The sequence below is a fragment of the Pusillimonas sp. SM2304 genome (genome assembly GCF_031628915.1).
Taxonomy (GTDB): Bacteria; Pseudomonadota; Gammaproteobacteria; order Burkholderiales; family Burkholderiaceae_B; genus Pusillimonas_C.
The window spans coordinates 1,325,374-1,439,388 of the sequence record NZ_JAVLUJ010000001.1 but is presented as its reverse complement, the minus strand read 5'-3'; the positions used below and the strand labels follow the sequence as shown (position 1 = coordinate 1,439,388).

General features: G+C 58.3%; 112 protein-coding genes (2 of these 112 cut by a window edge). 51 read left to right on the top strand and 61 right to left on the bottom strand.

Annotated features, from left to right (window positions below; translation table 11 throughout):
• A protein-coding gene (locus RE432_RS06600; protein WP_310932486.1) for a tripartite tricarboxylate transporter substrate binding protein crosses the window boundary here: on the bottom strand, positions 1–923 show its 5' portion. Its footprint begins 46 nt before the window's first position; 923 of the gene's 969 nt are visible here — the first part of the coding sequence; its start codon is at positions 921–923; its stop codon lies off the left edge, out of view.
• Positions 924–1,149: 226 nt separating this feature from the next.
• Here RE432_RS06600 and RE432_RS06595 point away from each other — a divergent pair, with 226 nt between their 5' ends.
• From RE432_RS06595 to RE432_RS06570, 6 genes are read left to right on the top strand one after another with little or no spacing between them, the layout of a single operon-like run.
• The gene (locus RE432_RS06595) at positions 1,150–1,920 is read left to right on the top strand and encodes an IclR family transcriptional regulator (protein ID WP_310932485.1); all 771 of its coding nucleotides are present in this window, start codon (positions 1,150–1,152) and stop codon (positions 1,918–1,920) included.
• 11 nt (positions 1,921–1,931) lie between these two features.
• A complete protein-coding gene (locus tag RE432_RS06590) occupies positions 1,932–3,095 on the top strand; it encodes a CoA transferase (protein ID WP_310932484.1) in 1,164 nt (387 codons plus the stop codon).
• Between the two features lie 4 nt (positions 3,096–3,099).
• Positions 3,100–3,819 (top strand): enoyl-CoA hydratase/isomerase family protein, encoded by a 720-nt coding sequence (locus RE432_RS06585; protein WP_310932483.1) that lies wholly within the window; start codon positions 3,100–3,102, stop codon positions 3,817–3,819.
• Positions 3,820–3,841: 22 nt separating this feature from the next.
• Positions 3,842–4,690, top strand: a complete 849-nt coding sequence (locus RE432_RS06580) for a CoA transferase (RefSeq protein WP_310932481.1) — start codon at positions 3,842–3,844, stop codon at positions 4,688–4,690.
• Positions 4,687–5,421 (top strand): CoA-transferase, encoded by a 735-nt coding sequence (locus RE432_RS06575; RefSeq protein ID WP_310932480.1) that lies wholly within the window; start codon positions 4,687–4,689, stop codon positions 5,419–5,421. The genes RE432_RS06580 and RE432_RS06575 overlap by 4 nt, the downstream gene beginning before the upstream one ends.
• 9 nt (positions 5,422–5,430) lie before the next feature.
• Complete coding sequence (locus tag RE432_RS06570) at positions 5,431–6,921, top strand: class I adenylate-forming enzyme family protein (RefSeq protein ID WP_310932479.1); 1,491 nt, start codon at positions 5,431–5,433, stop codon at positions 6,919–6,921.
• A 17-nt stretch (positions 6,922–6,938) separates the two neighbouring features.
• Here the strand turns inward: RE432_RS06570 and RE432_RS06565 are convergent, their stop codons facing one another.
• Together RE432_RS06565 and RE432_RS06560 are read right to left on the bottom strand one after the other, a co-directional pair.
• Positions 6,939–7,229: an addiction module antidote protein gene (locus RE432_RS06565; protein ID WP_310932477.1), complete on the bottom strand. Its 291-nt coding sequence runs from the start codon at positions 7,227–7,229 to the stop codon at positions 6,939–6,941.
• Positions 7,230–7,231: 2 nt separating this feature from the next.
• Entirely contained in the window at positions 7,232–7,552 is a 321-nt protein-coding gene (locus tag RE432_RS06560; protein WP_310932476.1) for a type II toxin-antitoxin system RelE/ParE family toxin, read from the bottom strand.
• Between the two features lie 143 nt (positions 7,553–7,695).
• On the opposite strand from RE432_RS06560, the gene RE432_RS06555 reads away from it, so the two are divergent.
• The 4 genes from RE432_RS06555 to RE432_RS06540 all read left to right on the top strand — a co-directional run bounded on the left by RE432_RS06555 (position 7,696) and on the right by RE432_RS06540 (position 11,578).
• Positions 7,696–8,574: a LysR family transcriptional regulator gene (locus tag RE432_RS06555; protein ID WP_310932475.1), complete on the top strand. Its 879-nt coding sequence runs from the start codon at positions 7,696–7,698 to the stop codon at positions 8,572–8,574.
• Positions 8,575–8,736: 162 nt separating this feature from the next.
• On the top strand, positions 8,737–9,525 hold the full coding sequence (locus RE432_RS06550) for an aldolase (protein WP_310932474.1): 789 nt from the start codon (positions 8,737–8,739) through the stop codon (positions 9,523–9,525).
• 95 nt (positions 9,526–9,620) lie between these two features.
• Complete coding sequence (locus RE432_RS06545) at positions 9,621–10,967, top strand: MFS transporter (protein WP_310932473.1); 1,347 nt, start codon at positions 9,621–9,623, stop codon at positions 10,965–10,967.
• The gene (locus RE432_RS06540; RefSeq protein WP_310932471.1) at positions 10,964–11,578 is read left to right on the top strand and encodes a 2-hydroxychromene-2-carboxylate isomerase; all 615 of its coding nucleotides are present in this window, start codon (positions 10,964–10,966) and stop codon (positions 11,576–11,578) included. The genes RE432_RS06545 and RE432_RS06540 overlap by 4 nt, the downstream gene beginning before the upstream one ends.
• 99 nt (positions 11,579–11,677) lie before the next feature.
• On the opposite strand, the gene RE432_RS06535 is transcribed toward RE432_RS06540, so the two are convergent.
• Genes RE432_RS06535 through RE432_RS06525 form a run of 3 tightly spaced genes read right to left on the bottom strand, consistent with a single transcriptional unit; the run spans position 11,678 to position 15,430 of the window.
• Positions 11,678–12,649: a tripartite tricarboxylate transporter substrate binding protein gene (locus tag RE432_RS06535; RefSeq protein ID WP_310932470.1), complete on the bottom strand. Its 972-nt coding sequence runs from the start codon at positions 12,647–12,649 to the stop codon at positions 11,678–11,680.
• A gap of 14 nt (positions 12,650–12,663) precedes the next feature.
• Positions 12,664–14,178, bottom strand: a complete 1,515-nt coding sequence (locus RE432_RS06530) for an AMP-binding protein (protein ID WP_310932469.1) — start codon at positions 14,176–14,178, stop codon at positions 12,664–12,666.
• Between the two features lies 1 nt (position 14,179).
• On the bottom strand, positions 14,180–15,430 hold the full coding sequence (locus RE432_RS06525) for a thiolase family protein (protein ID WP_310932468.1): 1,251 nt from the start codon (positions 15,428–15,430) through the stop codon (positions 14,180–14,182).
• 144 nt (positions 15,431–15,574) lie between these two features.
• Here RE432_RS06525 and RE432_RS06520 point away from each other — a divergent pair, with 144 nt between their 5' ends.
• Positions 15,575–16,339: an IclR family transcriptional regulator C-terminal domain-containing protein gene (locus RE432_RS06520; RefSeq protein WP_310932467.1), complete on the top strand. Its 765-nt coding sequence runs from the start codon at positions 15,575–15,577 to the stop codon at positions 16,337–16,339.
• Between the two features lie 19 nt (positions 16,340–16,358).
• Here the strand turns inward: RE432_RS06520 and RE432_RS06515 are convergent, their stop codons facing one another.
• The 7 genes from RE432_RS06515 to RE432_RS06485 form a co-directional block, all read right to left on the bottom strand.
• Positions 16,359–16,790, bottom strand: coding sequence for a thioesterase family protein (locus RE432_RS06515; protein WP_310932465.1), 432 nt, complete (start codon positions 16,788–16,790; stop codon positions 16,359–16,361).
• A gap of 5 nt (positions 16,791–16,795) precedes the next feature.
• Positions 16,796–17,101 (bottom strand): HigA family addiction module antitoxin, encoded by a 306-nt coding sequence (locus tag RE432_RS06510; protein ID WP_310932464.1) that lies wholly within the window; start codon positions 17,099–17,101, stop codon positions 16,796–16,798.
• A 12-nt stretch (positions 17,102–17,113) separates the two neighbouring features.
• Entirely contained in the window at positions 17,114–17,392 is a 279-nt protein-coding gene (locus RE432_RS06505; RefSeq protein ID WP_310932463.1) for a type II toxin-antitoxin system RelE/ParE family toxin, read from the bottom strand.
• Between the two features lie 225 nt (positions 17,393–17,617).
• A complete protein-coding gene (locus RE432_RS06500; protein WP_310932462.1) occupies positions 17,618–18,679 on the bottom strand; it encodes a zinc-binding dehydrogenase in 1,062 nt (353 codons plus the stop codon).
• Between the two features lie 5 nt (positions 18,680–18,684).
• Positions 18,685–19,674 (bottom strand): tripartite tricarboxylate transporter substrate binding protein, encoded by a 990-nt coding sequence (locus tag RE432_RS06495; protein WP_310932461.1) that lies wholly within the window; start codon positions 19,672–19,674, stop codon positions 18,685–18,687.
• 27 nt (positions 19,675–19,701) lie between these two features.
• Entirely contained in the window at positions 19,702–21,441 is a 1,740-nt protein-coding gene (locus tag RE432_RS06490; protein WP_310932460.1) for a thiamine pyrophosphate-binding protein, read from the bottom strand.
• A 25-nt stretch (positions 21,442–21,466) separates the two neighbouring features.
• A complete protein-coding gene (locus RE432_RS06485) occupies positions 21,467–22,303 on the bottom strand; it encodes a hypothetical protein (RefSeq protein WP_310932459.1) in 837 nt (278 codons plus the stop codon).
• A gap of 99 nt (positions 22,304–22,402) precedes the next feature.
• Here RE432_RS06485 and RE432_RS06480 point away from each other — a divergent pair, with 99 nt between their 5' ends.
• From RE432_RS06480 to RE432_RS06450, 7 genes are all read left to right on the top strand, one after another.
• A complete protein-coding gene (locus tag RE432_RS06480; RefSeq protein ID WP_310932458.1) occupies positions 22,403–23,227 on the top strand; it encodes an IclR family transcriptional regulator in 825 nt (274 codons plus the stop codon).
• A 280-nt stretch (positions 23,228–23,507) separates the two neighbouring features.
• Entirely contained in the window at positions 23,508–24,356 is an 849-nt protein-coding gene (locus RE432_RS06475) for an IclR family transcriptional regulator (RefSeq protein WP_310932457.1), read from the top strand.
• A gap of 52 nt (positions 24,357–24,408) precedes the next feature.
• Positions 24,409–25,953 carry an AMP-binding protein gene (locus RE432_RS06470; protein ID WP_310932455.1) on the top strand — a complete coding sequence of 515 codons (1,545 nt, stop codon included), beginning with the start codon at positions 24,409–24,411 and terminating at the stop codon, positions 25,951–25,953.
• Positions 25,950–27,182: a thiolase family protein gene (locus RE432_RS06465; RefSeq protein ID WP_310932454.1), complete on the top strand. Its 1,233-nt coding sequence runs from the start codon at positions 25,950–25,952 to the stop codon at positions 27,180–27,182. Before RE432_RS06470 ends, RE432_RS06465 begins: the two co-directional genes overlap by 4 nt.
• A gap of 69 nt (positions 27,183–27,251) precedes the next feature.
• Positions 27,252–28,238, top strand: a complete 987-nt coding sequence (locus RE432_RS06460; RefSeq protein WP_310932453.1) for a tripartite tricarboxylate transporter substrate binding protein — start codon at positions 27,252–27,254, stop codon at positions 28,236–28,238.
• Positions 28,235–29,215, top strand: coding sequence for an NAD(P)-dependent oxidoreductase (locus RE432_RS06455; protein ID WP_310932452.1), 981 nt, complete (start codon positions 28,235–28,237; stop codon positions 29,213–29,215). The genes RE432_RS06460 and RE432_RS06455 overlap by 4 nt, the downstream gene beginning before the upstream one ends.
• Positions 29,191–29,889, top strand: coding sequence for an aldolase/citrate lyase family protein (locus RE432_RS06450; RefSeq protein WP_310932451.1), 699 nt, complete (start codon positions 29,191–29,193; stop codon positions 29,887–29,889). Before RE432_RS06455 ends, RE432_RS06450 begins: the two co-directional genes overlap by 25 nt.
• Before the next feature lie 9 nt (positions 29,890–29,898).
• Here RE432_RS06450 and RE432_RS06445 read toward each other — a convergent pair whose 3' ends face one another.
• A complete protein-coding gene (locus RE432_RS06445; RefSeq protein ID WP_310932450.1) occupies positions 29,899–30,171 on the bottom strand; it encodes a hypothetical protein in 273 nt (90 codons plus the stop codon).
• 411 nt (positions 30,172–30,582) lie between these two features.
• Here RE432_RS06445 and RE432_RS06440 point away from each other — a divergent pair, with 411 nt between their 5' ends.
• The 19 genes from RE432_RS06440 to RE432_RS06350 all read left to right on the top strand — a co-directional run bounded on the left by RE432_RS06440 (position 30,583) and on the right by RE432_RS06350 (position 54,300).
• Entirely contained in the window at positions 30,583–31,143 is a 561-nt protein-coding gene (locus RE432_RS06440) for a transcriptional activator RfaH (RefSeq protein ID WP_310932449.1), read from the top strand.
• A 166-nt stretch (positions 31,144–31,309) separates the two neighbouring features.
• Entirely contained in the window at positions 31,310–32,482 is a 1,173-nt protein-coding gene (locus tag RE432_RS06435) for a polysaccharide biosynthesis/export family protein (protein WP_310932448.1), read from the top strand.
• 13 nt (positions 32,483–32,495) lie between these two features.
• On the top strand, positions 32,496–32,939 hold the full coding sequence (locus RE432_RS06430; protein WP_310932447.1) for a low molecular weight protein-tyrosine-phosphatase: 444 nt from the start codon (positions 32,496–32,498) through the stop codon (positions 32,937–32,939).
• 15 nt (positions 32,940–32,954) lie between these two features.
• The gene (locus RE432_RS06425; protein WP_310932446.1) at positions 32,955–35,186 is read left to right on the top strand and encodes a polysaccharide biosynthesis tyrosine autokinase; all 2,232 of its coding nucleotides are present in this window, start codon (positions 32,955–32,957) and stop codon (positions 35,184–35,186) included.
• 3 nt (positions 35,187–35,189) lie between these two features.
• The gene (locus tag RE432_RS06420; RefSeq protein WP_310932444.1) at positions 35,190–36,662 is read left to right on the top strand and encodes a lipopolysaccharide biosynthesis protein; all 1,473 of its coding nucleotides are present in this window, start codon (positions 35,190–35,192) and stop codon (positions 36,660–36,662) included.
• A 34-nt stretch (positions 36,663–36,696) separates the two neighbouring features.
• Positions 36,697–37,905, top strand: a complete 1,209-nt coding sequence (locus tag RE432_RS06415; RefSeq protein WP_310932443.1) for a polysaccharide pyruvyl transferase family protein — start codon at positions 36,697–36,699, stop codon at positions 37,903–37,905.
• On the top strand, positions 37,889–39,073 hold the full coding sequence (locus tag RE432_RS06410; RefSeq protein ID WP_310932442.1) for a glycosyltransferase: 1,185 nt from the start codon (positions 37,889–37,891) through the stop codon (positions 39,071–39,073). Before RE432_RS06415 ends, RE432_RS06410 begins: the two co-directional genes overlap by 17 nt.
• A 19-nt stretch (positions 39,074–39,092) precedes the next feature.
• On the top strand, positions 39,093–41,054 hold the full coding sequence (gene asnB, locus RE432_RS06405) for an asparagine synthase (glutamine-hydrolyzing) (RefSeq protein WP_310932441.1): 1,962 nt from the start codon (positions 39,093–39,095) through the stop codon (positions 41,052–41,054).
• Positions 41,051–42,199 carry a glycosyltransferase gene (locus tag RE432_RS06400; RefSeq protein WP_310932440.1) on the top strand — a complete coding sequence of 383 codons (1,149 nt, stop codon included), beginning with the start codon at positions 41,051–41,053 and terminating at the stop codon, positions 42,197–42,199. Before asnB ends, RE432_RS06400 begins: the two co-directional genes overlap by 4 nt.
• 14 nt (positions 42,200–42,213) lie before the next feature.
• Positions 42,214–43,590, top strand: a complete 1,377-nt coding sequence (locus RE432_RS06395) for a phenylacetate--CoA ligase family protein (RefSeq protein ID WP_310932439.1) — start codon at positions 42,214–42,216, stop codon at positions 43,588–43,590.
• 10 nt (positions 43,591–43,600) lie between these two features.
• The gene (locus RE432_RS06390) at positions 43,601–44,815 is read left to right on the top strand and encodes a hypothetical protein (protein WP_310932438.1); all 1,215 of its coding nucleotides are present in this window, start codon (positions 43,601–43,603) and stop codon (positions 44,813–44,815) included.
• Positions 44,812–45,945 (top strand): glycosyltransferase family 4 protein, encoded by a 1,134-nt coding sequence (locus RE432_RS06385; protein ID WP_310932437.1) that lies wholly within the window; start codon positions 44,812–44,814, stop codon positions 45,943–45,945. Before RE432_RS06390 ends, RE432_RS06385 begins: the two co-directional genes overlap by 4 nt.
• Complete coding sequence (locus RE432_RS06380; RefSeq protein WP_310932436.1) at positions 45,942–46,538, top strand: sugar transferase; 597 nt, start codon at positions 45,942–45,944, stop codon at positions 46,536–46,538. The genes RE432_RS06385 and RE432_RS06380 overlap by 4 nt, the downstream gene beginning before the upstream one ends.
• Complete coding sequence (locus RE432_RS06375; RefSeq protein WP_310932435.1) at positions 46,535–47,161, top strand: acetyltransferase; 627 nt, start codon at positions 46,535–46,537, stop codon at positions 47,159–47,161. Before RE432_RS06380 ends, RE432_RS06375 begins: the two co-directional genes overlap by 4 nt.
• 32 nt (positions 47,162–47,193) lie before the next feature.
• Positions 47,194–48,390, top strand: coding sequence for a DegT/DnrJ/EryC1/StrS aminotransferase family protein (locus RE432_RS06370; protein ID WP_310932433.1), 1,197 nt, complete (start codon positions 47,194–47,196; stop codon positions 48,388–48,390).
• Positions 48,380–50,440: a nucleoside-diphosphate sugar epimerase/dehydratase gene (locus RE432_RS06365; protein ID WP_310932432.1), complete on the top strand. Its 2,061-nt coding sequence runs from the start codon at positions 48,380–48,382 to the stop codon at positions 50,438–50,440. Before RE432_RS06370 ends, RE432_RS06365 begins: the two co-directional genes overlap by 11 nt.
• A 156-nt stretch (positions 50,441–50,596) precedes the next feature.
• Positions 50,597–51,676, top strand: coding sequence for a Wzz/FepE/Etk N-terminal domain-containing protein (locus RE432_RS06360; protein WP_310932431.1), 1,080 nt, complete (start codon positions 50,597–50,599; stop codon positions 51,674–51,676).
• Between the two features lie 107 nt (positions 51,677–51,783).
• Entirely contained in the window at positions 51,784–52,905 is a 1,122-nt protein-coding gene (locus RE432_RS06355; protein WP_310932429.1) for a Wzz/FepE/Etk N-terminal domain-containing protein, read from the top strand.
• Between the two features lie 228 nt (positions 52,906–53,133).
• Positions 53,134–54,300: an exopolysaccharide biosynthesis polyprenyl glycosylphosphotransferase gene (locus RE432_RS06350; protein ID WP_310932428.1), complete on the top strand. Its 1,167-nt coding sequence runs from the start codon at positions 53,134–53,136 to the stop codon at positions 54,298–54,300.
• On the opposite strand, the gene RE432_RS06345 is transcribed toward RE432_RS06350, so the two are convergent.
• The 19 genes from RE432_RS06345 to pseB form a co-directional block, all read right to left on the bottom strand.
• Positions 54,277–55,539: a glycosyltransferase family 4 protein gene (locus tag RE432_RS06345; RefSeq protein ID WP_310932427.1), complete on the bottom strand. Its 1,263-nt coding sequence runs from the start codon at positions 55,537–55,539 to the stop codon at positions 54,277–54,279. The two genes, RE432_RS06350 and RE432_RS06345, sit on opposite strands and share 24 nt — an antisense overlap.
• A 71-nt stretch (positions 55,540–55,610) precedes the next feature.
• Positions 55,611–56,675, bottom strand: coding sequence for a non-hydrolyzing UDP-N-acetylglucosamine 2-epimerase (gene wecB / locus RE432_RS06340; RefSeq protein WP_310932426.1), 1,065 nt, complete (start codon positions 56,673–56,675; stop codon positions 55,611–55,613).
• Positions 56,676–56,688: 13 nt separating this feature from the next.
• Positions 56,689–57,798 (bottom strand): glycosyltransferase family 4 protein, encoded by a 1,110-nt coding sequence (locus RE432_RS06335; RefSeq protein WP_310932425.1) that lies wholly within the window; start codon positions 57,796–57,798, stop codon positions 56,689–56,691.
• Between the two features lie 36 nt (positions 57,799–57,834).
• Positions 57,835–58,980 carry an N-acetyl sugar amidotransferase gene (locus RE432_RS06330; RefSeq protein ID WP_310932424.1) on the bottom strand — a complete coding sequence of 382 codons (1,146 nt, stop codon included), beginning with the start codon at positions 58,978–58,980 and terminating at the stop codon, positions 57,835–57,837.
• The gene (locus RE432_RS06325; protein ID WP_310932423.1) at positions 58,970–59,746 is read right to left on the bottom strand and encodes an AglZ/HisF2 family acetamidino modification protein; all 777 of its coding nucleotides are present in this window, start codon (positions 59,744–59,746) and stop codon (positions 58,970–58,972) included. The genes RE432_RS06330 and RE432_RS06325 overlap by 11 nt, the downstream gene beginning before the upstream one ends.
• Positions 59,740–60,366 (bottom strand): imidazole glycerol phosphate synthase subunit HisH, encoded by a 627-nt coding sequence (hisH, locus tag RE432_RS06320; RefSeq protein WP_310932422.1) that lies wholly within the window; start codon positions 60,364–60,366, stop codon positions 59,740–59,742. Before hisH ends, RE432_RS06325 begins: the two co-directional genes overlap by 7 nt.
• 16 nt (positions 60,367–60,382) lie before the next feature.
• On the bottom strand, positions 60,383–61,471 hold the full coding sequence (locus RE432_RS06315) for a hypothetical protein (RefSeq protein ID WP_310932421.1): 1,089 nt from the start codon (positions 61,469–61,471) through the stop codon (positions 60,383–60,385).
• A gap of 113 nt (positions 61,472–61,584) precedes the next feature.
• Positions 61,585–62,868: a hypothetical protein gene (locus RE432_RS06310; protein WP_310932420.1), complete on the bottom strand. Its 1,284-nt coding sequence runs from the start codon at positions 62,866–62,868 to the stop codon at positions 61,585–61,587.
• Positions 62,869–62,986: 118 nt separating this feature from the next.
• Complete coding sequence (locus RE432_RS06305; protein WP_409079819.1) at positions 62,987–64,261, bottom strand: lipopolysaccharide biosynthesis protein; 1,275 nt, start codon at positions 64,259–64,261, stop codon at positions 62,987–62,989.
• A gap of 138 nt (positions 64,262–64,399) precedes the next feature.
• The gene (locus RE432_RS06300) at positions 64,400–65,485 is read right to left on the bottom strand and encodes a DegT/DnrJ/EryC1/StrS aminotransferase family protein (protein ID WP_310932417.1); all 1,086 of its coding nucleotides are present in this window, start codon (positions 65,483–65,485) and stop codon (positions 64,400–64,402) included.
• Positions 65,482–66,069 (bottom strand): UDP-2-acetamido-3-amino-2,3-dideoxy-D-glucuronate N-acetyltransferase, encoded by a 588-nt coding sequence (gene wbpD, locus RE432_RS06295; RefSeq protein ID WP_310932415.1) that lies wholly within the window; start codon positions 66,067–66,069, stop codon positions 65,482–65,484. The genes RE432_RS06300 and wbpD overlap by 4 nt, the downstream gene beginning before the upstream one ends.
• A complete protein-coding gene (locus tag RE432_RS06290) occupies positions 66,066–67,010 on the bottom strand; it encodes a Gfo/Idh/MocA family oxidoreductase (protein WP_310932413.1) in 945 nt (314 codons plus the stop codon). Before RE432_RS06290 ends, wbpD begins: the two co-directional genes overlap by 4 nt.
• Before the next feature lie 18 nt (positions 67,011–67,028).
• A complete protein-coding gene (locus RE432_RS06285) occupies positions 67,029–67,400 on the bottom strand; it encodes a MarR family EPS-associated transcriptional regulator (protein WP_310932412.1) in 372 nt (123 codons plus the stop codon).
• A 253-nt stretch (positions 67,401–67,653) separates the two neighbouring features.
• The gene (pseI, locus tag RE432_RS06280) at positions 67,654–68,718 is read right to left on the bottom strand and encodes a pseudaminic acid synthase (RefSeq protein WP_310932411.1); all 1,065 of its coding nucleotides are present in this window, start codon (positions 68,716–68,718) and stop codon (positions 67,654–67,656) included.
• 1 nt (position 68,719) lies between these two features.
• A complete protein-coding gene (pseH, locus tag RE432_RS06275; protein ID WP_310932410.1) occupies positions 68,720–69,211 on the bottom strand; it encodes a UDP-4-amino-4,6-dideoxy-N-acetyl-beta-L-altrosamine N-acetyltransferase in 492 nt (163 codons plus the stop codon).
• Positions 69,212–69,233: 22 nt separating this feature from the next.
• On the bottom strand, positions 69,234–70,346 hold the full coding sequence (gene pseG / locus RE432_RS06270) for a UDP-2,4-diacetamido-2,4,6-trideoxy-beta-L-altropyranose hydrolase (protein ID WP_310932409.1): 1,113 nt from the start codon (positions 70,344–70,346) through the stop codon (positions 69,234–69,236).
• A gap of 12 nt (positions 70,347–70,358) precedes the next feature.
• Positions 70,359–71,057 carry a pseudaminic acid cytidylyltransferase gene (gene pseF, locus RE432_RS06265; protein ID WP_310932408.1) on the bottom strand — a complete coding sequence of 233 codons (699 nt, stop codon included), beginning with the start codon at positions 71,055–71,057 and terminating at the stop codon, positions 70,359–70,361.
• A 2-nt stretch (positions 71,058–71,059) separates the two neighbouring features.
• Positions 71,060–72,214 carry a UDP-4-amino-4,6-dideoxy-N-acetyl-beta-L-altrosamine transaminase gene (gene pseC / locus RE432_RS06260; RefSeq protein WP_310932407.1) on the bottom strand — a complete coding sequence of 385 codons (1,155 nt, stop codon included), beginning with the start codon at positions 72,212–72,214 and terminating at the stop codon, positions 71,060–71,062.
• Positions 72,215–72,216: 2 nt separating this feature from the next.
• Positions 72,217–73,215 (bottom strand): UDP-N-acetylglucosamine 4,6-dehydratase (inverting), encoded by a 999-nt coding sequence (pseB, locus tag RE432_RS06255; RefSeq protein ID WP_310932406.1) that lies wholly within the window; start codon positions 73,213–73,215, stop codon positions 72,217–72,219.
• Positions 73,216–73,553: 338 nt separating this feature from the next.
• On the opposite strand from pseB, the gene RE432_RS06250 reads away from it, so the two are divergent.
• The 3 genes from RE432_RS06250 (at position 73,554) to RE432_RS06240 (ending at position 76,937) form a co-directional block, all read left to right on the top strand.
• Positions 73,554–74,810, top strand: a complete 1,257-nt coding sequence (locus tag RE432_RS06250) for an O-antigen ligase family protein (RefSeq protein ID WP_310932405.1) — start codon at positions 73,554–73,556, stop codon at positions 74,808–74,810.
• Between the two features lie 4 nt (positions 74,811–74,814).
• A complete protein-coding gene (gene rfbB, locus RE432_RS06245) occupies positions 74,815–75,879 on the top strand; it encodes a dTDP-glucose 4,6-dehydratase (RefSeq protein WP_310933039.1) in 1,065 nt (354 codons plus the stop codon).
• 308 nt (positions 75,880–76,187) lie between these two features.
• Entirely contained in the window at positions 76,188–76,937 is a 750-nt protein-coding gene (locus tag RE432_RS06240) for a hypothetical protein (protein WP_310932404.1), read from the top strand.
• 123 nt (positions 76,938–77,060) lie between these two features.
• Here RE432_RS06240 and RE432_RS06235 read toward each other — a convergent pair whose 3' ends face one another.
• Positions 77,061–79,448, bottom strand: coding sequence for an autotransporter domain-containing protein (locus RE432_RS06235; protein WP_310932403.1), 2,388 nt, complete (start codon positions 79,446–79,448; stop codon positions 77,061–77,063).
• A 215-nt stretch (positions 79,449–79,663) separates the two neighbouring features.
• Between RE432_RS06235 and RE432_RS06230 the strand changes: the two genes are divergently transcribed.
• On the top strand, positions 79,664–79,903 hold the full coding sequence (locus RE432_RS06230) for a FitA-like ribbon-helix-helix domain-containing protein (protein WP_310932402.1): 240 nt from the start codon (positions 79,664–79,666) through the stop codon (positions 79,901–79,903).
• On the top strand, positions 79,900–80,325 hold the full coding sequence (locus RE432_RS06225; protein ID WP_310932401.1) for a type II toxin-antitoxin system VapC family toxin: 426 nt from the start codon (positions 79,900–79,902) through the stop codon (positions 80,323–80,325). Before RE432_RS06230 ends, RE432_RS06225 begins: the two co-directional genes overlap by 4 nt.
• Positions 80,326–80,341: 16 nt before the next feature.
• On the opposite strand, the gene RE432_RS06220 is transcribed toward RE432_RS06225, so the two are convergent.
• From RE432_RS06220 to RE432_RS06200, 5 genes are read right to left on the bottom strand one after another with little or no spacing between them, the layout of a single operon-like run.
• Positions 80,342–81,106, bottom strand: coding sequence for an enoyl-CoA hydratase/isomerase family protein (locus RE432_RS06220; protein ID WP_310932400.1), 765 nt, complete (start codon positions 81,104–81,106; stop codon positions 80,342–80,344).
• 38 nt (positions 81,107–81,144) lie between these two features.
• Positions 81,145–81,936 carry a GntR family transcriptional regulator gene (locus RE432_RS06215; RefSeq protein WP_310932398.1) on the bottom strand — a complete coding sequence of 264 codons (792 nt, stop codon included), beginning with the start codon at positions 81,934–81,936 and terminating at the stop codon, positions 81,145–81,147.
• A complete protein-coding gene (locus tag RE432_RS06210) occupies positions 81,933–82,760 on the bottom strand; it encodes an enoyl-CoA hydratase/isomerase family protein (protein WP_310932397.1) in 828 nt (275 codons plus the stop codon). Before RE432_RS06210 ends, RE432_RS06215 begins: the two co-directional genes overlap by 4 nt.
• Before the next feature lie 28 nt (positions 82,761–82,788).
• Complete coding sequence (locus RE432_RS06205) at positions 82,789–83,754, bottom strand: tripartite tricarboxylate transporter substrate binding protein (RefSeq protein WP_310932395.1); 966 nt, start codon at positions 83,752–83,754, stop codon at positions 82,789–82,791.
• Positions 83,751–84,986, bottom strand: a complete 1,236-nt coding sequence (locus RE432_RS06200) for a CoA transferase (RefSeq protein WP_310932394.1) — start codon at positions 84,984–84,986, stop codon at positions 83,751–83,753. Before RE432_RS06200 ends, RE432_RS06205 begins: the two co-directional genes overlap by 4 nt.
• Positions 84,987–85,194: 208 nt before the next feature.
• Between RE432_RS06200 and RE432_RS06195 the strand changes: the two genes are divergently transcribed.
• Entirely contained in the window at positions 85,195–85,383 is a 189-nt protein-coding gene (locus RE432_RS06195; protein ID WP_310932392.1) for a type II toxin-antitoxin system RelE/ParE family toxin, read from the top strand.
• A 39-nt stretch (positions 85,384–85,422) separates the two neighbouring features.
• Entirely contained in the window at positions 85,423–85,746 is a 324-nt protein-coding gene (locus tag RE432_RS06190; RefSeq protein WP_310932391.1) for a DNA-binding transcriptional regulator, read from the top strand.
• A gap of 11 nt (positions 85,747–85,757) precedes the next feature.
• Here RE432_RS06190 and RE432_RS06185 read toward each other — a convergent pair whose 3' ends face one another.
• Entirely contained in the window at positions 85,758–88,697 is a 2,940-nt protein-coding gene (locus RE432_RS06185) for an HD domain-containing phosphohydrolase (protein WP_310932390.1), read from the bottom strand.
• A gap of 119 nt (positions 88,698–88,816) precedes the next feature.
• Complete coding sequence (locus RE432_RS06180; RefSeq protein WP_409079818.1) at positions 88,817–89,110, bottom strand: antitoxin; 294 nt, start codon at positions 89,108–89,110, stop codon at positions 88,817–88,819.
• A 147-nt stretch (positions 89,111–89,257) separates the two neighbouring features.
• On the opposite strand from RE432_RS06180, the gene RE432_RS06175 reads away from it, so the two are divergent.
• Positions 89,258–89,476 (top strand): stability determinant, encoded by a 219-nt coding sequence (locus RE432_RS06175; RefSeq protein ID WP_310932389.1) that lies wholly within the window; start codon positions 89,258–89,260, stop codon positions 89,474–89,476.
• Between the two features lie 32 nt (positions 89,477–89,508).
• The gene (locus RE432_RS06170; RefSeq protein WP_310932388.1) at positions 89,509–89,784 is read left to right on the top strand and encodes a type II toxin-antitoxin system RelE/ParE family toxin; all 276 of its coding nucleotides are present in this window, start codon (positions 89,509–89,511) and stop codon (positions 89,782–89,784) included.
• Between the two features lie 44 nt (positions 89,785–89,828).
• Here the strand turns inward: RE432_RS06170 and RE432_RS06165 are convergent, their stop codons facing one another.
• From RE432_RS06165 to RE432_RS06085, 17 genes are all read right to left on the bottom strand, one after another.
• Positions 89,829–90,722, bottom strand: a complete 894-nt coding sequence (locus tag RE432_RS06165) for a DMT family transporter (protein WP_310932387.1) — start codon at positions 90,720–90,722, stop codon at positions 89,829–89,831.
• Between the two features lie 76 nt (positions 90,723–90,798).
• Positions 90,799–91,812 (bottom strand): UDP-glucose 4-epimerase GalE, encoded by a 1,014-nt coding sequence (galE, locus tag RE432_RS06160; protein ID WP_310932386.1) that lies wholly within the window; start codon positions 91,810–91,812, stop codon positions 90,799–90,801.
• Positions 91,813–91,824: 12 nt separating this feature from the next.
• Positions 91,825–92,592, bottom strand: coding sequence for an IclR family transcriptional regulator (locus RE432_RS06155; RefSeq protein WP_310932384.1), 768 nt, complete (start codon positions 92,590–92,592; stop codon positions 91,825–91,827).
• A 103-nt stretch (positions 92,593–92,695) separates the two neighbouring features.
• Positions 92,696–93,535: an alpha/beta hydrolase gene (locus tag RE432_RS06150; RefSeq protein ID WP_310932383.1), complete on the bottom strand. Its 840-nt coding sequence runs from the start codon at positions 93,533–93,535 to the stop codon at positions 92,696–92,698.
• A gap of 36 nt (positions 93,536–93,571) precedes the next feature.
• Positions 93,572–94,543, bottom strand: a complete 972-nt coding sequence (locus RE432_RS06145; RefSeq protein WP_310932381.1) for a tripartite tricarboxylate transporter substrate binding protein — start codon at positions 94,541–94,543, stop codon at positions 93,572–93,574.
• Between the two features lie 200 nt (positions 94,544–94,743).
• On the bottom strand, positions 94,744–95,487 hold the full coding sequence (locus RE432_RS06140) for an enoyl-CoA hydratase/isomerase family protein (protein WP_310932380.1): 744 nt from the start codon (positions 95,485–95,487) through the stop codon (positions 94,744–94,746).
• Between the two features lie 52 nt (positions 95,488–95,539).
• Positions 95,540–96,508, bottom strand: coding sequence for an NAD(P)H-dependent flavin oxidoreductase (locus RE432_RS06135; protein WP_409079817.1), 969 nt, complete (start codon positions 96,506–96,508; stop codon positions 95,540–95,542).
• A gap of 14 nt (positions 96,509–96,522) precedes the next feature.
• Positions 96,523–96,990: a MaoC/PaaZ C-terminal domain-containing protein gene (locus RE432_RS06130; RefSeq protein WP_310932377.1), complete on the bottom strand. Its 468-nt coding sequence runs from the start codon at positions 96,988–96,990 to the stop codon at positions 96,523–96,525.
• Positions 96,987–98,585, bottom strand: coding sequence for an AMP-binding protein (locus RE432_RS06125; RefSeq protein ID WP_310932376.1), 1,599 nt, complete (start codon positions 98,583–98,585; stop codon positions 96,987–96,989). The genes RE432_RS06130 and RE432_RS06125 overlap by 4 nt, the downstream gene beginning before the upstream one ends.
• A 1-nt stretch (position 98,586) precedes the next feature.
• On the bottom strand, positions 98,587–99,300 hold the full coding sequence (locus RE432_RS06120; RefSeq protein WP_310932374.1) for an ABC transporter ATP-binding protein: 714 nt from the start codon (positions 99,298–99,300) through the stop codon (positions 98,587–98,589).
• A complete protein-coding gene (locus RE432_RS06115) occupies positions 99,297–100,058 on the bottom strand; it encodes an ABC transporter ATP-binding protein (protein WP_310932373.1) in 762 nt (253 codons plus the stop codon). Before RE432_RS06115 ends, RE432_RS06120 begins: the two co-directional genes overlap by 4 nt.
• The gene (locus RE432_RS06110; RefSeq protein WP_310932371.1) at positions 100,055–100,939 is read right to left on the bottom strand and encodes a branched-chain amino acid ABC transporter permease; all 885 of its coding nucleotides are present in this window, start codon (positions 100,937–100,939) and stop codon (positions 100,055–100,057) included. Before RE432_RS06110 ends, RE432_RS06115 begins: the two co-directional genes overlap by 4 nt.
• A gap of 12 nt (positions 100,940–100,951) precedes the next feature.
• Entirely contained in the window at positions 100,952–101,824 is an 873-nt protein-coding gene (locus RE432_RS06105; protein ID WP_310932370.1) for a branched-chain amino acid ABC transporter permease, read from the bottom strand.
• A gap of 17 nt (positions 101,825–101,841) precedes the next feature.
• Positions 101,842–102,969, bottom strand: a complete 1,128-nt coding sequence (locus tag RE432_RS06100) for an ABC transporter substrate-binding protein (RefSeq protein WP_310932369.1) — start codon at positions 102,967–102,969, stop codon at positions 101,842–101,844.
• Positions 102,970–103,175: 206 nt separating this feature from the next.
• On the bottom strand, positions 103,176–104,168 hold the full coding sequence (locus RE432_RS06095) for a Bug family tripartite tricarboxylate transporter substrate binding protein (RefSeq protein ID WP_409079816.1): 993 nt from the start codon (positions 104,166–104,168) through the stop codon (positions 103,176–103,178).
• Positions 104,165–105,181, bottom strand: a complete 1,017-nt coding sequence (locus tag RE432_RS06090) for an NADPH:quinone oxidoreductase family protein (RefSeq protein WP_310933036.1) — start codon at positions 105,179–105,181, stop codon at positions 104,165–104,167. The genes RE432_RS06095 and RE432_RS06090 overlap by 4 nt, the downstream gene beginning before the upstream one ends.
• A complete protein-coding gene (locus RE432_RS06085; RefSeq protein ID WP_310932368.1) occupies positions 105,181–106,380 on the bottom strand; it encodes a CoA transferase in 1,200 nt (399 codons plus the stop codon). Before RE432_RS06085 ends, RE432_RS06090 begins: the two co-directional genes overlap by 1 nt.
• Positions 106,381–106,479: 99 nt before the next feature.
• Here RE432_RS06085 and RE432_RS06080 point away from each other — a divergent pair, with 99 nt between their 5' ends.
• From RE432_RS06080 to RE432_RS06060, 5 genes are all read left to right on the top strand, one after another.
• Complete coding sequence (locus tag RE432_RS06080) at positions 106,480–107,406, top strand: LysR family transcriptional regulator (RefSeq protein ID WP_310932367.1); 927 nt, start codon at positions 106,480–106,482, stop codon at positions 107,404–107,406.
• A 148-nt stretch (positions 107,407–107,554) separates the two neighbouring features.
• A complete protein-coding gene (locus RE432_RS06075; protein ID WP_310932366.1) occupies positions 107,555–109,069 on the top strand; it encodes a class I adenylate-forming enzyme family protein in 1,515 nt (504 codons plus the stop codon).
• Between the two features lie 58 nt (positions 109,070–109,127).
• Positions 109,128–110,096, top strand: coding sequence for a tripartite tricarboxylate transporter substrate binding protein (locus RE432_RS06070; protein ID WP_310932365.1), 969 nt, complete (start codon positions 109,128–109,130; stop codon positions 110,094–110,096).
• A gap of 187 nt (positions 110,097–110,283) precedes the next feature.
• Positions 110,284–111,261, top strand: coding sequence for a tripartite tricarboxylate transporter substrate binding protein (locus RE432_RS06065; RefSeq protein WP_310932364.1), 978 nt, complete (start codon positions 110,284–110,286; stop codon positions 111,259–111,261).
• A 32-nt stretch (positions 111,262–111,293) separates the two neighbouring features.
• Positions 111,294–111,647 carry a DUF4286 family protein gene (locus tag RE432_RS06060; protein ID WP_310932363.1) on the top strand — a complete coding sequence of 118 codons (354 nt, stop codon included), beginning with the start codon at positions 111,294–111,296 and terminating at the stop codon, positions 111,645–111,647.
• Here RE432_RS06060 and RE432_RS06055 read toward each other — a convergent pair.
• From RE432_RS06055 to RE432_RS06045, 3 genes are all read right to left on the bottom strand, one after another.
• Complete coding sequence (locus tag RE432_RS06055) at positions 111,615–112,562, bottom strand: LysR family transcriptional regulator (RefSeq protein WP_310932362.1); 948 nt, start codon at positions 112,560–112,562, stop codon at positions 111,615–111,617. The genes RE432_RS06060 and RE432_RS06055 overlap by 33 nt on opposite strands.
• 111 nt (positions 112,563–112,673) lie before the next feature.
• On the bottom strand, positions 112,674–113,669 hold the full coding sequence (locus RE432_RS06050) for a Bug family tripartite tricarboxylate transporter substrate binding protein (RefSeq protein ID WP_409079815.1): 996 nt from the start codon (positions 113,667–113,669) through the stop codon (positions 112,674–112,676).
• A gap of 62 nt (positions 113,670–113,731) precedes the next feature.
• Positions 113,732–114,015, bottom strand: partial view of a CaiB/BaiF CoA-transferase family protein gene (locus RE432_RS06045; RefSeq protein ID WP_310932361.1) — the 3' portion only. It continues 913 nt past the right edge of the window; the window shows 284 of its 1,197 coding nt (coding positions 914–1,197); its start codon lies off the right edge, out of view; it ends in the stop codon at positions 113,732–113,734.

The window sequence follows — 114,015 nt, the reverse complement described above, 5'->3', positions numbered from 1 at the left end:
TCGGCGGACAGGGCCTGGTAGGTTTCGTCCGGCGCGCTGGGCACCGCTTCGGCCCCCTGGCCCGCCATGGCCTTTTGAACGGAAGGCTCTTTGGCCGCCTGCTGCATGGCGTCGGACAGCTGCGCGCGAATCGCTTCGGGCGTACCTTTGGGCGCCAAGAGCACATAGCGGGTGCTGACGTCGAAGTCCTTGACCCCCTCTTCCTGCAGGGTGGGCACATCAGGCAAGGACTTTGCGCGGTCTTTCGTGGTGACCGCCAGGAAGCGCAGCTTATTGTTTTCGACATGGCCCATCAGGGTGGGCATGGTGTCAAACACCATGTCGACCTGCCCGCCGATCAGATCAGTCAATGCCGGGCCACTGCCTTTATACGGAACATGCAATAGCTTGATACCGGTTGCCAGCTGGAATTTTTCGCCCGTCATGTGCTGCGACGAGCCATAGCCTGCCGACCCGTAGCTGAGCTGCCCATTGCGCTCTTTGGCCAGTGCGATGAGCTCCTGGATATTCTTCACGGGAAGGTCTGCGCGAACGACCACCGCCAGGGGCGTGGAGGTTGCCATGGACACGCCCTCGAACGCATCGGGGAATTTGTACTGCTGCTTCTTGGATGGCAACAAGGAATTGATGGCCATGCTTCCCAGCGCGCCAAGCAACACGGTATAGCCATCGGGCGGCGCCGCGGCGACGAACTGCGAACCGATTTCGCCCGCCGCCCCTGCCTTGTTCTCGACCACGATGGGCTTGCCCAGGATCTTTCCAAGCTGTTCGGCATAGACCCGTGCCGAGAAGTCGGTCGCGCCGCCCGGCGGGTAAGGCACGATCATGCGCACGGGCGCATCGGGCCACGACGAGGCGGCGGCAAGGGTAGCCGTGCCGGCCAGCGCGGCCGCGACGAAAAGATGTTGGATTTTCTTCAGCATGAGGGTCGTCTCCTTTAACTTCCTAAATATTAGGACAATGATTCTAAAATTTGATTTTTTGTAGGGAGATATATACCATATTTCCTGTGACGATTGCGATACGGAATTTCACCCCATGGTATACGGTGGATCACCAGAACTCCTAGTACACTCTGGCAATAAGCCATCGCCTGAAAGTCATAAGGCGGGTAGAATAAGCTTTTTATTCCTAATTATTAGGACGTACGTGGACAAAACATTATTGAAAGGGCTGATGGTGCTGGAAACGATCAGCCGGCTCGATGGAGAGGCCCAGACGCTGGAGCAGGTCGCCGCAGAGGTCGGCCTGACCCGCAGCAACACCCATCGCACGCTGCAAACGCTGGCGCATGCGGGATACGTTCGCCGCGATGCTGAAACGGGCACATACCGGTGCACGCTCAAAATGTTCGAGCTCGGCGCCCGCCAGCTTGCCGGCATGGACGCGCGCCGCCTGGCGCCCCCCTTCATGCGGGAGCTGGCCCGCGAAACACACGAAACCGTTCACCTATCCGTGCTCGATGGGCTCGATGTGGTGTATGTCGACAAGATCGACAGCGCCCAGCCCCTGCACGCCTACTCCACCGTGGGCGGGCGGGCGCCCGCCTATGCCGTCGCCACCGGCAAGGCGCTTCTTGCCTTCCAGGCCGCCGACTACATCGAGCATTACGGCAATGCCGTTCACAAGCACACCGAAGACACGCATATCTCGATTCCCGCCCTCAAGCAAGAATTGGCGGACGTCGCCCGCATCGGCTATGCCATGAATCGGGGCGAATGGCGCCACGGCATAGGCGGCATTGCGGCGCCCGTCTTCAACGGGCTCGATAAAGTCGTGGCCGCCATCGGCATTTCCGGCCCGCTTGAACGGCTCACCAATCAAAAAATGGCGCAGTTTGCGCCCCTTGTTCAACAGGCCGCGCGGGAACTATCCGCGCATATGGGCTATCGCGGCGGCTATTTCGGCCTGGTCGCCTGAAAGGAAAATCAATGCATCAAGAATCCACGCTCAAAGGCATACGCGTCATCGAAATCTGCAATGTGGCCGCCGGTCCATACTGCGGGCTGCTGTTGGCCGACATGGGCGCCGACATCATCAAGATCGAACAGCCCGGTTCGGGCGACACCTTGCGCAGCTGGGCGCCCATCAATGACGGCTACAGCGAAAACTTCGCATCGCTCAACCGCAACAAGCGGTCCGTCACCCTGAACCTGAAAGACGAAAACGACCAGCGGCTGGCCGCTGAGCTCATCGCCCACGCCGATGTGCTGATCGAGAACAACCGCCCCGGGGTCATGGATCGCCTGGGCCTGGGCTATAGCGCCATGCGCGAACGCAACCCCGCGCTGGTCTATTGTTCTATCTCGGCCTACGGCCAAAGCGGCCCGCGCAGCCAAGAAGGGGGGTTCGACCTGACCCTGCAAGCCATGAGCGGGCTCATGAGCGTTACCGGCGAGCCGGCCGGCGCCCCTATCAAATGCGGCGTCCCCGTCTGCGACTTCACGGCCGGCCTGTACGCCGCTTTTTCAGTCGTCGCCGCCCTCAGGGGCGCGGAAGCCAGCGGCCAGGGCACGCATATCGACGTCTCGATGCTGGGCGCAACGCTGGGCATCGCGGCGCTGCAGACCTCCCAATATTTCGGAACGGGCGTTGACCCGGTCAAACTGGGCTCAGCCCATCCCCGCAACGCCCCTTATCAAGTATTCCAGTGCCAGGGCGGCTATTTCGGCATGGCGGCCGGCAACAATTCCTTATGGAAGTCCGTGTGCGCCGTGGTCAAACGCGAAGACCTGGTGATGGATGCCCGCTTCCTGAACCCTACGGATCGCGCCGTCAACCAGGACGTCCTGCGCGAGCTGCTTGAAGCCATCTTCAAGACGGCCGATGCCGACACCTGGCTGTCGCGCTTCCGGGACGCCGGCGTGCCCTGCGCCCCCATCAACAACTACTCGGACGTGCTCGCCGACCCGCAGGTCGAACACATGCAATGGGTCCAGGACCTTGAGCTTCCCAACGGCGCGCACACCCGCACATTCGCCTCGCCCATCCGCTTCGATTCCCGCACGGCGGACATCCGCCGACGTCCGCCCGAGCTGGGCGAACATAACCAGGAAGTCCTGGCCGAGCTGCTCAAACCCCAGGCTGCGGAGTAATCTCATGACGGAATCACTGACCATCGATCGCCAAGCAGGCCGCTGGACGTTCACCCTGAATCGGCCCGAAAAACGCAATGCGCTGTCGCAAACGCTTGTCGAGGCCCTGATTGAAGGGGTCGAGTCGGCCCACGCCCAGGGCATACCGCTGCTTGTATTCCGCGGCGCGGGAAAGAACCTGAGCGCAGGCTTCGACTTCACCGAGTACGAAGCGCAAAGCGAAGGCGACCTGGTCCTGCGCATGGTGCGCATCGAGACGCTGCTGCAGCTTGTGTCCAGTTCCGCGGCGCTGACCGTCGGGCTGGCGCACGGCAAGAACTTTGGCGCGGGCGTAGACCTGTTCGCGGCATGCAAGCTGCGCTACTGCACCCCCGACGCCAGCTTCCGCATGCCGGGACTCAAGTTCGGGCTGGTACTGGGCACAAGACGTTTTCGCAACATTGTCGGCGCCGGCCATGCCCTGTCCATCCTGGGCAGCGCCCGCGGCTTCCAGGCGGAAGAGGCCCTGCGCATCGGTTTCGTGGCCTCCGCCGTGCCCGAGAACGAGTGGGACGGCCTGCTGCGCGACGCTGAACAAACCGCCCTGGCACTCGCCCCCAACACACGCGCCTGCCTGTATGCCGCCTTGGCCTCGAACGACAACGAAGCCGATATGGCGGCGCTGGTCCGCTCGGCCTCCCGGCCCGGATTCAAGCAGCGCATACAACAATACCTGGCGGGATAAGCCCGCCATTCAGGAGAACAACATGCCCTCTGACACGTCATCTGGATTCAACAACCCGGACAAACAGCTGTCCGTCCAGGAACTCGCCGCGCTGATTCCCGACGGCGCCTCGGTGGCCCTGGGAGGCAGCTTCCTGCACCGCGGCCCCTTTGCCTTGGTGCGCGAGCTTGTCCGCCAGAAGAAACAAAACCTTGAAATCGTGAAGCAGTCCCCCGGCTACGATATCGACCTGCTCTGCCGCGCCGGCGTGGCCACACGCGCGCGCACCGGCATCGTCGCCATGGAAGGCAACTTCGGCCTGGCCCCCAACTATCGCAAAGCCATCGAAACCGGGGCGCTCGAACTGGAAGAACACGCCTGCGCCACGCTGACCGCCGGCTTGCGCGCCGCCGCATTCGGCACCCCCTTCCAGCCCTGCGCCGGCATCGACGGCAGCCAGCTGATCGACGTCAATGGCTGGAAGAAACTGGATGACCCCTATGGCAAGGGCGGCCCCGTCTGGGTCATTCCCGCCATCCAGCCCGATGTGGCGGTCATCCATGCCAACGAGGTCGACCAGCGCGGCAATGTCCGCGTACTGGGCACCTCGCACTGGGACCGCATCATGAGCCGATCGGCAAAACGCGTCCTGGTCGTGGCCGAACGCATGGTGGACAGCGAGATCTTCGAACAGCAGCCGGAAGTCACGCTGATCCCCTACTTCTTGGTGCAAGCCTATGCCATCGTGCCGCAAGGCGCATGGCCCGGATCATGCTGGCCGGAATATGAAATCGACTATCCGGCGGTCGAGCGCTACCTGGAGCCGGGCGACGACGCCCTGCACGCCCACCTGGACGCCGCCCCCGAAGCCTTGCAGGAGCATGCCGAATGAACACGACCTGGACCCCGTTTTCGTATATTGTCACCAACCTGGCGCGCTTCATCCGCCCCAATGAAATTACTTTCAGCGGCGTCAATTCGACCATGCCCATGCTGGCCTGCCTGATGGCCAAGCAAGCCTACGACTGGGATTTTATTTACATCAATGTAGCGGGCGGCGTCGACCCAAGCCCTTCCAAGATCCCCATTTCCAGTTCCGATCCCGTGCTTGCCGAGCGCTCCGCGTCCATCTTCGACAATGAAGACTTCTACGACCTGTGCTGCAGGGGCCGCATGGACCTGACCTTCCTGGGCGCCGCCCAGATCGACGGCGAAGGCAATGCCAACAACTCCTGCATCGGCGATTGGCATCAGCCCAAGGTACGCCTGCCGGGCGGCGGCGGCGGCGCCGTCATGCTGCCCACGGCGCGGCGCGCCTGCACCTGGCGCACAGAACATTCCACGCGGACTTTCGTCGAGCAACTGCATTTCCGTACGTCCTGGGGCGGTTTCCACGGCGTGGTCACCCCCATTGCCGTCTTCGTCAAAAAAGAAGGCCGCCTGGCCCTGCAATCGTGGCATCCCGAATCCAGCCTGGACGAAGTCCGGGCGCGCACCGGCTTCCAGTTCGACAGCGAAGGGGCCGCGCCGACCCAGCCGCCGACCCAAAACGAAATCAAGGCATTGGCCGCCCTGGACCCCGACGGCGCGTTCGAGCGCGACGCCGCCGTGGCCTTGCGATAGGAGCCGCCCATGCGCGACGACACCAGCCTGCTGGCCGCCTATCCCTTGCTCTGGCAATCGGAGCAATGGTCGGCGCGCCCCGCCCTGATCAACGCCACCGGCGAAACCGCCGTCCCTTATGGCGTGCTGTATGAACGGGTGGGCGCCATCGCGGGAAGCTTGCGCCAGGCCGGCATCCAGCCCCGGCAACTTGTCGCCCTGGCCATGGAGCGTTCGTCCGACAGCGTGATCGCCCTTCTGGGCATCATGGCCGCCGGCGCCTGCCCCTGCCCGCTGGAACCCCGCTTGACCCAGGAAGAGGTGCGCGACCGCCTGAGCGCCGTCGGCATCAAGGCGGTGCTGCTGGATGCCGCCAACCAGCACAGCCTGGATCTGTGCGGCAGTGTGCAGCGCCTGCGCGTCGACGCCTTGCCCAAGGCCCCGCACTATTGGTCCGACGGCATCCGGCCCGACGATCCAGGCCTGCTGCTGTTCACCTCGGGCAGCACCGGACGGCCCAAAGGCGTCCTGCTCAGCCATAGGGGGTTGCTGAACAACGCCCGGGGCGTGATTTCCATGACCGGACTGACGCCTGGCGACAAACTGCTGCACGTCATGCCGCTGTACCACACCAACGGCTTGAACAATCAGATTTTCAGCCCCTTGCTGGCGGGCGCGCAGGTCGTCCTGGCAGACCGCTTCCGCGCGGCGGACATGCCCACGCTGCTGGACGCGCACCGGCCCACCATCATCACCGGCGTGCCCACCATGTATTCGCGCATGCTCGATCTGGTCTTCGCGCCGGAAGGCCTGGCGGCGCTGCGCTTTGCCCGCTGCGGCTCCGCGCCCATCACCCGGGAACTGCACATCAAGATCGAAGCGCTGCTCAAGTGTCCGCTGCTGGTGTCCTACGGCCTGTCGGAAGCCACCTGCACATCCACCATGAACCCGCCCGGCCAGCGCAAGATCGGCTCCATTGGCAAGGCGCTGCCATTTCAACGGGTATACCTGCGGTCCAGCGACGGCGCCGTCATCGAGCAGCCCGGCATAGACGGTGAAATATGCATCGAGGGCGACAGCCTGATGCTCGGCTATCTGGGCGTCCAGCAAGACGGCATCCTGGAGCCTGCCGCCCCCGTACTGCGCAGCGGCGACCTGGGCCGCATGGATGAAGACGGCTACTTCACCATCACCGGCCGGCTCAAAGACGTCATCATCCGCGGCGGGGAAAACATTTCTCCGGCGCTGATCGAGCAGGCCATCAGCGCCAGCCCCGACGTGCACAGCTGCTGCGTAGTGGGCCGGCCCGACCCCGACCTGGGCGAAGTCCCCGTGGCTTTCGTGGTGTCCGCCGACCCATCCCGGCAAGACAAGGCCGGCATCCAGGCACTGGTCAGCGAACGCCTGTCGCGCATCTACCGGCTGGAAGACGTCTTCTTCATAGACGCCCTGCCCGAGAACTCGGTCGGCAAGATCGACCGGAAAGCCCTGGCGCGTTCGTTGGCGGCAGCGGTTGAATAATGAATGCGGCCAGCCGTTCAGGCTGGCGTCACGCTTAGGCGCAACCCGACTGCGTGAAGTACTTTATGTACTGTGGTAAGCGTCGGGTTCCCCTTATCGGACAAGGCCCGAAACAAAGTCTTCTCGCCCAGCTCCGCCCGGCGTGCGACCTCTGCCATGCCATGCGCCTTGGCAATTTGCCGTAAAGCGACCAACAAGGCGGCTGGATCATCCAATTCGATCACCGCGTCCAGATAGGCAGCCGCCTCGACGGGATCGCGCATCGCCGCCACAGTCGATGCCTCGAAGCTTTTATCACGTGCCATCATTGTTAACCCCGCTTCCGCCAATCATGCAGATACGACAACGCGCGTTTGATCGCCACACGCTGCCCAGACTTGTCACTGCCACAAAGCAGCAAGACAACAGCCAATCCCTGCCGGCTCAAATAGATGCGATAGCCTGGCCCGTGATCGACACGTAGTTCTTGCATACCCCCATACAAGGACTTACAGTCACCAAAATTACCAGCTTCAACACGCGCCAGCCGCGCCCGAATGCGTGCACGGGCTTGGATATCCTTCAAACCGGCCAGCCACTCCTCGAACGGCACACGACCATTGGCCTTCTGATAAGTTTTAAGTGTTATCACAATAGTATCTTAAAAAATACCATTGATACAACACGCAGGCTACTTCCGAACATAGCCAATGAACGGAATGGTCGCTGAGTAGAAACTCAGGTGGTTGTAGGTATCATAGATGATCGCGCCTATTCATCGACCACTCAAGCCCCATGGACCCTCTCGATCGTCAGCTACGCTACTTTCTTAAAATCGCCGAGCTTTCTTCCTTGTCGAAAGCGGCGGAGGAGCTTGATGTCAGCCAATCGGGACTGAGCCGCCAGTTGGCCACGCTCGAAGCCTTCCTGGGGCAGGCCCTGTTCACCCGTACCGGGCGCGGGGTCGCCTTGACCGAAGCCGGCAAAAGACTGCAGCAGGGTACGGCCCAACACTATGCGCAGATCGACACCGCGCTGGAAGCGGCCAAGATCACCGAGGGCGCGCTTGAAGGCAGTTTGCGCGTGGCCGCCATTCATACCCTGAGCCATTATTTCGCCTCTAATCTGCTGACCAAGTTCGTCAGCCAGCACCGGCGGGTGAATCTGTCGGTCATGGCGCGCAGCTCGCCCGATGTGGTCGAGCTGGTGGAAAAGGGCAAAGCCGATATCGGCTTTGTCTATGACTCGGCGGTGGCTTCGGACGCGCTCAGGTCGGTCACGCTGTTCGATGACAAGATGTGCTTTGTGGTGCAAAAAGGGCGCTACCCCATCGATGCACGCATCAATTTGCACGATGCGGATATGGCCCTGGTCGGCTTCCCTGAAGACTATGCCTTGCGCCGCATGCTGAAAAGCGCCGATCTGGACGATGCGGTCGTGGCCGAGGCAAACACCATCGACGCCATGCTGCAATTGGTCTCGCTGGGTATTGGCGGCTGTATATTGCCCGAGCACACCCCATCGCGGCTGCTGGATGATCATGGCCTGACCAAACTGCCCTTGGCCGAACCCCTGCTGCAGCGCCGGGTGGTGGCCATCGTCCGCAGCATGGGCACTGTCCCGCTACTGGCCCAGCAACTGCTGGAGATGGCCATGGGCTTCAGCCAGCCCTAGCCACGGCAGGCGTTCCATCGCCGCAAGGCAGCGCATACCTGCCGCATACCTGTTATGAGCGCTGCTTCATGGTTCTTTGCCGCTCGTATTCCTAGAATTGACGTACATCAAGTTTGGCCGCGCATTGGGCCAAGATGGTGGAATCCAGCATGGGAATACATTATGAACGCACCACTACGAGCAAAAGAATATTTTGACCAGCGCGCAACGTCCGAAATGCAGCAGCATTTCCGGCCGGTCAAGCGCAGCGTGCAGGAAAGCCTGGCCTATACCTGTCGCATCCTGGCCGCCACAGGCCAGGAGGCCGGCCTGGCAGGACAGATCAGTGCACGCTCCGAGCGCCCTGGGTCTTACTGGACACTCCGTTTCGGCCTGGGCTTTGATGAAGCCACCCCCGAAGACTTCATCGAAGTCGGCCCCGACCTTGAAACACTGACGGGGCAAGGCATGGCCAACCCCGCCACGCGCTTCCACCTGTGGGTCTACAAAGAACGCCCCGACGTGAACGCGATTGTGCATGCGCATTCGCCGTGGGTATCCGCCCTGGCCGCCGCGCGGCAACCCTTGGTCATTTCGCAAATGGACATGACCCCCTTCCATGACGACTGCGCCTTCCTGGCCGACTGGCCCGGCGTGCCCATCGCCGACCAGGAAGGCGTGCTGATCTCCGAGGCCCTGGGCGGCAAGCGATCTATTATTCTTGCCCACCACGGCTACCTGACCACAGGCGGCACGGTCGAAGAAGCCACCTACCTGTCGGTGTATCTGGAACGCGCCGCCCGCATGCAAACGCGCGCACGCGTCTACGGACCGCTGACCCCCGTGGCCGATGACCTGGCCAAAGAAGCCCACGACTACCTGCTGAAGCCTTCGATCGTCAAAGGCACGTTCGATTACTGGTGCCGGCAAGTCGATAGCGGCAAGCCGATTGCGGGCGCGGCCAGTCAGTAGGCCCAACCGCCAGGCGATGCCCGCCGGAACAAGAAACCGCATGAACGCCCGGGCATATACAAAACAACCATTACATTCACCTCCTGGAGGAGACAATGTCTTCTATACAATCCAAGCCCGCTGCGGCCACGCACGGCACGCGCTCACGCCGGCAGTACGTCACCGCCGGCATTGCCAGCATGATGGGCACCACCATCGAGTGGTATGACTTCTTCCTGTACGGCACCGCCGCCGCGCTGATCTTCAACAAGATCTTCTTTCCCGAGTTCGACCCCTTGATGGGTACGCTGGCAGCCTTTGCCACCTATTCGGTCGGCTTCTTCGCCCGTCCGCTGGGCGGCATCATTTTTGGCCACTTCGGCGACAAGGTAGGACGAAAGTCCATGCTGTTGATCACGCTGGTCATGATGGGGGTCCCGACGATCTTGATCGGGCTGATCCCCTCATACGAGACCATAGGCTATTGGGCTGCCGTACTACTCGTGCTCATGCGCTTCCTGCAAGGCGTTGCGGTAGGCGGCGAATGGGGCGGCGCGGTGCTGATGGCCGTCGAGCACGCCCCCGATGGCAAGAAGGGCTTCTTTGGCAGTTTGCCGCAAGCAGGCGTCGCGCCAGGGCTGATTCTTTCATCGCTGGCCATGGCCGCGGTCGCCAGCATGCCCGACGAAGCCATGCTGGCGTGGGGCTGGCGCATTCCGTTCCTGGCCAGCGTGGTCTTGCTGGCGGTGGGGTGGTTCATCCGCGTCAAGGTCGCTGAATCGCCCGACTTCGAAGCCATGGAGCAAGCGGGCAAGAAAACCGACGTGCCCATTCTGACGGTACTGAAGAAACACCCGAAAGATGTCTTGCTGGTGGTCGGCGCGCGCCTGGCCGAAGTCACCTGGTTCTATACCGTCGTGACATTCGCCTTGGCATACGCCACCGGCACGCTGGGCGTTGAAAAAACCATCATGCTGGACGCCATTATCTGGGGCGCCCTGCTGGCTTTCTTTACCATGCCTTTGTTCGGCATGCTGGGCGACCGCATCGGCCACAAATGGGTATTCATGCTGGGCGCCATCGGTATCGGCCTGTTCAGCACCTACTTCTTCGACCTGCTGGGCACGCGCCAGGAAGCATGGATCACCGTCGCCATGGTGGTCGCGGTAGGCGTTGTCTATGCCTGCCTTTACGGACCGGAAGGCATTTTGTTCTCGAACCAGTTCCCGTCTGAAGTGCGCTATAGCGGCATCTCGCTGGCGGTGCAGGTATCCGGCGCGATCGGCGGGGGCATGGCGCCCATCGTGGCAACCTGGCTATTGGCCGCCGGCGACGGCAGCCCGCACTATATTGTCTGGTACCTGACCGGATTGGGCGTCATTGCCTTCCTGAGCGCATGGCGCATGCGATCCAGCCCCCCGCTGGTGCGCATCGAACCCGAACTATCCGGGCAGCACGCATGAACCGCATCGACTACTACTTCTGGATCAATTCGGATTGGGCCTACCTGGGGGCCGATCGGCTGGAAGCCCTGGCCGCCCGCTACGATGTCGGCATCCGCTACAAGCCCGTAGACCTGCTGGATGTCTATGCGCGAACGGGCGGGATTCCGCTGGGGCAGCGCTCGCCCGAGCGGCAAGCCTATCGCCAAGCAGAGCTGAAGCGATGGATACGCCGGCTAGGCATACCCCTTAACATCACGCCGCGCCATATGTGCCCCAACGGCGACCTGGCCTCGCGCTTCACGATCGCGGCCGATCAGTTGGGCTTGAACGTGGCCGCCCTGTACAAGGCGATTCTGGCCGCCGAATGGTGCCACGAGCAAGACATCGCTGACGCGGACGTCCTGCTGGCCGTCGCGGCAGCGCTGGACTTGCCTGGCGAACGCATCATGCAAGCCGCGCTGACGGACAAGGCGAACGCCCTTTACCGGCAATACACCGACGAAGCCGTGGCACAGGGCGTATTCGGCTCGCCCACTTATGTGTTCAACGGGGAACTGTATTGGGGTCAGGATCGGCTTGAGTTCCTGGAAGCGTCGGTGGCCCAAGCGCAAGCGGCAACAACCCATTAGCCATCCGGCGTGACCCACACGCCAAAAGCGGCTGACGTTTGCGTGTCAGCCGCTTTTTTTCGCTACTGGGGCGGCGCCAGGCCGCCGCGGCGCAATCGCTTATTCGGCCTGGATGCCGGCTTTTTCGATGACCTCGCGCCATTTCAGCGTTTCCGACTCGATGTATTCCTGAAGCATCTGCGGCGTCGTTCCTTTGATGGTGACCGCCTTGGCTTCCAGCTTGGCGGCGGTTTCGGGGTCCTTCAACACCTTGAGCAAAGCATCGCTCAGGACCGCCACGCGGTCGGCCGGGATATCGGCCGGCCCCATGACGCTGACCCAGGCATCCACGCTCATGCCCTTGACGCCCAGCTCATCGGCCGTAGGCACGTCGGGCAGCTCCTTGATGCGGCTGGTACTGGTAATGGCCAGCGCCTTGATCTTGCCTGACTGCACCAGCCCCAATGCGGCGGGCAGATTGTCGAACGCCATGTCAACGTGGCCGCCCATCAGCGCCGTCAAGGCCGGGCCGCTGCCGCTATAGGGGATGTGCTGCAAGTCAGCCCCCGAAAGAATCTTGAAGTACTCCCCCGTCATGTGCGGCGACGTACCCGCGCCCGGCGTCGAGAACGTCATGGGTTTCTTCTTTGCATCGGCGATCAGGTCGGCCAGGCCGGTATAGCCGGAGTGTTCATTGACCAGGATCAGGTTGGTATAAAACCCCACCTGGCCAATCATGGTGAAGTCCTTGATGGGGTCGAAATCCATCTGCTTGCGCAGCATGGGATTGATCACATTGGTCGCTACTGTCCCCAGGAAAATGGTGTAGCCATCAGGCTTGGCGCGGGCCACCGAGCCGGCGGCCACGATGCCCCCGGCGCCCGCCCTGTTTTCCACCACCACGGTCTGCCCCAGCTCCTTGCCCAGGCTATCCGCCAGAATCCGCGTCACGATATCGGTGGACCCGCCCGGAGGAAAGCCCACCACGAAACGAATAGGCTGGCTGGGATAGGCAGACTGGGCCGCCGCTACGCCGCCCATGCCAACCGCCATCACGCATGCCAAACCAGATAACAACTGCTTGAGTTTCATGTTCATGTCTCCCTCTAAGGATGCTTGCCAAGCAAGGTGTCGACAATCAGCCGCTTGTTGACCTTGCCCAACTCATTTTTCGGAAAATGATCCATCACATGGATCGCCTTCGGGGTACGGACCGAGCCCAGATGCTGTTTGCCGAATGCAATCAGCTCCGCGGCCTGTACATGTGCCCCAGAAATCGGGACAACGGCCATTTCGACCCGCTCGCCCCAAAGTTCGTCGGCAACGCCGAACACCATGCACTCGGCAACGTGTTCGTGCTGCGCATACACTTCTTCCACATCAGACGGGTACACATTGAACCCGCCGGTAATCACCACATCCTTGGAGCGTCCCTTGATAAACAGGAAGCCGCGCTCATCCACATAACCCAGATCGCCGGTATGGAACCAGCCGTCTTTCAATACGGCGCGCGTCTGTTCCGGCATATTCAGATAGCCCGACATCAGCAAATCGCCGCTGACAACGATCTCGCCCAGTTCATTCGGTTTCCTGCTGATCCGCCCCTGGGCATCCACGACCGCCACACAGGCCAATGGGCCAATGCGTCCGGCGCTGCCCAGGTTTTCGGGCATAGCCCCTTCCGCCCCCGTCAACCCGGCCATAATCACCGGCGCCTCGGTCAAGCCGTAGGTTGCCCCCAGCACCGGGCCGAACTGCGCAATCGATTCCTGAATGACATTGACCGTGCAGGGCGCGCCCCCGTACAGCAGATTCTTCAGGAAAGGAAACTCCGTCCTGTCCGCCTTCTGCACTTCCAGCAACTTGTACAGCAAGGTGGGCGGTACCCAGGTCGACGTCGCCCGCTGCGCCTGCAACACGCCGTGCAAGTCACCCGCCGCAGGCTTGTTCATGACGACCAGGCAGCCCCCCGCCCCCAGCACCGGCAGTACAAAAGTACCCGCGCCATGCGTCATCGGCGGCGCTACTACAAAACGCTCGTCACGGTCAAAGCCATACACCATCATCAAGGAAGCGACCATGGTGTTGATGCAGCGGAAGGATTGCAATACAGCCTTGGGGGCACCCGACGAGCCGCCGGTGAACTTGATCGCAACGGTTTCGGCCAAGTCCACATGCGAGCGGACTGGCACCGCCGCGGCGTATCGGCCAACCAATCCGGCCACGGTTTCTGCTTGGTCCGACGCTACGGTGCTGATCCGCAACCCCTGGTAAGAAACCAGCAAGCCCTCGTAGGCCGGGTCGCACAGCACCAGGTCGGGCCGGACGCAGGCCAACTGGCGCGCGATGTCTTTTTCCACCAGGGTCGGCGTCAGGGGCACCAGAACGCCCGCGCTGGCATAGGTCGCCAGTATGCCCATCAACATTTCAATCGAGTTGCCGGCCAATATGGCCACCACCGGGCGCCGCTTGCCCGTCAAGTCCTGGAATGCTGCCGCCAAGGCGCAAGACTGCGCCAGCAGCTCACCATGGGTCAGGCTTCTACCGGAACCCGGCTCGGTCACGGCACAGCGCTGCGGCGACAGCCTTGCGCCCCGCAGGAAAAAATCGAATGGCTGCATGCTAGTCCCGCTTGTTGCTCAATACAGTGACCACTGCCGCCGCGTCTTCATGCTTCAGAAAGCCGCCGCCATTCTCCGCCACGGCAATGCGCGCACCCGCCACCTGGCGCGCACCCGCCTCGTGCCGCAACTGCATCACCAGCTCATGCATTTGCACCAGACCCGTCGCCGCAATGGGGTGGCCTTTGGACACCAGGCCGCCCGACACATTCACCGGCGTCCTGCCCCCCAGGCTGGTGTGGCCGGCCTCGGTATGCGGCCCACCCTGGCCGCGCGCGCACAGCCCCAGATTCTCGATCTGCAGCACTTCGGCAAAGCTGGATGCATCATGCACTTCGACCACGTCGATCTGTTCGGGCGCAATGCCCGCCATCTGATACGCGCGCCGGGCCGCCAGGCTGACACAATGCTGGTCCATGTCCAGCACATCGCGATGCACCGTGCTGGACACCCCCATGCCCTGGATGCGGATGGCACGCCCGCGATTACCCGCCGTCAGCGCCCTTTCGCTGGACAGCACCACCGCAGCCGCGCCGTCCGAGATGGGCGCGCACATGGCGCGCGTCAAAGGCCAGGCGATCTCCGGGCTTTCAAGCACGTCTTGAACCGACATGTCTTTCTGGTACTGCGCCAGCGGATTCATGGTCGAGTGCCTGTGGTTCTTGGCCGCGGCGCAGGCGATCTGTGCCTGGGTGGTTCCGTACATGCGCATATGCTGGCGCGCCATCGCAGCATAAATATCCATGAAAAAACTTTGCGTGTTCCAGGCACCCGGCGAATTCAAGCGCTCACGGATTTCAGGGTCCGTTTCCAGATCGCAGAAGAAATCCCACGTTTCCTTCAGCAGATGAATATCGGTGCCTCCGAAAAAGGCATTCATCATCTCGGTCTTTTTCTCGGGATAAAACATTTTCTCTGTCCCGACCACCAGCACCGTATCGAACATGCCCGAGGCAATCGCCAGATAGGCGTTGAACAGGCCCGAGCTGCTGCTGGCGCAAGCGTTCTCGATATTGAAGACAGGGATGCCGCTGAACCCCATGGCATGCAAAGCGCACTGCCCGCGTATGGAATTCTGGCGCTCCATCTGACCCTGCCGAACGTTGGAAAACCAGGCCGCCTGCACATCGTCAAGCGCATAGCCGCCGTCCGCCAGCGCCAGGTTCACCGCCTGCGCAGTCAATTGCTTAACGGAAAGTTCCGGGTGGCGGCCCAAGGGCGTGTGGCCGATGCCAGTGATATAGACACTCATTGCAAACCATAAATTACGTGATCGATGAGGGCTTATTCTGGACCTGAACTTCGCGGGAACCCACCCCCACTTACCCCGAGGTTTCGGTGTAAAGTTCCAGCATACGAAACCTTTTACACCGCATCTATATAAAAACAGACAACCATGGCAACTCTTACAAGCGTGCAAAAAGCCATTCGGGTCCTGAAGGCGATCGAGCAGCACCACGAAAGCGGCATGCGCCTGGTGGACCTTTGCACCGCGCTGGCACTGGAAAAACCCACCGCCCTGCGCCTGGTCACGCAGCTGGTCCACGAACAGCTGGTGGCGCGGCACCCGCGCAACAAACGCTACTACCTGGGCGCGTATTGCCGGCAACTGGGCGAAACGCTGCAGGCGCACTCATCGCTATCGGCGCGCTATTCCCCCCTGCTCAAACGCATTTCGGCCCGCAGCGAAGATGCTTCGTTCCTGGTGGTCGTGCAAGACCTGGACACCTTGTGCATCGCCCGCGAAGCGGGCACCTACCCCATCCAGGCGCTGGCTATCCCGGTGGGCAACCGCCAGCCCATAGGCGTTGGCGCCGGCGGACTGGCCATGCTGGCCGACCTGGACAACGACACCACCGAGCACTACCTGCGCGCCAACCGCGCCCGATTCCTGAAGTACAAATCGCTGAAGCTGGACGAGCTGCGGATGCGCATTGAAAAAGCCAGGAAGAAAGGCTATGCCGTCATCGGCAGCCACGCCGTCAGCCGCGTGGTGGGCGTAGGCGTCACCCTGAAGAACAGGGAAGAAGAAATTGTGGGCGGCATCAGCGTGGCCAGCCTGGACAACCGGATGACGCAGAAACGCCAGGAACTGGTCGCCCGCATCATCAAGGAAGAGATTGCGGTTTTTCTGGATAAGGAGGATGTGAAAAAGGCTTGAGCGCCGCCGCCCTGGACGCTCAAACCAGTTGTGACAACTTTTCCCGGAGGGCGGCGGGGATAGGCGCCGGCCTTCTTGTTGAGCGATCGACGTAGACATGAACGAAATGGCCCTGGGCGGCGGGCGCCGACTCGCCCTGCTTGAACACCGCCAGTTCATAACGGACACTGCTCGTGCCCAGGCGCGCTACTTTGAAGCCCACTTCCAGCTCATCGGGAAACGCCAGCGAGGCGAAATAGGTGCAGCCCGTTTCCACCACCAGGCCAATGAAATCGCTGCCGGCAATATCAAGCATGCCCATATCGATCAGGCAACGATTCACCGCCGTGTCGAAGAAGGAGTAGTAAGTCACGTTATTCACGTGCCCGTACACGTCGTTGTCCATCCATCGGGTGGTAATGGGGACAAAGACCTTGAGCTCGTCCCGGGTGATGGTTTTCTTTTCGTGCATGCGTACTATTGACTCGTCACATGCTCAAAGGGCGTGATTTTGGCCAGCACGCCTGCCAGCACGTCTTTGGCCACCTCGGTGTCGTAGGCGACTTGGGCGCGCAGCCAGTAACCGTCAGATAAACTGAAAAACCGGCATAGGCGAAGATCTGTGTCGGCGGTGACAGCACGCATACCCTTAACGATCTCGTTGATACGCCGCGCAGACACACCGATCTCTTTAGCCAAACGATATTGGCTAATACCCATGGGGATCAGAAATTCCTCTTGCAGTAGCTCGCCCGGCGTAACCGGCGCAATTTCACGAACCATGATCCGCTCCTTTCAGTGGTAGTCGACTATTTCCACATCGTATGCCCGCCCATCTTGCCATTTAAAGCATATCCGCCATTGATCGTTGATACGAATGCTGTATTGACCTTTGCGGTTGCCCTTTAATGCCTCCAGGCGATTCTGGGGTGGAATACGCAAATCGTCCAACCATAACGCGATTTCCATCTGCCGCAGCTTACGCGAAGCTACCCGTTCAATGTTAACGAAACGTGCAACCCGCCTACCTGCATGCAGTGCTTCGGTGTCGAAGCATTTAAACGATTCGATCATGCCAACGCGATCTCACGAAAATAATAACGCGATACGTTATTAACGTCAAGCGTTATTAATAATGATATCTAAACGCGGCCCCCTGCGCTACGAAAAGTCGTACGCAAAAAGACCGGGCTCATTGTAAGCAGCATATCCCGCTTGTCGGCACGCCCCACTACAACAAAAGTCATAGGGTAAGAATACGCATTATCGAAAATGACCTTCATAAACGGCATCAGCCACCTAATCATTCACGACGAACTGGACTTTCCCGGCCTGGCCAGAAATCGCCGTGGCAAATGCTTCGTCAAAGCGATCCAAGGGAAACTCATGTGTGACGATGCGGTCCAACGCCGGGATCAGCGCTGGCAGCAGCGCAATCGTGTCCCGCCAGGTTGTGTGAAGACGCCGGCCATAAATGCCCCGTATAGCCACCTCTCGCAAGATGACATGCCGCGACAGATCCAGGCTGACCGCTGCCTCCGGCAGGCCCGCCAGCACAAGGTTTCCTCCCGGCTTAACCGCGGCCAATGCAAGCCCGATGCCCGCCTGGTTTCCGCTGGTATCCACTGCCGCATCCACGCCGCCCTCCTGGGCGTTGCGGCGCAGTTGCGCGTCGGCGTCCTGCGCGCGCGGATCAATCAGAACATCCGCACCCACGGCCTTGGCCAGTTCCAACCGATGCGGCGCCAAGTCCATGGCGATGATGCATGCAACGCCAACGGCCTTGGCCGCCGCGATCGCCAACAGTCCGATAGGCCCGCATCCAACCACCAGTAGTTGGCCAGCCTCCGCCTGGGATTCCTGCACCGCCCGCACAGCAATTCCTAAAGGCTCCATCAGACATGCGTACTTATGAGGCAAGTCAGCCGGCAAAACACGCAGGAGCGGAGCGGGCACGACGGCAAACTCGGCAAACGCGCCGCAATCGAGCCTGCTGAATACTTGCAGGTTCAAGCACGTATGGCCGCGATCAGCCGCACACTGGCTGCAATGGCCGCATGCAAGATGCGTCTCGGCCGCCACCTTGTCGCCGATATGGATATCGGCCGCATCCGGGCCTCGATCCAAGACAATGCCGCTGAACTCGTGACCCAGCGCAAACGGCGGTTTGTAGGCCTTTGCCGCCCAGGCGTTCCAGCCGATGATATGCAAGTCAGTGCCGCAAATAGCGGCCCGGCTGATGCGCACCAGCACGTCATCCGCGCGTAGCGGGCGCAGTGGCCGGCGCGCCATGCTCACGCCGCCCGGCCCCGGCGCTTCTTTCATCAAGATGGCGTAATCCAATGCAGCGGAAAAGCTCATCACATTCAGTCCACTCTGATCTGAGCGAACTCAGCCACCTTCTTCCAGACTTCGGCGTCCTCCCGGATCTGGGTGGCCATTTCTTCAGACGTGCCGGTGGAAACGCTGGCCCCCAACGCCTCGAGCCTTTCCTTTATATCTTTCCGCGCCAAGGTGCGCTGTATGGCGGCGTGCAAGGTCGCCTGAATATCTGCCGGCAGATTGGCGGGCGCCATGATGCCATTCCAGAAGTCGGGCGCATAGCCTTTGACGCCCAGCTCGTCGAAAGTCGGTAGATCGGGCAGTTGCGGACTACGTTCAGTCCCGGCAAGACCGATAGCGGTCAGTTGGCCCGCCTGGATGAATGACATCGCTGACGGCAAGGCATCAAGAATCATAGGCACCTGACCGGCAATCACATCGCTCAAGGCAGGACCGGAGCCACGGTAGGGAATATGCGTGACCTTCAAGCCAGTCATCATCTTGAACTGTTCCATCGCCAGATTGGTCGCCCCGCCTGCCCCAGAACTGCCATAGCTATATTGGCCCGGGTTGTCCTGCAACAAACGCATGAATTTTGAATAGGTGTTGCCCTCGAACTTGGGATTGACCGCAATGACCCCGGGAAAGCTCGTCAGCTTGGCGACGGACGTAAAGTCTTTAAGGATGTCGTAGTCCAAGTCCCTGACCGCCGAGTTCGTGCCATGGGTACTGACGTTCATCAAGCCTATGGTATAGCCGTCAGGGGTCGCACGCGACAGCTCGCGCGCACCGATCGCACCGCCCGCGCCGCCACGGTTGACCACCACAATGGGCTGCCCCAGTTCCCGAGCCATGCCTTCGGCGACGATGCGCCCCACCACGTCCGTTGTCCCGCCTGGGGCAAAGGGGATCAACAAGCGTATCGGCTTGTCGGGATACGCCGATTGCGCCAGCGCGTTACTGCCGAACGCGGCCACCGCCAAGCCCATACCAGCCGCCAACACCTTTCTGCGGATAATGTTCAACTTTGTCATGATGTCTCCTCTTGATGGACCGATGATTCAAACGGGGCGATCGCCCTTATTGACTTTGAGCGTACGGTTGTCCACCGCCGGCAACATACGCGCGGGGTCCCGGGTTACGACAATGTCCAGTACGGTCGGGCTGGTCTTATTGGCAAACCCTTTCTCGAACGCGGCGGCCAACTGTTCCGGGTCTTCTACGCGGATGCCCAGGCAACCCATGTTGTTGGCGATATCGGCGTAGTTCATTTCGTGCAGATCGGACGACTGGTAATTACCGGCGCCATACACTGAATGCTGCAGCGCTTTGACATAGCCCGAAGCGGCATTATTGAAAACGCATAGTACGAAGTTGGCGCCCAGGCGCTTGGCGGTCTCCATTTCACCCATGGTCATGTTGAAGCCGCCATCGCCCGTCAAAGACACCACCACACGGTCGGCCCCCGCGCCAATCTTGGCGCCGATACCGCCAGGCACGCCGTAGCCGATCGAGGCAAACCCGCGGTCAGCCACGAAATGGCGGCCTGCTTGCTTGGTGTCGAACAGCAAAGCGCCCCAATGCGCGGCAAACCCGCCATCGGCTACCAGCACCGCGTCGTGGGGCAGGATGCGATTGAGCTCGCCCATGATGCGGCCAATATTGATCGGTGTTTCCTTGGATGTCGTACGATCCTTGGCGGTCTCGTTCCATTTCTTCATCTTCACCGGGAGTTCCGCCAGATAGCCTTCACGCGAGGCCAGCCGCTGGCGGCCATCGCCCAACGCCGCCGAAATATCCTCGAGCGCCAGCCGCGCGTCGCCGACCAATGCAATATCCGCTTTGGTGGTGCGCCCGATTTCCTCGGCAAGCACATCGATGTGAATCAATGGCGTGGCCGGGGGAATGATGGTGAATCGCTTGGTGGCCACCTCGCCCAGCTTGCAGCCCACGACGATCAGGCAGTCCGACGTTGCAATCAGTTCGTTGGCAATCCGGTCGTAGCGACCGAATACACCCGCCGATAAAGGATCGGTGCAGGCGATCGCGCCCTTGCCACTCATCGTATGCGCTACCGGAATGCCTTCGTTGCGCGCCAGGGTCAACAAGGCATCGGATGCCTGCGAAATGTGAATGCCGCCCCCGACCAGCAGCAGGGGACGCTTGGCGCCGGCGATCAGCTTGGCGGCTTGCTCGACATCCTGCCCGGCCGGGCGAGTACGCCGCGACTGGAAACCCACGGTCGCCGGATCCGTGAACAAGTCCGCCTCGTCAAACTCATACTCGCCATGCGAGATATCTTCCGGAACGGCGATCACTACAGGGCCGGGACGGCCCGACGTCGCGACCGCAAAAGCACGGCGCACATGCTCTGGAATACGCTGAATCGCCTCGACGCGAATGACTTCCTTGCAAACCGGCCGCAACACTTCAAGCTGGCGGGCCTCTTGGGTCATGTTCTTCCAGGCATGATCGCGATGCGCGTCGGCCACAATCGCCACAATGGGGATGCCGGCGTTGAACGATTCGGCCAGGCCCGTCACCAGGTTGGTGGCCCCCGGCCCCAAGGTGGCATCGACCACCCCTACCCTGTTGCTCACGCGCGCGTAAGCGTCTGCGGCAAAAATACCGCAACGTTCGTCGTTGATCAGCGTATGGCGCAAGCCGAGAGAACGGCATGCCTCGTAGAAAGGCAGCAACTGGAAGCCGCCCATGCCAAACAAGGGGCCGACTTCATAGCGGCTGAGCATTTCAGCCACGGCAGCGCCGCCGCTCAACAGGTGTTTCTGGGGGGTAGTCATTGAGTTTCCTTTTTTGATAATCGGATTAAGTTCCAGCCTTCGCCACCGGCCCATTGGCCAGCAGCCGAAGCACAAATTCTTGGGTAGCCATCCCCAGTACGCCGCCATGCATCACGGCAGTGTCATTCAGGGCAGAGATGACCCCGGTTTCATAACTGGACTGGCTATCGCCGATGCACGCCGTCCAGGCACTGACGCAGGCTGCGGGGATTCCGCGCTGGTCCAGCGCCGGCAGCCTGGAGAGGCCCGCATTGTCCGCGCCGCGATCCGCATCGTTGAAGACAATGGCCCCCACATCGAACCGGACAGCGGAAAGCGGGTCATCGCCAAGCAGGCCCCCATGCGAGCCGCACACAATGATTTGCCCCGCATCAGCCTGAGTGATCAGCGAGTTCGAGTCGGCCAAGACTACCCGCCCCGCTTCCGGCAGGACGATTGTGTTCCGATGCTCGGCGACGGCAAGCAGCGATGTATCAGGCATAGACGCCGGTGGCGTGCCCTTGGCCAACTGTTCAAGCGCCTGACGGCAGGAATCGCCCACGCACACGCCCAAGGCTGCAGCACTTGGATTCACATAAGAGATCAGGCCGCGTGCATAACCATCTTGCCCGCTTCCGATGCGCGCCGTGCGGTGGCCAATGGTGGCGGCAGGCACGCCGAAAGATTCCAGCATGGCCAGCGATGCTATGCCAGCCTGGCGCAGACCCACGCCCGCGTCGCACAGAATGACCGAGCGCAGGCCTGACCGCAGCGCCAACATCCCCGAAAAACGGCCGCCGTGCGATGCGCAATATGCAACCGCATGGCCGGCCTTGGCCGGTACCTTGGTAATGCTATCGAGGATTAAAATTTCTGCTGCCATACCGTTTAACGGAATATTTGTTCTGTTGTGTTTTATTATAAGTAGCCTATGGGATAATTTCAAGAGACGACAGATCAAGATGAAGGCAAAGCAAATCACATGAAGAATCCAAGCAGCAGCATGGCGCCGAGCGCAGCCGACCGGGGCGGCGAGCATCAGAACCTTCGCCGCATGAGCCTGGCGCTTGATGTCCTTGCGAATGCGCCTCATGGACTCAGATTGGCGGAAATCGCCGCCCTGACCCAATTGGGCAAGACGACGGTGCATCGTTTGATGACTGGGCTCGTGGACCTGGGCTGGGTCGACCAGGTCGAAGAAGACGGCAGCTATGTGCTTGGATTTCGTCCGCTGACCCTGGCCCTGGCCGCTGCCGACAGGTACAGCCTGGCGCGGCTGTCGGCGCCCAGGCTGCAGCAAATAGCCGATATCACGGGGGACACCGTCTATTTGAGCCTGGGTTCGGGCACGGATGCGGTATGCGTGGCAAGGTATGAAGGGGATTTTCCTGTCAAGACACTTACCCTGTCTGTCGGGGCGCGCAGGCCGCTAGGCGTCGGCGCAGGCAGCCTGGCGCTCCTGGCCTTTCAGGACGAGCAGGCCGTGTCGCAAACACTTGCCCGGAACGCGGACGCACGAGCCCGCTATCAAATCAGCGACGCCACCTTGCACCGGCTGATTGCCGAAGCCCGCAATCGTGGCTACGCCCTGAATGACGGCATGCTGGTCAGCGGCATGAGCGCTATCGGGGTTCCCATCCGCGCATCGAATGGACGCCCTATCGCCGCCATCAGCGTGGCAGCCATATCATCCCGGCTGGACGGCGGCCGGCAACAAGAGGTCGCGCGCCTGCTTCAAGAGGCCGTCGACGATATCGAATCAAGGCTGCAGGCCGTTGTGGACTTTTCCGCATTGGGCGCAGACTGAGCATCACCGCATAACCCCTTACGGTGGAACGGCCCCTGCGCATCGCGCGTCCGGTGCGAACTGAACGCGCCTGCTCCATCCATCCAAACCAACACCAATACCAGAACAACCACGCTCGTGCGAAAGCATAGGCAAGGGCCGGCTGCGGCCGCATCTATCTCATTAAACGAGATGCTAAAACACACCAAACGATATATTTTAAGGGTAAGCCCTAATTCAAGACATTTTATATCGATAGATAATATGCATCGTCTCATTAAAAAATACGTAGCCCAGCATAATGACTCCAGACTTACCTGCAGCAGATATCGCCGGCGCCCTTGATTCGCAGGGCGGCAACGGCAGTGCTTCACCCACCCAAAGCCTTGACCGTGCAATGGCTTTGCTGGATGCGGTGGTGAACCATGCCGTACAGGGTGTTTCCCTTAGCGTGCTGTCTACGGAAACAGGCCTGAGCAAACCGACGGCGCACCGCTTGCTGACCGGCCTGCGCAACGCCGGCATGGTCGATTACCACCCAGACCATCGTTTGTTTTTCCCCTCATTCAAGCTGTACAGCATGGGCCAAGCTGCGGGCGCCCGTTTTGATGTCATCCAGTTGGCGGGCCCCAGCCTGGGCAGGATAGCGTCGGCAACGGGCGATACCGTCTACCTTGCTATACGCAGTGGTGATTTCGCAGTGTGCGTTGCGCGTGAGATTGGCGCTTTTCCGATCAAGACACTGACATTGAACGTAGGCGACCAACGGCCGCTGGGTCTAGGGTCCAACAGCATGGTGTTGCTGGCCGGCCTGAACGATGACGAATGCGAGCGCGTTATCGCGCGTCACAGCGAAGAACTGGCCACGCACCCGAATTTTGATCCAGCGTCAGTGCGTCATTACATTGCCCGCACCCGGCTGGACGGCTATGCATTGAATGAAGGGCTGATGCTGCCTGAAATGTCGGCAGTCGCCATGGGGATCCGTGGCCCGGGCGGAACAATAGATGCCTCGATTTCAGTGGCCGCCATTACGTCGCGCATGCAGCTTCCCCGCCGTGATTCGATCGTGACGCTGCTGCGGCGCGAAATCCAGCTGATAGAAAGCCAAATGGCCATTCGGTCACCTGAGTTGCCGCATAGCGTTTGAACGCACCGCCGGCATTCTGGACAGCCCCCCCTTACCAAACATAGCTGCCTATATGAATCTTTCTATACGGACGTCTCAGGCTGCTCGTCGACACGGCAATCGCATTGCCATTGTCGATGGCGACAGGCAATGGACTTATCTTGAATTTGAACAACTGGTCGATCAATTGGCCAGCGGCCTGGCTGACACCTTCCCTGCAGGCTCGCGTATTGCCGTCATGATGACGAATCGAGCCGAAGCCATCATGCTGCAGTTTGCGCTGGAGCGGGCCAACTTGGTGAGAGTCCCGGTCAATTTTCGCTATACCGCGCATGAGCTTGCCAAGCTGGCGACGCATTGTTCCGCCGCCGCCGTACTGCATGATGGCCCCTGCGCCCTTGTCGTGCAGTCGGCGAAGCTGGACCCGGCAACCCGGAAGATCCAGGTTGACGACCATAACGCAGCGTGGATGCAGCTACGGAATCACAAGGTCACGCCGCAGCGATTGCACCTTGCCACGCCCGATACGCTGGCCAGCATCAATTACACCTCTGGCTCGACCGGCGCCCCCAAGGGGGTCATGCTGTCGCACGGCAACTGGGCGGCGGTATATCGCAACATGCTGATAGATCGCGGGCTGCGCGCCGACGACGTCGTCGCCTACGTCGGGCCGTTAACCCATTCCAGCGGCAGCTACCTGGCCCCCTGGTATTGGTGCGGCGCCCGCAATGTCATTGTCACACCGTCAACGCCCGCCCGCTTGCTGGATTTGATAGAGCAAGAGCACGTCACCGCCTTTACCTGTGTTCCAACTTTTCTGACCAAGCTGCTCGCCCAGCCAGGCATTGCGCAGCGGGATTTAAGCAGCTTGCGCTTGGTAGGTTACGGCGCGGAAGCCATGCCGGCCAATACCCTGGAGCGTGCCTGGGCGCTGTTCGGCCCGGTCTTGTGGCAGAACTACGGCCAGACTGAAGCCATGATGACCTGCGCGCATTTGTCGCCGCAAGACCACATGCATATGGATGAAAGCGGCCAGCCGGCCTTCCGGCACGGCTTCATTGGCCGCCCTTACACCTTTGTGGAAATCGTCTTGCGCGATGAACAAGGCCAGCCTGTGCCCTCGGGGCAAGTAGGCGAGCTGACGGTTCGAGGGGAACATGTCATGCAGGGGTATTGGGAGCAAGCCGATGCGACCGCGAAAACGATACGGGACGGCTGGTTATGGACGGGCGATCTAGCCGTCGCCGACGATCAAGGACTCCTGCGTTTGGTGGGCCGCAGCAAAGACATGCTGATTTGCGGCGGCTTCAACATTTACCCCAGCGAAATTGAGCTGCTGCTGACCGGCCTGGATCATGTGCGCGAGGCGGCTGTGATCGCGCGGCCAGATCAAGCGTGGGGCGAGGTCGCCGTGGCTTTCGTGGTGGCAGAGCCTGAAAGCACGTGGACACATGCCTCGCTGGCCGCGGCATCGCGCGCCATCTTGGGCATCAAGACACCCAAGGCCTGGCATCTGGTTCCCGAGCTGCCTAAAACGGGCAACGGGAAAATCGACAAACGTGAATTGCGACGGCTGGATGCGCAGTCCCTGTTGCAGGAAAAGGAGACAGCACAATGAGTCAGGCAATAAGCGGCGCGACGCGCATTGGAACAGCAAGGCGCGAAGTCGTGGTTTGCGCCATGGCGCGCTCACCGTTCGGACGCTTCGACGGCATGCTGGCGCCACTGACCCTGCCAGAGCTGGGCGCACAAGTGATCGATGCGCTGCTGGTGCGTGCCGGGGTCGAGCCGGACGCCATCGAGGCGCTTTATGCCGGCATAGGCCTGGCTGGCGGCGCCATGCTGACCGCCACCCGGCAAATGCTATTGCGTTCCGCCTTGCCCGAAACACTGCCCTCGGTCGGCATAGACCGCGCGTGCTGCTCCGGCATCACCGCCATTAGCCAAGCCGCTCGCGATATTGCGTCAGGCATGCAGAATGCCGCCATCGCGGGCGGGATGGAAAGCCTGTCGAACATGCCCCTTTACTTACCCAGGCGGCATGGGGTGCGTCCCGGCACGGTGCAGCTATCCGACCCATTGATCCTAGGCGGCGCAACGGTGGACCGGCCCATTGCTGCGTACTCCGGCGAAGAGGCTCTGCGTTTCGGCGTGGATCGAAGCCAACAGGACATATGGGCTGCCAATAGCCATGCCCGCTACTACGCCGCCCAGGCGCAGGGACGCTTCAATGCGGAAATCGTGCCTATCGCGGTGCCTGGCGCCGACGGCGGGCAGACGGTGTCAGTGGACGAAGGCCCGCGCCGCGACAGCACACCGGAAAAACTGGCCCGCCTTAAAACCGTATATGGCAGCCCCACGATCACGGCGGGCAACGCCCCCGGGCTGAGCGACGGCGCTGCATTCCTGCTATTAGCCACGCGCGAGTTTGCCCAGGCCAATGGCTGGCCCATTCTTGGCCGCATCGCCGCTTGCGCACAGGTCGCCGGAGGGCCGACATCGGGCACATCCACCCCCGCCGTCGCACTGCAGCGCCTGCTCCAAGCAGCCGCACTGGACCTGGATGCGCTTGACCGCATTGAAATCAATGAAGCCTATGCGGCCACACCGCTGGTCAGCACACAGGTACTGGCCGGGCAAGATCAAGACATCATGAAGGTACTGCGCGAACGCACCAATCCATGGGGCGGCGCGGTCGCGCTGGGGCACCCGCTGGGCGCGTCCGGAGCCCGCCTGGTGATGACGCTGCTTGCCGGCTTTGCCGGTTCAAGCAAGCCACAACGCGGCGCCGCGGCGATTTGCGGCGGTTTCGGTCAAGGCGATGCGCTGCTCATAGAGTCCATCTGATTTTGAAGATGTTCAACAACGCACTATCAAATCCCTTTAGATAGTCCTGATGATAAGAGGAAGACAAAGATGAAAAGCAGTTCAATCAATAAAATTCTGGCCGGCTTGCTCGGCGCGGTGGGCATGCTTACCATGTCGCTGCCTGCGGCAGCCCAGTCATGGCCAGAGCGTCCCATCCGCATGGTGATACCTTTTGCGACGGGCGGCGGCACAGACATTCTGGGACGCTTCCTGGCACAGAAGATGTCTGAAGGCCTGGGCCAGACCATTGTGGTTGAAAACAAGCCAGGCGCGGGTGGCAGCGTCGGCACCGCCGACGTGGCTAAAGCCAAGCCGGACGGCTACACCTTCTTGCTGGGCAGCAGCTCGACACATGGCATTAACCCCGTGCTGTATTCCAAACTGCCCTACGACCCCATTAAGGATTTTGCGCCGATTGCGATTATTGCCACGAACAAGTTTGTGATGGCGGTGCCCTCAAGCCTGCCCGCCAATAACTTGCAAGAGTTCTTGGCACTCACGCGGGCCGATCCCGAGAAATACGTATATGCCTCGTCGGGCAATGGCACCACCAGCCATCTGGCCGGCGCATTGTTTACGCAAATGTCCGGCATTCCGCTCATGCACATCCCGTATAAAAGCAACGTGCCGGCGCTCAACGACCTGATGGCAGGCCGTGTATCAGTCATGTTCGACAACATTACCGCCATGCAAGGCCAATTGGCATCCGGCATGGTCAAACCGATTGCCACAACGGGCGATACGCGCTCCCCCATATTGCCCGACGTACCAACCATGCAGGAACAGGGGCTGAAAGATTATCGGATTGGGGGCTGGTTCTGCATGGTGGCGCCCGCCGGGACACCCGCCGAAATCACCGAGCGTATTTATCGTGAACTGGCTCGCGTCGTCGCGCTTCCTGAAGTGGCTGAAAAGATGATTGCGATCGGCGCCGATCCACAAGTTGGCTCACCCGCCGAGCTGCAGCAACTGATCGCCACGGAAATCCCGCGCTGGAAAAGCATTGTTGACATGGCCGGCGCCAAAGTCGAATGATCGAAGCCGGCAACTACCCCACCAGCCCCAACGCCCAGCCGCCCGCTGACGACAAGGTCGTAGCGTGCATCGGCTTGGGGCTGATGGGGGGCGCCATGGCCGCCAATCTGCTTAAGGCAGGCTACGCTGTTCAGGGGTTCGATCTTGACCCCGCCGCGATGACCCGCCTGAAGCAACTGGGCGGCGCAATGGCGCCGCATCCGGCCGCCGCAGCCAGCGGCGCCAGCATCGCCCTGATCATGGTCAGCCATAGCAAACAGGTGGAACAAGTCCTGTTCGGCCCCCAGGGCGTAGCCAGCGCCCTGCCCGCCGGCGGCGTGGTTTGGGTGGCGAGCACGATTCCCGCTGCCAATATGCAGGATTTTGCCCAGCGCCTGGCCGCCCATGGCCTGCTGGCCGTAGATGGCCCCGTCAGCGGCGGGATGACCGGCGCAGAAGCCGGCACCCTGACCGTCATTGCCGGAGGAAGCGATGCCGCGCTGGCTGCGGCGCACGGCGCCATGCAGGCGTGTTCACAAACCGTGCATCACGTCGGCGGTGTGGGCGCAGCGTCCACCATCAAGGTCATCAACAATCTGCTGGCAGCCAGCCATGTTGCGCTGACCGCGGAGGCGCTTGCGTTGGGCATGCGGGCTGGCGTGGACCCCAAGCAACTTGTCCAAGTCATTATGCAAAGCTCGGGCACATCCCGCATGTTCGAAAAGCGCGCAGCACGTATGGTGGCTGAAGATCACACGCCTCATGCCAGTATTGGAACATTCTTGAAAGACCTGGATATTGCGCTCGACACCGCAGAATCGCTGCATTGCCCTACCCCCATCGCCATCGCCGCGCGCCAGGTATTCAAGATGGGAGCCGATGCTGTTATGGCCAGGGCAAGCGATACCTTGCTGCTGAAAATCTATGAACAACTGGAAGGCGTTGATACGGCTTCAAATCCAGGGGAAGCCCCATGCAGGCATTCAAACAAAAATTAAGGGACCGCCACACTGTCTCGCTCATCAACGCCGATCACTCCTGTGCGGGACTCGTTGATTTCGTTTGCAGGCTAGGGATCGATGCCATCATGCTGGATTGCGAGCAGGGCAATCCCAGCTTTGTCGACGTCGAAGACATGGCACGCGCCGCGGCCTTGCATGGCGTGAGCTCGATTGTACGGATTCCTTCAGTCGAACCCTGGACGATCGAGCGCTATATGATGCGGCGCATCGACGGTGTTGTGATTCCGCGTTTAGACACTGCAGCCCAAGCAGAAAAAGCGATTGCCGATATCCGTTATGCCGTACCCGCAGACTTTCCGGATAAGACCATTATTGTGCAAGTCGAGTCCGTCAGCGCGGCGCGGGACCTGGATAACTTCCTGAGCATCCCCGAGGTCGATTGCTTTTTCATAGGAGCGGTCGACCTGGCCAAAAGCATGGGGTTTTCGGGCAATTACGGCCACCCCGACGTTGTTGCCGAGCTAGACCGTATCATTGCCCGCATCGTGGCCAAGGGCCGCTCTGTCGGCTTTATGGTGAAAGAAAATGATATGAAATCATGGCAGGACAAAGGCGCCAGCATGCTTTATGCACATGTGAACGATTTCCTGCACATGGGCGCCCGCCAGTGGCGATCCTTGGCGGGGTTTGCCGCTGAACATAAATCTTAGCAACAGCCCTTAAGCCGTCACCAGCAAAACCGCCATGGCGCCCAGCATCACGCACAGACAGGCTGGCGCGTTGACGCCACGGTTCAAGTAGTCGTAGAAGGCCTTGACGCCAGCGGCCGCGGCTGCGGCCGCCAGGACAATAGCGGCGCCTTCGGGCAGCAAGAACATGGCCAGCACGATGCCGGCCAGGAAATGGAGCGATAAACGCAGGATTTGCGCGCGCATGGCTTCTTTGAGTTCTGGGTAAAGGGAGCCGGGACGCGTCTTGTGGGTCATTAACATAGCAGGCGTCCTTAACAAGATACAAGAGCGCGCTTGCAGCTACCAAAGCATAGCTTGCGCAACAATACGCAACGGCCAGCCTGAATTGAGCCGTGGCGCGTTTGACAACCGAATGACGCGTTCTTTTCAGCACGTGACATATAGTTTCTTTTTCAAAGAATACCATACAGTTGCTGTCACATGGGACCCGTGCAAACCCCCATTCAGGTAACAATCTCGCGGACGCGCGCTCATTGCTTTGTCACAAAACACAAAATTAAATGAACAAGCATGTATGCGCGGCGCGGGCGGGCCGAAGGACCTTTCCGTTGTAAATATATGCTGTTTGTTACAGGCGGGCCTGGGGCCAGTGATAAATTGATTGCTGCCCTGCGGTTTCTAGCGGGGATGCAACACATGAGGAGAACAGCAGTGCCTAGTGAAAGTCCAGACCCCAGGTCTGAAGCGCGGCTGCCAGTGCACAATGATCCGCTTACCTGGTTCGTGGCCTACACCAAACCACACCAGGAAACTGTGGCGCAAGTCAATGCAGAGCGGCAAGGCTTTCAGACCTATCTACCCATGTACCGAACCCTGAAACGCAAGGTGGCGGCGGACCAGCCTGCCAAGCATCACGAACCCATGTTCCCGCGCTATCTGTTTGTCAAACCTTCGCGCAGCGGGCAGTCGCTTGCCACGCTGCGTTCGACGCGCGGCATCAATGCCATGGTGGCGTTCGGCAACGATTTAGCCACTTTACCCGAGTCCAAACTGAATGCCATTCGGGAATACGAGCATCTGCGGAATAATGCCGAGCCGCACACGATCAGCGCCATCCAGCCCGGCCGGCGCGTGCGGCTCACTGAGCCTGGCCTGACGGGCCTGGAAGGCCTGGTGCAGGCTGTGTCATCGAAACGTGTCGTCGTGCTGCTGGCGCTATTGGGCCAGCTACAACCCGTCAAGGTCGGGCACGGCCAATTAGAGCTGGCCTGATCTTCTTTGCGCCGGCGGCTGTGCCGTACGGCGCCTACAACCCGGTTGCCCTGGGCAACATCCACGCATGTTTGATGCCGTCGCGCATCAACATTGCGGTAGCTATTGCCTATCGCTTTGATCTTGTTGTGTTTCCCCTTTTAAGACTTTAAGAAAAAGACCCTTGATGACGACTTCGACTTCGGCACATGCCACGTCCGTTTTCGGCAGAATACGGCCGATGGCTGCCGCCCTGGCCATTTCCTTCCTGCTGTCGGCCTGCGCCATGGCGCCCGGCATGCGCATGGACACCGAAAGCCAGCACAGCAAAGCCACAGAAGATGCCGCCCCCGCAGGCACCCTGACCCCCATCACGTCCGCGCTGATTGCCGAGCAACGCAAAACGTCGCTCAATGGCGTCAGCAAAGACATCAAGCAGTTGTTCGGAACCAGCAAAGCCTATCGCATCGGGCGCAGCGACGTCGTCAACATTGTCGTCTGGGGCCACCCGGAACTGGGCCTGACACCGGCCACGTCCAACCGGAGCATGGGCTCGACCAGCCAGGCCGATGTCGGTAATGGCTATAACGTCAATCCCGACGGCACCATACAGTTTCCTTTCATCGGCCCCATCAAGGTCGCCGGGCTGACCGAGAACGAAGCGCGCGAGCTGCTGACGCGCAGTCTGTCCAAGTATGTGCAGGACCCGCAGATCACCGTGCGGGTCCAGGCCTACCGCAATGGCCGCATCTATGTGGATGGCGAAGTGCGTGTCCCGGGCTTGCAAACGCTGGACGACATCCCCATGACCCTGCCCGAAGCCATCAACCGCGCGGGCGGCTTCAACGATAAAGCCGACCGCTCGTCCATAGCCCTGACCCGTAACGAAAAAACCATACAGATCAATCTGCCCAAGCTGACCCGCCAGGGCATCAACCCCAACCGCATTCTGCTGGCGGGCGGCGATCTGCTGCGCGTGCGCAACGAGGACGAGTCGCAGGTCTTCATCATGGGTGAAGTCTGGACGCCCCGGGCCATGCCGCTGCATGACGGACGTTTATCTTTGACCGAGGCATTGGGCGAATCGGGCGGGCCGGATCCCTGGACTGCCGACCCCAGCCAGATCTATGTAGTACGAAAAATGCCGGTCGAGTTCGGCGGCGAGAATGCGCTGCCCGAGATCTATCACCTGGATGCCAGTTCGCCGGCGGCTTTCGTCCTGGCCAACGACTTCCAGCTGCAGCCCCGGGATGTGGTGTATGTGGACCCGGCGCCCGTGGTGCGATGGAATCGCTTCATCAGCAACCTGATCCCCAGCTACAACTCGCTGTTCATCAACACCCGCAACACAACGCGCTAAGACGAACATGACCATGAATAGCATCCTGCTCGTATGCATCGGCAACATATGCCGAAGCCCCGTGGCCGAAGCGCTGCTCAGTCAGCACTTTCCCGACAAAACCGTCTGCTCGGCGGGCCTGGCCGCGCTGGTCGGCCGTCCTGCCGACAGTACGGCGCAAGACATTGCCAACCAGCACGGCCTGGATCTGTCGGCGCACCGCGCTCAGCAAATCACCGGCGCCATGTGCACCGGCGCCGACCTGATTCTTGTGATGGAAAGCGACCAGCAGCGCGAGCTGGCCACGCGCTATCCCTTGGCGCGCGGCAAGATCCGCTGCCTGGGAGAACTGCCGGACGGCCAGCGCTTCGACGTTGCCGATCCGTACCGGAAACCGCGCGACGCTTTCGAACAGGCTTATGCCGCCATCGAGCGCGGCGTCGACAACTGGGTACAGCGTATCCGCCAAATCGGGTGAAGACTCCATACCAAGATGACCATATCTGACAACAACATGCCGCCCAGCCTCGCAGACCAACAGGACCGGGACGACGTCGACCTGCTCGGGCTGCTCGATATCGTGCTCGAGGCCCGTTGGCTGATCGCCGCCATTGCCGCCGTCGTTCTGTTCTTCGGCGCACTGTACGCTTTCCTGACACAGCCGGTGTATCAGGCCGACAGCCTGATACAGGTGGAACAGGGCGAGGGCTCGACCAGCAACGCGCTCAGCGAGATGGCCGCCCTGTTCAACGTGCAGTCGCCCGCCTCGGCCGAGATCGAAATCCTTAGATCCCGGCTGGTGGTCGGCCGGGCCGTGGACAATCTCAGGCTGCACCTTAGCGCGCAGCCCGACTACCTGCCCTTCGTGGGGCGATGGCTGGCGGCGCGCGCAACCGGGCTCTCGGAACCCGGTTTTCTAGGCATGGACGGATATGTATCGGGCACGGAATCCATCAAGCTCGACCGCCTGGACATGCCGGCCGAACTGGAAGGCACCCCCCTGGAACTGATCGCCACCGAGGATGGCTACACCCTGCACGGGCCCGACGAACCGGACCTGGCGCAAGGCAAGGTGGGTGAACTGGTGCCCTTCGTGCTGCAAGGCGCGCCCGCCAGCATCCGGATCGCGGCCCTGGAAGCGAAGCACGGCGCGCGTTTCATCGTGACCCGCCAATCACGTATATCGATGATCAAAAGCCTGCAAAGCGCGCTGGAAGTGTCTGAAAAAGGCAAGCAATCGGGCGTACTGTCCGCCGTCATGGCCGGCACCGATCCACGGCGCATCACGCACATTCTGAACGCCATCGGCCAGGCCTACGTCGACCAGAACATCGAGCGCAAGGCCGCCGAAGCGGAAAAGTCGCTGGCCTTCCTGGATGACTTCCTGCCCGAACTGAAAACCAAGATGGATGAGGCCTCCAACCGCTACACGGCATTCCGCGACAAGCACGGTACCTTCGACCTGGGCACGGAGGGCGCCTTGTCCTTGAACACCTCGGTCGAACTGGAATCGCAGCTGTTCACCCTGGAACAAAAGCGCCGTGAGCAAGCCGCGCTATATACCGAGGCCCACCCGGCCATGCAGGTGCTGGACAGGCAGATCGCCGCGGTGAAAAAGGAAATCGCCGATCTGTCCAAGAAGATCAGCAACCTGCCCGATCTGGAGCAGCAATTGCTCACGCTGATGCAAGACGTGAAAGTCAACGGCGAGCTTTACGTCAACCTGCTCAATAGCGCTCAGCAACTGCGGCTGGTCAAGGAAGGCAAGATCGGCAACGTGCGGGTGGTTGACACGGCCGTCGCCCCCACCAAGCCCATCCAGCCGAACAAGCCCCTGGTCCTGTCGGTGGCCCTGCTGTTGGGGCTGGCGCTGGGCGTGGGTACCGCTTTCCTGCGCAACATGATGCGCCCCGGCATCAAGGACCCCGGCGACATCGAAACGACGCTGGGACTGAATGTGTTCGCCACCGTGCCGCATACGGCGGGCCAGACCGAGCTTCATCGCCTGATCGAAGGCCGCCGGCCCGGCAACCACGTTCTGGCGCATCTCTCGCCGGGCGACCCCGCCATCGAAAGCCTGCGCAGCCTGCGCACCGCGCTGCAGTTCGGCATGCTGGATGCGCCCAACAACATTGTGCTGTTCAGCGGTCCCACGCCGGGCATCGGCAAGTCCTTTACCAGCGTCAACTTTGCGGCCGTGCTGGGAGCGGCAGGCAAACGCGTGCTGCTGGTGGATGCCGACCTGCGCAAAGGCTATATCCATCAATATTTTGGACAGAACCGCGCCAAGGGCGTAAGCGAGCTGATCAGCGGCGCCATTTCCGCCGAGCAGGCCATACGCCCCAACGTCCTGCCCAACGTCGACCTGATCAGCACGGGCGTACTGCCGCCGAACCCGGCCGAGCTGCTGCTTTCGCCGGCGGCGCCCAAAGCGCTTCAGACGCTGTCCAGCCGCTACGACGTCGTGCTGCTGGACACCACGCCCATCCTGGCCGTATCCGACGCCATGGCGCTGGCCTCGCATGCGGGCGCCGTCTTCCTGCTGGCCCGGGCCGGCGTCACGACACTGGGCGAGCTGGAAGAGTCGGCCAAACGCCTCAGGCAATCGGGCGCGCGCATCAGCGGCGTGATCTTCAACGACCTGTCCGCCTCGAACCGCCGATATGGCAGCAAGTACGGCAGCTACCGGTATACCCACTATGAATACGGCTCGAAGGACACCTGACCCGTGAGCACCCTGGGCAAACAAGTCGGCCACGGCATCGCCTGGAACCTGGCCAATATGGTGGTCAGCCGCGGCGCCTCGGTGGTGTTCACGCTCTTCCTGGCGCGCTTTCTTACGCCCGATGCCTTCGGCCTGATGGCCATGATCGCCATCTGCTACGCCTTGGCCGACGTCTTGATGATCTCGGGCTTCGGCCAAGCCATCATCCGGCAAAAGCATCTTGAAGACATCGACTTGTCGACCGCCTTCCTGACCAACCTGGCTTTCAGCGTACTGATCTACCTGGCGCTGTATCTGTCGGCGCCCTGGGTGGCCCGTTTCTATGAGCAGCCGGAACTGATCCCGCTGATTCGCGCCATCGGCCTTGTGTTGTTCATCAATGCCTTCAAAGTGGTGCAGTTGGCCTTGCTGAATCGCGACATGAACTTCAAGTCGCTGATGCACATCAACTCTGCCGCCACCATTATCGCCGGCGCCATTGCCGTGCTCATGGCCTATGCCGGCCTGGGTGTATGGAGCCTTGTGGGGCAGTTCATGATCGCCGCCGCCGTGTCCACCGGCCTGCTGTGGCTGACCGGCAGTTGGCGGCCCAGCCTGCGTTTCAGCACACAGTCGTTCCAGCGCATGTTCGGCTTCGGCTCGAAACTGACGCTGGAAAGCACCTTGAACGTGCTGTATGAGAATTCCTACATATTGGTCATCGGCCGCCTGTTCAGCGCTGAAGCGACGGGGCTGTATTACTTCGCCAAGCGCATACGCGACCTGGTCGTGGACCAGCTCAACGCCGCCGTCCAGCAGGCTACATACCCCGCCATGGCGCAGCTGCAGGACGAATTGGACGGCCTGCGCCGCATGTACCGCATTGTGCTGCAACTGCTGTTCTACATCACGGCGCCCGCCTTGCTGCTGGTGGCCGTGCTGGCGGACCCCTTGTTCCAGATCGCCTTCGCGCAGCGGTGGGCGCCGGCCGTTCCCTATCTGCAACTGCTCTGCATCGCCGGCATGCTGCTGCCCATCCATACCGTCAACTTCAACATGCTGAAAGTGCGGGGCAGGACCGACTTGGTGCTGTACACCGGCATCACCAAGAAAGCCATACATCTGGCGTTGCTGGCGGCCTCCATTCCCTTCGGGCTCATCGGTATCGTCATCGGCCAGATCGTGGCGGTAGCGCTGTCCAGCCTGTACTACATGTACTGCTCCGTCACCCAAATCGGCTACACCTGGCGCGACCAACTGCGCGACATGTTCGACCCCATTGCGGTGGCCGCCGTCTGCGCGGGCGCCACCGCCTGGCTGATGCACGCCGCGGCCTTGAGCCCAGGCTGGCACGCGCTGGCGGGCGGATTGTGCTTTGTCATCCTTTACCTGCTGCTCAGCCACCTTACCCGCGTCGCGGGCTATGTGTTCCTGAAAGAAAGACTACAGGCCTGGCGCCACCGCAGCGCAAGCAAAATTCCGGAAACCCAGACATGAGCCACTTACCTTACACACCGCAGGGCGCAACACCATGAAGCAAACCCTGTTCATTGGCGAATACGCCTCCAGGAATGTCGGCGACGGCATCATCAAGCTGGCTATTGAAACGCTGTGCGCCAAACACGGCGTTGCGGCAACGTTTCGTGATTTCTACGGCGGCACGCCAGTCGCGCCCGAATCCCCGGCCGATCCGTTCAACGCCCCCACACCGCAAGCCGGCAACCCGGCGCCGCGCACGCGGCCGTGGCCGCAACGCGCATGGCAAGCCTTGCTGCGCATCGCCCTGGTCAACTACAGCATCGCGCTGTTGTTCTACGCCACCCGCTATCGCCGCATTGCGGCAAGCTACGACGTGGCGCGCTACCAGCAGGTGATCATTGGCGGGGGCAACCTGCTCATGGACAACTACCTGAACTTTCCACTGCTCATTCTGCGCATCGTGCAACAGTGCGAGCGCCATGGCGTACCGGTCAAGCTGTTCTCGGTCGGCGCGGGCAAACGCTACAGCTGGCTGGGCCGCAAGATCATGGCGCGCGTCCTGCAGTCAAAAGCCGTCAGCTGCGTGATCTGCCGCGACGCCAACACCCACCACCTTATCTCTGACATCGCCGGGGAATCCGCCCGGCACAAGATACGGTGCAGCGCCGACTGCGGCCTGTACCTGACCCGCAACAACTTCCTGGCGGCCCCGACCAACACCGTCGGCCTGGGCGTCATCGCGCCCGTGGCGCTTCAAGCGGTCGCCCCCGACCACCCCATGGCCGACGCGCGCTACGCCCTGCAATGGTGGGATGCCCTGATCGGCGCGCTGGCCGAACAAGTCGGCGCCGATCATATAGAGCTGATCTCCAACGGCTCGGGCGTCGACAACGACTTTGCGCACGCCGTCTGGCATGCGCTGTCGCCCAAGTATCCGGGCTTGTCGGTCTGCACCTCCATCGCCTCGCCCGGCGACCTGTTGCAACGCATCGGCAGCTACAAAGCCTTGGCGGCCTATCGCATGCATGCCGCAGTGACCGCCATGGCGCTGGACGTACCCGTGATCGGATTCGAATGGGACCCCAAGGTCCTGCAACTATTCACCCACTGCGGCAAGCGCGAGGCCTGCATCCCCCTTGCCGAATTCACACAACACCCGGTGCGCGACGTCATCGCCGCCCTGCTGCGCCAGACCCCCGCGCAGTTGGCGCCCATACGCCAGGCACTGGATCGGGACTTTCGCCATGCAACCCTTGCCTGACTTCCCCGCCGCGGCGATCAATCCGCCGAACATCCCGGCCAGCCCCGAATCGGGCGGCCGGATAGCGCTGTTCATCCCTTCGCTGCACGGCGGCGGCGCCGAACGCGTCATGGTGTCGCTGGCCAATGGCCTGGCTGCCCAAGGCCTGAAGGTGGACCTGGTGCTGGCCCGCCAGGCCGGTGTCTACCTGGCCGATGTGTCGCCCGGCGTACGCATCGTCAACCTGAATGTGCCGCGTACGCTCCAGACCCTGCGGCCCCTGGCGCGCTACCTGCGCCAGGAACGCCCGGCCACGCTGATCTCGGCCATGAACTACGTCAATGTCATGGCCAGTTGGGCATGCCGGATCGCCAACGTACCCACCCGCCTGGTCCTGACCGAGCACGCCAACCTGAGCCAGCTGCTGTCGGATTCAAGCCGCAGCATGGCCTTGTGCCTGCCCTGGCTGATGCGGCCCGCATACGCACGCGCCGATGCCATCATTGCCGTCTCGGACGGCGTCGCCCAGGACTTGGCCAAGACATTGGGCTACGCGGCCCAACGCATCCATACCCGCCATAACCCCATCGACACCGTCGCCCTGGCGGCCAAGAGCACGGAAGCGCTGAATCACCCCTGGTTCGCCCCGGGCGCGCCCCCCGTCATCATGGCGGCGGGCCGGCTCAGCCCCGAGAAAGATTTCCCCACCCTGATCCGCGCCTTCGCCCTGCTGCGCTCGCAGCGCCCCGCAAGGCTGGCCATACTGGGGGAAGGCGGCGAACGCCAGGCGCTTCAAGCCCAGATCGACCAACTGGATTGCAAAGACGACATCCTGCTGGCCGGCTTTCAGGCCAACCCCTACACCTGGATGAGCCGGGCCGGTGTTTTCGTGCTGAGTTCGCGCTGGGAAGGCTTTGGCAATGTGCTGGTCGAAGCCATGGCCTGCGGCACACCCGTCGTCAGCACCGCCTGCCCCAGCGGCCCGGAAGAAATCCTGGGCCAGGGGCGCTGGGGCAGGCTGGTGCCGGTGGGCGATGCCGCCGCGCTGGCGCAGGCCATTGACCAGACCCTGTCCGACCCGCATCCCCCCGACGTCCGGCTGCGCGCCCAGGACTTCAGCGTCGACCGGGTGGTCCAGACCTATCTACCGCTTTTATTGCCGCGCGCTCCTGCGGCCTTGACCCCATGAAACGCAATCAAGGAACACTATGTGCGGCCTGACCGGCTTCCATGCGCCGACCGCAAGCGACGCCCTGCACAGCACGGCCCGGCATATGGCCGATGCGCTGACGCATCGCGGCCCGGACGACGCGGGCGTGTGGGCGGATGAGCCCTGCGGCCTGGTGCTGGCGCATCGCCGGCTTTCCGTGCTGGAACTGTCGGCGGCCGGACACCAGCCCATGCTGTCGTCCGACCAGCGCTATGTCATTGCCTTCAACGGCGAGATCTACAACCATTTGAACCTGCGCGGACAACTGGACGCGGAAGGCCGGGCGCCCCCCTGGCGCGGCCATTCCGACACGGAAACCCTGCTGGCCTGCGCCAGTGCCTGGGGTGTGCAAAAAACGCTGGCGTCCGCCACCGGCATGTTCGCCTTCGCCTTGTGGGACCGCCAAACCCGGCAGCTTGTCCTGGCGCGCGACCGCCTCGGCGAAAAACCCCTGTACTGGGGCTGGCAGAACGATGTCCTGCTGTTCGGCTCCGAACTCAAGGCGCTGCGCCGCCATCCCGCCTTCCAGCCCACAATAAACCGGCAAGCGCTGGCCTCTTTCATGCGGCACGGCTACATCAGCGCCCCGCACAGTATCTACCAGGACGTGCACAAACTGCCTCCCGGCCATTGGCTGACCCTGGACCTGGCCAACCCAGAGCAGGCGCGCGCCGCCCGCTCCATCCCGTACTGGTCGGTGACGGAAACGGTTGCGTCGGGCCTGCGCCATCCGCTGCAAGGCACGCCCGACGAAGCCGTAGATGCCCTGGAACAGCAATTGTCGCTGAGCGTACGCAGCCAGATGCTGTCCGACGTGCCACTGGGCGCCTTCCTGAGCGGCGGCATCGACAGCAGCGTCATCGTGGCGCTGATGCAATCGCACAGCACACGGCCCGTACGCACCTTCACCATTGGCTTTGACGACCCCCGCTACGACGAAGCGCCGCACGCGGCGGCCATTGCCCGGCACCTGGGCACCGAACACACCGCCATGGTCGTGCGCCCCGGCGACGCGCTGGCATTGATCCCCTCGCTGCCGGATATCTACGACGAACCTTTCGCCGACAGTTCGCAAATCCCCACCCTGCTCGTCAGCAAGCTGACCCGCGCGCATGTGACCGTGGCGCTGAGCGGCGACGGCGGCGATGAACTCTTTGGGGGCTATAACACCTTCCGCTTCGCGCCGGGGCTGTGGCGCCGCATACAAAGCCTGCCCAAGCCACTGCGCGGGCTGGCGGCCTCGCTGCTGGCGGGCGTGCCCCCTGCGCGTTGGGACGCCGTTCTTAATGGCCTGCGCCGCGCATCGGCGGGGCGCCTGGCCGGCGGGTTGAACGCCGACAAGCTGCACAAACTGTCGACCCTGCTGTCTTCGCCCGATCAACGCGATTTCTATCGCCAGCTCAGCAGCCACTGGGCCGATCCCGGCATGCTGGTACGCGATGTGCCCGAAGCATCCACGCCTTTGAGTACACCCGGCGCGCTGCCCGGCACCGATTGCTTCGAGCACGACATGATGGCTGCCAGCGCCGCCATGTACATGCCCGACGACATCCTGGTCAAGGTGGACCGGGCCGCCATGGCGCACAGCCTGGAAGTGCGCGTCCCCATGCTGGATCACCGCGTCGTCGAGCTGGCCTGGCGCATGCCGCTGTCGTGGAAGATCCGCGCCGGGGAAGGCAAGTGGCCGCTGCGCCAGCTGCTGTACCGGCACGTGCCCCAGGCCTTGATGGACCGGCCCAAGAAAGGGTTTTCAGTACCCTTGGCCAAATGGCTGCGCGGCCCCTTGCGCGAATGGGCCCAGGCGCTGCTCGATCCGGCCCGGCTGGCCCGCGAAGGCTATTTGAATGCCGAACCCATCCAGCACGCCTGGCGCCAGCACCTGGCCGGCCATCAAGACCACTCGCAGCGGCTGTGGTGCGTGCTTTCCTTCCAGGCCTGGCTGCAGGCACAGCAAGCATGACGGCGCCCATCCACATCACCCATGTCATCATCGGCCTGGACGTAGGCGGCGCCGAGCGTTTCTTGTTGCGCCTGATCGAAGCCCATGGCGGCAATCCGCAGTACGCGCACCGGGTCATTTCCTTGACCAGCAAGGGTGCGCTGGGACCCCGCCTGGAAGCGCAAGGTATTGCCGTCACTGCCCTGGGGATGACATCGCTGCACGACACGCCCCGCACGTATATGCGGCTGAAGCGGGCGCTGCAGGCCCATAGGCCCGACGTACTGCAATGCTGGATGTACTACGCCGACCTGCTCGGCGGACTGGCCGGCCGCCGGCTCGGCATCAAGCCCATCTTGTGGGGCATCCGCAATTCCCACTTCGAGTCCGGCGGCACGCGCCTGAAGCGGGCCGTGCGCCGCAGCTGCGCCATCGCTTCCCGGCACCTGCCCTGGCGCATCGTCTGCGTGGCCGACTCAGCCCTCGAAGTCCATGCCCGAGCCGGCTACGATCGCGCCCGCATGGAGGTTATCCACAACGGCTACGACCCGGACGCCTTCACATACTCCGACAGCGGCCGCCGCGCGCTGCGGCGTGAACTGGGCATCCCCCCCGACGCGCTGGTGATTGGATCGGTGGGCCGCTACAGCGCGGCCAAGGACCATCGCAGTTTCGTGCAAGCGGCCGACGCCGCCATGCGGCAGCGCCGCGGCCTGTACTTCATGCTGGTCGGGCGCGACCTGACCGCCGGCAACCAGGCCCTGGCCCGCCAAATCGCGGCAACCCTGCATCCGGAGCGGTTCTTGCTGCTGGGCCAGCGCAGCGACGTACCCGAGTGCCTGAGCGCCATGGACGTCTTCTGCCTGCACTCGCGCACTGAAGGCTTTCCCAACGCGCTGGGCGAAGCCATGTGCGTGGGACGGCCTTGCATCACCACCGACGTGGGCGACGCCCGCCTGCTGCTGGGCCAGGAAGGCCGGGCCGTCCCGCCCGGCGACGTGCCGGCCCTGACCCAGGCCATGATCCACATGGCCGATCTGGACGCCGCCCAGCTGCAAGCCATGGGCGCGCGCGCCCGGCAACGCATTACCGGCCACTACACGCTCGTCCATGCGGTCGACCGGTTCGAATCCCTTTACCAGACCGCCATGACGCTGTCCTATTGATCCAAAGGTGAACGATGACACTGAAAGAACTGATCCTGAAATACGCGCCCGTCGCGGTACAGGATGCCGGCATCAGCGTATACAACACACATCTGTACCGGCAACGGCACCAAGGCAAGTATCAAGCCTACCAACGCTATTACCGTGACTTTGAACAAGCCGGCGCCGACGAGATCGCCCGCGAAGCCGCCCGGCGGCAAGCCCTGTTCCTGCAATGGGCTACAGAAAAGTCGCCCTGGTATGCCCCGCAACGCGGCAAGGCGCTGCACGAATTTCCGATTCTGGAAAAAGAGCAACTGCTGGCCCATATGGACCAGATCCGCAGCATCGAAGAGCGCGAAGGCATCGTCAGCCTGACCGGCGGCACCACAGGCGCCTCGATGAAGGTGATCTATCACCCGGAAGACATGCAGGAACGCTTCGCCCTGAAGGACTACTTCCGTTCACGCTACGGCTACAAGCTGGGCCGCAAGGTAGCCTGGTTCAGCGGCAAAAGCCTGGTCCGCCCCGCCGACCTGGCTTCCGGGCGCATCTGGCGCGACGATCACATCAACAAGATCCGCTTCTTTTCCACCTTCCATATCGGCGCCCGGCACTTCGACGCCTATTGGCGGGCGCTGCAGGATTTTCAGCCCGACTACATCGTGGGCTTCCCTTCCAGCGTGCTGGACTTGTGCGCCATGGCGCAAGAGCGCGGCCTTCAATACCAGGGCAAGATCGACACCTTCTTTCCCACCGCCGAAACGGTGCTGCCCATACACCGGGAACTGATCCCCGCCATGCTGGGATGCCGCGTGGTGGACCAGTACGCCGCCTCGGAAGGCGCCCCCTTCATTTTGCAATGCCCGGAAGGGTCCTTGCACATCCACCCCCTGACCGGTGTTTTCGAAGTGGTGGATGAAGCCATGCAGCCCGCCCGCGAAGGCGAAATCCTGGTGACCTCGTTCACCACGCGCGGCACCCCCCTGATCCGCTACCGCATCGGCGACCGCATCAGGCTGGCGCCGGACGGCTACCGGTGCCCCTGCGGGTCGTGCTTTCCCGTGGTCGAGCAGATTGACGGCCGCACGGCCGATTTCATCTGGTCACCCGAGAACGGCAAGGTCAACCTGGGCAACCTGAGCAACTGCACCAAGGACGCCCAGGGCATCATCTGCTTCCAGATCGTGCAGGAAAAGCCGGACGCCGTCGATGTGGCCGTCATGGCCAACGACCGTTTCACGCCGGAACAGCGCGAACACTTCCTGCAGGCCATGACGCTCAGGCTGGGCCAGTCCATGCGCATCAATGTAGATGTGGTGGACCAGATCCAGCGCGAGGCCAGCGGCAAGTTCCGCATCGTCAAGAACCGCTTGTCCCCCGACGCCATGCGTCCTGTGGCGCAAGGCTAAGGTCCGCCCCATGGAACTGATCGGCACCCCCTTGCAACTGGCCAGCGCCGTACTGGTCAATGTGCTGGGCCTGCTTCTGGCCATGAAGGCCGGCCGCATGCTGGGCGTTCGCAAAAGCCGCGCCATGCTGCTGTATGCCTGGCATTCCGTGTTCTGCCTGGCGTATGCCGTTTACGCTATCGAGAATGGCGCCGACGCCCTGGTCTATTACATGAAAGCGCTGCAGGGTGAGTTCATGCCCCCCTTCGGCACCGGCGCCGTCGTCAACATTGCCACGCTCTTCGTCACCGGCCTGGACCTGTCTTTCCTGGGCGCCTGCCTGCTGTTCAACATCTTCGGCGCGATCGGCCTGATCGCCTTCGATGCCTGCCTGCAGCAGGCCACGGCCAACAAAGCCCGGCTGCTGCGCCGGTTCGCCACCCTGATCGTTCTGCTGCCCTCGATCAGCTTCTGGTCATCGGCCCTGGGCAAGGATGCGCTTGCTTTCATGGCCGCCGCGCTGACGCTGTATGCCGCGCTGAACATGAGCCGCCGGGTCGTCTTGCTGGCGGTGTCCATCTTCATCATGGCGCTGGTCCGGCCCCACATTGCCGGCATCATGGTCATCGCCCTGGCCGGGTCCCTGGTGCTGCAGCGCCGCCTGCCGCTGGGCCAGCGTGTGTTCCTGGGCAGCGCGGCCTTGGCCGCCACCGCCGCCATGGTGCCGTTTGCCCTGACCTATGCAGGCCTGGGCGACGCCAGCGGCGCCGACGACATCATGAGCTATGTCGAACAGCGCCAGTCCGTCAACACCCAGGGCGGCAGCAGCGTGGATATTGCCTCGATGAGCCTGCCCTTGCAGCTGTTCAGCTACCTGTTCCGGCCCATGCCCTATGAAGCCGGCAGCATTTTCGGCCTGGCGGCCTCGATGGACAACGTGATCCTGGTCTTCCTGGCGATTGCGGGCGGCACCCAGATCATCCGCCACAGGCGGCACAAGCTGACGGGCAACCGGGCCTTCATGTGGTTTTACTGCATGCTGACCTGGCTGATCCTGGCCATCACCACGGCCAACCTGGGCATCGCGGTGCGGCAGAAATGGATGTTCGCACCCATCTTGATCTATCTGTTCATCTCGATGCTGGGCCGCACGCGCCAAACTGCCAGGCGCCGCATGCCGGCCCCGCCACCGCCACCCGCCCTGGCACGACAAGCAGCACCTTCTTCCGGCATGGTGAAGCCATGACATTTTTGTTGATCGCCGGCTTTCCCGATTCCATCCTGCAGTTCAGGGGAGCGCTGCTGGACGCCTTGCAAGAAAAAGGGCTGGACGTGCATGTGGCCGCCCCCGGCCTGGACGCCGGATCGCCCATGCGCCAGGCGCTGGAAGCCCGCGGCCTGACCGCGCATGACATCCCGCTGCAGCGCACCGGCATGAATCCGGCCAAAGACCTGCGCAGCCTGATCAGCCTGATGCGCCTGATGCGCCGGCTGCGCCCGAACTACACCCTGGCCTACACCATCAAGCCCGTCATCTATGGCACCCTGGCCGGCTGGCTGACGGGCGTGCCGCAACGCTACGCACTGATCACCGGCCTGGGCTACGCCTTCCAGGGCGACGCCCAGGCCAAGCAAAACCGCCGCGGGACCTTGCGCCGCATTGTCCAGGGCCTGTACCGGCAAGGGCTGAAAAGGTCGCACAAGACCTTCTTCCAGAACCCCGACGACGAAGCCTTGTTCCGCGCCCTGAAGATTATTTCCGCCCGCCAGGCCACCTGCATTGTGAACGGCTCCGGCGTCGACCTGAACCGTTACCAGGTCGCCCCGCTACCCCCTGCCCCGCACTTTTTGCTGATCGCCCGGCTGCTGGGGGACAAAGGCGTGCGCGAGTACGTCGCGGCCGCGGCCACCCTGCGCAACACGCATCCCGACTGCGCTTTCAGCCTGGCCGGCTGGATAGACGACAATCCCGATGCCATCGGCCACGCCGAACTGCACGACTGGGTCGCGGCGGGCTACGTCGACTACCTGGGCCGCCTGGACGATGTACGCCCCGCCATTGCCGCCTGCAGCGTATACGTGCTGCCGTCTTATCGCGAGGGCACGCCCCGCACCGTGCTGGAAGCCATGGCCATGGGCCGCGCCATCATCACCACCGATGCGCCGGGCTGCCGGCAAACCGTCGAAGAAGGCCGCAACGGCCACCTGGTGCCGCCCCGGTCCGTGGACAAGCTGGTCCAGGCCATGGAACGCCTGTACGCCGACCCCGGCCAAATCGCCGCCATGGGCGCGCAATCGCGGGCCTTGGCCGAAGACCGCTACAACGTGCACCAAGTCAATGCAGCCATGCTGCGGGAAATGGGCATCACATCATGATCAAAAGACTGTTCGACATCGCCGCCGCCGCCACCGCCCTGCTGTTGCTGTCGCCCGTGCTGGCGGCCGTGGCCGTGCTGGTCGCCCTGAAGATGGGCCGTCCCATCTTGTTTACACAGCGCCGCCCCGGGCTACATGAGCAACCCTTTCTGATGCTCAAGTTCCGCACCATGCGCGATGCCACCGATGCCGATGGAAAAACGCTGGACGATGCGCAACGCCTGACCCCCTTCGGCCGCTGGCTGCGCTCCACCAGCCTGGACGAGCTGCCCGAACTTTGGAATGTGCTGAAAGGCGAGCTGAGCCTGGTCGGCCCCCGGCCGCTGCTGATGGAATACCTGCCTTACTACGACGACGTCCAGCGCCGCCGGCACGACGTCCGTCCGGGCCTGACCGGCTGGGCGCAAGTCAACGGGCGCAACGCGGTCGACTGGGCCGAACGTTTCGAACTGGACGTGTGGTACGTGGACCACTGCAGCTTCTGGCTGGACATGAAGATACTGATCATGACCGTGCGCCTGGTGCTGGCCCGCAAAGGCGTCAATGCCCAGGGCGAAGCCACCATGCGCAAGTTCACGGGGAACGAACGATGAAGCGCCTGGCCATCGTCGGCGCGGGCGGCCACGGCCGCGTCATTGCCGATGCCGCGCAAAGCAGCGGCTGGACAACCATCGATTTCTACGACGACGCCTGGCCCGACACAGGCGCCAGCACGGGCCCCTGGCCCCTTATCGGCGATACCCTGCTATTGCTTGCGCGCCTGCATGACTACCAGGGCGTCATCGTCGGCATCGGCAACAACCACACCCGGGCGGCCCTGCAGCAGCGCCTGCTTGACGCGGGCGCGCCCCTGGCCAGCGTGATCCACCCGGCCGCCGTCATCAGCCGCCACACCCAACTGGGCGCCGGCTGCGCCGTGTTCGCCCGTGCCGTCGTGAACGTAGGAGCCAGAATCGGCGCGGGCGTCATCCTGAATACCGGCTGCATCATCGAACATGACTGCGTGGTCGAGGATTTTGCGCATATCGGCCCCAACGCGGGGTTGGGCGGCGGCGTTTACATCGGCCGGCAAAGCTGGGTGGGCATCGGCGCCAACATCAATCACCTGATTCATATTGGGCGGGACAGCACCATAGGCAGCGGCACCACCGTGATTCGCGACGTGCCCGACGCCATGGTGGCCGTGGGCACGCCCGCGCGCGCCCGGCCCGCCTAGCCCTTAACCTTCTTGACCAGAGCACGAACATTATGTTGAATACCGCTTTCTCCCCCTGGCCCAGCTATACCGACGAAGAAGTCCAGGCTGTCGGCAAGATACTGCGTTCCAACAAGGTCAACTATTGGACCGGCCAGGAAGGCCGTCTTTTTGAAACGGAATTCGCCGCCTGGGCCGGCTGCGCCCACGCCGTGGCGCTGGGCAACGGCACCCAGGCGCTCGAAGCCGCCTTGATGGCGCTGGACATTGGCCCCGGAGACGAAGTCATCGTGACCCCGCGTACCTTCCTGGCCTCGGTATCGTGCATTGTGCTGGCCGGCGCCACCCCCGTGTTCGCCGATATAGACCGCGACACGCAGAACATCACGGCCGACACCATCGCCGCCGCCATCACGCCCAACACCCGCGCCATCATCTGCGTGCATCTGGCCGGCTGGCCCTGCGACATGGACCCCATCATGGCGCTGGCGCAGTTGCACGGCCTATGGGTGATCGAAGATTGCGCGCAAGCGCACGGCGCCCGCTACAAAAACCGCCCCGTGGGCTCCATTGGCGACATCGGCGCCTGGTCCTTCTGCCAAGACAAAATCATGACCACGGGCGGCGAAGGCGGCATGATCACCACCAACGCGCCGGCGCTGTGGCGCAAGATTTGGGCGCACAAGGATCACGGCAAAAGCTGGGAAGCCGTCTACGAGCGCCAACATCCCCCCGGCTTCCGGTGGCTGCATGAAAGCTTCGGCACCAATTGGCGCATGCCGGAAATCCAGGCGGTCATCGGCCGGATCCAGCTGCAGCGCATGCCCGACTGGCACGCCAGGCGCTTGGCCCATGCCCGCCGCATCTGGAACGCAGCGCGCCAGCTGCCCGGGCTGCGCGCCCCCAAAATACCCAGCCACTGCCAGCATGCCGCCTACAAATGCTACGTGTTCGTCGAACCCGACAAACTGGCCGAAGGCTGGAACCGCGACCGCATCGTCCAGGAAATCACCGCCCGCGGCGTGCCCTGCTACCAGGGCTCATGCTCGGAGGTCTACCTGGAAAAAGCCTTTGACGGTACAGACTGGCGCCCCGCCCACCCCTTGCCCGTGGCGCGCGAGCTGGGCGAAACGTCCCTGATGTTCCTGGTGCACCCCACCCTGGAAGACCACGAAATCATGCAAACCTGCGCCGCCCTTGTCGACGTCATGCGCGCAGCGGCCAAGACCGGAATGACCTATGGACAGTGAACGCATCCTGCATGATCGCAGCCATGCACTGCGGGAACGGCTGTTGGGGCTTTCGCCCCGCAGCAAACGCATGCTGCAGATCGCCGTGGACATGCTGCTGATATGGCTGGCCTTGTGGCTGGCATTCTTCATTCGCCTGGGCGATGCCAGCATCGTCAAGCCGCTAGGCGCCCACGCCTGGCTGTTTACCGCCGCCCCCCTGACGGCCATCCCGCTTTTTATCCGCTATGGCCTGTATCGCGCGGTCATGCGCTACTTGGGGCCGGAGGCCCTGACCACCATTGCCCGCGTCGTGACGGCGGCAGCCGCCTTGCTGGCCCTGGCCGTCTACCTGTACGGCAACGCACCCGCCGTGGTGCCCCGCTCTACCATCATCATCTACTGGCTGCTGAGCCTGCTGTTCATTGGCGGGCTGCGCTTGCTGATGCGCCATTATTTCAATGACGTCCAGTTCGGCGAGCAGACGCTGCCGCTCATTCCCAACGGCGGCCAGCGCAAAGAAGAACGCAGGCGCGTCGTCATCTACGGCGCGGGAGCCGCCGGCAACCAACTGTTGCAAGCCCTGCGCCTGGGCGGCGAACTGCTGCCCGTGGGTTTCATGGACGACAACAAAGACCTATGCGGACGCGTCATGGCCGGCCTGCAAGTGTATTGCCCCGACCAGATCGACTACATGCTGCGCGATACCGACACCCACGAGATCCTGCTGGCGATTCCCTCGGCATCGCGTGCGCGCCGCAACGAAATCATCGATATGCTGGCCCCCTACGCCATACCGGTACGCACCCTGCCCGGGCTCATGGACCTGGCCTCGGGCCGCGTACAGGTCGAAGCCCTGCGCGAAGTACGCGTTGACGACTTGCTTGGGCGCGACCCCGTCGCCCCCGACCCCGCCCTGTTTGCGCGCTGCATACACCAGAAGGTGGTCATGGTGACCGGCGCGGGCGGGTCCATCGGCTCGGAGCTGTGCCGGCAAATTGTGCGCAGCACACCGCAAACCCTGATCTTGTTCGAGCACTCGGAATTTGCGCTATACGCCGTACAGCGCGAACTTGAAGACCACGTTGATGGGGCCGGCCTGCCCGTGCGCGTTGTGCCCGTACTGGGTTCCGTGCGCAACCCCAGCCGCCTGCTGGACGTCATGGACACCTGGAAGGTCGACACGGTGTACCACGCCGCCGCCTACAAGCACGTACCCCTGGTCGAGAACAACATCGCCGAAGGCATCGTCAACAATACCTTCGGCACCCTGTACGCCGCCCAGGCGGCCCTGCGCGCCGGTGTCAGCAACTTTGTGCTGGTATCCACCGACAAGGCCGTGCGGCCCACCAACGTCATGGGCGGCACCAAGCGCATGGCCGAACTGGTGCTGCAGGCCCTGGCCAAGGAATCCACGCCCCTGCTATACGGCAAGCAAAGCGACGCCGTACCCAACCAGACCCGCTTCACCATGGTGCGCTTCGGCAACGTGCTGGGTTCGTCGGGCTCCGTCATCCCGCTGTTCAAGCAACAAATACGCCAGGGCGGCCCAGTGACCGTGACCCACCCCGACATCACCCGCTACTTCATGACCATTCCCGAAGCCGCCCAACTGGTCATCCAGGCCGGCTCCATGGGCCAGGGTGGTGACGTCTTCGTGCTGGACATGGGCGAACCCGTCAAGATTGCCGAATTGGCCGAGAAAATGATCCAGCTGTCGGGCTTGAGCGTACGCCGCCCCGACAATGTCGACGGCGACATCGAGATCCGCTACACCGGACTGCGCCCCGGCGAGAAACTGTACGAAGAGCTGCTGATCGGCGACAACGTGTCGCCCACCGACCACCCCATGATCATGCGCGCCAACGAGAAGCTATTGACCTGGAGCGCACTGAAAGAAGCCCTAACGGGCTTGGACACCGCCATCCGCGCAGATGATTACCCGCGCTCGCGCGAGCTGTTTTATGAACTGGTGGATGGGTACACCGCGAACAATGAGATTGTGGATCTGATTTATCAGGAGAGGGGGAAGGTGGGGGAAGGCAAGGGCTTGAATATTGTTAACCATTGACTACAGCCGAAATCGTTCTCCGAACCTGCAAATCAATGTAAGCTATTCGCTACAAGAGGAAATAACGCAACATTTTGTATTGCTTAGCCGTTCGACCTAGGGGAAAAGCCAGAATCCTCTGGCATACTCGCATGCAAGCAACTCTTGGAGCCATGTGTGGAACAACAAAACCAGTACCGTAATACAAAGCCATCAGACGAAATTGACCTGCGCGAACTGGCTTGCACACTTTGGAATGCCAAATGGCTGATTATTGCCATCACGTTTGTCGTGGCCAGTGCAGCAGCCGCTTATGCCGTTCTTAGTACCCCTATCTACGAAGCCCGGGTGCAAACCCTACCACCTACCCCCAGCGGCTTGGCTAGCTACAATATGGCCAATCAGCTTTCGGGTCCTGCCATTAGCGGGGTCACTAACTACGAAAGCTTAGTCACTACGCCCAACAACGCGGTGCCAATCATTACCCCCCACGAAGCCTACAGTACCTTCCTACGCAACCTTAATTCGGTTTCCCTGCGCCAGCAGTTTTTTACTAATGTATATCTGCCTGCTCACCCCGGCTACGACACGCCGGCCAGCCAGCAAGCACTTTGGCAGAGCTTCAACAGTCAGTTAAACATAGAGCTTCCAGAAAAAAATAATAACAACGATTTGATGACGCTGACTATGCAGGGCACTGACCCACAGAACATTGCAGACTGGGCCAACCAGTATGTGCAGGAAGCAATTGCCATGTCACAAACTGAGCTGCTAGATACGCTTAGCAGCGCCATACAACTACGGGTGCAAAGCACCCGAGACCAAATTTCCACACTGCGTAAAGTGGCGGAAACCACTCGGCAAGACACTGTTGCCCGCCTAAAAGAGGCCTTGTCCCTAGCCGAATCTATAGGATTAGATAGCCCACCGAATGCCGGAAACCTGATTACATCCTACACGGGTGCCACCACCTACCTACGCGGGGCCAAGGCATTACGCGCCGAACTGAAGCTTTTGGAGCAACGGCAAAGCGATGACCCTTATATAGCGGAACTACCCAACCTGCTTAAGCAACAATCGCTACTGGGAAAAATCGACATAGCTCCCCAGCACGTAGCTGTAGCCACTATAGATCAGCCCGCTACCATGTCATTGGCACCGATCAAACCACGGAAAAGGTTGATATTGGCCTTAGGCCTCATCTTAGGAGGAATGCTTGGAATATTTATTGTATTAATTCAGAGAACATTTAAATAATAACAATTATTATTTACATTATTGATCAGAAGCTTTTTAATGTTTTGAAATAATTATGTAACTTTATATAATGCCCTCCGGTATCTTTACATACTTCCGGAGCGGCAATGCAGGCTATACAAGAGAATAATAAAAACCATCAACCCAACTCTTCGAACGAGATCGATTTACGCGCATTAACCCACATCTTGTGGTCGTCTAAGTTTCTGATTAGCAGTATTACGCTGGTTGTAACCTGTACAGCAGGAATATACATTTTTCTAAGCACACCTATCTATCAAGTGCAGGTTCAAGCTTTGCCACCCGTTCAAAGCGGATTAGCGGCCTACAATATGGCCAACCAGTTATCGGGAGCGGCGGTTGCCGCCTCGGCCAGACCCAAAACAACCGAGCGACAGCGGCATAACCAATACCTTGATAGCGCGATCGAATCGCTAAGCCCTAAAGACGCCTATCAAGTGTTCCTGCGTCACCTCAGCTCCAGCAGCTTGAGGCAAGCATTTTTCGATAATATTTACCTCGTTCAATATGGTAGCCAAGTCAACGATATACAACGGCAACAGCTTTGGGAAGGCTTCAACAAAGCACTTAACATTGAACGACCCCAAAAACCCACCGACAATGAGAGAATGACGCTGACCCTACAAGGTAGCGATCCTCAAGCCATTGCGCAGCGGGCCAATGAGTTCGTGGAGATGGCAATTAAAGCCGCTCAAAGAGAACTTCTGCTGAACCTGCAAAGCGTCGTTCAGCTATATGTGGACAGCACACAATCACAAATTGAGTCCTTGCGTGAAGTCGCCGTTCTCATCCACCAAAGTGAATTGGCCCACCTGAGAGAAGCCTTGCAACTAGCCGAATCAATAGACCTGCAACAACCGCCTCAGGGAGGCAATCTAATCACCTCTTATACTGGCAGCACCCACTATCTGCGTGGTGCCAAAACTCTGCGATCTGAACTGGAGCTAATGGAGCAGCGGCAGAAGCATGACCCTTATATTGAAGAATTGCCCAGCGTCCTGCGTACACAGGCGTTACTTAAAGGAATAGATACCCGACCTGAAGTATCCGTTGCGACGATTGATCAAATGGCCTCTATTCCCACGACCCCCATCAAACCGAAGAAGATGTTGGTCTTAGCGCTCGGTGTTATTTTGGGGGGAATGCTTGGGATATTCATTACATTAATTCGAGCTCAGATTCAGAGAACAATTCGGATTGATAGCTAGATAGGCTGTTAGGCTTTGGCGATAATGTGTTCTGAGTACCTCTCCAACCTTCAGTCAATCCACATAAATTCTCAGGGCTTGTTAAACTGGTATTGCTCCATTAACCTATATCGTGTCGAATCTATGAAACCCCTCCATGCTAGGCGTTTTAAAAAACCGCATGAGCAAGTCTTACTGTCACGATCATTCGCTTTACTCGTGGGGTGGATGTTTTCAGTGGCTATGCCAATGTTGCTCTACTGGGGACCGCACACCCTGCAACATCCAGATGCCGGCCAAAAAGTTGCGCTTATCGCCGCTACTATTGCTTTCCTGCTGGCACACTTAGGCGCTAAGAATCTATTATCAAGCTATCCCGGTGGCCGTTCCCAGGGCCTTATTACTAGCCAGGTACTTATTTTCTATGGCATTCTTATTATTGGAACGTTGTTATTAAGGGTGCAGGCGTCACGCATGCTTCTACTTTCGAGTGGCTTCGCGGCGCTTATCTGGTTCCATATCGAATATAGCCTAACCAGAGCTTATCTTCGTCCAAAATTTGCAGTTATCGCGGGAGGGTTTGCTGATGAGATTTTGGCACTCCCCGACTGTGATGTACGAGTGCTTACAACTTTGGATTTGAACGATGTCCGCTATGATGGCGTAGTAGCCGATTTTCAAACGCTTACTACCGATAAAGAACGATTTCTAACTGCCTGCGCATTAGAAAATGTGCCGGTGTACCATGCAAAAACAGTTTACGAATCATTAACAGGGCGCGTCAAAATCGACAAAATGTCGGAAAATAATATTGGCTCACTATTACCTTCATCCGCGTACGAATTGACCAAGTCAGCAATTGACATATTTATAGTAGTTCTTACTCTGCCACTTGTTCTTCCGTTAAGTCTCTTTATCGCCTTGTTGATTCGAGTAGAAAGTCCCGGCCCTGTCATTTACACGCAAACACGTGTAGGTAGAGGGAACAAGCCCTTTACGATTTACAAGTTTAGAAGCATGCGATTCGACCAACTGGCAGGAGAGCAATTTGCAGGCGAAACCGATCCCCGCATAACACGGGTCGGTCAGGTGATACGTAAGTTACGGATTGATGAGTTACCGCAGTTCTTTAACGTTTTGAAAGGCGAAATGAGCCTTATTGGGCCACGCCCTGAACAACCTAGTTTCGTGGATGACTTTAACAAACAAATTCCGTTTTACAGTTATCGACATGTCGTCAAACCAGGTATTACCGGCTGGGCCCAAGTCCGTCACGGGTATGCCGCTGACAGCGATGAAACTAGGGTAAAAATTGAACATGATTTTTACTATATCAAAAACTGCTCATTAACACTGGATTTCTTTATCTTCTTCTTAACGATAAGAACGATGCTATCTGGATTTGGTGCGCGCTAATAATAATGCATATTTCTGCGCAAGTACTTGGTAGGAGTGGTTTTTCATAACATATTCGTTTCCGTTTCGCCCTAAAATTGCTCTCTCTTCTCTACTTAACGATGCTAGTTTTGTTAATGCAGATGCAATATCAGTCGAACTTCCCGAAGGTGTAGATTCCCCACACCCTGCCTGTGCCACAGGGTCATTACCAGCCCTAATAGAAGAAACTATAGGCAAACCAGCGAGCATATAGTCGAATAGTTTGTTAGGGCTGATTCCAAACTGAAATAAAGGTCCAGGTTTGAGTGATATGTAACCGATATCGACCGCATTCAATAACTGCATGATGATTTGTTTAGGAGCCTGCTCATAGAGGCTAACAGTCTCACCCAACCCATACTGCTGCACCAACTGGTAGATTTTATCCCGCATTTCGCCCCGACCAATAATAATCGCTGCTAAACGAGAACTCCCAGATCGCTTCGCAACCGCCAGCGCCTCAACCAGAGTCTCAACTTGATTAGGCCGCCCAAGAGCTCCTGTGTAAGCCACAACGGTATAACCCGCATTTCTCAATTCTTCCGCTCGAAGGACACTCGGGTGTTTAGGGCTCTCCTCGCTCTCGATAGACGCCCCACCCCCCGCATCGACCCCGTTGGGAACGTAATACCAGTGTGCAGGATCAAGACCTTGTTTCTTCATATAAACCAATGTCTCTGGCAATAACGACACGACAGCATCTGCATGTGCATAGGCGTAGCGCTCTAGCCACCCGGTTATTAATACTAAAGGGTGCATCTTATGGACACCCAACAGCTCTATAAAACCCAAAGGCCACAAATCACGCACTTCAAATACAGATTTAGCCTTAAAACGCTTCGCTAAACGGTGAGCGGATGGAAATGCGTACGGGTGCGGGGAAGAGCAAATGACAAAATCAGGCTTGCCATAGCGAGAAGCGTAAGAATCCCCATTGCGCCATAAATTCCAGGCAAAATTACCCATATTTAGTATTCGACCTACCCCGTTACCAACGTAATCTCGACAGTGAATAAATTCATAGTTGACGCCATGTATATTACGTGCGCCCTCTGGCTGAGGTCTATCCAACTGATGATGATTTGCAGAGGTAAATACGGTCGCTTTAGCGCCCAGTTGCTGCCAATATTTAGCCAGCGCGTATGGCCTAGTGTAACGTCCGACACCAGGCCCACCGGCGTATGGATGCACATACCAAATGTTTTTATTGTGGATCATGGAGATTATGAGCCCTCTACTACCGCATACAACATCCAGTTGTCTAGCATATTCCTACCTATTCTTCGAGCTCAATTACAACTCAATCGTTCAGCAATGCGTTGCGACGCCAGTCCCCCCCCATAGAGCTGGCTATTATCAGCTACTATACGTCCAAAATTGCCTTTGACCTGTTTGATAATGCGTGCTGTATCAGCCCCTACTAAAACATTTACGCCCGCATCTAATAACTCAACCCACTCTGTTTGATCTCGCATCGTTACACAAGCCTTGCCAAAAAAGAAGGCTTCCTTTTGAACGCCACCACTATCTGTCAGAACCAGCCCACAACGCTGTAGAAGCCAAAGCATTTCAAGATAACCAACTGGCTCAATCACCTCGGCTTTCAGTTTCACTCCAGTTCGATCGATCGCTGCTCGAGTGCGCGGATGCAGCGGTAAAACCACACGTAAACCACTTTCATGTAGCTCGCTTAATGCCATCACAATGGCTGCCAGTCGCTCAGGGTGATCGGTATTGTCAGCACGATGCAACGTTGCAAGTATAAATTCATCTTGCACATCGTAACCTGCTGGAGGAACTGCTCGTTCGCTAAAGAACAACGCAGAATCCTGCATGACATCACCAACATTCAGCATTTCAACTGGCCTATACCGAAACCCTTCACGCTCCAGATTCTGAACAGCTGCCTTGGTGGGGCAAAACAGAATATTACTAACCTGATCTGTCAATATACGATTAATCTCTTCGGGCATAAGCATATTAAAACTCCGCAAACCCGCCTCGATATGCGCTACAGGCACGTGTAGTTTTGCAGCCGCCAAGGCGCCAGCTAAAGTTGAGTTGGTATCGCCATACACCAGGACTCTATCTGGGCTCTCAGCACAAATAGCATGCTCGATCTCCATCAGCATTCTTCCCGTCATAACGCCATGAGTGCCACCATGAATATTCAATTGTATGCTCGGCTTTGGAATAGCTAGTTGCTCGAAGAAAACATCTGACATATTCGCATCGAAATGTTGCCCAGTATGCAGCAATATTTCGTCTATGCCACCTATTTTCCGAAAAGCATTAGAAACGACACTTGCTTTAATGAACTGAGGGCGAGCCCCGATTATCGTAAGAATTTTCATAATTTATCTTTATCTACTTAATAAGTTTGTAGTACAAATCGAGTAGTTTGGCCTCCTCCACACCCCAGTTATAGCGTTCGACTACCGCTTTTTTCCCATTCTCACCCATTTCTCTAGCTCGTTCGCGGTTAATCGTAAGAAAATCTATGGCTCCCGCTATCTCGTTTGGTTTAAGCGGATCAATACATAATCCACAGTCATTACCCTCAATAATTTCTCGCCAGAGAGGAAAATTGGAAGCTATAACAGGAATTCCAGCACTCATATACTCAAACATCTTATTGGGTTGTGAATCGATGTGATTCGGAAGTGGATGGAACGTCACCAGCCCCGCTACAGAACGAGAAAGCACGTCACGTACTCCTACGCGATCCAAGAAACCCAGCGCATCTACACGAGCCCAGCCCTCGTACGCTCTCAATTCCAACTCCGTGTTGGGCTCAGAAAATTGTCCTACAAGCTGCAAGCGCATAGAAGTATTTACAAGCTCCATTGCCGCAACTATCTCCTTAATTCCCCGTATTTGGGTTATGCCACCGACATAACATACATGATTCTTCAGATGCTGATCATCAGCCCTCTCTTGCGCTAGTTCACCCAGCATCGGAAAGTTATTAATATTAATAGAAAGGGGATTTATTCTTATAAACTTATCATTAATAGACGGAGTTGCCGTCACTACAGCATCCAATTTCTGACAGGTCCATTGCTCATAATAGCTAAATATTTTTGAGAGCAACCAGCCAATCGATTTATTGAGATATGGCTTACTGAGCAACTGTTTAGGTAAATCCTCGTGTGCGTCAAACACCACCTTTTTCCCTGAGCTTTTAAGTTTAACTCCTATGGGTATAAGCTCGGGATCGTGAAAATGATAAATATCTGCATCTAAAGCCAAGGATTTTTGATAAATGCGATGCGTGACATTGCGCATCCGATCTATGCGTCCATGCCCCCGGCCAACATCATAAATAAGGATGCCATCTTTCCGCTCTTCACCTTTTCCATCTGCCACGATTAATGACACATCATAACCAGCTATCGCTAATGATCTACATTCCTTCAGAAAGATTCTCGTATCAGTGCGAGAATGCACGCTTGTAAGATGAACAACGCGGGTCATTGAAAGATCCTATGCATTTACTATAAATATAGTTTTTTAATTATAGTTTTTTATATTCTTACCACTAACTTTCTCTGCAAAATGTTGAATCTTTTTTAGCACATTGAAAGTTGAATCCCAATTTTTATACTTTGTATATGCTACGCCAGGCGCCTCCACCAGTTCCTTAAGTTCAAGCACGGAAATACGAAGTTTTTTTGCAATATATTCTTGGTCTTCTACCAGCTCTCTGGGATCATACAATTGTTGCTCGAGTTTCTGTTTCGCTTCTTCCCTGCTTAGTTGGCCACTTAAAATCATGCTGGAATAATGCATCTTACGTTTATCGTATCCGAATTTCTTTGGCAAATAGTAATTTTGAAAAAATTTGGTAAATACAGATTCACTGTGCTTATTTCCATAGTCTTTGTATCCAATAGTATCTTCGAGAAATGCAAGAGCCTTTGATTTGTTGTAGTCCATAAAGTTCAAAGGTCTCAGCGTCTTCATTCCGTACAGATATGGATAATACAAATAATATTGAAAAATATTTATAGTCTTATAATTATGTAGCTGAATAGTGCCATACTTTTTATGTATCGCATGCAGATTGATTGCATCCATAGCACTATGGTGCCAAGTGCGTGGGAAAACTGATTCTGTTGCTATATTGCCGCCGCTAATTACGTGCTTAATTTTCTTACTCACCGCAAAATGGTACAACGAAGAAAAGAATGCATGGTCTTGTGGCACATCTTGGTTGGCGACATGCGACTTCAAATAGGCCAATTGCAGATCGCGCATTTCCTCCCAATTAATTACGTGAGTATGTAAGTCATAATTGCAGTATTTGACGACTTGCTCTATGTTATAAACAGCTAGCTCACTATTCCAACCACCGTCCACATGAACCACTAAAGGACGGAGTCCGCGATCCTTTAACATGAGTGCAAGATATGAGCTATCAATTCCCCCGCTCAGACCAATAATGCAATCGTAGTCATTATTCAATCCATCTTTCTTTATGCGATCGAACGCTTCGGACAAACGGGTCTGGCCCTCTACGTTAGGGAACCAACGTTTCGACGTCTCATCATCAAACTGGTGGCAGTGACTGCATACCCCTTTTTCATCGAATACAATCTCTGAATCAGATGTATCCATCACACATCTGACACACATTTGATAATTCTTATTTGACATCAGCAGCATCCTTAAAAGTTGCTTCCAGCTTCTTATAATCTGGATAGGTAATTAATACGGCTTTATGTTTGCCGTGAAAGGTAAACATATCTCCCGCTGCTACCGCTGACGCTCCCGCATCCACCGCTTGTTTAAAATGCTGTAATGTCGCTGCTCCTCCGGAGGCAACAACGGGAATTTCAACAGCGGCAGCCACTCGCTCAACAATATCAATATCATAACCACGACCCGTTCCTTCCCGATCAATAGAGCACAGGATCAACTCTCCAGCACCCGCATCCGCTGCTCTTTTTGCATATTCAACGGGATCTAATTTGGTATTGAAAGAGCCCGAATGGCTATAAATCTGATATTTTCCCAAAATATTCTTCTTTACATCCATTGAAACCACTATACTTTGTGAACCAACGATCTTACTCGCCTGACCAATAAGCTTGAGATCCTTTATAGCCGCGGTATTAAGAATTGCCTTCTCAATGCCCAGTTTGAATAATTTCTCAATATCTTGCAAGGTAGCTAGCCCGCCACCATAGCCGAACGGCATAAATGCTTGTGATGCAATATCCGCCAATAGTTCATAATTTGGCTTACGCCCTTCTACGCTAGCTGTTATATCTAAGAAAACCAGTTCATCAACCTCTTTCATGTTGAATATTTTGACAGCATTAACTGGATCTCCAACATATTTGTGATTCGAAAACCGCACTCCCTTGACCAAACCGGTATTTTTTAAAAGCAAGATAGGAATCACGCGGGTAGCTAGCATGGTAACTGTTCAATAAAGTTCTTAAATAACGTCATGCCAAACCGGTGGCTTTTCTCAGGGTGAAACTGTACCGCAAAAATGTTTTCATGTCTGATTGCACAAGTAAAACGATAGCCATAATCACATGTCGCGGCAATATGTGCCGGATCGTCGCACACTACATGATATGAATGCACAAAGTAAAAGCGTGGGTCACTATGAAAACCAGAGAATAATTCTTGGTTGGGTGATGGTATGACCTTATTCCAGCCCATATGTGGAATTTTCAGCTTCCGTTCTCCGAACGCTTGCCCATCAAATCGCCGTACTGTTCCAGGGAGTAAGCTCAACCCCGCTTTATTACCTTCTTGGCTCGAATGGAACAGCAGTTGCATCCCCAAGCAAACGCCCATAAAAGGAACTTTGTCGTTTCTTACTCGCTCATTAATTAAGTCTATCATTCCCAATGATTGAAGCTTAGTCATGGCATTATCGAATGCCCCAACGCCGGGTAAAATTAAGGCCGAAGCCCGTTGAATAGTTTGAGTATCTGCGGAAATGACAGCATCCCCTCCGACACGGCGGATCATATTTAATATGGAAAATAAATTGCCCATTCCATAGTCGATTATAGTAATCATACATTTCCAGTTCAGATTAAAACTTGCTATACGCCCAACTTCCTCTGAACTTTCCTCCCATTAAGCAAACAAAGCAAAAAACCAGGGGTAGGGTAGTAATGTCTACAGATGAATCAGTTGCCAATCTTAAAGCTAGTGCAAAAAATGCAAGAGCTTCAACAAATAGTTTTTTTACAATTAAACCAGATGTGAAAATAATTATGCAAAAAAGAAAAATTAAAAATAAAATTCCATATTGTGAATGCAGCAACAAGAAAGTATTATGAGGATTCGAGTTAAAACTAGAGATATAAGGCAATTTTGAAAGTTCTGTCCCAAAGAATAAATTTCCAGGTCCTAACGAGTTGAGATATTCAAATAACATTCGAGTCCTATAGCTATCAGCCAAACCTTTATTTTTGATGTAATAGAAATAGGAAGTGTATTCATAAACATAGATAACAAAGCTCGAGAACAATATTACTAGCAGTAAACCCATAAACAACTTACCATAGGTAAATGGTTTCCAGTATTTAAACGCCACAGAAATTAGTAGAATAAACGACGCAATAATACCAGATCGCCCAACCGCTAAAATACAACACAAAAAAACAAGTGCATATAATAATATATCTAAACGCTGGCCCTTACCATAATTTGCGAGCAAGAAAATTGACCCGAGACAAACTAAAATCATACTGATTGTATTGCGGCTTCCAGAAAAAATATGGTTAGCATCTAAACCAAGCAAAATCAATAGCAATAAGCTGATCACCAATATGTAGAAACCAATAAAAAAGACTGATAATAGTTTTTGCCGCATTGATAATGCATAAGCCACAAATAAGCTAGCAATCAAATTCAATAAGACAGTAACGTGCACAGATTTATCGAATATGAGCTTATTCAAAATCACAAATGAAAGCAGTGTCATTATAATCAATACCACTATCATCCACAGCATGCCTTTTTCGAAACAGAGAAAAACACATAGTGCAGTTCCTACTATCAACGCTAGAATTGCAGCCCTAAGCAAGCCATCCGGAACCAAAAACAATGCAATCGATGCAATTAAATATATAGATAAGAGCGCTTTGGATAGACTAAACTTTGAAATTTTCCACATTAACTTAGCCTCCAAACTCTGAATGACGGGCTCGCTTTTTCTTTGCACTAAGAGGACGAGATCGAGCTAAGCAGTAGAGGATTTCAATCACAAACTTAAGAGGTAAGAGCACATCATTCCCGTATAGAACCGTTGTTGATTCCGTCGCTCACTACAGTCAGAATATCGACGGTTTTAGCCGAACTGGGAACTCTTTCTTTATCATACGAGAGTTGTTCTGTGATCCACGCCTCAATGCTTGATTTGTCTTGCTTAACTACTTTCGCATATCCGGAGCTGAACTGCTCATCAAAGTATCCCTCAAGTCTGCCCCCCGGCTTAATATGCATACTCAATAAAGCAGATGGCACGCCAAACCAGCTCGCTTCAATTACGACAGAACTCATATCTGTTATATGCAAATCAATTATGGAAAGAATTAGTGGAAGGGGAGCCTCAGACGTCCTTAGCCATTCAACGTTACCTAACCCTCCAAACTCTTTCTCTAGAAATTGGAAGCAACGAGCCCGTTCTGACCCTCGCAGCTGCACAGGATGTAATCTTATCAGCCAATTGTATTGTTGAAGAGGAGAGGTAATTAGTTTTTTCAAAGCAATTGGCAAATAACCATCATGCTCATCACTATCATTATAAAATCTCTCCAGCCCCCATTGTAGCGTTACCAATATTTTTGGTTTGTCATCCGTAACAGATAAGTTGTTTCTAATGAGCTCATTAACAACTTGATCTTCGGAATCTACGCATTGGAACCGCTGAAACCAGGGGTTTCCCGTAACATGAACTCGAATTCCTTTATCCTCAGCCCAGCCTCTGATGGCGCTCGCCGAGGAAGTATCCCAACACAAAAAATCCGTAGGCAGATTTATCGCATCCAACTCTTTTGCCGTCTTCCCATACCACGCATGGGATGTCGATATCACGCCGTGTTGTAGATCATAGATACGTATACCTCTGTCCCTAGCTGCTTTACATAGAAAACTGTCAGGTTGAATGCCGATTATATATTTCGGCTTAACTACGTCTAGTATTCGTCCCCACAGGATATATTTTTTATTTTTAGGGCTAGTAAAAAGAAGATTATTTATTTTATCAATAATTTCAGCAATAAAAAAATCACGATTGAATAATAAAGGGGCACCATTTGCGTTATCAGAATTTAGATTGCCATATGGTTTTACAATGGAGATTGCTGAAATATTTTTCCGGGCCAATCTTTCGGTAATTGAGAGTATCAAACCGCAATACAACTTATTTTTAAACACATACCCACAATCATTCTCATGCCATACTGTAAGGCAGTCAGCCTCTTCGAGAGCATTCCAGTCACTACGCCGCAAGCTCAGTTTTGTCTTGTCTAACACTAACTTTATATATTTGAGTTGTTTGAAGATTTTCATCCACAAATCCTACGCTCTCTATTTTTGACAGATATTAACGGTACGCCTTACATAGCCTTTTCTGCTCTATATTTCTAAGTTCAGAAGTGCAATTTTTATACTTTGAACAGTAAAACACCTAAGGTCTACTCCATACCTTTAATGAAGTCCAAGGCATCTGAAATGACCTGTTCGCTGCATACCAAGTCAACAAAAATTGGACCGCACCCGCAAGCGCTGTCGCAATCGCAGCACCATGTAGGCCTAGGTAGTCTATAAGCAAGAATAAAAACAACACATTCAATAACCCGCTGATCATTGTCACAACTGACAGGTAAACAGTCTTTTTCGCAAAAAAAACGTAGTTGGTTACCATCAAATACATACCTTTAAATATTTGTCCAAGAAGAAGCCATCCGATTATCTCTTGGGCAGCTTGATAATTTGGCCCAGTTAATATGAAAATAAAGTATGGCCCAACATAAAATCCAACAATAGCCAATCCGAGCAGAAAAACGAAGTATATATATGTCCATTTTACAATTAACTGTTTCTCTTCTATTAGATTACGTGACAGTCTCTCATACAACCAGGGAACAAACGCCTTGTTTATCGCGTCGAAACAGATGCTTGCTATCATCGAAACCTGAATCGCTGCCATATATATGCCAGCCTGCCCCAACCCCAACTTCGTATTTACTACCAAGCGATCTATGGTTAGTAAGAGAAAAGCCCCTGCGACATGTGGAATTAACGGGACTCCAAAGCGGAGCGCCTCTTTGACATGATTTACATGCCAGGAGGTCCCAATCAAATTGCAACGTCCAAGAGAAAATAATGCAACTCCAGCAAACAAAACTGGAGTCCATGCCATCGCGATCAAACGCCCTTCGCCTCCAAGCTTTAATACGATTACCAAGAGTAAAGACAAAGACAAGTTAACCAAACTCTGAGATAATAAAAAGGCGCTGTATTTTAATATCGAATTGCGTACCTGCCACTGCCCCATGCGAATATTAACTACAAAGCTAGCTGCGGACACTATGACAGCAACAAGCAACCAACCATGGTTTAGGCCGAATAGTGTACTCAAATAATCGCTAACAAAAAAAACCAATAAAAAAATTATAGAAGAGCTTAATAATAATATTTGTAAGCAGGCCCCTATGTAATCTTTCAGTTCTGTTTTATCTTCGCTTAAATCATAAAATTTACGTAATGCAGCGCCATGGACACTTAACCCCGTAAATGCAGACAAAGCAGCTACGAAAGTCTGAAACATTGCGACGACCCCGTACTCTGTCGTGGACAAGTAACGCGTCAATATCGGCAGCAGCATAAATGGTATCGCTGCGTTTAGGATGTTGACAATCAAATAGGCTCCGGAGGCCCTCGCTAGCGACTTACTAAGCATCGAAAATATAAATTAATCTTTTACGTTCCTTAGAGAATCCACCATCGCAAGTCAATTTCCGGAGCAGAAGTAACAGCCAAGCTTTAAAAAGATTAATCCAGAAATGGACAGCACAACAAGCCCGACAATAATCGGATCTCATGTCAAACCCAGCGCAGCCGCGATTTTTTTCTGACTCCCTGCTGTCAAATACGGATGCATCGGCAAACTAATCACCCGTTGCGCTAACCGATCACCCACTGGTAGACGAGCAGAACTGTCCGCCACAGCCGGTTGCTTATTCAACGGTATGGGGTAATGCACTGCGGTGGGAATGCCCGCCTCTTTCAAGTTGGCTTGCACAGTCTCGCGATCATCAACTTGTATTGTGTATTGCGCATACACACTAAGGTTATGAGGGTCAACATACGGCGTGGTGTGGATACCAGCGTCCTTTAATAACCGTTCATAATTTTTCGCGACTTCCTGACGCAGATTGTTCTCTTCGGGCAAAATTTCGAGTTTGGGGAGTAAAATAGCTGCCTGCAGGGTATCCAGACGGCTATTCACACCGATACGAATATGGTGATAGCGTCGATCTTGACCATGGCGAGCAATCTGACGTAGCACTACTGCCAAGTCATCATCATTCGTAAAAATGGCACCGCCATCCCCATAGCAACCCAATGGCTTGCTAGGAAAAAAGCTAGTGCACGATACTGTACTTAAATTCCCAGAATGCTTGCCTTTATAGGTAGCGCCAAAGCTTTGTGCTGCGTCCTCAATGACCGGAATGCCGTGCCTAGCCGCAATTGCATTGATCGCATCAAAATCTGCGCATTGCCCGTATAGGGACACTGGAATAATCGCCTTGGTACGCGGCGTAATGGCAGCTTCCAGTGTGGCTGGGTCAAGATTGTAAGTATGAGGGTCAACGTCCACATATACAGGCTTGGCACCTAATACCGCCACCGTCTCTGCCGTAGCTATATAGGTAAAACCTGGGGTAATGACTTCGTGACCAGGACCAATACCGAAAGCCATTTGGGCGATTTGTAGCGCATCCGTGCCATTAGCGCAGCTTATACAGTGCTTAGCGCCGATAAACGCAGCCAGTTTTTCTTCAAGCTCCGCAACCTCTGGACCTAAGATGTACTGACCATGAGCAAGCACCCGCTGTATGCCGGCATCAATCTTGTCTTTAATGCGGGCTTGCTGGGCTTTAAGATCAATAAAGTCAATCATGGCTGCGACGGATACTTAGTTAGTTGTTTGCCGTCTAACTGATACACGGCACCGGTATGCTGGCAAATGGCTTTCCCCTGGCCTTCCAGAGGTAGATTGAGCTGCTCACCAAACTCGCTCATCCAACCTATCTGCTTGGCGGGAACCCCCACTACCAGAGCGTAGTCGGGCACATCCTTATTAATGACTGCCCCTGCTCCCACAAAAGCAAACTCACCCACCGTTACACCGCAGACAATGGTGCAATTCGCACCTAGAGTCGCACCTTTTTTTACAAGAGTGTCACGGTACTCGCTTTTACGTTCTACCAAGGAGCGCGGGTTGTATACGTTGGTAAACACCATGCTGGGCCCACAAAACACCCCCTCTCCCAGGGTCACGTTGTCGTAGACCGAGACGTTGTTCTGTATTTTGCAGTAGTCACCGATAACTACCTTATTACCAATGAATACGTTTTGACCCATTGATACGCCGCGGCCAATCACTGCGCCGCCACAGACATGGACAAAATGCCAGACGCGCGACCCCTCGCCTATTTGGGCACCATCATCGACGATAGCGCTAGGATGCTGGTAATGGTTCATTTTTTCAAGAAAGGGTGATATTCACCCGTAAGCGGGACAATATCGGCCGTGCGAATTGCCGCGACCGTTAAAATCGCCGTACGATTCTCTTCCAATCCAAAGCCACGGCCCGCCAGAATTTCTTCGTAGCTGCGGTTGTGTAAATCAGTAAAGCCACCCGAGAATTCGATCTCTTCACCGTCAACAGTAATAGACCTATAAGTGCGCTGACCAGCAGCACGTTGTGCTTCAGGCACATCTTCAACATCCACCGACAAGAACCAACGTACGCGTGCGTTCTCGTATTCTAAATAGCCTGCCGCCTTCGTATCGGACGAGTGGTGCACGGTATTCGCCTGAAGTCCGCCAAAGATGAAGTGCAGCATGTCGAAGAAATGCACGCCAATATTGGTAGCAATACCGCCTGACTTCTTAAGATCCCCCTTCCACGATTGCAGGTACCAATTTCCACGCGAGGTGATGTAGGTCAGATCCACATCATGCTTGGTGCCATTCTTCTGATTTTTTACTTTCTCACGTAGGGCTACAATGGATGGGTGAACGCGCAATTGCAAAATGGTGTTTACCTTGTGGTCAGTGTCACGCTCGATTTCCTGCAAACCGTCAATATTCCATGGGTTCAACACCAAAGGTTTTTCACAGATAGCGTCCGCCCCCGCACGCAAGGCAAAGCGCATGTGCGAATCGTGCAGGTAATTAGGCGAGCAAATCGACACGTAATCAATCTTTCTGCCGTTATCGGCGCGGCGCAGCTTGTCGATATGCCGATCGAATCGCTCAAACTCAGTAAAAAAGTCCGCGTTGGGAAAGTGACTGTCAATAATACCAACGGAATCGTTTGTATCCATAGCAGCCACCAGATTGTTACCTGTGGCCTTGATAGCTTGCATGTGCCGTGGAGCAATATAGCCAGCAGCACCAATCAGAGCGAAATTTTTCATGTTTTTTGATTGAAGTGATTAACAGTTTTCTTGAGATAGGGGATGCGGAATGTTCTGCATATTCAAGGCCTCTAGTTGCAGCAGCTCGATTTCAGATTTTAGTTTTTCGTACTCATTGACCTTGTGTTTTAAGAATCGAAGCGTCAACTCCACTTTCGCAGTAAAGCCCGTCGGAGTCAGAAGATACGCATAGGCCAGCTTATTGTGGCTATTGCGAAAGTTCTGCATTTTGATAAAACCCTTGTCGAGCAGATGCTTAATGCAATAGTTAGTTTTACCCAGGCTGATACCCAACTCGCGCGCCAAATCACGCTGACTCATGTCTGGATTGGCCTCAAGCAGACGCAGTAGTTTTAAGTGGTGTTCATAGGGCAAAGCAGCATCGATCATAGGAATAGACAAAAGAGCGTTCAACCATTGAACGGAAATGTATCATGAAACAACCTAGCGCACTAGGGCTTCGCTTGTTAAGCTCCTATCCCGCCGCGCTCGCCAATGCATGTGCTCATCCAAAGTTGCGTGAAGGTAACCAAATATGGCGCAAAAAAATACAGGGAAAAAATACTATCTAATCTGACACCATCCTAACAACTTCGCTAGGTCATAGTGTGTCCTAGTGAAGTTGTGAAGATTTAACTGATAGTTACGCTGACGGCTCGATGACCGTTTGGCGAAGTGGCGTGCCGGGCGCAATATCGCATTTTGCGCGTTTTCCCACAACAGACCAATAATGCTTAGGAGCCAAGCCGTAACCTGGCCGTATACTTTTAATATTGTCAGTGGTGAACAATTCACCTTTTTGTATATTCTTTACTACATATAACGACCTACGGAATTGCGCATTCTCCTGTTCGCTGGATTTTCGCCCGTAATCAACCACACCCAATGCCGACCAAGCTGTCTTGCTATCTTTACACAGCGCTTCCAATTCTTTGGGTTCTAGCGAAAAACTGTCGTCCGGCCCGCCACCACTACGGTCAAGGGTAAAGTGCTTTTCTATCAGCGATGCCCCCAGCGCCACACTGGTGATGGCCGTGGTGTTATCAAGCGTATGATCCGACAATCCCGTCACTAAGCCAAAGCGGTCAATCATGTCGGGGATAGTGCGCAGGTTGTAATCAGCGGCTGGAGCTGGATAACCGCTAACGCAATGTAAAATTGCCAACTCTTTACATCCACCTTCGCGGGCGGTATCAATAGCCTCTTGAATCTCTTCGGAATCTGCCATGCCGGTCGAAATGATCATCGGCTTTCCAGTACTTGCCACATACTTGATCAGAGGCAAGTCGATGGCTTCAAAGGACGCAATTTTGTATGCTGGCGCACCAAGCGTTTCAAGCAAATCAACAGCCGTATTATCAAATGGTGAACTGAAGATGGTTATCCCGAGCTTGCGGGCATAAGCAAACAACGACTCATGCCATTCCCATGGCATATGGGCTTGCTGATACAACTCATACAGCGTTCTACCGTCCCATAAACCACCACGAATCTGGAAGTCTTCATTATTGCAATCCAAAGTAATAGTGTCGGCCGTATAGGTTTGTAACTTGACGGCATCAGCGCCTGCCGCCTTTGCAGCTTCTATAATTTTGAGCGCTGTCTCTAATTTACCGTTATGGTTGGCAGATAGCTCAGCAATAATGTATGGGGCATCGCCAGCACTGATCCGCCGACCGGCGATGGTAATGCTAGGTTGAATTAACATTCTAGATATCCTTTAAACGATTGCTCCACTCTTCGGCTAGTAGACCAAAACACACCATAGAATGATAGTTTCTTCCATCAAAGTGCTGGTCCCGCAGTAGGCCTTCCTGCTGAAAACCCAGACGGAGATGAAACTTAATTGACGGCTTATTAAACTCTAGGGCTTGGCCGCATACTTTGTGTAAGTTAAGCAAGCCGAAACCATAGTCCAAAGCGGCCAAACCTAAACTCTGACCTGTACCTTGCCTAGCGTTAGGCGCCAAATAAAAACCCCAGTCAGCCACCTTACCTGATGCCAGGCCACTGAATTGGACAAATCCGTACGGTAGATTATCAATTTCAAAGATCAGTAATTGCTTGTCGCCATTTAATAAAGTACTTCTAAACCAACTACGGTGTTCGTCCATGCTGATCTCGTGCTGGGTAAGCATATAACGCCTGACGTCGGGATGATTACGCCATCCTAGAACGAGCTCTAAGTCTCCTTCCACCATAGGGCGGACACTCTCTTCTCGATCAGAAACTGGACGCATCATTTCCCACCATTCTCTGCGCTACCCTTTGCGCACCTAGTCCATCAGTTACTTTGCTGGCGGCTTCGCTCATTAACACGAAAGCTCTATTATCAAGTAATTGTGCCAGTACCGCCGGTAGTCGTTCAATACTAGTGATATCACCCAGTAAGTATGCTGCATTTGCCGTTGCCAATGCCTCTCCAACAGCCTGCTGGTTAGCAGCCAGGGTTACTAGAATAGTTGGCAACCCCAAGCAGCACCGCTCCCACGACGTCCCGCCCGCAGCGCCGATGGCAATATCACTTTCAGCCATGAGCTGAGCCATATTCTTCACATTGATCAGCACATCTGTAGGCCATGGCATCGTCCTTGCGAGCGCCTGTACTTGCGTTAAAGATGGAGCATTTCCCCCCATTACTACTGTAATCTCACAATCCGACGGTAAGCGGCAGGACATTAGTGCTTTAAGCACCTCCCCCGTAGCATTGGGCTGATCAATCCCCCCCATCGTAATCAGCACCTTGTTCATGGAAGCTGACAAGATACGTCGTGACAAGCTGTATTCCCGCATCTTTGCAAACTCGGGGCGTAGCAAACCATAGCTTGGCCCTATCAAAAGATGGCTATGCTCTGGTAAAAGTCCTTGGTAATCGGATGCAGTTCGTCCCAAATTTTGATCAACAAGCAAATCACATTCGTGAGCACGGTCAGCCAAGTCGTCAATCACAGCTAGCTTCATACATGGGTCGCAGACCGCACGCTCCCAGCGTAAATCCAGCGCGTAGTGGTCTAGCACCAACCAGTCTGCCCGCAAGCCATTTAACGACATGCGTGTTTGCTCTGCATCTACCTGCCAGTCGCAACCAAGCCACGCCGCATGGGACGGCATGACGCCCTTATCGCTGACATACTTATCTTCAATATCTGTTGCGGGTAGCGATGTTACGGTAAATCCACGCTGCTGAATCTCATGAAATAAATTTCCATCATGCGCACGCCCTATGAAATGACACTTGGACCCAGCCTCCGTCAAAGCCTCGGCCAAAGTGAGACAACGCATTACGTGCCCGGTACCGATCTGAATAGAAGCGTCCGTACGAAAAACGACGTTCATGGTGTCCGATATTTAGTCTATTGACGTATTTAGCTGCGCGTTAAACATCCACTCGGCCCGTAGCCAGTCCTCGGGGGTATCGATATCCTGTACGCGATACCTTGGCAAAACCACCGGGACAGAATTAACACCAAAGATTGGCCGGCCCTCCAGCCAAGCATGAGAGGCCCCCCAATAGAACTGTCCTGCGTCATGGAAGGCTTCTTCTAGATCTTGCGAGCGGGTGTGCAAATACTTCGGCTGAAACATGCTCACCCGCCCTTCATTGTTAATACGCACTGCTCTCTGAATCGGAAACGGGTAGCTTGTTACAGAAAAAGCATAGTCACAACCCGAATTGACAAGCTTTTCTAAGCCTTCGGTTATATCGTTCGGGCGGACAAAGGGAGCTGTCGCATAAATACAGCACACAAGGCTCGGCTCCACGCCTTGTTGCTGATGCCAATTTATGGCATGTGCAACCACAGGCACTGTGCCGGTGTAGTCGTCTGACAGGGAGGTTGGTCGCAAAAAAGGAACTTCGGCACCATAGCGTATTGCTATATCCGCTATCTCATCATCGTCTGTTGAAATAACAACACGATCAAAACAGCCGCTTCGCCGGGCGGCCTCGATCGACCAAGCTAGCATAGGCTTACCGCAAAAGTTCTTAATATTCTTTCGCGGTATGCGTTTGCTGCCGCCCCGGGCGGGAATGATAGCCAGCCGCATAACTACAGAGCAGCACGCAAAGCACTTACTACAGCATCTTGTTCATGTTCAGCCAGGCCGGGATACATAGGCAAGCTAATTGCCTCCGCGTAATAACTCTCTGACTCAGCTAGAGCGTCAGTATCAGGGCACAAGTCGCGATAGTATGGCTGCGTATGCACAGGTATGTAATGCACATTAACACCAATTTTTTGCTGGCGTAGGCTTTCGAATACTTGGCGATGTGTCTTATCGATTGCGTTGAGTTTTAAACGGATCACATACAGATGCAAACCTGAGTAGCCATCGGGATGCTGCCACGGGGTGGTAACAGGTAATTCGGCTAGTAGCCTGTTATAGCGTTCAGCCAACTGATGCCTACGCGTCACATATTCATCCAAGCGATACATTTGGCTCACGCCTAATGCTGCCTGCAATTCCGTCATCCGATAATTGAAGCCCAAGTCCGTCTGTTGGTAATACCAAGGCCCGTCAGGCTCATGAGTCATCAAAGCTGCGTCTCGGGTAATTCCGTGACTACGCAACAGATTCATTTTTTCAGCTAGCGCTGCATTATTAGTCAACGCCATCCCGCCTTCAGCAGTGGTGATTATCTTGACAGGATGAAAGCTAAATACAGTGATGTCGCTGTAACGACAGTTCCCAATTGGCTCGCCCCGATATTTACCTCCAATAGCGTGCGAAGCATCTTCGATAATCTTGAAACCATACCGCTTACTGAGTTCATGAATGGCCTGCATGTTGCAAGGCTGCCCACACAAATGCACTGGCACCACGACTTTCGGTAGGCAGCCTGCTTTTTCGGCATGCACCAGCTTTTGTTCTAGTGCCTCGACGGACAAGTTGTAGGTAAGGGGGTCAATATCTACAAAATCGACCCTCGCGCCGCAATACAAACCACAATTGGCGGACGCAACAAACGTAATTGGCGATGTCCATAGCCAGTCGCCAGGCCCAAGCCCCAAGGCCAAACAAGCGATATGCAACGCCGAGGTTGCACTATTGACCGCTAACGCATGGCTAATGCCACAGTATTCAGCTACAGCCTTCTCAAAGCGTGGAACCATCGGGCCTTGCGTTAAGAAATCTGACTGCAGCACATTCAGAACAGCGTCTATATCTGCCTGCGTAATCTCCTGACGGCCGTAGGGAATCATGATTAGATTTTCCCTATTTTTTCATGGTTAGCATCAATCCATGATTGGAGTTCGTTTGGACTCATCCATTCTTTATTACTGTCGCTGGAGTACACAAAGCCCTCAGGAACTTTCCGCCCATCTTTGATACGCAATGGTGATTCGGACCAATTATGGATGGCAGGTAAAATTTTAAAATGCTCTGGGTACTCGTAGGTATAGTGGGCATCCTCCACACCTATCATTTGTTCGTGTAGCTTCTCACCAGGACGGATACCGACGACTTTATGCTCAGCGTCGGGAGCAACAACCTTAGCCAGTTCCGTAACTTTCATTGATGGAATCTTCTTCACATAGATTTCACCGCCTTCCATATCATCAAAGGCGTGCCAAACCAACTCCACCCCTTGCTCTAGAGAGATCATGAAACGCGTCATGCGCTCATCTGTAATGGGCAGAACCCCTGTATCTTTAACAGACATAAAGAACGGGATAACTGAGCCACGCGAACCCATGACATTACCGTAGCGCACAACGGCAAACTTAGTGCCTTCCCCCCCCGAGTAGGAATTACCGGCAACGAATAACTTATCGGAAGCCAGCTTTGTGGCGCCGTAGAGGTTGATCGGGCTACTAGCCTTGTCGGTAGACAAGGCTACAACACGTTTGACCCCCCTATCAATACAAGCGTCAACAAGGTTCATAGCACCATTTATATTGGTCTTGATGCATTCGAACGGATTGTATTCTGCAGTAGGCACTATTTTTGTAGCAGCGGCGTGAACTACATAGTCAACCCCATCCAGCGCACGATATAAACGCTCTTTATCACGCACATCACCAATGAAAAATCGCACACGCGGGTCATCTTTAAAAAGCTTGGCCATCTCCCACTGCTTCATTTCGTCTCGCGAGAAAATGATGACTTTCTTCGGCTTGTATTTAGCCAATGTCATTGGCACGAAAGTATGACCAAAGGAACCGGTGCCACCGGTTATAAGGACAGTTTGACTCTTCAGCATAGCTATTAATTTGTTCCTAGCCGAGGCGACTTAAAAGAAAAGCAAGAATATTGTGACGGGTTGCTGTTGCTTCATTCCATTAAGCAACAGCAATACTTGATGCATTATAAACAATGCATCTGTAGGCGAAACGAGAGAACTCTCACGCCAGCGTATGAAGCATTAAGGTCTCTTTATTTGGCAGCTACCTAACATGCTTTTAATCATTAGAAACTTAATTACATTTGATTCCGGCTACAATTGTGTTGTGGACTCAATGGACTTTATTTCCAATCTCTTCTTAGGTCAATGTGCTCCATTGTATTTAGTCAACCTCTATTAAGCCCTATGCACACCTGATGTTTACCCTAGACTCAAAAAGTAACCAATATTCACTAATAATTTCTTTTAGTGTTTTTTTATTTTACGCGATCAATCAGTCGGTTCCATCGGGCTATTCATATGGTGCCAGCCTGCTGCTGGCAGCGAGCTTTTTTTTTCTCGCCTGTAGACCGGCCCTAGGCCTGACCGCGGAAGATAAAACCTACCTTTATGCATTGATCAGTTTTTTTGCGGTTGCTGTCTTTGTGTGTCTATTACATGGAAATCCCATACGCACATTGGACATGCCCAGCCGCTTTCTGTTAGCCATACCCATTTTCCTGCTGCTGCTGAAGGTGCCGCCACGGCTACCGTGGTTTTGGGCGGGAGTCGCGCTGGGTTCTTATTCCGTCTGCGGGGTGGCGCTATGGCAACTGCATGTCTTGGGTATGCGTGATGTTCAAGGGCTCACCAATGGAGTGCGCTTCGGCGGTATTTCCACCATGTTCAGCGTGCTGTGCATAGCCGGCCTGTTCTGGGCGCAGCGTGAAAACGTCAAGCATGTGTGGCTATGGCGCTTGGCCCTGGCATTGGGCATGGTGGGGGCCGCATATGGCTCGATCATGTCGGGCACCCGGGGAGCCTGGATTTCTATTCCTGTTGTGTTTGTGCTGTTCTGTATTGGTTCGTGCAATAAGCACAATATCTACCGTGTAGGCACCGTCGTGGTGGTATTGCTGGCTGTGGTCAGCGCATGGTATGTGGCCATGCCTAACAACCCGGTCGAAAAGCGCTATGAGCAGGCCGTTAAAGACATCAGCAACTATGTAGAAAAAGACAATGCCAAAGGGTCGATAGGCGCCCGCTTCGAGATCTGGCGCGCCGCCACCATCAATATTCCGCAAAAACCCATATTCGGCTGGGGTGTCGACGAGTATAGGGCTCAGTTGGAACAGCAGGTGGCTAGCAAGGAACTGGATCCGGTCGTGCTGACCCTGGCTCATACCCATAATCTGTATCTGGCAACGCTGGTGTACCAAGGCATTTTTGGCTTGTTGCCGATACTGGCGTTATTTGTTTTCCCTTTCTGGTTTTTCTGCCGAAGACTGCTGTCGGACAACAGAAATGTACGGGTCCTGGCCATTGCTGGCGGCAGCCAATTGGCAGTGTTTGGTATTCTGGGCGCGTCGCACACGGTGCTGTACCGCAATGACTCGCTGCTATTCTTCTTTATCACACTGATGACGCTGTGGGGGTGCATGAAGCGGGAAGAAGCCGGTGGATCCGGCAGATGAGGCCCTGATGAAGATACTGATCACCGGCGGCGCCGGGTTTATTGGCTCGGCGCTGATTCGCCACATTATCGGCAAGACCGCCGACTTCGTCGTCAATGTAGACAAGCTGACGTACGCGGGCAACCTGGAATCGCTGGCCTCGGTGTCGGCAGACAGCCGCTACGCCTTCGAACAGGTCGATATCTGCAACCGGTCCGAGCTGGACCGCGTCTTTGCGCAGCACCAGCCCGACGCCGTCATGCACCTGGCGGCCGAATCGCATGTGGACCGTTCCATCGACGGCCCGGCGGCGTTTATCGAAACCAATATTGTGGGCACCTATACCTTGCTGGAAGCGGCACGCCAGTATTGGCAGACGCTGGGCGAGTCCGCCCGTGCAGGCTTTCGCTTTCATCATATCTCCACCGACGAGGTCTATGGCGACCTGGACGGGCCGCAAGACCTGTTCACCGAAACCACACCCTACGCGCCCAGTTCGCCCTATTCGGCCAGCAAGGCCAGCTCCGACCACTTGGTGCGCGCCTGGCGCCGCACTTATGGCTTGCCGGTGCTGGTGACCAACTGCTCGAACAACTATGGCCCGTTTCATTTCCCCGAAAAACTGATTCCACTGGTGATTTTGAATGCGCTGGAAGGTAAGCCGCTGCCGGTGTACGGGCGGGGCCAGCAGGTGCGCGACTGGCTGTATGTGGCAGACCACGCCCGTGCCTTGTACCAAGTGCTGACCGAAGGCGCAGTGGGCGAAACCTATAACGTGGGCGGGCACAACGAAAAGCAGAATATAGATGTGGTGCGGGCCATTTGCGCCCTGCTGGAAGAGCTGGCCCCGGCCAAGCCCGCAGGTGTGGGCCGCTACGATGAGCTCATCACGTTTGTGACGGACCGCCCCGGGCACGACATGCGCTATGCCATCGACGCCGGCAAGATCCAACGCGAACTGGGCTGGACGCCGCAAGAGACTTTTGAGTCAGGGCTGCGCAAGACGGTGCAGTGGTATTTGGATAACCGGGAATGGTGTCGGCGGGTGCAAGACGGCAGCTATCAAAGGGAAAGGCTGGGGGTAGTTTAGTAGCAGGCTATGGAAGCGTTCCAGCGCTACGTATTTTCCGTCATTGCAGTTACGCCAGTTCAAGGCATAATATAGGCATGTTGCACTTTGCCCAGCTTTCACTAATGGCGTCTTTACCCTCCGGGAATTGTTATGAACAATCAGCCAACTCAAACCCCCAAGCGCCCAAGTAGCAAAGTTGTGTCCAACATTACCGTCGACAAAGACGGCGGAATTCAGCTGAATCTAAACAATCCTGAAACCACCAAAAAGTTTTTGGATATTGTTGACACCTTCCGAAAAGCCAGGCCAGTACCCACTACTCACAAATGAGCATCGGCATCCTGCTGGTCATTTTTGTAACTGGGTTTGTATTCACCAACAACTACCCTCTCGCAAGATTCAAGCAGCTACGATCAACAGGGTGGGATTCATACTCTCATATTGCCTCATGGGGTTTGGTCTTCAGCGCCATTGGTGGAACCCTTGCAGTAGTCATCGATACGTTCAACCTGGTTGCTGCCTCTTTTCAATGGCTCAACAGTAATCTGGTTCAACTTGCCAGTGCATCAAACTTCACCCGGCGGGAAGGCCTATTTGTCATTTGGGCCGTACTAAGCATTGGTCTCGCGTGGAGCTTTGGCTGTCTGTTCAACACTAAAGCATGCAAGAAAAAGGCAGTAGCAAGGTTGGCTGCCGAAAATGCTTTTGAACTAATGCTTTACGATTCCGCCGAACAGGTAAAGCCGGTACTTGTATCGCTAAGCACCAGAAAGGTGTATATCGGGGTGGTCTATAGGGTCAATAATGACGATGCCCTTGGAAAGACCGAATATTTCTCTATTCTCCCCCTATGGAGTGGCTATCGCGATAAAGACTCACTGTCCCTGAAAATTACCACGTTCTACGAAGATCATTATTCCATCGTTCGTGCTCATGGCCCAATGACAAGTGAACGTATTTTTGATCAGTTCAAGATAGTGATCTGCAGCGCTGAAGTCTCTACGTTCTCGTATTTTGATATTGCTGTCTATCATGCCCTGCAGCCCGCAGACAATGCCGCCCCCACCAAGGCTTAATGCCAGCGACGTTGTCGATTCTAGCGGCTATCAACGGGAAAGGCTGGGTGTGGCGACCGAGGCCAGGCAGTAGTTGCCTTTGCTGGCCTCGGCCGCCCCGGACGGCGGCTTGATCAGGAAGCGCTAGAACCGCCAACTCACGTCAAGCCGAGCGCCATGATCCTGCTGGCGCGGCGCATACAGGCCGGCGTACGCAATACCCAGGCTAGCCTGTTTGGCCAGGCGGGCTTCCAGCCCTACACGCAGGGACCAAGCCCGGCGTGCCAGAGCCTGCCCTTCAGAGGTAAACGGCCTTTTCCCGGCGCTGTCGCGAAAGTGCTGGCGGCTGTAGACGCGGACGTCGCCGCCGGCATGGCGCCAGGCCAGTTCGCCCTGCAGGTGGGCGATGCCGCTGGGGGTTTCAACAGTGTGGGCGGCCTTGAGCCCCAGGGTCGAGAACACCACAGAATAATTGGCGCCCTGCACGCGCAATGCGGCGGGCCCGCCCTGCTCGGTGTAGCCTTGTATGCGGGTGTTGACCCAGGCGAGTCGCGCGAACGGCGCCACGCCCGTTGCAGCGCTGCCCGCGGGAGTTTGCCCGGCTTGAACCTGAGCCGAGGCTTGGCGCAGTTGGCGGCCCAGCCACTGCAAGGGCGCGGCGGCTTCCGCAAACAGCTGCAGCGTTTTGCCCCGGTAAGTGCTTGACACAAACCCCTGCAGACCAGGGATGAGCAGATTGCGCTGGCTGTTGATGGCATGCCAGCTATGCGCGGCGCCCGCGATCCATTGCATGCTGTTCCAGGATCCGGCCAGGCCCACGCCTGCATGCTGGCTGTCTATCTGCGCGCGGCTGCTGTGCTGCATGCGCCACATGCGGCTTTGCTGCGCGCCCAGGTAGGCGCTGGCATGCAGGGTATCGCCCACAGGTTGGGTCCAGCCCAGCACCAGGCCGTGGCTGCGGCGTGCGTCGCCGGGCGTGCCGCGATCCGCATCGCGGTGGGCCGAGGCATGAAAGGCATGCTGCCAAACGCGGCGCGCCTGTATCGGCCTGTCGGAGTCAAAGGCCAGCGCGGCTGGACCCGTGTGCTGCAGCGCAGCCAGCCGGATGAAGCGGCTGTCTTCCAGCAGGCGGGAAGCGACAGATGCGCCCCAATTGCCGGACAACTGATTAAGTGCCTCGCGCGCGCCGGGCTTGTCCAGGGTGATGATTGGGTCAATCAGGCCCGGGGGGTCGTTGTCATCGATGGCATGGGCGACCTCTTCTTCGGTGGACGTTTCGCCCGCTTCTTCCAGGGGCGTCTGGTTGCGCTCCAGGCTCAGGTACACATGCTGGCTGTCGTAGCTTAAGTGCGGATCCAGGAATGGCAGGTTGGTGGCGGCCGACGCAAAACGGGTGCCATCGAAACCTTGCTCGGCCCGCACGATGGTGTAACGTGTATGGGCCTGCCAGTCGCCCGCTTGCGCCTGGGCCAGCACCTGGCCGTCCAGCTTTGCGGTTTCCAGCACGTGCAGGCGGCTGGACTGGCCGTCGGCCAGTGCTTTGATTTCCAATGTGGCGCCGGGCTGGAACTGCACGTGCCGGACAAGCAGGCGGCCGGGTGCGGCGCCCAGCCCCGGGGCCAGCGTGGCGCCGTCCCGCAGGGTGGCCGATTGCACGCTGCCCGTGCCTTCCAGGCGGGCGCCCGGCCCGACCAGGACGGAGCCGGCATAAAAACTGCCTATGGCCAGGCTGCCTTGCTTGACCACCGCGGTGGATGGGGTGCTGGCGTAGCCGACCAGATGCAAGGTGCCGGCGCCCAGCTTGACGATAGGCGCCGCCCCCAGCACGCTGCCGGCCTGCGTGGCGATGCCGCTGTCGACGCGCCACTGCACGGCGGGGTCCGGGCCTGGCGTCGCATGCAGTTGCAGGGCGTTGTACACCACGGCGCCGGGCGCATAGCTTAAGGTCGTGCCCGAATACATGTCCAGCGCGCGATAAGACTCGCCCAAGGCGCTATCGCCCTGTACATGCAGCGTGCCTTCATGCAGCCGGGTGTTGCCCTTGTAGCGATTCCGGCCCGACAGAACCAGCGTGCCGCCGCCGTACTTGGCCAGCCCTTGCGCCGAACCGTCTGTGTTGGACACGATGCCGGACAAGTGCAGCGTCGTGCCGGCACCGGTCGTCATGGCGGCCAATGCATCAATATGAAACTCGCGTGCCGATTCAAAGCTGCCGGCGGTGTACAGGCCGTCGCCTTGAAAAACAAAAGGCGCATTGGGGGGACCCAATTGCGCCTCGTCGTGTATCCAGAGTGAGCCGGCAGGGGGTGGCGACCCCCGTGCCAGCGATAGCGGATGGTCTTTGCGCTTGCTGGTGGTGTCCGCCACCGCTGCGGCCAGCGCGGCTTCGGTCAGTACGAACACGACGGCGCCGGCCGCCAGGGCCAGCCCAGTAAAGCGATGGATGGGCTTAGCGCTGGCCTGTGCTGCGGCCTGTCTTCTACTACCTGCCACCAAGGGGCGCCGCACTATGGTTATGTATTCCAAAGTCATGTCTCTCCTCCATTGACAAATATGTCAGGTTTCTGACACAACAGATTATGATACATATTGACGTTTTTTGGAATTTTTTGATTATGGTTTGCACGCTGCCGCAGAAACTGCGCGTCACTGTCTAATATTCCACCATCATCAGCGCTATCTTGTTTTCTTATTAGTCATTGACTAAACTTAAGTCAATGACTAATGGAGGCGTTATGGCGACGACAATGACCATCCGTAACATCGACGAGCAGCTAAAAGCGCGCCTGCGTGTGCAAGCCGCGACACATGGCCGCTCGATGGAGGACGAAGCACGCGACATCCTGCGGGCGGCGCTCTCTACTGCCCCTGAACGCGGTCAATCGCTCATCGAGGCGATCCGCTCACGCATCAGCCCTTTAGGTGGGGTCGACCTGGCCTTGGCCCCCAGAGAGCCTATCCGTAACCCGCCGGGGTTCGACACATGATCGTCCTGGACACGAATGTGCTGTCTGAAGTCCTGCGTCCTGCACCGGCTGAGCGTCCCCTGTCATGGTTGGCCGGGCAATCCCGCTCGGTACTCTTCACCACCACGGTGACACGCGCGGAATTACTCTACGGAGCGCAGTTGTTGCCTGACGGACAACGCAAAGCAACGCTGCTTGCCGCGATCAGGCAGATTTTTTCGCTTGATATGGCGGGTCAAGTACTAGGGTTCGACAGCGATGCGGCCGATCACTACGCAGAGATTGCCGCAACACGAAAAGATTGCGGCAAGCCTATCAGCCAATTCGACGCCATGATCGCGGCAATGACCAAATCCCGCGGAGCTCGGCTGGCGACACGCAACGTCAAGGATTTTTTGGGTTGCGGCATCGAAATTATTGACCCTTGGGGCGAGGACGTCTGATCAGCCACGCTTAGCGCTAGCGCCACACCGGCTTGCGCTTTTCCCTGAAGGCTTGCATGCCTTCGCGCGCGTCGTCGGTCATGGCCATCAGGCCGATCTGGCTCTCGGTGAACGCAATGGCTTCTTCGAATGCCATGGACTCGACCCGGCGCATCGCGTAACGCCCCCGCCGGATGGCCGTGGGCGACTTGTCTTGCAGGCGGCCCAATAGCCAGCCCATCTTTGCATCCAGTTCAGCCTGGGGCACTACATAATTGACCAGGCCCAGTTGCCTGGCTTCCTGGGCGTCGATAGGCTCGCCCGTCAGGCAGAGCTCGTAAAGCGACCTTGAGGGCAGTATGCGCTGAAGGACGGACAGCACCTGCATGGGAAACAGCCCCACCTTGACCTCGGGAAGGCCGAAAACGGCTTGGTCCGAAGCGATGGCCATATCGCACATGGCCAATAGGCCCATGCCCCCCGCGACGCATGCCCCATTGACACGTGCAATAAGCGGTATGGCTGAGTCGTGTGCCGCGCGCAACAGATTTGCGTAGGGCAGCGATGGCGTGCCGTAGTCGAACTTGAACGCGTCCCCGCCCTGCAGGTCGGCGCCGGCGCAAAAAGCCCGCTCTCCTGCGCCGGTGATAACGATGGCGCTTAGGCTGCGATCGTTCCCCGCCTGTTCGATCGCCTCGCGCATGGCGCGCATAAGCGCTTCATTGATGGCATTGCGCTGCGCGGGCCGGTTTAGGGTGACCCACAGGGCCGCGTCGCGGGTCTGTAGCTGTAGTGCTTCCATCTTGCTTCCTGATCCAATGTTGGCGGACTAAGGCCCCATCAATATTTATTGTCCGGCGCCACAGCGGGTTGGTTTTCGGCCAGCCAGCTTCCCGGCAGCTCCATGTCCATGACGAACCCATCGCCCCGGTACCAGAATACGCCGCAGTAAACCAGGCGCCCCCTGGCATCCAGGAAGCGGCGGATCACTTTGGCGACCGGCGCGGAAAAGCCGTAATTCAGGGTGGTGGCCACGATATTGTCAGCAGGCTCGACCATGATGGTTTGCCGAATGCTGCGCACTTTTGACGGCGAGTACTCATATACCAGATTAGCCAGCTTGCGCTGCTTTTCCGAGCCGGCGGGGAAGCGGTCGAAAAGGGATTTGGGAATATAGATATGCATCAGCACAAAGGGATTCCCCTTGTGGATGTGTATTTTCTTCAGGGCCAGGAAGGGCTCATTGCCCGGATCGGGTGCAAGCCCATCCATCGGTATGGTGTCGGCATACTCGCGGCTAAGAATCTTGATCTGGAAGTCGCCGGCATCCGATGATCGTTCGTTGATGGTGGCGCGCAAGTGCTTGGTCGTTAAGTCAGGCTTTTTTACGACCACCGTGCCAATGCCCCGGCCGCTTTTCAGCAGCCCCTCGTCGATCAGCGCCCCGACCGCGCGGCGGACTGTGGATCGGGCCAGGCCGTGCTCTGCCACCAATTCTTCCAGCGTTGGAATCAGTTCCCCCGTGGGCCACACCCCTTCAGCGATCTTGTGACGCAGCACGTCGGTCAGTTTCACGTATAGCGGTATGCCCGCTTCGCGCTTGGCCGCAGCCAGGTCCATGCCCTTGATCATTGCCCGCCCCCGCCGCCGGGCGCAGGCGCCTTATTGGGCTTGGGCCAGCTATAAGGCAAGCCTTTCTTGTCAAGAAAGCGGCGCGCCGCATCTGCATGGTACTGGGTGGAGTAGGCAATGCCCTGCCCGTTCATTTCCATGTCCGCCATCACGGCGGTCTCGGCCGAGAACGAACGAAGCAGCGCGGACTTGCACAGCGCAAATGCCGTAGGCGGCATCTTGGCCATTGCCGCCGCCACCTGCCAGGCCCGATCGTGCAACTGATCCTCGGCGACAAGCTCCCCGGCGATGCCGTAGTCCAGCGCCGTCCGTCCATCGATTTCCTGGGCGGTATATAAAAGGTGCTTGGCGCGGTATGCGCCGACGGCGCGCGGCAAGGTAAACAATGCAGCGGCATCGGGAACCAGCCCCAGGCGCAGAAACGACAGGCAGAACCGCGAACGCTCAGTGGCCAGGACAATATCAGACGCCAATGCCAGGCTGAAACCGGCCCCATAGGCACAACCATCGACCGCCGCGATCACCGGCTTAGGCAACTCAAGCAAAGAGTAGGCGCCGCGCGTGACGGATGAAATACGAATCCGGCCGGCTTCGGCATCGAGCTCGCCCGGGCGCATGGTGGACACATCGCCGCCTGCGCAGAAGTCGCTGCCCGCACCCGCCAGCAGGACGGCCCTGACATCGGCATCGTCACGCGCCTGCGCGACCGCATGCCAGAGCTCGTCGCGCATGACCATGTCGAGCGCATTCTTTTTATGCGGCCGATTCAAGACAATATGTGCGACGTTTTCCGCCACTACATAGCGAATACTTTCATATGTCATGCGCTATCCTTTCAGTTGCTGTCATGCCTTATTGCCGCGGAACGCCGGCTTCGGTCAGCATGGCATCCCAGGATTTCAGTTGCTCACCGATGAAATCACTGAACGCTTCGGGTGTGCCGGTTTTGGTTGTGTCCATAGCTGCCGTGTCTTGAAAATGCTTGACGACCTCGGGCCTGAGGGCAATCTCTGTTCCAATTTTGTTCAGTTTATCGATAATTGCTTTGGGTGTCCCTTTCGGCGCCACCAAACCCGTCCAGGAAAAAACATCAATGCCCGGATAACGCTCGCTCATGGCGGGCAAGTCGGGAAGGCTGGGCGTACGCTCTGCAGAGGTGACGGCCAGAGGCTTGACCCTGCTGCTTTGCACGTACGACATGGCAGCCGACAGATCGACCACCATCAATGGAATCTGATTGCCGATCACATCGGTGATCCCTTGCGGACTGCTTTTGTAAGGGATCTCCACCATATCAAGGCCGGCCTTTTTGACCAGCGACATGCCACCCGCGATATGAGCGGTATTGGCATGCGCCCACGACAGCTTCCCTGGATTGGCCTTGGCATACGCCAGGAAATCATCGAACGTATCGTAGGGAGCATCAGGGCTGGCGATCAATACCGATGGCACATCGCCAAGCCGGACCACGGCGTCAAAATCATTGATCGGATCGTAGCGCAGGTTCGAGTATAGATAGGGCGCCGCCGATAGGGTGGAGTTTGAGCCGTACAGCAGGGTGTATCCGTCGGCGGGGGCTTTAGCCACGTAGGCGGCGGCGATGGTTCCATTTGCACCCGCCTTGTTCTCGACAACGACCGGCTGGCCAAGCGCTTCAGAGAAGTGTTTGGCATAGTATCTGGCGGCCAGATCAGTACCGCCGCCTGCCGCAAAAGCGACCACGATGGTAATCGGGCGATCTGGGTACGAGGTTTGGGCTGCGGCGGAAAACGCAGTGGCCGCAAGAACGGCTGCCACGCATAGTTTGCTGATTTTCATTGATTTGTCTCCATGGAGTTATCAGTTGCTGTAGTGGTTTGAATGACGCCGTCCCGCTCCAGGCGGTCCAGCTCGGCCGCGCTGTATCCGGCCGCGGCCAGTACCTCGCGGCTATGCTGGCCCAGCGTTGGAGCCAGCATCCTGGTCGACGCAGGCGTGCGCGACCACTCGGCGGGGTGTTTCAATGAGGTTATTTCGCCCGCCTTGTCGTGTTGCTGGCGTTCGAAGAAATCCGTTTGGATCAGATGCTCGTCGCGGCAAAGGGACTCGAAGGTATGGACGCGAAAGCACGGTATGTCTGCTTGATTCAAGATGTCGAGCCAGGCCGTCGTCGTGCGATGGGCCAGCTCCGTCTCGATCAAGCCATACACCACATCCACATGCTCGGTTCGCGCGCCGATACTGGCGAAGCGCGGGTCCTCGTCCATCAGGCCGGCCTGCCCGATCGCGCTTAGAAACCGGCGCCATTGGGCGTCGTTGTAAATGGTGCAGCCCAGATAGCCATCGCTGGTTTTGTAGGGTTTGCGGGCCTTGGCCAGCAAACGCGAATAGCCCAGCGGACCCTGAGCCGGCTCGAAGGTATGGCCGAACAGATGATCGCCCATGACCATATGCGTCATGGTCTCGAACATGGGAACGTCAATCTTTTGCCCCTTGTTGGTTCGGGCGCGTTCAAACAGCGCCGCGCAGATTGTGCCGTACACATACAGCCCCACGCTTCGGTCAACGATGGTGACCGGCACATACTGGGGCGCGCCATCGTGCGCCACCGCCATCGTATGCGCCATGCCGGCAGCCGCCTGGATGAGGTCGTCAAAGGCGGGGGCGCTGGCATATTCGCCGCCCTGCCCATAGCCGAAAGCCCCCACATAAATCAGTTTGGGATTGATCCGGCTAAGTGTCTCGTAGTCCAGCCCCAGGCGTCCCATGGCCTGCGGACGGATGTTGTAAAGCAGGACGTCGGCGGTTTCGACCAGCCGGAGCAGCGCCTGACGGCCCGCATCTTGCTTCAGATCCAGCACCACGCTGCGTTTATTGCGATTAAGGTGAAGAAAGAGCGGCCCCAGGCCTTGATGTCCGTTCGGCCCCACCCCCCGGATGCTGTCGCCCTGGGGGGATTCTATTTTGATGATATCCGCGCCCAGGTCGCCCAGATGCTGCGTGGCATAAGGCCCCATGATCACAGAGGTCAAATCCAGTACGCGCACGCCGTTAAGGGGCCCTTGATTCATGTTTTGCCTATTTCATAAAGTATCTAAGTAGGCACTTTAGTATATTAAGAGCATCAATGCAATGCTTTCTGCAACCTCCGGTATTTGTACTCTATGGTTTTTCCATTCACTTGCAGTGCGGGTAAGTCAAGCGCACCTCTATAGTGTTCACGTGTTGATCCTTAACTGTGCTCCTAAACATCATGCCACCAGGTGGCATGATAAAATCATGCAACGAGTGTACAAAACACGCTACTTCCAGCGGTGGATGCGCAAAACTGAACTGACAAATCAGGCGCTCCGGGCAGCAGTCCAAGAAATGAGTCAAGGTCTTATTGACGCTGATTTAGGTGGTGGTGTGGTCAAGAAACGGATTGGCGTTGGAGGGCGTGGCAAGAGTTCGGGCGTACGCAATTAAGCGATTCCGTAGCAAATGGATTATTGCAGGAAATCAGCCATGACCAACAAGATACAAGCCAAAAGCCCCATACTTGCCGCCGTACACGAAGCGGCCAATGACCTGCATCGACAAAGGTTCATTAGCAAGCGCACGATGAACCAGTACGATGCGCTGTGCCTGGAGCCTATTCCCGCCTACAACAGCGAGGATATTCGAGCCATGCGAGAGAAATTCAAGCTTAGCCAGGTAGTGCTGGCGTCGGTGCTCAATATCAGTGTTTCAACAATCCGCAAGTGGGAACAAGGCGACAAGCAGCCCAGCGGGCCATCCTTGAAGCTGCTGAACTTGCTAGATCGAAAGGGTCTTGAAGCGGTGCTTTAAGCAGCAGCTCCTTAGCGTCCGTCCAGCCTATCTAGATACGCCTGCACATCCACGTCGTCAATCTGCGCGGGGTCCAGGAATTGTTGGCTGTAGGCCAGGTAGGCGCCGCTGCTCAGGAACAGGCGGAACAGGTCGGGGTCAATATGGCCGCTCTGAGCCATGGCGGTCAGGATGCCGATGGACTCGGACAGGGTTTTGGGCGCCTTGTAGGGCCGGTCGGCGGCGGTCAGCGCCTCGAAGATATCGGCAATCATCATCACGCGCTCGGGAATGCCCAGCTCATCCTTGCCCAGGCGGCAGGGATACCCGGTTCCGTCCATTTTTTCGTGGTGCGTGCCGGCAATGTGCGGTACCCGCTTCAGGTGGCTGGGTAGCGGCAGGCTATTGAGCATGATAATGGTCTGGACAATGTGCTCGTTGATCTTGAAGCGCTCTTCGGCGGTCAGGGTGCCGCGCCGTATGCTCAGGTTGTAAAGTTCGCCGTAGTTGTAGGCGTTAGCCGGAATGCGCATGTCGAAGCCCCAGACGTTGTTCGGGTCATCCTTGTCGACATGGGGCTTGCGGTCGCCCCAGGGCACTACATGGTCTGGGCGGTCGGCCAGCAGGTATTCCTGGGCGGGCAGCGCTTGCACAGTGTCGCCCAAACGGGCTATTTCGTGCCGGGCCAGCCCGAGCCGGTTATCAAAATGACGCCACCAGCGCCGGGCGCCGATCCGGCCCAGGCGGTCGATATCGCCGCTTTCCATGTATTCGCCGCCGATATTCGCATTGGCCACGAAGGCGAACTCTTCTTGCAGTTGCGCCTGCTGTTGCTGCAGCGTTTGCCGCAGCGCATGCGGGTCGCCGCCCCCCGCCAGGCCTTCCCAATATGCAATGGCGGCATCGCGCCACAACACTTCGAAACGCATGCGTATTTCGTGAATGCGGTTGTATTGGGTCTCGAGCTTGGTGGCCTTGTCCATGACCGACTCGGGGCTGGATATCTTGCCGCAATCGTGCAGCCAGGCGGCGATCCGGAACTCGTAGAGTTCGGCTTCGCTCATGTGGAATTCGGCATAAGGCCCTTGGTCGGCGGCAATGACCTGGTTCATCAGCGCGTCGGCCAACAGGGGCACCCTTTCGCAGTGGCCGCCGGTATACGGGCTTTTGGCGTCGATGGCGTTGGCCAGCAGTTTGATGATGGCATCCAGCAGGCGTTGCTGCGCTTCGATCAACTGGCGCGTTTCGATGGCCACGGCGGCTGCGCCGGAGAGCTCCTGGACAAAACGCTGGAAGGCGCGCTGCGCTTCGCCGGTATACTGCTGCTCGTCCTTCAGCCGCAGAACCAGCATGCCCAGGCCATCGTGGTTGCGGTCCTTGAGCTGGACACACAAGGGGTGGTTCTGCATGCCCAGGGCCTTGGCGACGGCCGCCGGCACATCGCGGCCGCTTGCCCCATTCAGCTCAAGCTCGGCGGGGTATGCGCCATTACTGCTGCGCGTGGCCAGCCTAAGCGCGCCCGAATCGTCTTCGGTCAGGTAGATGGCGCCCCCTTCGACCTCGAAGGCATCGACCAGTTTTTCCAGCACGGCATCCAGCATGTGGTCCAGTTGCGTTTCATGATTCAGTGCCAGGGCAATGGCCTGGAAGTCATGAATCGTGCGCGACATGCGGCCCAGCACATGGTTCAGTTCGCGCACTTCGGTGATGGAGGACGACACGCCGATAGCGCTGCTGAAGTCGAAATCGGAACGCGCGCGCAACTGGTCGGCCAGCACGCGCAATGGCCGGCTGAAGCGCCGGCTGAGCGCCCAGCCCGCCGCCAGCAACAGCAGGGTCAGTACCGCCACCCAGAGGATTTCCCGGATGAATGCCTGGCGCGCGTCGTGCAGCAGCTCGCGAGCGGGCACCGCGATCAGGACATGGCTTTCGTTGTCGGCGAAGGACAACAGCGGCGCACGCATGCCATACCATTCCTGCCCGTCGACGTGATAAAGCTGCGGCGTGTTGCCTGCCGGCGGGTTCCGGAACACGCTGGACAGGCTGGGACTGCCCAGTTCGTCGATATGCGGCAGCCGCACGTCGCCGGCGCCGTTGGCCAAGCGCAGGCGTTGCGTGTCGGGATAAGCGATCACGACGCCGTCACTGCCGATCAAGGCCGCCTCAGAGCTTTCAGTGGTCCGCAAATCGGCCAGCTCGCTGTCCAGATCGTCGATGGCGACGTCCATGCCGATCACCGCCTGCCCCGTGGCGCCGCCGCGCGCCAGCGTCACGCCCGCCTGTCCGGTGGTGAAGAATACATAAGGCTTGATCATGACGGAGTCCGGCTGCCCCATGGCTTGCGTAAACCAGGGCCGGGTACGGGGGTCGAATTGATAATCGGCCTTTTCGCGGGCCTCCAGCAGCTTGAGCTGCGGGTCGTAGAAGCGCCATGCGCCCGCCATGGCGCCATGCTGATCCACAGTGACAGTCTGCACCAGGAATTCGGTGCCGGACGGCGCTGAAAAACGCGCCTTGAGCGCGGGGCTGAACAGCTCCCGAACCAGCATGAACTCCCCATTGGGGTAGCCGACATAGATCGCGCTGAGCACTTCATTGGCATTCAGGCTTTCGACCAGTTGAGGCAACCGGTCGAGCCGCTGCTGCAAGGTATCGGCCTGCATGATGGGGCTGTAGGCCAGCAAATGGATGACGTTGCGCGGCGGCTCGATCAGCCTGCGCGTGCGCTCGGTCAGCGTTTTGCCCAGGTGCCGGACCGATTCGCCCGCGGCCGAAAGCATGATCTGTTCAACACTGCGGTAGTTCTGCCAGGCCAGTACGCCCCCCAGTAGCAATGTACTGCAGAGGATGGCCAGGGCAATCGACAGCTGCACCGAGATGCCTTTGCCCGCGCCCTGCGTGGAAGCCGGACGCTTGCGCGGCCATGGCGCCCGGAACCAGCCCGAGGACAGCGAATCCAGCTTTAGCATCATCACCTCTGCGCCGATTAATAAGCAGTTGTGGCGTATGTATACAGTTGTAAGCGGATCGTATCAGCAAACGGGGTAGTTGTGTGGGGTTATCAGGAAGGGATATTGAAGATATTGGCTGGTTACTGCCCCTTCGCAAAGAGGTCACGATGAATATCATTATTATGACGCTCTTGGCTACCAAGAAAACCATTGACGTCTTCTATATGCCTGATCGTGTCGAAAAATTCATCCCATGTCGATGGTTTACGGGACAAAATAACATCACCCGTGATGGGATCTTTGCGTATGAAAACTTCCTTGGTATCGAACCGATACTCTGCTGGCAAAAGTACCGCTTGGCTTTGGCCATTGATGAATAGTTTTGCGATATGGACCATAGTGATTGCTCCGGTTAAATGGGTAGACACTTCCACACCCCTCCTGCACTTTATTCGTACTATCCGTCATTGCATATATACAGGCTCCGAGCATAATGTTAAGCATGCTTGATTTTTCAACCACTCGTGAACGGGTGGCGCTCAATTGATTTACACTACAGTGATCGACAAGGAGTTTTCGCAATGAGTATTGCCCTCTCTCCCATTGTCTCGGAATTCGAAACCGAGGAGCAAGCTGCCAGCCATGATCACTGGTTTCGGACAAAAGTGCAGGCAAGCCGGGACGACCCGCGCCCCAGTGTCCCCCACGATCAGGCAATGGCGCGCATTCGCAAGAAACTGGCCGGTAAGCTAGCCAACCAGCAAGAAACTACCGCTGGTAAAGATAGTTGCGATAATTAAATTTGAATACACAGTACTAGAACTGGACAATTATGTTGCCCATTTCTTGGAGTGCTGCTGCACTCGATGATCTAGAGAACATCATTGACTATATTTCAGATATTGATGTGCGCGCCGCCATCGACATGCAGAATCTGATTGAAAATTCGGTACTTACTGCTGCTGACTACCCCTATGCCTTTCGATCCGGCCGCATACCTGGCACACGGGAAATTGTCGCCCACCCCAATTACATTGTCGTGTACGAGGTTCTCTTCGACCGTATCGAAGTCGTGAGTGTCCTGCACGCACGTCAGGAATATCCTTAAAATTGCGCCCTAGCTTTGAGCCCGAGATTCAGTAATGCGCACGCCTACGCCCGCCGCGTCCCCAAGTAGGTGCCCAGCAGTATTCCCACCAACCCCACGACATGCCACCAGGTAAAGGCTTCGCCCAGCCACAGCATGGCAAAAGCCACGCCGAAGACGGGAATCCAGTACTGAAAGACCGATGTGCGCGCCACGCCCAGTTCGGCAATGGCGTGGTTCCACAGCATGTTGCACAGGGCGGTGGCCACAATGCCGGTCAGAATCAGCAGCGCCCATGGCCAAAAACCGGCGGCAAGCAGGGCCTGCGCGCTGAGGTCGACGGAATCGTCCAGCACCGCGTGAATACAGAGCAGCACCGCGCCGAAGGTGTAGATGAAGCTGCTGATGACCAAGGCGTGGAATTGCCGGGCCAGGCTCTGGATGAACACGCCGCCGGCCACAAAGCTGAACATGGCGGCGAAGATCTGCGCGTCGCCCCAAGTGGCGCTCGACAACGAAGCGCCGGCCCCGCTGAACACCACGGCAAACACCCCGCCAAACCCCAGGGCAATGCCCAGCAGGCGTTTGCGGGTCAGGGTTTCACGGAAGATGACGGCGGCCATAATAGACGCCACCAGCGGGCTCAGGGCCATGATCAGTGACGAATTGGTGGCGCTGGCGCTGACCATGCCGCCCGTGAAGAGAATCTGGTTGGCGTAGATCATCAGCACCGAACACAGCACAAACCGCAGCCACTGCTCGATGGGGACTTTGCCCAGGATAATGGGCGGCTTCAGCCAGAACAGGGTCAGGTTGATGACGACGGCGGCCAGCGCCATGCGCAGGGCGGCGACCACCATGGGATCGAAATGCGCGGTCAGCACCTTGATGGCGGAAATATTCAAGCCCCAGATGGCCATGGTGCCGATCAACAGCAACTGCGTTCTAAGAGAATTCATGAAGGGCTTGACGGAATGCCGGGTTAACCCTGAAGGGTATCAGTTCCCGGCCGGTTTGTGCGCGCCTTGCAGGAATTTACAACGCAGCGCGATGCATTTCCCAGCGCCAGGCGTCGTCGCACATGTCCTGTATGGACTTTTGCGCACGCCAGCCCAGTTTTTGAAAGGCCAGTTCGGTATCGGCCCAGCAGGCGGCAATGTCGCCTGGGCGGCGGCCCACGATATCGTAAGCAACGGCCTTGCCGCTGGCCTGCTCAAAGGCATGGATCATGTCCAGGACCGAATAGCCCACGCCGGTGCCCAGGTTGACGGTCAGCAGGTCTTGGGCGGCGTTCAGGCAATATTTCAGGGCATGCGCATGGCCTTCGGCCAGGTCCATCACGTGTATGTAGTCGCGCACACCGGTACCATCGGGGGTATCGTAGTCATTGCCGAATACCTTGACACTGTCGCGCTGGCCAACGGCCACCTGGGCCACAAACGGCATCAGGTTGTTGGGCGTGCCTTGCGGCGCCTCGCCCATCAGGCCGCTGGGGTGGGCACCCACGGGGTTGAAGTAGCGCAGGCGCGCAATGCGCCAGTCCGGCTGGCTGTTATAGAGATTTTCAAGAATGTCTTCGACCACAAGTTTGGTATGGCCGTACGGATTGGTGGCCGAGCGCGGGTGGTCTTCGGTCAGCGGCAACTTTTGCGGATCGCCATAGACGGTGGCCGAGGACGAGAAAACCAGGGTGCGCACCCCCGCCCGCTGCATGGCCTGCAATAGCTGGACGCTGCCATGCACATTGTTGTCGTAGTAGGCCAAAGGCATGGTTGTGGATTCGCCCACCGCCTTCAGGCCCGCAAAGTGCAGGACGGCGGCAATCGGGTGGGACGCAAACACCGAGTCCAGCAAGGGTGCGTCGCGCACATCGCCTTGGACGAAGTCGGGCCTTATACCGGTAATGGCGGCTATGGCATCCAGCACGCCGGCCGCGCTGTTGCACAGGTTATCCAGAATCAGGACACGGTAGCCGGCCTGTTGCAGGACAGCGGCGGTGTGGCTGCCGATAAAGCCGGTGCCGCCGGTGACAAGGATGGTGGCTTGCATGATGTTGTGATCCTACCGGATTCTAGAGGAAATTGCCTTGGCCTCACGGATCAATATCATAGCAATTTCGTCGCGGCGTGCCGCCATCAGCCGGTCGGTTACCGCAACCACGCTCAGGGCGGCCAAAGGCTGGCCGGCCGCGTCGACGATGACGGCGCTGACGGAGCGTGTGCCGGGGCGCAGTCCGGTCCGGGTGTAGGCATACCCCTTCTTGCGGGCCCATCGCACGCGTTCCAGTACTTCCGCCGCGTCCAGCTGGTAGTGAGGATAACGGTGGGCATTGGCCTGCACGATGCTGTCCGATACGGGCTCCGGCAAGCCGGCCAGGTAGGCAATGCTGCCGATCACTACACCCATCGGCCTGCGCGAACCCGTGTCTATCGACATGACTTTGCGCGTGTGCGTACCGACTTCCCTGTGGATGCAGACAGAGTCCAACTGGCTGCGCACCGTCAAATAGCAGGTCTCGCCGAACGCGGCGCGTATCCGCAGCATGCTGTCTATGGAAAGCGACCGTAGTGGAAAATGCCCGGTCCGCGCCAGGCCCAGCAGCGAGATTTCAGGGCCAATGCAATACCGTTTGCCATCGGGGCTTTTTTCGACCGCCTGCTCGGCCAGCAGGCCTTGCAAGATACGATGCGTGGTGGTGTAGCTCAAGCCCAGCTCGGCGGCCACCTCGGCGGCCCGCAAGCCGGCCTCCTGGCTGGCGGCGACCAGCTTCAGCACACCCATCACACGATTGATGCCGCGCCGCCCCAGGCTATCGTCGAATTCGTCCATGCCGTATTAAAGCAAAGAACGCCCCAAAACGGCTGTTAACCTGGAACGGGAAGGGCGGGCAAAGGTACGGCAAGGGGTGACAGGACATTGCCCGTCACCTGCTTTACTCGTGCGTCGAGAAGCCATCGTGCTGGCTGGCAAAATGCAGGACCTCTTCCGCGCAGGCGCGTGCCATCAGGAACTGAATGGCGTGATACTTGCTGGGCAGGCCGACATATTTGATATGCGCCACCTTGTCCTGGAAGACCTGTTCGTCCGGGCCGGTGATAGAGCCCGCAGTGGGGTAGATGCCCAAGGTAGGGGTGGTGATTTTCGGCAGCAAATCTTCGATGTCGGCGCGGGCGGCAAGCCGGGACAAGGCCACCAGCGAATCGCGGTCGGTCTTGCCCATCATGTCGGCGTACCAGTTTTGCATCCCCGGGTCGGCCTCCGCCGAGAATCGCAAGCTGCCGTTGATCTCGTGCGCCCAGGCTTTCGTGCCCATTTCCTGAATGGCCGCCTGCCAGCTGGCGCGCCCGCAAGCAAAGGTTTTTTGCGTCGCCTGGGAGATGCGCAAGGGCGCGGCAATCAGGGACAGCGTGCGCAGTTTTTCCGGATGCGCCACCGAGAGCGCCACGCCGATCATGCCGCCCAGCGACTCGCCGCAATAATGCACCGGGCGGTCATCCACCTCGTTGATGATCGCGACAAGATCGCCGACGAAGTTGTCGACCGTCATCCCGCTGTCAAGGTCGAAGTCGCGCCCCGAGGCGCCCAGCCCGCGAATGTCGGGGCGGACGATGCGAAAATGCCTGGACAGGTAAGGCACCCAGCGATACCAAAGCTCGGCGGAGCGGCCAAAGCCATGTTGCAGGATCAATGTAGGCGCCTTTTTCCAAGGGTCGGTGTAGTCGTCTATATGGTAATGAAGGTCGGGCTGACCAGGGCGGGCAAGTATGGGCATAGTGTCTGTGCTTCGCAGGTTGGGGGTTCAGGCGGGTTATTGCGCTTTGATATCGGCCTTCTTGGCAACGCCGGTCCATTTGTCGATCTCGGTGCCGATATAGGCCTGGAATTCGTCGGGGGTGGTGCCATCGACCGCCAGGCCAAGCTGGGCGATTTTTTCACGTGTCTCAGGATCGGCCAGGGCCTTCTTCACCTCTGACGCGAACGCATCCATCACCGCAGGCGGTGTGGCGCCCGGTGCCAGGAATCCGTACCACGAAGCAATCTGCACATCCACGTTTGATTCCGTCAAGGTCGGCACGTCGGGCAAGGACGGCCACCTTTCTTCACTGGTCACGGCCAGCGCCTGGACCTTGCCCGCTTTGATGTGGGGCAATGAAGAAAGCACGTTGTTGAAGAAGATATCGACCTCACCCGCCAGAATGGCTTGGGTGGCGGGGGCGGCGCCGTTATAGGGCACATGCAGAATGCTGGTTTGCGTGGCGCCTTTGAACAGCTCGCCCGCAAAATGATTGACGGTGCCCACCCCTGTCGATGCGTAGCTGTATTTGTCGGGATTCTGCTTGATCAGCGCCAGCAGTTCGGACACATTCTTGGCGGGCAAGCCTTGGCGCGCCAGCAGTACCACGGGGCCGCTCGCCACCATGGATACGCCGTGCATGTCTTTGCGGGGGTCGAACGGCAGGTTCGAGCGGATGGCCGGATCCATGGCGAACGAGCTGGCCGTCATCAGCACGGTATACCCGTCCGGCGACGAGCGCGCCACTTGGGCCGCGCCGATGGAGCCGCCCGCGCCCGGCTTGTTTTCCACCACCAGTTGCTGTCCCATGGCGTCCGCCATTTTTGCCGACAGCAGGCGGGCCAGGGTATCTACCGGGCCGCCGGGGGGAAACGGCACGACCACATGAATGGGTTTGGATGGGTAGGCGTCGGCGGCGTGCGCGGCAAAGCCGGGGGAAAATGCAAGCGCCGCGGCGAACGCAAGAATCCTTGCTCGTAACGTCATGATCAGTGTCTCCTGTATCGGTGGATGTTTGAATAAATTCTATCCAGCACCGATAGCCCCCTCAATGGCGTAAAACGATTTTTAACCGCCTGCCGGTTAATTTCAGTTTCACGCCAAAGGAACTGGGTCAGTTTGTTGAGCAGGAGCTGGCTGCTTGAGCCAGTTGACCAAGGAAACGGGTGTCGACCCCCGCCGCGCCCTTATTTCTTTTGACGGAATGCCGCGATGCGGTCCTGCATGTCCGGGCCTTTGCCGGCATTGCGGAACACTTCGTGCGCCAGGCCGTCGCGCACGGACATGCCGTCGGTGTTGATCAGCAGGCGCTTGTTGGCGCGATGGCTGAACCAGGAGCCCGCCAGGATCTCGCTGGCCATGGCGGCCACCTGTTGATCGAAGGCATCGTCGGGCACGCAAAAGTTGGCCAGGCCCATATCTTGCGCCTGGACGCCGGTATAGCTGCGCCCCAGGAACATCATCTCGCGCGCCTTGGGCAGGCCGACGCGGCGCTGCAGGCGCTGGCTCATGCCCCACAGCGGCGTCAGCGCCCATTTGGCATGCGTATCGGCAAAGCGCGCCGACTCGGCCGCCACCAGCAGGTCGCCGGCCAGGGCCAGCTCCAGCGCACCGGTGTAGCAATGCCCGTGCACGGCGGCGATGACCGGTTGCGGCAGGTTCGCCAGGCGCTCGATCACCTTGGCCTGGAAATGCGGCATGGGCAGCGGCTGGCCGGCGGCAATGTCGTTCAGGTCGTTGCCGGCCGAGAAGCAGCGGCCCGCGCCGCGCAGCACGACGACGCCGGTATGCTCGGTATCGCGTTCGATATCTTGCACGTGCTCGTACAGTTCGGTGAACATCTGAACCGTCAGGGCATTCATTTTTTCAGGGCGATTCAAGGTCAGGCAGGCCAGGCCGCCTTCATCTTGCCGTAGAACCAGTGTGGACATGGTTAATTCCTTGTGCAGGCGCGTGGCCTGCCTGTTGCGGATTGAGCCAGGCTTACAGCGCCAGCCGCGCGCGCGCGGCGGCATAGCCCTGCTTCAGGCGGTCGACAATTTCACCCGTGCTGGGCAAGTCGTCGATCTGGCCCACGCCCTGGCCGGCGCCCCAGATGTCTTTCCAGGCTTTCGCCTTGGAGGCGCCATCGGCAAAGCTCATTTTGGGCGCGCTACCCTCGGGCAGGTTGTCAGGGTCCAGGCCGGCCCGCACAATGCTTTCGCGGACGTAATTGCCGTGAACGCCGGAAAAATAATTGCTGTAGATAATGTCGGCCGCCGTCGCATCCAGCAGCGCCTGCTTGTAGTCGGCGCTGGCATGGGCTTCCTGGCTGGCAATGAAGCGCGTGCCGATGTAGGCCAGGTCCGCGCCCATGGCCTGGGCGGCCAGAATGCCGTCGCCCGTGACAATGGCGCCGGACAGCACCAGCGGCCCCTTGAAGCGCTGGCGTACTTCGCCCACCAGGGCCAGGGGCGACATCCGGCCCGCATGGCCGCCCGCGCCCGCGGCGACCAGGATCAAGCCGTCTACGCCGGCATCGATGGCTTTCTGCGCGTGCCGCAGATTGATGACGTCATGCAGGATGATGCCGCCGTAGGCATGCACTTCGTCGATGATTTCGCGTACCGGCGCGCGCAGCGAAGAAATCAGAATAGGAACTTTGTGCTTCACGCATGTCGCCACATCGCGTTCCAGGCGCACGTTCGAATTATGCACAATCTGGTTCACCGCCAGCGGCCCCACCACGGCATCGGGGTTGGCACGGCGATGCTGCGCCAGGTCTTCGTTGATCTGGGTCAGCCATTCGTCCAGCAGCTCGGGCTGGCGCGCGTTCAGCGCGGGGAAGGAGCCCACGATGCCCGCCTTGCATTGCGCCAGCACCAGCTCGGGGTAGCTGACGGTGAACATGGGGGCCGACACAACGGGCAAGGCCAGGTTTTGCAGGACGGGCGGCAGGTGCGAGGCAGACATAAGTTCTCCGGGGTTCATTGCTTGCGCGCGTCGGCGCCCTGCCGGGTCAGCACCAGGACGTCGCTTTCGCCTTCCTGGACGACGTCGCCCTTCTGATTGATCAGTTGGAAGCGCCGGCCCAGCTTGCCGCTGTTGCCGCTTTTGCCCGGTTCGAGCGCGGTAATGGTGAGCTTCAGGTGTATGGTGTCGTTCACCAGCAGGGGCGCCAGGAAATTCCAGTTCCGGAAACCCAGCATGGCCACCACCGAGTCATGAAAGATGCCCAGCTCGTGCAGCATGCCGGTGCTGACGGCAATGCCCAGCACGCCGTGCACCACGCGTTGCCCGAAGCGGGTGGACTTGGCGAACTCGGCATCCGCATGCAGGGGATTCCAGTCGCCCGACAGCATGGAAAAAAAGGTCAGGTCGGTTTCCGTGATGGTGCGGCCGCCGCTTTCGAATACCTGGCCTACCTTGAAGTCTTCGAAATAGTATGTGGTCATGCTGTTTCCTCTATTCTTTGCATCGCCATGTCGCGCAGCTTGGCGCGCTGTATCTTGGCGCCGTTGGAGCTTTGCGTGGTGGGGTATTCGCTGACCGCCCAGATGCGCGCGGGCACCTTGAAGGCGGCCAGTGTGCGGCCCACGCCGGCTTTCAGGGCTGCTTCGTCAAAATCGGCGCCGGGCCGCAAGATGACAAAGGCGGCGCAACGCACCTGCCCGCCGATGTCGACCCCGACCACTTGGGCGTTGTCGACATCGGCCTGTTCTTTCAAGACGTCTTCCACTTCGACCGGGCTGACCAGATAGCCGGCCAGCCGTATGGCGTCGCCCTGGCGCGTCTGGTAGACAAAGCTGCCGTCCTCGCGCAGATAGCCGACATCGCCCGTGGCGAAGAAGCCATCCTGATCGATGGCCTTGGCAGTGGCTTCCGGGTTGTTCAGGTAGCCGGTGAAATTGGTATCTGAACGGATCTCGATGGCGCCGCTCTGGCCCACAGGCAGCAGCTGTCCGGTATCTACATCGCGTATGCGTATTTCCGCGCCGGCATGGGCGGGCAGGCCGCCCCCTTTCAGGGCCTCGAGCATGGGCGTGCCCGGCCGGTTCAGCGAGAACAGGGCCTGGACTTCGCTGGAGCCGTACAGGCCGTACAGGGGAATATGGCGCCGCCAGGCGGCCTGGCCGAACTCCTCGACACCCGGGTGGAAGGACGCAAAGCCGCAAACAAGCAGTGACGGGAATGGATGGTCGCCCACGGCATGCTCGACAATGCGGCGGAACATTTCGTCGCTGCCGAAGACATGCGTGACCTGGTGCTGATTGATCAGGCTGGCGGCTTCGGGGCCGTCGAAGGTATCCATGATGACGGCGGGCTTGCCGGCGGCGAATGCGCCGAAGGCCGCGTTGAAGCCGAACACGCCGCAAAATGGCAAGGTCGCCAGCAGGCAGGCGCCCTCTTCCTGGAACTGGTAGGCTTGCGCCACGCGCTGGCTGTGCACCGTGACCGTACGCTGGGGATGCATGACCAGTTTCGGGCCGCTGGTCGTGCCCGAGGTAGTGAACAGAATGCTCAGATCGTCGGCGCCGCCCGTCACGGGCACGCTGTCTTCGGGCAAGGCATCCAGGCTGAAGGCCACGGTGGGTTTGCCCAGCACATTGTCCGGCAGCTCGCCGGGCGCCGCATTCAGTACCGCCACGCGCTCGAGCGACTGCGCCGAGGCGGGCCCGACGCCCGCCAGCACGGCCGGGAAATCAATCTTGCGAAAGTTCAGTTCCAGCACAAGCAGCTTGGCTTGCGAACGCTCCAGGATGTATTCGAGTTCGTGCGCGCGATAGCGCGTATTGACCGTGACCAGGGTCGCGCCCAACTGCGACAGGCCGAAGTACAGCGTCAGCCATTCGATGCGGTTGACCAGCCAGACCGCCACCTTGTCGCCGCGGCCTATGCCCTGCGACGACAGCCAGGCCGCCGTCTTGCCGCACAGCCGGTTGAATTCGCCATAGCTGATCTTGCGCTCGCCATCGATAAAGGCGATTTCATCCGGCCGGCTGGCCGCCTGCTGCGCCAGCAACGCCGGCATGCTCGTGTACAGCGACATCTTAATAAAGCTCCATCAGTTTGGCATTGTCGGCAAGGTCTTCGGGCAAGGCCTCGCTGATGATTGCGCCCGATTTCATGACGACCACGCGGTCGGAGATCTTGAGCGCTTCTTTTACGTTCTGCTCGACCAGCAGAATGGACATGCCGGTGCGGCGCTGCAGGTCGCGTATGGGTTGCAGCAGATCCTGGAACAGCTTGGGGGCCAGGCCGATAGAGGGCTCGTCCATCAGCAGACAGCGGGGCTGGCTGAGCAAAGAGCGCGCAATCGAGACGATCTGCTGTTGCCCGCCCGACAAGGTGCCGGCCCGCTGCTGATAGAACTTGCCCATGGCGGGCAGCACCGACATGACCCAGTCCAGGCGTTCGGCGCGCAGCGCTTTGGGTATGCCTGCGGCCCACATGCCCATTTTCATGGTTTCGGCGACCGTCAGGCCCGGAAAGACGCCGCGCCCTTCCGGGACCAGCGACAGGCCGGCGGCGGTCAGCGCGCGCGGCTCGATCGCATCCAGCTTGTTGCCGTCCAGATAGATTTGCCCGCCTTGACGCGGAACCAGGCCGAACAGGGACTTGAGCAGGGTGGATTTGCCCGCGCCATTGTGGCCGATCAGGCAAAGCACTTCGTTGGCGCGGAGTTCGAAATCGAAATCGTTCAGCACGGGGCGTCCGCCGTAGCCGACGACCAGCCCTTCGGTTTTGAGCACGGTGTTCGTCATGCCGTTTGCTCTCCAAAATAGATGGCCGCCAGATGCGGATCTTTCAGCACGGTATCGGGGTCGCCATCGGCCAGCAGCTTGCCCTGATCCAGGAAGGCAATGCGGTCTGAGATGCCGATGACGATATCCAGATTGTGCTCGATGATGCAGACGGTCACGCCGTTCCGGACTTCGCTGCGCAGCAGTTCCAGGAACAGCTCGTACGAGCCGCGGTCCAGGCCGGATGCGGGTTCGTCCAGCAGCCACATCTTGGCATCGGTGGCCATGATGCGCGCCATGCTCAGGAACTTGCGCTCGGCGTAGGCCAGGTCAATGGCCCTGACCTTGGCCTTGCCGCTCAGGCGCGTTCGTTCCAGGATATGCGCCACTTTCTCTTCGCGCGCGCGGCGTCCGGCCGAACCGCCCGGCTGCCATAGCCAGGACACGGGCTCCATGACCGACAGGACGTTCTCTTCGACCGTCATCTGGTTGAACAGGCGCAGGTCCTGAAAGGTGCGGGCAATGCCTTTGCGGGCGATTTTCCAGTGCGGCTGTCCGACAATGGACTCGCCCTGCCACAGGATATCGCCGCCGGTCGGCACCAGATGCCCGGTGATCAGGTTGAACAGGGTTGTTTTGCCCGCGCCGTTCGGCCCCACCAAGGTGGTGACGATGCCGGCGCGCATGTCCAGGGACACATTGTTGGTGACCTTCAGCCCGCCGAAATTCTTTTGCAGGTTGGTAATGCGCAGCAATACCTGGTTATTCGCTTCGCTCATTTTTCCCCCTTGTTCTGCGAGGAGCCCACCAGACCGCCCGGACGGAAGATCATGAGCAGGACCATGGCGGCGCCATAGGCAATTTGCTGGATGGAGCCGATTTCGGTGGCCGGCAGGAACCACATATAGCTGAACAGGCTGGGCAGCAGCATGAGCAGCATGGTGCCCACGATCGGGCCCAGCAGCGTGCCCGTGCCGCCGATGATGACCATGGCCATCAGCAAGACCGACGTATCGAGCATGAAGCTTTCGACGTTGATGAAGCCCAGGTAGAAGGCGTAAAGCGCGCCCGCCACGGCGGCCAGCGCCGACGAGATCATGACCGACAGGGTCTTGATGACGGCCACGTTCTTGCCGAAGGCATGGGAGGCCGATTCGCTGTCGCGAATGGCTTTAAGACTGCGGCCGAAGCTGGACCGCAGCAGAACGTTGGTCATGAAGATGACCAGAATCAGGCAGCCGACCGCCAGCAGCATGAAATGGGTCGGGTCGGCCACCGCGAAGCCGAACAAGTCGACGGGCGGAATGCCGATGACGCCGCCCAGGCCGCCGGTGAATGTTTTCCATTCGGCAAAGATGGTAACGCCCAGCACCTGCAGCCCTAGCGAGGCGGCCACAAAGTATTCGCCGCGCACGCGCAGGGCCGGCAATGCCAGTATCAGCGACAGCACAGCGGCCACGAACATGGCCACAGGAATGGCCAGGAAGAACGAGGCGCTGAAATTCAGGGCGAAATAGGCGGCGGTATAGGCGCCGACACCAAAGAAAACAGCATGGGCCATCGAGAAGATGCCGGCATAACCCATGATGAAGTTCAGGGTGATGGCCAGCACCGCATTGATGCTGATCAGGGTAACCAGGTTAAGTAGGTAAGCAAGCATGGTCCCGTTCCCTTACGAAGTGATGGCGCGGCCAAAGAAGCCGGACGGCCGGAACATGATGAACAGGAACAGCACGATGAAGGTGACGGCCTCGCTCCATTGCGGCCCCAGGTACATCAGCGCCAGGTTTTCGCTCATGCCCAGCAACAGGCCGGCGCACGCCGCGCCGCGCAGGCTGCCCACCCCGCCGACGATGGTGGCGGCCAGGCTGATCAGCATGACGTGATGGGCCATGGCCGGATTCAGCCCCGAGCTGGCCGCGCTAAGAATGGCCGCTGGAATGACCAGCAAGGAACCCAGGGCAAAGACAATGGTCGACAGGCGCCGCGGGCTCAGGCCGTAGACCCGGACGAGCTCGGGGTTCTCGGACAAGGCGCGCAGACCCATGCCCACGTGGGTGCGCATCAGGAACAGCTGCAAGGCGCCAAAGAAAACCAGGGCGCAAAGGATGGCGATGCCGGACAGCGGCGCCACGTACAGGCCGGGCATGAGTTCGACGCTGCGCGACAAAGGCGTGGTCACCGACACGAAGCCGCGGCCGAAGATCATGCCGATCAGGTTCTGCACAATGATGCCGGCCCCCAGGGACGCCACGAATACCGTAAAGAAAGACCCTTCGTGGCGCTGTATGGGCGCATACACCCAGCGATCGAGCATGACGCCGAAGACGACGGCGCCCGCCGTGGCGGCCAGTACCGCCAGCAGCCAGTGTGACCCGGCCACCGAATACAGGTAATAGAAGATGTAGGCGGCGATGGTGAACGTTGCGCCGTGCGCAAAGTGAAACACCTTGGTCGAGCCGAAGATCAACGAGAACCCGACCGCGATGAGCGCATACAGCGCGCCCACCTGCACCCCATTAATCAGCAGTTGCAGCAATAGCATGAGTGTCAGCCTTCAGATTACTCGGCAACGACCGACACGACCTTGCCGCCCGCGCCGTCGATCTCATTGATCTGCATGGGGCTGATGACGGTGCCGTTTTCGGTAAAGGTCACCTTGCCGCCGACCATGTCGAAGGTCTTGCTTGCTATGCGCTGGGCCAGCAGGTTCTCGCCGGTGATGGGCTTGCCCTGCTTTTCGAGTTCGTGCGCCAGCAGGCCGAACAGCCGGACCGCGTTGTAGTAGTTGGCGATGTAGGCGGTGGGCATTTTATTGTGCTTGGCCTTGTAGTCATCCACGAACCGCTTCGTGACGGGATCGGTAGACGCCCAGTCGATGTTCTGGCTGGTGTACAAGGCGCCCTTGGCTTCGGGCAAGGCATTGATTTCCGGAATGGAAAACGCGGTGTAGCTGACCAGTTGCTGCTTGATGCCGTTATCGCGGAACTGCTTGACGATCTGCGACTGCTGCGAGCCATAGGAAGCCACATAGATCACGTCGGGATTGGCGGCGCGCACGCGGGCGGCGATACCGCTGAACTGTTGCGCGGTCGCGGGCACGGACAGGGCTTCGACCAGTTCGCCGCCGGCCTTGGGCAGGGTTTCGCTCAGTTCCTTGCGGATGCCTTCGCCCAGCGGGTCGTCGACATAGACCAGGACGAAGCGCTTCATGCCGCGCTCTTTGACCAGATAGGGCAATATCGCCCGGACCTCGTCATTGGCCAGCGGGATCACGTTCCAGAAGTACGGCCCCAGGTCCGCCAGATCGGGCCCTACGCCGCCGCCGTTGACGGCCACGGTTTTGCTGCGGGCGGCGGTGGTCGAAATGGCCTTCGACACGCCGGTGAACGCCGACAGCACATAGGGCACCTTGGCCACATTGACCAGCTTGTTCATGCCGATGACGCCTTGCTGCGGCAAGGCCTGGCTGTCTTCATACTGCACCGACAGCGTGCCGTCGATAAGCTTGTCGGCGTTGATGTGCTCGACCGCCAGATTGACGCCCGAGCCGAAAATATCACCGTATGTCGCATTGAGCCCGCTCATGGGGAACAAGGCGCCGATCTTGACATCGGCCGCCTGCGCCGACGCGCCCCATGCGGCAATGGCCACGACACCAAGGGAAAGGATTCGTTTTATACCTATCATTGCGGTCTCCGGATTGTTCTGCTGCGTTTTTGGCCAGAATGACAATGCAATCAACGGGCACGGAAGGGGCAGCCCGCTCGACAGTCTGGCAGTCGCAGAAGTGTGACGCGCCGGTAGTAAAGCCACAATTCGTATTTAAAAAAGAGTCCGTTCCGGGCTGATTAATCCTAGGGTTAATACTTATCCGTACACGCTGCGCGGCGGATTTATTGCAAAGGCACATTGGCCAGCTTGATCAGCTCGGCCCACTTCTTTTCTTCCGACCGCGTGTAGGCGGCAAAGTCCTTGGGCGCCGAACCCACAGGCTCGGCGCCCATGGTTTCATATTGCTTGATCACGGCCGGGTCGCGCAAGGCCTCTTTGGCGTAGCCGGCCAGCTTTTCCACGATCGCATCAGGCGTGCCCTTGGGGGCCCACAGCGCATACCAGGTACTGGTATCGAACTCGGGATAACCCGATTCCGCAATCGTGGGCACGTCGGACAGCACGCCGACCCGTTTTTTGGTCGTGACCGCAATGGCGCGCAACTGGCCCGACTTGATGAAAGGCATGGCCGACGGCATGGAATCGAACATCAGGTCCAGCTGTCCGCCCACCAGATCGGTCAGCGCGGGCGCGCTGCCTTTGTAGGGAACGTGCTGCATCTGCACGCCGGCCAGTTTCTTGAACAGCTCGCCCGACAGATGCTGCGCCGAGGCAGTGCCCGCCGAACCGAAGTTCAGGCCGCTCTGGCTGCTTTTGGCCAGCGCGGCGGCGTCGGCCACCGTCTTGATGGGAGAGTCCTTGGGCACGACCAATACCAGCGGCACGGCGGCCAACTGCGTGATGGGCACGAAATCGGTGAACGAGTCGTAGCTCATGCTCTTGTAGATATGGGGGTTGATCACGTGCAGCGAGGCGTTGGCCAGTATGGTGTAGCCGTCGGGGGCCGCGCGGGCTACCTGATCGGCGCCTATCATGCCGCTTGCGCCGGCGCGGTTGTCCACCACAATGGGCTTGCCGATCACGTTGGCCATGGCCACGGCGGCGCCGCGGGAAACCAGATCGGTGGGTCCGCCCGGGGGATACGGCACCACCATTCTGATGGGTTTGTCCGGAAAGCTGTCGGCGGCAAGCGCAGCCGTGCCGGCGGCCCCGGACATGATCAGGGCGCATAGCCCAGCCCGTAGGGCCAGGCGGGAAGCGAGCATGGATTTCATCGTGTAGTCTCCTTTTTTATAGATAAAGCCAGCTTGCCTATGACTTGCCGGCTGTGTAGAGCGTCGAGTGCGTTGCTCAATTCTGCTAGGGGAAAAACCTGGGCCACCGTTGGGCGGATGCGGCGATCACGGGCCCAGCCCAGCATGGTCTGCATGGCGTGCTGCATGGCGGGCGCGTGCACAATGCGCTCATCGGCGGGGGTCCAGCCGATATAGCGGCCGTAAAAGAAACCATGCAGAGTCAGGTTCTTGACCAGCATGATGTTGGGGGGAACGACAGGCATGGCGCCGCTGGCAAAGCCTATGCTCAGCAGGCGCGCGTTGTGGGCGGCCGCGCGCACGGCATGGCCAAACAGCTCGCCGCCCACCGGATCCACGATGACGTCGGCGCCACGGCCCTCGGTCAGCATCTTGACCTGGGCGGCCAGTTCGGCGCCGGGCGCTACCGCGCCGATCGCGCCGCGCCTGACGGCCTCGTCGCGCTTGGCCTGGGTACTGGCGCAAGCAATGACCTGGGCGCCCATCTGCACGGCCAGTTCCACTGCCGCCAGGCCGACCCCGGCCCCCGCCCCCAGCACAAGGACGGTTTCACCCGGCTGCAAAGCGCAGCGCCACAGCAAACCGGTGTAGGCCGTGCCGTACGAGATGGGAATAGGCAGCGCATCGAGCAGCGGCAGGCCTTCGGGGATAGCGTATACGGTGTATTCGGGCAGCTTGATGCGCTCGGCAAAGCAGCCCCAATCGGCAATGGCCGCCACGGCATCGCCCGGCTTGAAGCGGGTAACGGACGCCCCCGCCGCCACCACATGCCCCACGGCCTCGGTGCCGGGCGTAAAGGGCCGCGGCGGCTTGGTCTGATAGCGCCCTTCTACCATCAGGCCGACGGCGTGGCTGACGCTGGCGTAGGCCACCTCGATGATGACTTCATGCGGTCCGGGATCGGCGGGCGCGGGGCGCTCTACCAAGCGCACCCGGTCAACCGTTCCGAACTCGTCGCATTGCAGGGCGCGCATCATGCCGGCCTTGTGTCCGGAACGCCATCCGCCTGCCGGACGACGGCGGCATTCAGCAAGCCTGCGATGTCGTCTTCGTCCAGCCCGGCCTGCGCCAGGACGGCCACCGTATGCTGCCCTATCGCAGGCGCCGGCTGCAAAGGGCGATGCTTGCCGGCCCCGGGCAGGCCCGGCAGACGCAATGCGCCCACGCCGGGTTGCTGAAGCGGCTGAAGCAAGCCCAGGTGCGCCGCTTGCGGATGCGCCGCCAGCGCATCGTAGTCGCGCACCACCGCATGCAGGACGTCGTGCTGCTTAAAACGCGTTTCCCATGTGCTTGACGGCGCCTGGCGCAACTGGGCGGCCAGCTCGCCATGCAGGTAATCCCGTTGCGCCATGCGTTTTTCGTTGCTGTCCAGGCGCGGATCCGCCAGCCACGCCGGCCGGTCCAGCGCCCGGCACAGCCGCGCGAACTGATCGTCATTCAGGGCCAGCACGGAAAGCTGGCCATCGGCCGTGGCAAACACCCCATTGGGCGCGCTGACCGCGCCTGCGGGCCGGCCCTGGGCCAGCGTAAAGGCGGCCATGTCATTGATCTGCAGGGCCGCGCACGCCTCGAACAGGCTGAGCTGAAGGTGCGCGCCGCAGCCGCTGACCGCCCGCTGATACAAGGCCGCGGCGGTTTGCTGCGCGGCATACAGGGCGGTGGAAATATCCGCCAGCAACAGCCCGATGCGGCGCGGCGTCTGCTCGGCATCCTGATTGGCAAACATCAGGCCGGCGTCGGCCTGCATCACCGAGTCGGAAGCCGGCGCCTGGGCGTAAGGCCCGTCATTGCCGTAGCCGCTGATCGATACATAGATCAGTTCGGGTTTGTCCGCCGCCAACGCCGCGTAGCCGACGCCCAGGCGCTCGGCCACGCCGGGGCGGAAGTTCTGCACCACCACATCGGCCTGCAGCGCCAGGCGGCGCAGCAGCTGCTTGCCCGCGTCCTGCCGCGCGTCGATGCATATACCCTGCTTTCCGGCGTTGTAGCTGATGGACAGCGCGCTGTGCTGGTCGCGGACCACGCCGACATTGCGCCCCCAGTCGCCCTCCGGCGGCTCGACCTTGATGACCTCCGCCCCCTGCTGCCAAAGAATCTGCGTGCAATAGGGTCCGGCAATACCTTGGCTGATATCAAGAATGCGCAATCCGGAAAAGGGCAAAACGTGGGTCATGAAGGAACAACTCTCGCTGAATCTGGAACGTTCAGCCATCCTAGCATCGCCATTTAATGCATACAATGATCAAACTTTAGCCTTAAGTGTTGAATAAAAATGGACAATAAGCTGGACCTTAATCTGGTCCGCCTGTTTGTGGCGGTGGTTCAATGCAAAACCCTGAGCGAGGCCGCGCGCCGTACCGGCATGACGCGATCCAATGCGTCGCGCCAGTTGAAAGCGCTGGAGCTGGCCGTGGGTGCGCAACTGCTGCGGCGCACGACACGGCACGCGGAAGTAACTGAAGCCGGCCAGTTGCTGTACAAGCACAGCCTGCGCATGCTCGAAGAGATGGAAGCGGCGCGCTCGTCCATCGACAGCCTGGGCGGGACGGTGCGCGGCGATGTGCGCATCCGCCTGCCGACCGGCATGGGGCATCTGTATCTTGCGCCCATGCTGATCGAGTTCGCCCGGCAGTATCCCGATGTGAGCTTGCGGGTGCTGATCAACGATTTCATTGGCGACCTGATCAGCGCCGAGGTGGATGTCGCGCTGAAAATCACATCAACGCCGCCCGAAGACCATGTTGCGCGCAAAATCTGCGATATCCGCTGGTGCCTGTGCGCCACGCCCGACTTCATTGCGCGCCATGGCGCCCTTGCCACCCTGGAGGACTTGACGCGCTGCACGCTGATTGCGCCGGCGTCCTTGGGCCGCCGTTTCGACATGAAGTTCGACATGGGCGGCATGCGTGTCCTGCTGCGAGTTTCGCCACGCCTGCAGTCGGGCGATTATCCGTACTTGCTGGAAGCCACGCTGTCGCATCTTGGCGTGGCGCTACTCCCGCGCTATGCAGTATGGAAGCCGTTGCAGTCAGGCGCGCTGCAAGAGGTGCTGCCCGAGTACGAACCCGAGGGGGTGGGCAACAGCGTCTATCTGCTGACGGCGCCGAACCGCTTCCCCACCGTCGCCACCCGCACTCTGATGCGCTTTATCACCGGCCAGATCCAGCAACATGAAATCAACTGGAGAAAACCCGCCTGACGGCAGCCCAGGACGTGATCGGAACAACAGGCCTTATGCCCGCATGAAAGACCGGCTTCACAAAAAGTGAATTGCTTATGCCGGGGATTGCACCGAGACTAAGGTGAAGCCATACCAGCCATCCCGACCCTTCAAGCACGCAACCGCCATGCAATTCATCCACGAACTCCTGCAGCATCAGGCCACGCGCCGTCCCGACGCCATCTGCCTGTATCCGGAAGAAGCCGAGCCTATCCGCTACGGCCAGCTCTGGCGGCAGGTACAGGCCATCGGCGACTGGCTCCGGTCCGAAAAGGTCGCGGCGGGCCATAAGGTGATGCTGGTGGGCGAAAACTGCCCGGAAATGGTGGCGTTGCTGTTTGCGTGCAGCGCCATAGGCGCCTGGCCGATCAGCGTGAATGCACGATTGAGCGCCAGGGAAATCAGCGTCATCGCCGATCATTGCGAGCCCTCCCTTATCTTTTTTACGGCACGCTGCTCGGCGCCGGCCGACGGCCACGCCGCGGCATACGGCGCGCAAGCCTGCGATGCCGCCGCATTCCCCGCCGGAAATAAATACGCCGTGCTGTCCCCCGCCGCGGCGCCTGAAAGCGCGGAGCAGGCGCAAGCCGTGGCCACGCTGATCTACACGTCGGGCACAACGGGCGCGCCCAAGGGGGTGATGGTCAGCCACAAGGGCCTGCTGCACTTTGCCCGTATCTCTGCCGCATCGCGCCGCATGAGCCCGCAGGACATTGCGTATGCGGCGCTGCCCCTGTCCCATATTTTCGGGATTGCCACGGTATTGATGGCGACCTTCCATGCCGGCGCCAGCCTGGTGTTGCGGGCGCGGTTCGACGTCGACGACGTCCTGCGCACGCTGGCCGATCCCGGCATCAGCATTCTGCAGGGCGTGCCCACCATGTTCGTGCGCATCGTTTCCGCCGCGGCCGACCAGCCCCGCATCCATGCGCCTGCCTTGCGCTATGTGTATACCGGCGGCGCCGCGCTGGACCTGGCGCTGAAAGGCAAGATCGAGAGCCTGTTCGGCCTGCCCCTGCACCATGGCTACGGCATCACCGAATACGCGGGTTCCATGTTCATTACCGACATCGACAAGCCGCGCGGCGATGCCGCGGCGGGCTATGCGGTTGAGGGGGTCGAACTGCAGATCATGCAGGACGGCCAGCCGGTGCAACAAGCGGGCGCCAAGGGCGATATCCTGATACGCGGGCCTGGCGTGATGCTGGGCTACTACCGCAATCCGGTCCAGACGGCGCAAGCCCTGCTGCCGGGCGGCTGGCTCAATACCGGCGACATTGGCTATGTGGATGGCGACGGCGCGCTGTTCATTACCGGGCGCTCCAAAGACCTGATCATCCGCTCGGGCTTCAACGTCTACCCCCAAGAGGTCGAAGCCGTCATGAATGCCTTTCCGGGCATACGGCTGTCGGCCGTGGTCGGCAAGGCGCAGGAAGACGGCAACGAAGAAGTCGTCGCGTTCTACGAAACCGAGGACGGCCGGGCCATCGACAAGACAGCGCTCATGGACTATCTGGCCGAACGCCTGGCCCCCTACAAGCGTCCGGCCAGGCTCATGGAAATCGAACAGATTCCCACGACCATCAGCGGAAAAATCCAGAAGGAGCCGCTCAGGAACCGTCTGGACACAGCAGTGCCCTGAAGCAGGCGTCTTGCAGCGCAAGGCGCCGCCAACATCACTAGAAAACGGGAGACAAACCATGAAATTGAATACCCTGATCTTGCTGACAGCCGGCCTGATCACCGCGGCCAGCGCGCACGCCCAGGCGCCGTGGCCTGCGCAGCCCATCAAGCTGGTCGTGGGCTATGCGCCCGGCGGCCCGGTCGATACCAGCGCCCGGACTTTCGCCAAATACCTGAGCGACGAACTGAAACAGCCTGTGGTGGTAGAGAACCGCACGGGGGCCAGCGGCATGATTGCCGCCGAGTCGATATCGCGGGCGCCGGCCGACGGCTACACCCTGAACTTCGTCGCCAGCCCCACCCTGACCATTACCCCGCTGGTCCAGCGCAACGACAAGCTTGATCACGACAAGGACTTTTCCTACATCGGCACCATCGTCAATTACACCAATGTGCTGGTGATCAATAAAGACGTGCCCGTCAAGAGCATTCAGGAACTGGTCGAGTACGCCAAGCAGAATCCGAACGCGGTCTCGTTCGGTTCGGCGGGCGTCGGTGCATCGAATCACCTGTCCGCCGAACTGCTCAAGCAAAAAACGGGTACTGAAATGCTGCACGTGCCGTACCGCGGCAACTCGCCGGCCATGATCGATGTAATCGGCGGCAAGATCACCTATATGTTCGACATCACCAGCACCGCCATCCCCTATATCGAAAGCGGCAAGGTGCGGGCGCTGGCGGTCACCTCGCGCGAGCGCAATGCGGGGCTGCCCGACGTCCCGGCCATGGCCGAGGCCGGCGTCAAAGACTACGAAGTCACCGGCTGGTACGCCCTGATCGGCCCGGGCAAATTGCCCGGCAACATCGTCGATCGCCTGCAGCAGGCATTGCAGCGCATCGCCGGCAATGCCGACTTCGTGCAGAACATGAAGAACGGCGGCTACACCATACACCTGAGCGACGGCGAGCAGCTCAAGGCCCAGGTCAAGCGTGAATACGCCATGTGGGACGACGTCATCAAGAAGGCAAAGATTCTGTCGAATTGATGCCGGACAGCGGGGCGGGCAGCGGCCAGCCCCGCTGTGCTGTATGACGAACCCGCATAACTGATATACCGTTGCGACAGGTAGAGAATCCGGGGGCTTGCGGTAGTATTTGCGAAGCCGTTAGCTACACAATTTCTTATAAAAACACAGGGCGTCCGCGGGGCGCTCTTTTCATCCCGGAGACATCATGAAATTACTCAGCAAGCTGCTGGTTGCTATGTTTGCGTCAGCCGTCGCCCTGTCGGCCGTTGCCCAGCAGTTCCCGGCAAGGCCCGTAAAAATCGTACTGCCTTATCCGCCCGGCGGCCCCACCGACACCTTTGCCCGCGCTTTATCGATAAAGCTCGCGGAAAAGTGGGGACAGCCGGTGGTGGTCGATACGCGCCCCGGCGCCAGCGAAATGATTGCCGCCCAACTGGTGGCCAATTCCAGGCCGGATGGCCATACCATTCTCTTCTCGACCGATTCCGCCTTGACGCTGAATCAGTACCTGTTCAAAGAAATGGCCTACGATCCCGTCACCGACCTGGTGCCCGTCACGCAGCTGACCAACACGCCTTTCGCGTTCGTGGTACCGCCTGACTCCCAGGCGCAGACGCTGGAGCAGTTCATCAACCTGGCGAAGCAGAGCCCCGGCAAGTACAGCTTTGGCGCGGGCGGTGTCCTGGGCGTGACGCAATTTGCCTTTGCCGACCTGGTCACATCGCCCAACGTCAATATCGATGCGTTGATCGTCCCCTATTCGGGGCTGGGCACTGTATTGCCCGACCTGCTTTCCAGCCGGGTGGATTCCACTTTCGGGGGCATAGCGGCCGTCGAGCAATTTGTGAAGGCGGGCAAGCTAAGAGCCCTGGCGGTGGGCGGCGCAAACAGGTCGGCGGCGCTGCCTGATGTGCCCACGTTCAAGGAGCTCGGCTATCCTGACGTCAATGCGGGATTCTTCAGCGGGCTATCGGTCGCCAAGGGCACACCCCCCGACATCATCCAGAAGATTGCCTCCGATATCCGGGAAGTGGTCAGCACCCAGGCGTTTCGCGCGCAGAATATCGATCCCTTCGCCCTGGAACTTATCGCCAGCACACCCGAAGCCTTCACCGAGTTTCTAGAACAGAATCGCATACAACAGCAAGAGCGCATACGCAAAAGCGGTACCCAGCCGACCTGAGCGCACATGCTAAAGACAAGGACTGAACAACGATGAGCAATCAAAAAAAGAAGCACTTCTTCATGGTGTTTGCGAACCCGCTTCCAGGCACGGAAGAAGAATTCAATCGCTGGTACAACGAGCAGCATGTGCCGGATCTGCTGAAACTGCCTAATTACGTTGCCGCCCAGCGTTTCGAGCTGAGCGCGCATCAATATTGGGACAATCCGCATCCTCAGAAATACCTGGTCATCTATGAGATACACGGAGATGATCTGCAAGCTTCACTGGACAGCCTGCATCGGGCTCTGGAAAACGGCGACATCGCCAAGTCGGCCTCGTTCGACTGGGACACAATGGCAACGCATGTCTACTCAGCCATCTCCGATCGTATCCTTGCGCAATAAGGTGGGCAGCACCAGGCCTCTTTTCAGGGCTTCGGCCGTCTCCAACCCGCGCAGCAGTTTGGCCGCGTCGCGCTGCAGCCGGGTGAGCACGCCGGAGTTCGATGTGGCCAGCACCAGTTCGCTATGAATGCCGGGCGCATCGATGCGGGCAAGTTGCACACCTTTAGGCAGGACGCCATAAGACAGCGCCGTCTCCGGAAGGATCGAGCAGGCAACGCCTCGCTCGATCAGCGCCATCACACTCCGCACGGAGTCCACTTCCGCAATGATGTTCAACTGTATCTGGTGTTTTTTGGCGGCGTCGGCCAGTATCTGCTTCATCGTGTTGGGACCGCTGAACAATGCCAGGGGGATATCCGCCAAGGCCGGCACATCGATAGAAGGCGGGATGCGCGCAAAACTCGGCGGCGCCAGCAAAATCAAGGTTTCAGTGGACATGATTTCGTAGTTGAGCTGAGGCGACGGCATGGGATCGAACATGATGGCCAGGTCGATCCTGTTGGTCATCAAGAGCTCCCGCAAATAATGGCTCAGCCCTTCCGTGATCGTGATCATTGCCCTGGGATACCGTTCGCGAAACTGCTCGACGATCAGCGGGCCGTACTCATTGGCAAAACGAGGCGGCAAGCCGATGGTGACTTGCCCTTTAGGGTTGTTTTTAAGCTCAGCCAGCTCTTTACCGGCCCGGTCGGCCAGGTCCAGCATCTGTCGTGCATAGGCCAGCAACGCGTCGCCCGCCTCGGTCAAGGCAACGCCGCGTCCCGTCCTGACCAGCAGTTTCTGCCCGAACTCTTCTTCAAGCTGGGCCACCTGCCGGCTGATAGCCGATTGAGACAAATTCAGTTGGGCGCCAGCCTGGCTGAAGCTGCCCGTCTCGACAACGCGAAGAAAGTAACGCAACTGAATCAGTTCCATGACACTGTGTCCCTGTGTACGGCCAAGTCAAAAAATTCCGGCTCGACGCAGCGGGCCGGAATTTCTTCTGCTTCAGCGCCATCCCGCCCAATCGCGGCACGGTCTTACTTGCTACTGCTCGATCTGGATGTTGGCTTCCTTGATGACCGTGCCCCATTTCTTGATCTCGCTGTCAAGGAAACGGGCAAAGTCTTCCGGCGTGCCGGGCATGGGCTCGGCGCCGGCGGCGGCCATGGCGGGGCCGATCTGCGGATCTTTCAGGACCTCGACCAGGTCGGCGTTAGCCTGCTTGACGATGGCTTCGGGCGTGCCTTTGGGCGCCACCAGCGCCGTCCAGGAATAGGCTTCGTAGTTCGGCACGCCGGCTTCGGCGATGGTGGGCACATCGGGCGCCAGAACCGAGCGCTCGGGGTTGCCCACGCCCAGGGCGCGGATGTGGCCGGACTTGATGAAGGGCAAGGCCGACGGCGCATCGGCAAACATCACCTGCACCTGCCCGCCTACCAGGTCTTGCATGGCCGGAGCGCTGCCGCGATAAGGAATGTGCTGGATCTTGACGCCGGCCAGGCTGTTGAACAGCTCGCCCGCCAAATGGGTGCCGCCGCCCGTGCCCGACGAACTGAAGGCAATCTTGTCGGCGTTGTCTTTCGCGTAGGCGATGAGTTCCTTGACGTTGTTGACCGGCAGCGACGGATGCACCACCAGGATGATGGGGAAGCGGGCGACCGAGCCGACTGGCTCGAAATCATTCTGGATATCGTAGCCCAGGTCTTTGCGCAGGCTGGGATGCACCGCGTGGTGAATGGCCGGGAAGAAGAAGGTGTACCCATCCGGCTTTTCTTTCATGGCGATGCGCGCCGCCACGATGCCGCCCGCGCCGGCCTTGTTGTCGACCACGGCGGGTTGGCCCCACTTGTCGCCCAAAGGCTTGGTCACAAACCGGGCCGAGGTGTCGACGGGGCCGCCAGCCGGAAAAGGCACAATGAAATTGACGGCGCGGGCAGGCCACGCCGCATCGGCCGCCCATGCCGTCGAGAAAGGCGCGGCCAAAGCCAGCGCCCCCAGGCCCAGGCCGGCAAGCGCGTCGCGCCGGGTCATTTTCTTCATGATTTATCTCCAGTTGTATAAATAGTGACGCTTGGGTTCATGGGCGGCGCACCCCGCTTGCCTTATGGGCGCTTGAGCCCCAGCTCAGCCAGAATCTCGTCCGTATGCTCGCCCAGCAGAGGCGGCGCCATCCGGTACTGAATGGGCGTGTCGGAATAGCGTATGGGGTTGGCCGTGGTGGGCGCGGTGCCCGCCACCGGATGCGGCAGCGTCTTCCATATTTCGCGGGCCTGGACCTGCGGATTCTGGAACACCTGTTCGATATTGTTGATGGGCCCGCAAGGCACCCCGGCCTTTTGCAGCGCGGCGATCCAGTCGTCGCGCTGGCGTGTTTTCATGATGGCTT

What these genes read in the sequence shown, in the direction of transcription:
- RE432_RS06410 (WP_310932442.1), top strand. Translation starts at nt 37,889, where the DNA reads ATGCAACCCTTGCCTGACTTCCCCGCCGCGGCGATCAATCCGCCGAAC.
- RE432_RS06240 (WP_310932404.1), top strand. Translation starts at nt 76,188, where the DNA reads ATGAGCATCGGCATCCTGCTGGTCATTTTTGTAACTGGGTTTGTATTC.
- RE432_RS06570 (WP_310932479.1), top strand. Translation starts at nt 5,431, where the DNA reads ATGCGCGACGACACCAGCCTGCTGGCCGCCTATCCCTTGCTCTGGCAA.
- RE432_RS06095 (WP_409079816.1), bottom strand. Translation starts at nt 104,168, where the DNA reads ATGAAATCCATGCTCGCTTCCCGCCTGGCCCTACGGGCTGGGCTATGC.
- RE432_RS06590 (WP_310932484.1), top strand. Translation starts at nt 1,932, where the DNA reads ATGCATCAAGAATCCACGCTCAAAGGCATACGCGTCATCGAAATCTGC.
- hisH (WP_310932422.1), bottom strand. Translation starts at nt 60,366, where the DNA reads ATGATTACTATAATCGACTATGGAATGGGCAATTTATTTTCCATATTA.
- RE432_RS06285 (WP_310932412.1), bottom strand. Translation starts at nt 67,400, where the DNA reads ATGATCGATGCTGCTTTGCCCTATGAACACCACTTAAAACTACTGCGT.
- RE432_RS06300 (WP_310932417.1), bottom strand. Translation starts at nt 65,485, where the DNA reads ATGATTGACTTTATTGATCTTAAAGCCCAGCAAGCCCGCATTAAAGAC.
- RE432_RS06125 (WP_310932376.1), bottom strand. Translation starts at nt 98,585, where the DNA reads ATGTCGCTGTACACGAGCATGCCGGCGTTGCTGGCGCAGCAGGCGGCC.
- RE432_RS06395 (WP_310932439.1), top strand. Translation starts at nt 42,214, where the DNA reads ATGACACTGAAAGAACTGATCCTGAAATACGCGCCCGTCGCGGTACAG.
- RE432_RS06225 (WP_310932401.1), top strand. Translation starts at nt 79,900, where the DNA reads ATGATCGTCCTGGACACGAATGTGCTGTCTGAAGTCCTGCGTCCTGCA.
- RE432_RS06290 (WP_310932413.1), bottom strand. Translation starts at nt 67,010, where the DNA reads ATGAAAAATTTCGCTCTGATTGGTGCTGCTGGCTATATTGCTCCACGG.
- RE432_RS06540 (WP_310932471.1), top strand. Translation starts at nt 10,964, where the DNA reads ATGAACCGCATCGACTACTACTTCTGGATCAATTCGGATTGGGCCTAC.
- RE432_RS06055 (WP_310932362.1), bottom strand. Translation starts at nt 112,562, where the DNA reads ATGGAACTGATTCAGTTGCGTTACTTTCTTCGCGTTGTCGAGACGGGC.
- RE432_RS06115 (WP_310932373.1), bottom strand. Translation starts at nt 100,058, where the DNA reads ATGAGCGAAGCGAATAACCAGGTATTGCTGCGCATTACCAACCTGCAA.
- RE432_RS06525 (WP_310932468.1), bottom strand. Translation starts at nt 15,430, where the DNA reads ATGAGTGTCTATATCACTGGCATCGGCCACACGCCCTTGGGCCGCCAC.
- pseC (WP_310932407.1), bottom strand. Translation starts at nt 72,214, where the DNA reads ATGATTCCCTACGGCCGTCAGGAGATTACGCAGGCAGATATAGACGCT.
- RE432_RS06105 (WP_310932370.1), bottom strand. Translation starts at nt 101,824, where the DNA reads ATGCTATTGCTGCAACTGCTGATTAATGGGGTGCAGGTGGGCGCGCTG.
- RE432_RS06090 (WP_310933036.1), bottom strand. Translation starts at nt 105,181, where the DNA reads ATGCGCGCCCTGCAATGCGACGAGTTCGGAACGGTTGACCGGGTGCGC.
- RE432_RS06480 (WP_310932458.1), top strand. Translation starts at nt 22,403, where the DNA reads ATGAAGAATCCAAGCAGCAGCATGGCGCCGAGCGCAGCCGACCGGGGC.
- wecB (WP_310932426.1), bottom strand. Translation starts at nt 56,675, where the DNA reads ATGAAAATTCTTACGATAATCGGGGCTCGCCCTCAGTTCATTAAAGCA.
- RE432_RS06250 (WP_310932405.1), top strand. Translation starts at nt 73,554, where the DNA reads ATGTTTACCCTAGACTCAAAAAGTAACCAATATTCACTAATAATTTCT.
- RE432_RS06205 (WP_310932395.1), bottom strand. Translation starts at nt 83,754, where the DNA reads ATGAAAATCAGCAAACTATGCGTGGCAGCCGTTCTTGCGGCCACTGCG.
- RE432_RS06355 (WP_310932429.1), top strand. Translation starts at nt 51,784, where the DNA reads ATGCAGGCTATACAAGAGAATAATAAAAACCATCAACCCAACTCTTCG.
- RE432_RS06130 (WP_310932377.1), bottom strand. Translation starts at nt 96,990, where the DNA reads ATGACCACATACTATTTCGAAGACTTCAAGGTAGGCCAGGTATTCGAA.
- RE432_RS06505 (WP_310932463.1), bottom strand. Translation starts at nt 17,392, where the DNA reads ATGATCGAATCGTTTAAATGCTTCGACACCGAAGCACTGCATGCAGGT.
- RE432_RS06170 (WP_310932388.1), top strand. Translation starts at nt 89,509, where the DNA reads ATGTTGCCCATTTCTTGGAGTGCTGCTGCACTCGATGATCTAGAGAAC.
- RE432_RS06495 (WP_310932461.1), bottom strand. Translation starts at nt 19,674, where the DNA reads ATGACAAAGTTGAACATTATCCGCAGAAAGGTGTTGGCGGCTGGTATG.
- RE432_RS06325 (WP_310932423.1), bottom strand. Translation starts at nt 59,746, where the DNA reads ATGCTAGCTACCCGCGTGATTCCTATCTTGCTTTTAAAAAATACCGGT.
- RE432_RS06555 (WP_310932475.1), top strand. Translation starts at nt 7,696, where the DNA reads ATGGACCCTCTCGATCGTCAGCTACGCTACTTTCTTAAAATCGCCGAG.
- RE432_RS06150 (WP_310932383.1), bottom strand. Translation starts at nt 93,535, where the DNA reads ATGCCCATACTTGCCCGCCCTGGTCAGCCCGACCTTCATTACCATATA.
- RE432_RS06580 (WP_310932481.1), top strand. Translation starts at nt 3,842, where the DNA reads ATGCCCTCTGACACGTCATCTGGATTCAACAACCCGGACAAACAGCTG.
- RE432_RS06460 (WP_310932453.1), top strand. Translation starts at nt 27,252, where the DNA reads ATGAAAAGCAGTTCAATCAATAAAATTCTGGCCGGCTTGCTCGGCGCG.
- RE432_RS06310 (WP_310932420.1), bottom strand. Translation starts at nt 62,868, where the DNA reads ATGAAAATCTTCAAACAACTCAAATATATAAAGTTAGTGTTAGACAAG.
- pseI (WP_310932411.1), bottom strand. Translation starts at nt 68,718, where the DNA reads ATGTTAATTCAACCTAGCATTACCATCGCCGGTCGGCGGATCAGTGCT.
- RE432_RS06535 (WP_310932470.1), bottom strand. Translation starts at nt 12,649, where the DNA reads ATGAAACTCAAGCAGTTGTTATCTGGTTTGGCATGCGTGATGGCGGTT.
- RE432_RS06135 (WP_409079817.1), bottom strand. Translation starts at nt 96,508, where the DNA reads ATGTCTGCCTCGCACCTGCCGCCCGTCCTGCAAAACCTGGCCTTGCCC.
- pseF (WP_310932408.1), bottom strand. Translation starts at nt 71,057, where the DNA reads ATGCGGCTGGCTATCATTCCCGCCCGGGGCGGCAGCAAACGCATACCG.
- RE432_RS06550 (WP_310932474.1), top strand. Translation starts at nt 8,737, where the DNA reads ATGAACGCACCACTACGAGCAAAAGAATATTTTGACCAGCGCGCAACG.
- RE432_RS06140 (WP_310932380.1), bottom strand. Translation starts at nt 95,487, where the DNA reads ATGTCCACACTGGTTCTACGGCAAGATGAAGGCGGCCTGGCCTGCCTG.
- RE432_RS06510 (WP_310932464.1), bottom strand. Translation starts at nt 17,101, where the DNA reads ATGGTTCGTGAAATTGCGCCGGTTACGCCGGGCGAGCTACTGCAAGAG.
- RE432_RS06430 (WP_310932447.1), top strand. Translation starts at nt 32,496, where the DNA reads ATGAATAGCATCCTGCTCGTATGCATCGGCAACATATGCCGAAGCCCC.
- RE432_RS06520 (WP_310932467.1), top strand. Translation starts at nt 15,575, where the DNA reads ATGGCAACTCTTACAAGCGTGCAAAAAGCCATTCGGGTCCTGAAGGCG.
- wbpD (WP_310932415.1), bottom strand. Translation starts at nt 66,069, where the DNA reads ATGAACCATTACCAGCATCCTAGCGCTATCGTCGATGATGGTGCCCAA.
- RE432_RS06110 (WP_310932371.1), bottom strand. Translation starts at nt 100,939, where the DNA reads ATGCTTGCTTACCTACTTAACCTGGTTACCCTGATCAGCATCAATGCG.
- RE432_RS06400 (WP_310932440.1), top strand. Translation starts at nt 41,051, where the DNA reads ATGACGGCGCCCATCCACATCACCCATGTCATCATCGGCCTGGACGTA.
- RE432_RS06390 (WP_310932438.1), top strand. Translation starts at nt 43,601, where the DNA reads ATGGAACTGATCGGCACCCCCTTGCAACTGGCCAGCGCCGTACTGGTC.
- RE432_RS06330 (WP_310932424.1), bottom strand. Translation starts at nt 58,980, where the DNA reads ATGTCAAATAAGAATTATCAAATGTGTGTCAGATGTGTGATGGATACA.
- RE432_RS06315 (WP_310932421.1), bottom strand. Translation starts at nt 61,471, where the DNA reads ATGTGGAAAATTTCAAAGTTTAGTCTATCCAAAGCGCTCTTATCTATA.
- RE432_RS06065 (WP_310932364.1), top strand. Translation starts at nt 110,284, where the DNA reads ATGAAATTACTCAGCAAGCTGCTGGTTGCTATGTTTGCGTCAGCCGTC.
- RE432_RS06565 (WP_310932477.1), bottom strand. Translation starts at nt 7,229, where the DNA reads ATGATGGCACGTGATAAAAGCTTCGAGGCATCGACTGTGGCGGCGATG.
- RE432_RS06080 (WP_310932367.1), top strand. Translation starts at nt 106,480, where the DNA reads ATGGACAATAAGCTGGACCTTAATCTGGTCCGCCTGTTTGTGGCGGTG.
- RE432_RS06475 (WP_310932457.1), top strand. Translation starts at nt 23,508, where the DNA reads ATGACTCCAGACTTACCTGCAGCAGATATCGCCGGCGCCCTTGATTCG.
- galE (WP_310932386.1), bottom strand. Translation starts at nt 91,812, where the DNA reads ATGCAAGCCACCATCCTTGTCACCGGCGGCACCGGCTTTATCGGCAGC.
- RE432_RS06385 (WP_310932437.1), top strand. Translation starts at nt 44,812, where the DNA reads ATGACATTTTTGTTGATCGCCGGCTTTCCCGATTCCATCCTGCAGTTC.
- RE432_RS06545 (WP_310932473.1), top strand. Translation starts at nt 9,621, where the DNA reads ATGTCTTCTATACAATCCAAGCCCGCTGCGGCCACGCACGGCACGCGC.
- RE432_RS06215 (WP_310932398.1), bottom strand. Translation starts at nt 81,936, where the DNA reads ATGATCAAGGGCATGGACCTGGCTGCGGCCAAGCGCGAAGCGGGCATA.
- RE432_RS06380 (WP_310932436.1), top strand. Translation starts at nt 45,942, where the DNA reads ATGATCAAAAGACTGTTCGACATCGCCGCCGCCGCCACCGCCCTGCTG.
- RE432_RS06415 (WP_310932443.1), top strand. Translation starts at nt 36,697, where the DNA reads ATGAAGCAAACCCTGTTCATTGGCGAATACGCCTCCAGGAATGTCGGC.
- RE432_RS06175 (WP_310932389.1), top strand. Translation starts at nt 89,258, where the DNA reads ATGAGTATTGCCCTCTCTCCCATTGTCTCGGAATTCGAAACCGAGGAG.
- RE432_RS06455 (WP_310932452.1), top strand. Translation starts at nt 28,235, where the DNA reads ATGATCGAAGCCGGCAACTACCCCACCAGCCCCAACGCCCAGCCGCCC.
- RE432_RS06085 (WP_310932368.1), bottom strand. Translation starts at nt 106,380, where the DNA reads ATGACCCACGTTTTGCCCTTTTCCGGATTGCGCATTCTTGATATCAGC.
- pseG (WP_310932409.1), bottom strand. Translation starts at nt 70,346, where the DNA reads ATGAACGTCGTTTTTCGTACGGACGCTTCTATTCAGATCGGTACCGGG.
- RE432_RS06575 (WP_310932480.1), top strand. Translation starts at nt 4,687, where the DNA reads ATGAACACGACCTGGACCCCGTTTTCGTATATTGTCACCAACCTGGCG.
- RE432_RS06230 (WP_310932402.1), top strand. Translation starts at nt 79,664, where the DNA reads ATGACCATCCGTAACATCGACGAGCAGCTAAAAGCGCGCCTGCGTGTG.
- RE432_RS06235 (WP_310932403.1), bottom strand. Translation starts at nt 79,448, where the DNA reads ATGACTTTGGAATACATAACCATAGTGCGGCGCCCCTTGGTGGCAGGT.
- RE432_RS06335 (WP_310932425.1), bottom strand. Translation starts at nt 57,798, where the DNA reads ATGACCCGCGTTGTTCATCTTACAAGCGTGCATTCTCGCACTGATACG.
- RE432_RS06370 (WP_310932433.1), top strand. Translation starts at nt 47,194, where the DNA reads ATGTTGAATACCGCTTTCTCCCCCTGGCCCAGCTATACCGACGAAGAA.
- RE432_RS06220 (WP_310932400.1), bottom strand. Translation starts at nt 81,106, where the DNA reads ATGGAAGCACTACAGCTACAGACCCGCGACGCGGCCCTGTGGGTCACC.
- RE432_RS06050 (WP_409079815.1), bottom strand. Translation starts at nt 113,669, where the DNA reads ATGAAGAAAATGACCCGGCGCGACGCGCTTGCCGGCCTGGGCCTGGGG.
- asnB (WP_310932441.1), top strand. Translation starts at nt 39,093, where the DNA reads ATGTGCGGCCTGACCGGCTTCCATGCGCCGACCGCAAGCGACGCCCTG.
- RE432_RS06345 (WP_310932427.1), bottom strand. Translation starts at nt 55,539, where the DNA reads ATGATCCACAATAAAAACATTTGGTATGTGCATCCATACGCCGGTGGG.
- RE432_RS06200 (WP_310932394.1), bottom strand. Translation starts at nt 84,986, where the DNA reads ATGAATCAAGGGCCCCTTAACGGCGTGCGCGTACTGGATTTGACCTCT.
- RE432_RS06485 (WP_310932459.1), bottom strand. Translation starts at nt 22,303, where the DNA reads ATGGCAGCAGAAATTTTAATCCTCGATAGCATTACCAAGGTACCGGCC.
- RE432_RS06155 (WP_310932384.1), bottom strand. Translation starts at nt 92,592, where the DNA reads ATGGACGAATTCGACGATAGCCTGGGGCGGCGCGGCATCAATCGTGTG.
- RE432_RS06445 (WP_310932450.1), bottom strand. Translation starts at nt 30,171, where the DNA reads ATGTTAATGACCCACAAGACGCGTCCCGGCTCCCTTTACCCAGAACTC.
- RE432_RS06450 (WP_310932451.1), top strand. Translation starts at nt 29,191, where the DNA reads ATGCAGGCATTCAAACAAAAATTAAGGGACCGCCACACTGTCTCGCTC.
- RE432_RS06375 (WP_310932435.1), top strand. Translation starts at nt 46,535, where the DNA reads ATGAAGCGCCTGGCCATCGTCGGCGCGGGCGGCCACGGCCGCGTCATT.
- RE432_RS06210 (WP_310932397.1), bottom strand. Translation starts at nt 82,760, where the DNA reads ATGACATATGAAAGTATTCGCTATGTAGTGGCGGAAAACGTCGCACAT.
- RE432_RS06585 (WP_310932483.1), top strand. Translation starts at nt 3,100, where the DNA reads ATGACGGAATCACTGACCATCGATCGCCAAGCAGGCCGCTGGACGTTC.
- pseB (WP_310932406.1), bottom strand. Translation starts at nt 73,215, where the DNA reads ATGCTGAAGAGTCAAACTGTCCTTATAACCGGTGGCACCGGTTCCTTT.
- RE432_RS06185 (WP_310932390.1), bottom strand. Translation starts at nt 88,697, where the DNA reads ATGATGCTAAAGCTGGATTCGCTGTCCTCGGGCTGGTTCCGGGCGCCA.
- RE432_RS06470 (WP_310932455.1), top strand. Translation starts at nt 24,409, where the DNA reads ATGAATCTTTCTATACGGACGTCTCAGGCTGCTCGTCGACACGGCAAT.
- RE432_RS06100 (WP_310932369.1), bottom strand. Translation starts at nt 102,969, where the DNA reads ATGATAGGTATAAAACGAATCCTTTCCCTTGGTGTCGTGGCCATTGCC.
- RE432_RS06060 (WP_310932363.1), top strand. Translation starts at nt 111,294, where the DNA reads ATGAGCAATCAAAAAAAGAAGCACTTCTTCATGGTGTTTGCGAACCCG.
- RE432_RS06145 (WP_310932381.1), bottom strand. Translation starts at nt 94,543, where the DNA reads ATGACGTTACGAGCAAGGATTCTTGCGTTCGCCGCGGCGCTTGCATTT.
- RE432_RS06070 (WP_310932365.1), top strand. Translation starts at nt 109,128, where the DNA reads ATGAAATTGAATACCCTGATCTTGCTGACAGCCGGCCTGATCACCGCG.
- RE432_RS06195 (WP_310932392.1), top strand. Translation starts at nt 85,195, where the DNA reads ATGCAACGAGTGTACAAAACACGCTACTTCCAGCGGTGGATGCGCAAA.
- RE432_RS06425 (WP_310932446.1), top strand. Translation starts at nt 32,955, where the DNA reads ATGACCATATCTGACAACAACATGCCGCCCAGCCTCGCAGACCAACAG.
- RE432_RS06075 (WP_310932366.1), top strand. Translation starts at nt 107,555, where the DNA reads ATGCAATTCATCCACGAACTCCTGCAGCATCAGGCCACGCGCCGTCCC.
- RE432_RS06165 (WP_310932387.1), bottom strand. Translation starts at nt 90,722, where the DNA reads ATGAATTCTCTTAGAACGCAGTTGCTGTTGATCGGCACCATGGCCATC.
- RE432_RS06530 (WP_310932469.1), bottom strand. Translation starts at nt 14,178, where the DNA reads ATGCAGCCATTCGATTTTTTCCTGCGGGGCGCAAGGCTGTCGCCGCAG.
- RE432_RS06305 (WP_409079819.1), bottom strand. Translation starts at nt 64,261, where the DNA reads ATGCTTAGTAAGTCGCTAGCGAGGGCCTCCGGAGCCTATTTGATTGTC.
- RE432_RS06190 (WP_310932391.1), top strand. Translation starts at nt 85,423, where the DNA reads ATGACCAACAAGATACAAGCCAAAAGCCCCATACTTGCCGCCGTACAC.
- RE432_RS06350 (WP_310932428.1), top strand. Translation starts at nt 53,134, where the DNA reads ATGTTGCTCTACTGGGGACCGCACACCCTGCAACATCCAGATGCCGGC.
- pseH (WP_310932410.1), bottom strand. Translation starts at nt 69,211, where the DNA reads ATGGTGGAAGGAGACTTAGAGCTCGTTCTAGGATGGCGTAATCATCCC.
- RE432_RS06500 (WP_310932462.1), bottom strand. Translation starts at nt 18,679, where the DNA reads ATGAGCTTTTCCGCTGCATTGGATTACGCCATCTTGATGAAAGAAGCG.
- RE432_RS06515 (WP_310932465.1), bottom strand. Translation starts at nt 16,790, where the DNA reads ATGCACGAAAAGAAAACCATCACCCGGGACGAGCTCAAGGTCTTTGTC.
- RE432_RS06435 (WP_310932448.1), top strand. Translation starts at nt 31,310, where the DNA reads ATGACGACTTCGACTTCGGCACATGCCACGTCCGTTTTCGGCAGAATA.
- RE432_RS06490 (WP_310932460.1), bottom strand. Translation starts at nt 21,441, where the DNA reads ATGACTACCCCCCAGAAACACCTGTTGAGCGGCGGCGCTGCCGTGGCT.
- RE432_RS06465 (WP_310932454.1), top strand. Translation starts at nt 25,950, where the DNA reads ATGAGTCAGGCAATAAGCGGCGCGACGCGCATTGGAACAGCAAGGCGC.
- RE432_RS06120 (WP_310932374.1), bottom strand. Translation starts at nt 99,300, where the DNA reads ATGACGAACACCGTGCTCAAAACCGAAGGGCTGGTCGTCGGCTACGGC.
- RE432_RS06365 (WP_310932432.1), top strand. Translation starts at nt 48,380, where the DNA reads ATGGACAGTGAACGCATCCTGCATGATCGCAGCCATGCACTGCGGGAA.